Genomic DNA, 115,343 nt, shown 5'->3' with positions numbered 1-115,343 from the left:
TTGGGCAGCCTGCCTTAAAAAGCGCTAACGGACCCCAGTTTTTTCAATTGACGTTAGGAATGTGTGCTGGGCACAACGTTAACAGACTCGCTTATACACCAAGAAAAGCCTGCTATATACATAACGAATTCATGGACATTCCTTCGTCTTACTAAAAACGGTAAACAGCTTCATGTGTTTAGACGCGACGGCTGGTCAGGCGGATAGAAACTCGCCATCTTGCCGCACCATCGCGGGCTTTCTCCCGCCTGACCAGCCCTTCGCTGACCGCTTCCATGCCTACGCAGTCGATGCAGCGGTCGGGGCCACGTCCGCCGGTCATCTCCCGTAACGCTTCCTGAACATCGACTTTCGAGAAATCAAGCACCTCAGCTCCGCTGATGTCTTTGGCCATCCGCAGCCGGTCGGGTTCCCGGTCGATGGCAATCACGCGGGACGCGCCCAGCAGAAAAGCACGTTGAATGGCCATTTGCCCCACTCCTCCGTATCCCCAGATCGCCACCACGTTGCCCGGCTGGATGTCGGCCAGATCCGCTGCCATAAAGCCCGTCGGTAAGGCATCTGAGGCAAACACGGCCGCTTCGTCGGGTAACCCTTCCGGAATGACAAAGCAGCCAAGGTCGGCATACGGTACGCGAATGTAATCGGCATGGGAGCCGGCATAGCCGCCAAAGGCGTGCGAGTACCCGAAAATACCGGCTGGCAAATCCCCGTAGACTTTTTCCGGTATCCAGGCATGGGGATTGGAGTTGTCGCAGAGCGCCCATTGGGTATCCTGGCAATATTGGCACTCGCCACAACCCAAGATCGAACACACCACGACCCGGTCGCCTTTCTTAAGCTTCTTCACCCCGGAGCCGGTTTCGACCACTTCGCCCATAAACTCATGGCCAATGATGTCGCCTTCACGCATGGTTGGCACATAGCCGTTAAGCAGGTGCAGGTCGGAGCCACAAACCGATGACAGAATAACCCGCAGAATCGCGTCTTTGGGGTTGAGAATGGTCGGGTCGGGAACTTGCTCCGTGCGCAGGTCCCCCACCCCGTTATAACATAGCGCTTTCATGTTTTTCGTCCGCTTCCGCGTAGTTAGATGAGGATTTCTTATCGGATTGTTGCTCACTTTTCCGACCGGAAGGCTGTCCTTTGATGGTCGTGATTTCTCCGGTTTCCAGCAATTGCTTGAACCGGCGCAGGTCCTGCTTGATCATTTGCGCAAAGGCCGGGTTGAACAGCTTCATCAGCACACCACCCAATTACCCGGCCGGTGGACGATAGGCAATAACGGCGTGAACTTCCGTACCCTGGCCACGGGGCGCATCGACAAACCGGACTTCGCCTGCTATACCGCTACTTAGCTTAGCAAGAAGTAAAATAACGGCTGCTTCATAAAATGGGCGTTTTATAGGACAGCTAATTTTAATATTTGTAAACTCCTATCCGTAGCATACGATAAGGATTTTCTTGTCAATTCTATACACCCTCAGGCCTGACACAGTTCAGCGGCAGTCTCCTTGAATACAGCAAAAGGCAACTTCAACATGTTACTTAAATTATTGTCCCGGGGACCGCGTCCAGTATTTTGTTGCAAACCCAAAACTACGCCCGCAGCCTTTTGTAAATCAGCCTTACTTATTCAGGACTACTATCTGACGTTCTTTTTTTATCTTTTTTCAACTTTCTTGATAGCTGATTACGAATCTCTGCCCACTGGAATTGTTTGATCTCGCTCAGCAAAGTAAATAAAACAAAGGCATCCGGGTTTCTTTGTCCATTAAGTAGTGTTTCCAGCTTAAGATTATTGATATATATACTTACCCTCAAATAAGTGAGTTCTTCAACAATGGTCGATACGTCAAGCATAGATGCGCCTAATTGTGATATTTCTTGTATAAATAGCTTTTCTGGTCTATGGTAGGAGACCATATTTAACAGTTGTTTACTTATTTCTTTATGATCACCTATCGAGTATTGATGAACTGATGTATCCACAAGTTTAGCAACGATTTGAACCCGATGTTCAGCAGCAATTGTCATCAATTCATTAAGTTGCTGTCGATGTCCTCTCCTAGTCATAGACTGCCTAAAAAACACAATTCCCTTTCTCATAACTATATAACATATTAATACATTGAAAATGAAGTAGGGTGCGTCTAGAAACGTACTATTTCTATTTAAACACCAGTGTATTCGCTTGTGCTTTACGCATTCTGAATTTAACAAATAGATCGCAGTCTTCGATCTGCATGTAAATATTATGGTTCATTAGCGAACTCATAGCTTTACCTGTTTCGTAAATAAAAGAATGACCCGGATATACAATTGTAGATGGGCGAAGTCTTTTTTTAAGTTTCTGCAAACTCAAAAAAAGTTTCCTTGGATCAGCCCCCTGATCGGTACACTGACCGCAACCTTCAATGAACAGCGTATCTCCCGAAAACAAAACATCATCAAGTAAATAACAAACACTTCCATGTGTGTGTCCGGGCGTAAAGATTGGGGAGATGCTAAATCCAGCAATCGGCAATTGTTCTTCCCGGTGTATGGCCGTAAGAAAAGGGCATGAGAATGTATAATACTTAATCTCATCCGCACCCATGAACACCCGACATCCATAACGACGGGCCAGTTCGTCGGCTAAGTTGACATGGTCATTATGAGAGTGGGTAAGCAATATTGCCGACACACTCGCGCCCTCATTGCTAAGCACCTGCTCAATCTTTGCCAATTCCCAGGCAGGATCAATTATTAATGCCTGTTTAGTAGCTCGGTTAATAACTACATAACAATTATTAATAATGGTTGATGAGGAAACTTTTAATGGATATAGTATCAAATCCGTTTTCATACGATGAATTTCAGTAAGCCTATGCCGGCGTTTTTCAATCTTTAAAAGGAGACAAAAAACTATAAATCTTTTTCCTGTCCCCTAAATCAATTTGTTTACACTGGGTATTAAATACGCTATTGGGACTAATGTCGAACCAAAGCGATTCATTGCATTGACCAATTAACGACCTCAATGATTTTTCAACATAAAACGGCTGTCGAATTCGTCGCCAGAGCAAATCCACTTTATTCATGTCATCGATTTCAACGGTTCGGCACTCCCGAGCAGAAAGTACAGGAAACATACCGGGTAGAACTGTCAATTTTGAATACAACTCGCAAAGACTGTCTTTAGCTGGTTCGAGCCAGCATGTATGAAATCCGTAATTAATTGGTAACTCAATAAATCGAATTTTCTGATCGATAAAGAATTGCTCCAGAACACAACTTCGCGATGAAGTACATGAAATTACCAGTTGCGACTGGTTTGTCTCGGCAACTAGCTCCGTAAATAAATACAGCGATGAATGACTGTAAAAGGAAGCCATTGTTTCAAAAATGACGTACATCTTGCAGGGAGGGCAGGACCGCTGAATAATTAGGGATTCCTGGTAAACAGTTTCCAGAGCAGCTGCCAGAGTAATTGAATTAGCAAGGGTGAAGGCAACCAATTCGCCCAAGCTTATTCCCAGTAAACATTCCGGAACAATACCCTGATTCATCAGTGATAAGCCCAACGCATATTCAATCATAAATATAGCCGCGTGAGAAGTCATGATATTCTGGTAGGGCATTGCTTTATTTTTACTGCTATCATGCAGATCAGCAAGCACAGAATACCCGGCAATTGATTTGAAAAGATAATCCTGCTCATCCATCCAGTACTGAAAAAACTCGTCAGATTGGTACAACGACTTACCCATGTGATAATACTGGGTCCCCTGTCCTGCTATCAGAAAGACATTTTGATTTTTCATAGCCTTTGTTGGTGAAAGTGACAATCCTGATTACGTAGTGTAGCGCTCGCTGGTGCGGATCAATCATTTAGATTTACTCAGCAACCATTGAGCGACTTCGCCAATGTTACGGCCGGACCAAGCCTGCATGGGTGTGTTTTGCAATTGCCGATTCAATGCACCCAGCTCAGCTCCGCACGGAATCTGAAAATTCAGCAAGTACGTACCGTCGCCCTTAACAGCCCATTCTGCCGATAAATGAAAGTATTCCTGAAACAGGAGGTACATGTAGTATTTGCTGTTCTGCAGTGCTTTTGAAATCAGATCAGGGGTTCCCTGCCGCTTTTTAACAATATCCTCCCAAACGCCAGCTAGTGATTTCTGATAGAATTTCTCCTCAAGCTGTACGATTACCCTGGGGTCAATCTCGCTAATAGCAGCGTGTTGCTTAAATAATTCGTAGAGTTTATTGGCGCGAGCCGGAAACAACACTCCTTTCTTTACCACTTGAATCTTTTTGTTGGGATTAAACAGAAAATCGCTGCAAGGTGCGTACCCCGTATCCTCAACACTGATTTCCTGAAGCAGTTGCTTCGTGTATGCGTGCAATCCCGATTCGATTGTGCATAAATTTACTGACGTTGTGTGCACAAAGTCGGCACCCATCGCAAAGGCCATCTGAACAGCCAATGGGCTACCTATGCCACCACCCAGACCAACATGAATCGGTTGCTCATACCGATATTGACGGGTAAACTGCTCCCGGAGCATCAGTGCATGTGGAAACAGTACAAACGGAGATCCGTGCGAGGTAAGGCCTCCGGGGTCCGCTAATACGCAGACGTCGGACGCCAAAGCAATACGCCGTCCCCGTTCGACCTGCTCTTTTGTCAGTTTACCCCGCTGCTGCAATTTCAGAAGAATCGTTTCTGAGATTGGCTTCATGATTTCTTCCAGCACAACCGGGTTTCCCGTTTTAATCAGCAACCGGTTTATAGCTTCACCACGCTGGTCGAACGCTTGCAATCGGTATTCAACTAGTTTTTCCGTAATCTGCGGGTCATCATGGGTCTCAATGACCTGAATGTTATAGGCACGTAGTAGACCAAAGAGTTTATCTATCGTTAACTCATCACTTAGCCCCTGAGAGATGGTACAGCCATAACGTGCACTCTCTTTCCCGCAGGTGTAGGCCAGCGTTCTTAAGTCATTTTCAACGTCAGCCAAAGGGCGGTCGGCTATATCGAGAAATCCAAGCATTCCACCCTTTGTCATAGATTCCACCATCTGACGGGAGCTTATTCCGTACCCAATACCTCCAGCAACGTAGGGGTATTTCAGTTGGTAATCGTCCACAAACCGGCGTATGCCTTTTGTCCCAGACGGTGTAAGTAGCTGATTGTTATTGGTTGATGGCGGATACTGCTTGCCATTAGTTGACGACGAATGATGTTTGCCATTAACCAATGAACCATTGCGTGAGCCGTTGTGATCGGCAGCAACAAGCGCCGGGCGAGCCGTAGCTAAGTCGCGCAGTTGCGTATCTGGTACGAGTGGCTTAACAATACCACCTGCATCTATTTTAGCAATCAGATTGCTCAGAACCGTACTTTCGCCTACTTCCTGAAATGACTTGACTCCCTGCTGGCGTAAATACCAGATACTCTCAGCCCAACGCACGCTACTTACGATCTGCTGCGACAACAGGCGGCCCACGCCTACAGTGTCGTCAGGATAGGGAGCTGCCGTTACGTTGGCAATCACCGGCAGTTCCGGCGTCCGAAACTGGAATTGTTTTACGTAGTTACGAAACTCATCCCGAGCGGTTTTCATCAAGCGGGAGTGAAAAGCGCCACTAACCATCAAAGGAATATAGTTTTCACATCCCTCAGTCCGAAAAATGTCGCTCGCCTGCTCAATAGTAGCGGTTTCGCCGGCAATCACTATTTGCTGCTGAGCATTATAATTCGCAATATCTATGCTCTCCAATCGATGTTTTGTGAGTATACTGCGCACTGTCTCTACATCCAGACCAATTACGGCGGCCATACCTCCAGAGCGGGCCTGAGCCATTAGTTCCCCACGTTTTTTGACGAGTTGTAAGCCCACTTCAAAATCAAACACATCGGCAGCCAGCAAGGCATTGTACTCGCCCAAGCTGTGCCCTGCCACAAACTGGGGTAGTTTGCCCTTATCCTCTATCATCGCATAATAATGCAGTGCATTCACTACGTATAAAGCAGGCTGTGTATACTGCGTCTGATTGAGCAGACTACTATTCTTCTCATTCAAGCAGAGATCCTTAACAGAAAATCCCAGTACGTTGTCGGCCATTGAAGTCAGGGTTGGAAAACGGCCAAACACGTCTTTTCCCATGCCAATACGTTGAGATCCCTGGCCAGGAAATACAAAAGCAGTTGATGATGTCGCCATGATTACTCGGTTGAAAAAGGTTTTAGTTATACTTGTACTTGTCAGGCACTAACGTCGCTAATCAATTGACAGACAGTAGTTTTTAGATAATAGTCACGTAGTAAGGCCGCTAGTTTAGCTTCGCCAACCAGTGTTGTTTTTCGGGGCAGGGCAATCGCAAAAAGACAGTGTTCCGTACTGAAGACGAGACTTTTGTACTGCGGAAAATTTTCAAATGAAAATTCGACGCCCCACGGTTTCAGGATCAACTGACTGACTTCCAAAAGGCTGAAAGGGGTCATCAGGCCTGTTCTCAGAATTTTGGAAAGGGCTTCCTTAGCCGCCCAAAGCGATGTATAGTAGCGCGTTGAGTTACCAGACAGCGCATCGATAAGCCGTCTTTCGGCAATGGTAATGATCTCTTCTTTAAACTGATTGATATGCGGGTTTAAACACTCGATATCAAGGCCAACCGGATGGTGTTCGGAATAGGCCATTGCCCCTACAATGCTCGCGCAATGACTGATACTTACCTGTAGGTTTGACGTAGACGTATTGTGTACTACCAGGGGGTGATCGAAAACCCCTTTATCAATAAAAAAATCCTGATAGCCGTAGGGTTGCCCAACGTATTGCCGCAGGGCTGCTTTTGCGCATAGCCGCCCAGCCACATACGTAAACTGCCGATTAGCCGACATATACGTATTCATAAGTTGCACCTCCCGCTTAGTCAAATACTGGTGTACCGGCAGATCAGACTGCCGGGTAGCTGGCAACAAAGCCAGACAGCCCCTGAACGTGATCGTATCGCGGGCAAAAAGCAGCTCAAACGTTTTTGGTAGCGTATCCATACAAATAGCGATTAACTCAGAGCAGGCTTAGTTGCGAGTTGGTATTGAGGGAAAGTGGCAACGCAAAATCCAGCGCATAAACGCCAATCCTGCGAATTTTCCGAGAATCGCGGACGACCCTCTGCAAGACCAGTTTTGTCGTTTCCTCGATCACAGACGCATAATCGGTCGGCTGCTCTAATGTGAACCGCTTAGAGGTTTCGTTGAAATCTGCGAATCGTACTTTAAGCAAAAGACGCTGTGTCTGGTGTCCGTTCTGGGTCAACCGATCACAAAGAAGTATTGTCAGATTGCGCAGAGCCTCATCCAGTTCGTCGGACCGGGCATTGACGTCCTGAGCGAACGTATATTCTTTGCCATACGATTTACTTTGCCGATTGTTATCAACTTTACGCTCGTCGATGCCCCGAATGCACTGGTAGATGACGCTGCCCCGTTTGCGAAAAAGCCGGACGAGCGTTGCCTCATCCAATCGCATGAGTTCTTTACCGGTGAAGATGCCCATCTGCCGTAATGTATTCCCCGTAACGTCGCCAATCCCGTAGAATTTTGTAACGGGCGTCTGCTCAATAAAAAGCGGGAAGTTTGTGGGCGAGATGAATGTAAGCCCGTCGGGTTTCTGATAACAACTGGCCAGTTTAGCCAGAAATTTATTGAAGGACACGCCCACCGAACAAGTCAAATTCGTCCATTCAAAAATGGTCTGTTTAAGTGTCGACGCCAGTTCCAGTGCGCTCGTCCAGTCGGGACAACGATCACTAACGTCCAGATACGCTTCGTCGAAGGCCAGTGGCTCAACTCGTTTCGTAAACTGCCGCAACACCGACATAATTGTCCTGGATACATCCTTGTAGAGATCCAGATTGGGCGGTACTACGACTAAAGTCGGGCATTTTCTCACGGCCACCGCCGTTGGCATACCCGCGTGAATACCAAAAGCACGAGCCTGATATGAACAGGCACTTACTACGCCCCGCTCCGCAGCCGGTCGGGCCACAATGAGCGGTTTACCCCGGTAGCGGGGTTGATCCCGTTGTTCTATCGACGCATAAAAAGCGTCCATATCCAGATGCAGAATTCGGTTCGTTGCCATGTTTTTGTTCGTTAGTTCACTTAAACAGTTTACTCGTTCGTGTCGGATGAGTTGTAAGCCAGATCATCGCGGGAGTATTTATTGTCACCCCGCGCACTCCGTTTTTGCTTCCAGTGCCAGATGGCCTCTTTCAGCGATGCGCCGGGATTGTCGGTCATAAAATCCCGGATGTATTGATTGTACTCAAACTGGGGCGCAATCTCGGGCTGATACGACTTGTCGCTTTTTCGATTGTATTCGTCCTGCCAGTACTGCACCGCATCGCGAAACGTTTTGGTTGGGTTATCCTTACAAAACTTCATCAGGCCAACGGTGAAATGAAAATGAGGGCCAATCACTGATTTAAAGAATCCCCTAACGCGTTCTCCGCTGTTGTAGTTTTTCGTGATTGGTGCATCCATCATAACCACCAGGGGCTGGTCATCAGCAGAATAGGAGGAAGCCCTCGACCGCGCCTGTTCGACTGGTGGCCTTCCTGTTTGCAGAAAATGAGCAATACGTCCCGTAATTTCTATTTTACCTCCACTTGTTTTGAGGCCATGTCGTGCGCAAAAATCAATCAGCTCTTCTTTTAGCCAGTAATAGTCTAAAAAGTCATTTACCGGTGTCGCGCGGGTCAGCGGGGGTCTTTTATCGTTATTCATTCGAAAAACAGTTTACGTTCATAGATTGGGTTATCCATTCGCCTTTCCGTTTGATCGGCTAGGCCGGTACATGCTGTAACGTGTTCAAGGATGTAGCTTGTTCAACAAAGGGAAGCACCAGGCTATCGAATACGTCGGGATGGGTCAGGTAAGGATAGTGTCCGGCTCCGGCAATTTCGTGGTAATGTCCATTTTGTACCGTTGCGGCTATAAACTGCGATGTCGTTGGATGGACGATGGTATCGCGGTCACCTGCCACACACAGAACAGGGGCGTCAATTTCCGAAAGCCAGGGCTCTCCCGCCAGCGTCAGGATATGGGTTATGTAACGCATCACAACCAACGGGTTCACACATTGACTGTTAAGCAGCAGGTCACGGGCCTCTTCCACCATGGCAACCAGCGGATTATCCTGAAGCACCTGATCGAAGTCATTACTGATGGAGGCTCCGATCATTTTCACGCCCTCGATCATCTGGTCGATGGTCAGGTCGTCCATCTTAACATCCGGCAAGCCAAAATTTTTGTAGAAAGACCCCACGAGCGTCAGGCTGGCCACACGGCTTTTATGGGCTTTTGCCAGATACTGCGCCGTAACCCCACCGAAGCACGAACCCATCACATGAATCGGCTCCCTGATATCCAGTGCATCCAGCGTCCGAACAAATCGCTCGGCTACTGCCGGTACGGAAATATCTCCGCTCAGATCGCTCAGGCCATAGCCAGGATTGTGGATCACGACCAGCCGGTAGCAATTCTGGTAGCGTTCCAACTGCTTGAACCATACGGGAGCAGTTAGGCCAATAGCCGGAATCAACAAGATCGTTGGCCCTTCACCAATCATAAATACCTCTGTCCGTTCTTTATCGCCGGTTTTCACCAGGAGATGCTGAAGCTCGCGAGAGCGTTGCCGTAGCATCGTCGGATTGCCAAACGGTGGCAGCGACAGCGAGGCAGGCAGCAGTGTTTTTTCCTGGTATTTAGTCCCGTAGTCAAACAACGTCGGCTTAATAAACGCGTTTGGATAGGATTCGATAAGCTGATACGTATCCGAATCACGTACCACCTGATGAACCGGTTCGGTGGCAAGTACAATACCCGCTCCGTTTGCGCGAATAGCCGGTAAAATGGCAGTAACTACTTCTTTATCAAGGAAATTTTCAGCCTGAACCGACCCGACATTACCAAGAAAGTTGATAACCGCATCGAGGTGATTCGTGTACAAATACTGCGTTAGTCTGTCGAAAGTTGAGTTTTCGAGCAGAAGCGTTACCGACAGTTTGCCCAGGTTAGTCTCGAATTCTTTATGGATATCAGTCACAATGAGCGAATCAACGCCATAATTCGTAAACTCTACATCGTCTTCCATTTGGGCAGCATTTGCTTTCAACAGCCGGGCGAAAACGCCTTTCGCATACGTTCGGATTGCCGATTTATACTCCTCTGGTGATTGGGTAGCCGGGGCGACAACCTGCGGAACTGCCGGTACCGAACGCGCCAACGTTGCACGTACTAAAGTCTGCTTATCGGGTTCAGCTATCGAGTGCCGGGAGCGAATCTGAAGTGGATTTTGAATCGGATAGACAACCTCCCGTGAGAGGTCGGCCCCCATCCGTTCAATCACACGATCTGCTACGTTGAGTCCAAGAGCCTGTTCGACCCGTTCGGTGAGGAAAACCCGCAGGGCTTCCATACCCAGTTGCTCATCAATCGGTGTGATTCCTTTCTGTTGGAGAAGGCTATCGAAATCGCCCTGATTACCCTGCCAGAAACCCCAGTTAAGAATTTGTATCGGGTAGGTCGTATGCTGGTTCAGCGCACTGGCATAGGCATCGCTGAAGGTGCATCCGGCGGCATAACTTCCCCAGCCGGGGTTTCCCGTGAAGGCTTCGCCTGATGAGAAGTACACCATAAAATCTAATGGCCGGTTAGCAAATACGCGGCCAATTGTATAGCTGCCTGCCAGCTTGGCGCTCAGGTTAGCCTGAAGGAGTGATTCGTCAGTATCACTAATCAAGTCGTACTGGAAATGCAGCGCGGAATGGAAGACCCCATTAATTACACCAAACTGGGTGTAGAGTTTGTCGACGACCGTTGTCAGGCTCCCGGCATCAGCAATGTCGGCCGATACGTAGTGGCCGCTTCCTCCAAGTTGATTCAATTCACTCACCTTCTGCTGGAGTTCGGCATTAAGTGTCGAGCGGCCAATAATTACTACTGTAGCCTGATAGCTGGCGGACAGGTATTTACTCACCTTGAAGCCAACGTTACCAGCTCCACCAAACACCAGATAAACGCCTTTTGGCTTCAATACAGTAGTAGCCTCCGAACCTGGGAACGTAACGGGAATTAATATACGCTCAAACCGCTTTGTGTTTCGAAACGCCACCTGTTTGCCATTCCTGGCGGCTGATTCCTGCCGGATCGACTGCGCCAGATCGTCACTGGTCAGCCCATTTCCGAACTCACTAAAGTCCAGATCAAGGCACACAACTTTACTTTGAGGGTATTCCTTTGCAAACGTCCGGGCCAGGCCAATAACACCGGCGGCCCAGGGCGATAGGGTTTCGTTGCCGGTAACCTTATACGTATTATGTGTCAGAACTTTCAATGAAAGAGTCCGTTTCGGATCATCGGCAAGTAAGTTTTTCATCACTCGGAATAAACTCACCAGACTAGCCTCCTGTACATCATCGAACGTACTGGCGTTCACCGCATCGAACTCGAAGGAATCACTACCGGCAAGAAAGTAAATCGTTTCGGCATCAGCCAGTTGCGGCCAGATCGTCGCCAAAGCCGTTTGATCCCGATAGTCGATTTTATACGCCTGAGCAGACACTTGTTTCGTTTCCTCTTCCAGCGCGACCATATAGGTGTCAGATGCCGGGAATGATTCATACAGGTACTGGGCTACGTGGGCATTGGCAGCCGAGTAAACAATCATTTTTTGCCCACCTTCATCCTGTACTACGTCGGCTGGTAACGTAACGGGCTCCCAGTGAGGCAGGTAAAAGAATCGATCAAGTACTCGTCGATTTTTGTCGTAGGAGACATGGACATAGCGGCTGATAAGCGTACCATCGGAACGTAACAAATAGACATCCAGACGACCATCAGTCGTTTGTTCAGCATACACGAATGCGTCCTTTTCAAGAGAAGTATAGGCCTGAATTGTCTCGACGCTTGTCCAGTCTGATTCAGGCTGATCATACAATCGAGGAACAACATGCGTACGTAACAGGCTGAACGAAGCAGGCGTGTTCGACACGTATTCATAATCCTTGCCGAACCGGTTCGTAACGGGCAACGAAAACAGGAAACTACTACTCTGCTCATTCGTCATGATACCATCCACCAGCCGAACCGAATGGGCCTTCCGCAAATCAACCATATTATACCTATCCGGTTGACCAGCCAGCGTGGGTAGCTCGCGAGCTTGTCCGGTCGCGTAAGTTATTTTCTGTCCATTCTGATGGGCAAATAGCTCAATCAGCGATGTTTCATCAGCCTGTAGATTGATTCGCAGATTCAGTGTCAGTGATTTACCGACCGGGGAAGCCGCTTCTTCGGCTTTCCACCGGATAAGCTCAACAGCCTGAATCTGATAGATTTGCCGCATTGCTGCCACGGCCATTTCAGCCAGTACGTCCTGCTGAATACTAAATCCACCGTCGGTTTTCGTACAGTACTTATTACTTCGGTCGAACGTCTTCTCCAGAACAATACCATCCGACAAACTCAACGACGCATTGATCTTGTCGAGTAATGGGTGGATAAACTGGATTGCCGCTACGTTAACTTTTGGGTGTTCGGGCAACCAGCAGCGATCCTTCGCAAATGGGTAGCCAGGCGCCGACATTGGCTGTGGCTGGTGCTGGTGCAGCCGTTTCCAGTCTACCTGAATACCCGATACCCATAACAGAGCCAGTTTTTCGAGTTTTTGTTTAGCAATGAGTTTGTCTACATACTGGTTGCCGTCTTCATCATCGAGCAGCAGCCGGGTGGTGTCCTTGTCTTTGCTGACGCGCCCCGAAACAAGTTTACCAGCCACTCGCTCACCCGCCAGATAGGCCTGTAACGTGCTGATCAGATCGGCAAAATCACTGGCCATAGTGGCTAAGCGGTAATCCATCGTCTCACGTCCGACCTGATACGTATACACAAAATCTGACAACTCCAGACCCTCATACCGGCTCACGGCATTACCGGCAAATTCGTTATCCGAAACAGGCAACTCAATTGTTGGATAACGGTTGAGCAGGTAGCCCGCCAACTGGACTGGTGTCGCATATTCATACACGTCATTCGGCGACAATTCGATGCACCAGGTTGTATTGATATCAGCAATGAGTTGATTCACTTCCCGAATCGACATACCCAGATCATCGACAAATGATTCGTCTGCATCGACATGCGACTGGCCGATGTTGATGACCTGAGCACACAAGGCCTGAATAGTCCGGCTTAGTTGGATCAACGATGGTTCATCTCCCACTGGTCTGGCAAGCCCGGATATGGGTTCGAGCAAAAATTGCAAAACTTCCCGGACATACGCCTGTAGCCGTTCTTCGGTGCGGGCCGACAACAAAAAAAGCTGCGGTCCCGGTGGCGGGCTGATACGTTGCCGGATCGAATCATACTCCTCAATGATCAGGTGCGCATTGGCCCCACCCGCGCCAAATGAGCTGATGCAGGCTCTTAAAGGCGCTTCTACAAGTTGGCCGTCCTGCTGATAGTGAGGCCGTTCCCAGGGCGTTAAGCTTTGCTGAACCATAAACGGCGTCTGAGCAAAGTTGATGTTGGGATTGAGTACCGACGAGTGCAGCGAAGGCACTAGTTGTCGGTGCTTGAGTTGCATTACCACTTTTGTGATGGCCGCAATTCCTGCCGCCGACTCGCAGTGGCCGATATTGGATTTTACCGAGCCAATGGCGCAGAACTGTTCGGCTTTGGCGGCACTCCGGAACGCGTTGGTCAAGCCACTGATTTCGATGGGGTCGCCCAATGACGTACCGGTGCCGTGCGCTTCGACGTATGAAATGGAGCGTGGGTCGATTTTTGCTTTGTCGAGAACATCCCGGATAATGGCCGTCTGGGCTTTCGGGCTAGGTACCGTATAGCCATTTGCTTTGCCGCCATGATTGATCCCCGATGCTTTTATGACCCCGTAAATCCGGTCGTTGTCGGCAATGGCGGTGCGCAGTGGCTTCAATAAAACAGCGCCAACTCCTTCGCCGGGCACGTAACCATCCCCGCCCTCACCAAAACTGTGGCACTTTCCATCCGTCGATATGAACTTGGTCTGGCTCAGGAAAATATACTTGTTCGGGTGGACCGATACGTTGACGCCCCCGGCGATGGCCATCTCACATTCACCCCGTTTCAGACTTTCACAGGCCAGATGCACGGTGGTCAGCGACGACGAACACATGGTGTCCAGCGCAATACTGGGGCCGGTGAAATTATAGAAGTAAGACACCCGATTGGCAATTGATGCATAAGACGACATGGGCGTCAGGGTGGCTCCATCAGCATAGGTATCACCGCCGTAGAGCTGATAATGCCCCCACATCACTCCGGCAAATACCCCAACTTTTGCCTTATTAAGCGCTTCCCTTGTCAGGCCCGCATCTTCCAGCGTGTGCCATACCGTTTGCAGAAATAACCGCTCCTGTGGGTCTAGCAACTCGGCTTCAAACGGTGAAATATTGAAAAACAGGGGGTCGAATTTATCTATATCAGTCAAAAATCCGCCCCATTTACTGTAACTCTTACCACCTTCTGAGCGCGTCTCGTCGTAGAACGCGTCTACGTCCCAGCGATCTTCGGGGATTTCGGAAATACAGTCTTTCCCGTTTTTGAGGTTCTCCCAGAAAGCCGTTAACGTATCGGCCATTGGGTACCGGCCACTGATTCCGATAATGGCAATCTCTTCGTCTGTGTCCGCCAGCGGTCGGTCACTTTTCCAAGGCCTGGCAACGGGCTGCGGAGCAGGTACTGGCGGAACAACTGAAGGCGCGGAAGCAGGCGCGGAAGCAGGCTCTGTGGCTGCCACGGACGTAGCAACATCGAGCTTCAGATGTGTACGCAAACCATCAGCATGATGATCCACAAAATAGTCGGTCAGTTCGCGAAGATTCTGAAACTCAAAAAAAAGTGTTTTAGGGAGCTCACCAAAATAACCCTCCAGTTCTTCATTCAACGTCAAAATCATGACCGAATCAATACCATACTGTTCAAATGCTTCGTCTGGACGAACTTGTGAAACGGGTAGTTTGGTCGCTTGCGCAATCAGTTCCCGAAAAAACTGCTGTGCCGTTTCGTAAGGGATTGGGGTTGAGGATGTCATGGGGATAGGGAGAGTTTCGTTGGGAGAGACAGACAAGAATTGAGCAGTATTCGTTGCGTATGATTCGATGGGATTTAGCTGGTCTACGGTCTGGAGCAGTTTAGTCTGTTCTCCCTGCATAACAACTACCTGCGTACCGCTTCCGGCAAGTACAGTTTCGAAAGCCAACAGGCCAAGCGCCGAATGAATTGGATACAGACCAAACTGACGGGCCAGCTTCTGGCGGACAGCCGTCGGCATTTGCATGGTTCCTTCCTGCCAGAAACCCCAGTTTATGCTTAAGGAACGACCATGCCGAAGGCCCTGCTCAACAAGTTGCTGGCGTTGGTGGAGGTATTCATCCATAAACGCGTTGGCCCAGGCGTAATCGGTCTGGCCGACGTTGCCGAACACGGCCGATGTGGACGAGAAGGCAAGTAAGAAATCAATCGTAAAGTCGGCTGTCAGCTTGTCAATATTGCACAGCCCCTGCACTTTAGGTTCCATCACCGACAGGAAAGAGGCATTGGTCTTGCTCACGAAATAGCTATCGTTGAGGATCCCCGCACCGTAAATGATCCCGTCAATATGGGTGTGCTTGCCCCGAATGGAACCAAACCATTCACGCAATTCCTCGTAGTTAGCAACGTCAACGCTGTGGTATTCAGCCCTACCGCCTGCCTCATTTATCTGAACAAGCGACTGAGATATACCTTTGTCAACCAACGACTTACCCACCAGAATAAGGTTCGCCTGATACGTTCGACTCAGGTACATGGAAAAAGCAAGCCCTACACCTTTAGCCCCACCCGCAATTAAATAAACGCCTTTCTGACGGAGTACCGGCTGGCTGGTTTGCGATGGCAGAGATGCTGTCGCTTTATAGGTTTTCAGATACCGGGTCTGCGCAGCGTAGCGTATCTCAGCGATCCGATCGACGGGCTGCTGCCATTCATGGCGAACCAGGCTGGCCAGCGTTGGCGCATCTATATCAGACGATACCTGAATCAGGCGACCATACCAGTTCGGATTTTCCAGATGAAGCGACCGGATAAAAGCGCCCATAGCCGAATAAAGTGCCCTCTGGACAGGCTCCGGATTGTCCCGGCAAACGTAGTACAGATTCAACCGCTGCTTCCCGAACCGACTGAGCAACGCCCGGTGAATACTAAGCAACGAGCTAATAATTTCAGGGGTCGATCCATGCAACGACTGCGTATCGACGACAAGGTCAGTTATACGATCCGGTATGTTCTCCGGTATGGCTGAGATACCAGTCCCGGCCATTGGCAACTCTGTAACGTTGGCGTAGGCTTGAAGAGCCGTACTAAAGCCAGAATCTTCGGTAAGCGCCAGAACAGCAGTTGGTTGGTACGTACCAGTCGCCAACGATGGGGTGGCACTCCAGTGCGGAATGGCGTACACGATATCCGTTCCGATGGTCTCCTCTGCGGTTATGGGCTCAGTGGCTGGGGCTGGCAGTTTATCCGCCGGAATAGCTTTCAGGCAATAGTTTTTAAGGTAAGCAACTAGCTCGAAGGCTTCATTATAAACGTAAAGCGTGCATTTTATAGATTTCTGATCAGTGCCCGGCACCGATACGATGTGTACGTAGCTGTGATGCGAAAAAGGGCGAAGCACACATACCTCTTCGATACTGAACGGCAGGAATCGACCCTCACGGGTGGCAACAGTGCTCAGCCAAAGCGCAACGGCCTGGAGGCCACCGTCCAATAGTGAGGGCAACCATACGGAATCGGTATTGGTGCCGAAATCCTGTTTTGAGAACGTGGCGTTGGCCTTCAGAACGGCAACGGCTTCCTGACTGCCAAAGTAGATGTGATCAATTACGTTCAGGCTCTCACCGTAGAAAAACTGATTGCGTCTAAACTGCTCGTAGCACTCGTTTTTCGTCCATCCGTCAGCGAAACGGTTCCTGAAATCAGCCGTCAATACGTCAGCCGACCAGGTCAATTCATCACTTGATTGCCGTTTGATTTTACCAATCGCATGAGTCACCCGGTTCAGATCGGCATTGGATGTGGTGACACGACAATCGAAATGACCAGTACTGGCGGACTGTAGGCTAACCTGTATTTCCAGAGCGGATTTTCGTTGAATAATCGGCTGAAGCCAGACTAATTCCGAAATTACAAATGGCTCCGCAGCGTTGATCGAAGCAAAAGCGGAGCGCATCAGTTCAAGGTAATAAACACCGGGCAGTACCGGTTCCTGCCGGATAACGTGATCCTTAAGAAAGTTTTCGTTCTGTAAGCTTTTATAAAAATAGCGGGCTACTCCTGATGTTTCTTCCCGGTCAAACAAGGGTTTTGGGGCTGCTTCCAGAACAGGATGTTCATCGCCCAGAAACTGCTGATGAATACGGCGGGTAATTTCCTCCGTAAACGGCCAGTGCTTATTTTTTTCAAACGGATATACTGGCAACGACAGACGATTCGGCCGTGACTTTTCTTCATTTGGCCAGACCGTTTCCCAGTTGAGTTCAACCGTCTGGTTTACCCATTGTTCGGCGAGCGTCCGTAAGTGATTTTCCAGTTCATTGTCAGCTAACGACCCGGTATATACGTAGTCAAAATTATCTCCTGATTCAGCCGCCAAAAATGAACGGACTGCCTGTTGAAGTTCATCGGTGGAGTTGACCACCGCTGCCCAACGGTTCGGCATGGCTTCGCGCCCTTCCAGAAGTGTAAACGCCATAGCAGGCAATGAAGCAGTAACAGCTGGTTCCTGTAGGTAATCGTGCAACTGCTGGGCTTGCACCCGCAGTCGATTTTCGCTTTTGGCAGACAGCACAATTAACTGTGGTTCCTGGCTGGCGGTATGTACGGCTTCCGCTGCTGGAGCTTCTTCCAGCAACGCGTGGGCATTGACGCCACCAAAACCGAATGAACTAACACAAGCCCGGCGAGGCAGTTCCTGCCCGTCCTGGAGAAGTCGATTCCATAGCTCACGCTTCGTTACTAAGTAGAATGGCGACTGATCGACCTGTACGTTCGGGTTTTGCGTATTGAAATGAACCAGTGGTGGCAGTTCAGCCTGTTTCAGAGCCAGCACAGTCTTGATAAAACCGGCAATGCCAGCCGCAGCTTCTAAATGACCAATGTTGGTTTTAACAGATCCTATGCCACAATAACCCGTTGGCAGAGGCATACCGCCTTGCTGCTCATTAACATGCTGAAAAGCTAATTTAAGCCCTTCAACTTCGATTGGATCGCCCAGCGATGTACCGGTACCGTGTGTTTCTACGTACGAGATCGTGGCCGGACTAATTTTAGCTTTTTGCAAAGCAGCCTCAATCAGGCTTCCCTGCGCGTTCGCATTGGGAGCCGTTAGTGAATTTGACTTACCGCCGTGATTTAGTGATGTACTCCGCACAACGGCATAGATATGATCGCCGTCTTCCAGCGCTTTTCGGTAAGGCTTCAGCAAGACAACCCCGCATCCTTCACCCCGCACATAGCCGTCAGCATCGGCGTCAAACGCTTTACACCGTCCCTGCTTACTCATCATACCCATCTTACTCGAAGCGACATGAGCAGAGGGACTGATGAGCAGATTAATACCAGCCGCCAGAGCCATGTCGCAGTCGCCTTGCAGGATGGATGAAACCGCCCGGTGAATGGCCACCATCGAACTGGAACAGGCGGTATCGATAGGTTCGCTGGGACCCGTTAGATTGAACAGGTACGAAATTCGATTGGGCAGAATGCTCCGGGCAACGCCCGTAAGGGTGTAAGGGTCGATGGGTAGGTTTGACCGAATAAGCTGTTCGAAAAAATCGGACCCCGACATACCGACGAACAAACCCGTTCGGGAGTTACTCAGTGACGACATTTTATAGCCTGCATCTTCAACAGTAGCCCATACAGCCTCCAGCAAAATACGTTGCTGTGGGTCCATCAGGGCAGCTTCCCGCGGGGAAATACCAAAAAAGCCAGCGTCGAACGTATCGATTTCGTTAATGAAGCCTCCCCATTTCGTAGTTGATTTGTTGGCTTCTTTTGTTTGCCCCTGAAACGCCTGCCAATCCCAACGATCGGTTGGCACTTCGGTAACCGAATCGATGCCCGCCAGCAAATTAGCCCAGAATGTTGCGGCCCGGTCAGCACCCGGAAAGCGTAGGCTAAGACCCGTTACCGCAATGGCGTTGGCGTATTCGTCGTCGGTTGGTGCCGTATCGCTTTGGGGCTGAGGCTCAGTCGTTTTCGCAATGCAACGCTCACTTACCGGTTTTTTAACTGGCTGAGCCAGATAGGCTGCCAACGTGGCCGGGGTGTCAAATTGATAGAATAGATTAGGTCGAATGTCCTGGCCGATGGTTTCAAGAAGGCGTTCACTCAGCGTGGTGAAACTGATGGAATCGAAACCAAGCGAACCAAATTTGTCCGTTGGCTTGATCGATGTCGGCTTCTCGTTGAGCAGTGCCCCCACAACCGCCAGTACGTGATGCAGTGCCTCATCGGCTGTCAACGCAGCGAACACAGGCTCGGCGTCAGGAAGCTGTTTTTCTGTTGGTCGTATAACGCCCACCGGCGTTTCTGATGGAGCAAACTGAGCCAGAATCTCCTCGACCGGCCGATTGGTCATCACGGATCGGTCGATTTTATTATTCAGTGTATAGGGAAAATCAATCAGGACAAATACAGACGAGGGAACCATGTAGGGCGGTAGCCATTGGCCCAGAAAAGCCATCAGGTTTTCTGGCTCGTAGACTGCCTGTGGTTTCTGCACGATAAAGGCTACCAGTTGTTTCCCTAATTTCCCTTCCCGAATAACGACAGCCGCATTGGCGATTCCGTCGGCACGTAGCAGCGTATTTTCGATTTCCTGAATTTCGATACGATACCCGCGTATTTTGGCTTGCAAGTCACTACGACCAATGTATTCGAGGTCCCCTGACGGGAGTAACCGAGCCAGATCACCCGTTTTGTATAAGGCTATGGGCTGGCCGTCGCTTTGCCAGTTTATAAAACGATCACGAGTCAATTCCGGACGGTTCAGGTAACCGCGAGCCAGTCCTTCCCCACCGATATACAAATCCCCGGCCTGCCCAACGGGCACCGGTTGCATAGCCGCATCCAGCAGATAAATGGACGTATTGCGGATAGGCCGACCTATAGTGATTTTTTTGTGACGACGAATTTGTGCCACCGTCGACCAGATCGTCGTTTCGGTAGGCCCAAACAAATTCCAGACTTCCTGAGCCTGATCCAGAAGCTTTTCGGCCAGTTCGGCAGGCAGTGCTTCTCCTCCGCAAAACACCCGAATCGGCAGGAGTGAATTCCATCCCGCATTGATCAGCATCTGCCAGGTCGATGGGGTAGCCTGCACAACCGAAGGCTGGGTTTGAACGATGTGATTCAGGAGTCGGCGACCATCTTTGAGGATATCCGACGATACGATTTCAACGGTTGCTCCTGTGGCCAATGGCAGATAAAGTTCCAGACCGGCAATATCGAAACTGATGGTTGTAATGGCCAGGCATCGGTCCTGATACGTCATGCCCGGCGCTTTTGCCAAGGCCAGCAGAAAATTACTTAATCCCCGATGCAGCACCTCAACACCTTTGGGTTTCCCCGTTGAACCAGACGTGTACAGAACATATACCCGATCCATTCCCGACGGCTGTCGATCGGTCAGAGCAAGCGTGGGGAGGGGTTCCGTACGGGCCTGATGGAGTAATTCGTCGATGGAGACCAGAACAATATCCGGAGACGCGAAGCTCGGTTGAGTTTGCTCACTAACAATGCATTTGCTTAGACCAGCATCTTCGACCATATAGTCAATCCGATCCGCCGGGAATGTAATATCAAAGGGCAAATAACTGGCACCGGCCTTCTGAATAGCAAGCAACGTTATCAGCAGCGTAATCGAACGGTCCAGATAGACACCCACTATTTCCTGATGTTGTACGGCGTACTGCTCCACTAACCGAACCGCAACCTGATCGGCCATGATATTCAACTCTTCATATGTAAGCGACTCACCACCAAGCGCAACCGCGATTGCCTGGGGGCGAAATTTTACCTGTTCAGCAAACAGATCCAGAAAGGTTTGCTGTGTCTCCCCTTCTCCGAACGTATCATTCAATTTGTTGTAATACTGGGCATCCGATGATGAATAGTGTGAACTATTTTTCAGTGTTTGACCAGGCTGACGCATCACAGCCACCAGCAGGGCGGTATAATGTGCAGCCATCAGCGCAATGGTCGACTCATCAAACAGGCCTGGATTATATTTGATGCTGAGCAACCACTGTTCACCCATCAGCGACACCTCCGTAGCCAGATCGAACTCGCCGGTCTGGCGGATGTTGGGAAGTAGCGTTTTGACCACCCCCTCCGCAAACGACGTATCCATCCAGTTCTGAAAATAGAATGCCGTTTTAAATGGGCGCTTCAGTTTCTGTTCACGAATGATTTTCTCAACAGGGAAATAACTATGCTCGAAAACATCGTAGATATGGTTCTGCACCTGTTGTAGGAAATCAGAAACTACCAATGTTTCGTCGCAGGTAAAGGGCATGGGCACCACATTCATGAACAGGCCAATCGAGGTCTCGAAACGAGCCTCAGGTCGCCCACTCATCGGAATGCCGACAAAAAACTGACTCTGCTGACTATACTTTTGCAGGAGCAAGCCATAAACTCCCAGCATGAGCGTAAATGGAGAGATATCCTGCTTCGAACAATAGGCGTTTACTTCCGGCAGCAACGCAGCGTCGATCGGAATGTTGAGGGAGGCTCCCTCGGAATTGGGACTACTACCCGGTACCCGATCATAGGGCAATGCGAGCGGATCGGTTACCTGTTGCAACAAATTCGACCAGAAAGCCTGCGAATCAGCGGCCTGTGTTGTTTTCAGGTAATCGCCCTGCCAGGCCACAAACTGCCGGTAACTGCTGTGGTCGATTGTAAGTTCGGGAGTACCCCCCTGGCCAATCGCGGTATACGTCTCGTTTAACTGACTCAGAAATGCCTGCGTGGAAATACCGTCGAAAACAATGTGGTGAATGTTAATGAACAGCAGCGTTTCTTTGTTCGATCGGGTAATAAAATAGAACCGATAGAGTGGCCCCTGTTCCAGATCAAAGGGCTGGGTTGCCAGGTTGGTCAATACCTCCGTTTCACCCACCGATCCGGCTACCACCTGATAATCCAGCCCGGTTACCGACACGGTTTGACTGGCGTTAAGCTGTTGGTAAACGTCACCCTTTTGTTTGTAAAACGTAGTAGTCAAGATGGGGTTCTGCCTAACCAGGAGACCGAGTGCCTGCTCAAGTTTGCCCAGTTGCGTATCGGCTTGTAATACAAACACAAATGGAACATTGTAGGCATATGTATCGGGGTTGAACCGATGAATATCCCACAGTAATTGCTGTCCCCAGGACACTGGGTAAGGCATCTTCGACACAGTTGTCGGAACGGATTCGGAACGGATGCTCAAAGCCATGATATGTGTACGATTTTGTCGGTAAACACTAGTTCTCTTATTGACTGGGGAATTGGCCTTTTGCCTGGTCAGGCTTCCTGCAACGCCACGATCTGTTCATTCAGGTAGTCCTGAATAGCGTGAATACTCTTGCATTGCACAAACCGGCTGGCCTTCAGCAAAACGGAGTACTGCTCCATCAGGCGATTCATCAGGCGAATTTTCACCAGCGAATTAACCGGCTCGGTAAGTTGCTCATGGGGCAATAGCGCGGCCACATCGATCCGCAGAATAGCGGCCAGTTCGTGCCGAATTTTGGCGGTAACGTCGCTGTCTGGTTCGGATGCTTCGGCGAGTGTAAAACGACCAGCGAGTGTTACATCCGGTGCCTCAATAGCGTAACCATCCGCCACGGAGGCACCCGGCAACCAGTGACGTTTTTTCTGGAAGGGAGTTGTAGGTAATGGTATCCGGCTACCGGGCATCACCTTCATAATGTCGTACCAGTCGACCCCAAAACCCGTTGTCCAAAGTGACGCTATATCCTCAAAAATAGCCTGGCTTAAACTCTCGCGCAGCAACGTAGCAAACCGACTTTTAGACGAAAGCCGTATCGGCGATTCAACTGGCGTAAGCGGAGCATAAACACCTTCTGCCGGTTGGCGGGTCTCCACGTACTCACTGATTTTTTGACTTAATTCGGCGAGACTGGTCGCAACAATGGCTATTCGGTGAGCAAAATGGTTCCGTCCGTTAGCCAGTGTGTACGATACATTTGCCAGCGATACCGACGGATGATCGGCCAGATAGACGAGCATCCGCTGTAGCAGGTCGTTCAATTGCTGATGGCCGGGTGCCGAAAAGCAGAAAAGGAATTGATTGCCAGCGGGAACGGCAGGCTGGTTCGGGCCTTCTTCCACAACCATAAATACGTTGGTTCCGCCAGCGGCAAATGAACCAATACCCGCCCGCCGAAGACCAGCAGGACCAGCAAGCCAGTCGGTCGGTTGCTCAACAAATCGAAATGGACTCTGCGCTATATTGATCAGCGGGTTGACGGGCTGGTGATTGATTGTCGGTACCAGTTTACGATGCTGTAATTGCAACAGAACCTTAGTCAATTGCGACAGACCCGAAGCGGCTTCGAGGTGGCCAATATTCGACTTTACCGTACCAATTGGAATGGATTCGCTGGGTACATGCGCCTTGAAAAATGTTTTCAGTGCCGTAAATTCAACCGTATCGCTGAGGGGAGCACCGTTTGCTGCCGACTCGACAAAGGAGATCGTGGCCGGGTCGACGCCCGATTGCTCAACTGCTTCGGTCATCAGATCGACATACGCCTGACTGTTGGGCATTGAATACCCGCTACTCCTCCCGCAATGATTGGATGCACTACCTTTAACGACGCCATAAATGAAATCGTGGTCCCGAATGGCTGCCTCAAGTGGCTTCATAACCACCATACCCAAGCCCTCGCCGGGTACGTAGCCGTCCGTGTTACCAAAACTCCGGCTAAGGCTGGTATCACTACTGATAAGCCCTAATTTTTGCAGTGCCTGATATTTGCTTGGGTGTAGGGTAAGATTGATGCCCCCGGCCACGGCCATCTGACAATTGCCCTGCCGTATGTTTTCGCAGGCGAGGTGAATTGCCATTAGGGAAGACGAGCAGGCCGTGTCGATGGCAAGACTGGGACCTCGAAAATCGAAGAAATGCGAAATTCGGTTGGCCAGCGACGAATAGGAATGCAAAGCCAGCATCGCCCGCTCGTCCGGATCATTGGTCAGCAAATGATAATGTTCATACATGCAGCCGACAAACACACCAACCTTCGTATTATCGGTCTGATGGGTTTCTTTCAGTTGGGCAACGCTCCAGCCAGCATCTTCCAGCGCACACCATACTGATTCCAGCAACAGACGAACCTGCGGATCGAGGTAGTCGGCTTCATAGGCGCTGATCCCGAAAAAGGCCGCATCGAACTGGTCAATATCCCGAATAAACCCGCCCGAATCCCGCGTCGACAACCAGCGATCTGCCGGTATCGGCCCAATGCCGTTACGTCCTTCGTATAGGTTTTGCCAAAACGTATCCAGATCGTCGGCCATCGGCACCCGCACGTTAACGCCAACGATGGCAATATCCTGCATCCGCCGAACCGGCGAATCGCCAATGGAAATCCGTTTGTCAGAATCCGTTGAAGATGGGTTGGACGTAGCAGCCATATTGGAAGCGTAATCGTAGGCCCCTCCGAGCAACGAATGAATCAGTTGTGACGATGGTGCCAAACGAAGTCGATTTCGGATGTATTCGTAGTTGAATCCGCCAATAGGACACAAGCCAAGACAGTAGCGACTCTGCGATTGTATCCAGCTCTGACCGCTACTTCCCGCCCGAAGCAAGGCGTTATGAAAAGCCGCTTCACCATCCTGTTGCTGAGATTGTATTGAATCACTAACCAGAAAAATACTGAACGCTGATGCCTGGTAATGCGCGCGATTAAAGGGCGTGTGGCAATTAACCAGGCCAGTGTCTTCAATTAACTCGCTGACATCTAGACGGTTCAATTCTGCATTATACCAATAATAACCAGCCTCCAGCGATTTTACAGAATTGGGCTTCACATAAATCAGTATCCGAAGGCTAGCGGCCATAGTGACGGTTTCCTGTTTCAGCCAGTCGATCAACTGCGCCTGGGGAATGAGCTGACCCGTAAATTGCCGCTTGGCTGACCGCTGACGATAGGTACTTGAGGTCATGCCCGCACCGGTGGCTGCCAGCGCGATGCGGGTCTGGTCCGGCTTGAACACCCGAATCTGGAGGTGACGGTTTTCGAGTTCCTGCTTCTGTTCGGCGGTGAGCCGACTGTACTTTAATTCGTTCAGTTCATCCGCCTGTCTGAATGCAAGTGTTTCTGGTTGTCCGACGGTTAGCTGGTCGAAGAGGCCGGTCGATTGCCAATGCCGAGCTGAGGAGCCAGTTGTGCCAACGAGCGCGTATGTAAAGACGTAGCGCCCGTCTAGTTGTAAGTCCGTTCGAATGGCTTCCGAATTAAATGCCGTCGTGGTGGTAAGTTGCAGCGCCCCTCGTTTATCGAACAACAGTTGGCCCGCATACCCGGCATCGAGCGTAATAAAGTAGGAACTGACGTTCAGGTACAAGGGCTCGATCGCATCAAGACAGCCCACGAAGAAAACCACAAAAGCAGCTTCGTCAACCAATCGGGCAGCTGTTGACTTGGTATATGCCGAAAGCTGACGCTGGCCGCTCAAAGCATAGAGCGCATGTTCCAGCGGATGATAGTAATAGTACCCAGCCGTGATGCCTTCAATCCGATCGGGCTTCACATACACATACGTTTGCAGTGGGTAAACCCCACCGGCCGACGGATAGGCATAGCGCATTTTCCCCTCGTACTCAAGAGCTTTCAGATTTTCCAGCCAGGCAGAAAATTCGTTGAACGGCAGCACTTCCTCCAAAACACTTGCTGCCGGCTGGTGTACAATCGCTGGTGCCGGAGCCGTCGTTTGTTTCAGGTAAGTTCGCAGCGTACGCAACGTACTGACTCCCAGCAGTTCTTCAACCGATACGTCGCACGCAAACTGTTCGGATAAACTTTGCGCTAAATTGATGATTGTCAGCGACGTAGCACCCAGTTCAAAAAAGTTAGTATTTTCCTGAATTGCATCGGTCAGCCGCAATTGCTGTTGCAGGAAGGTTTGAACAAAGGCCATTAAGTCAGCCACCAACGCATCATTATTGACCGGTTTGGGCTGTGTCGTTTGTTCTATTTTAATGGCCACCCTGTCGATTAAAGTCGCCGAAGTAGCATCCGGCAATTTCTGAAATGTATGCTGCAAATAATCCTGAATACCCTGGAGCGTAGGATTCGCCATCACAATGTCGATGGGCAATTCCAGTTCTGCATCCTTCCCGGCTACTTGCTGGAGCACATTAATTAGTGTAAACGACGTAGCGCCTAACTCAAAAAAGTCGCTGGTTGCGCTCAGCTTTGTTATCTGAAGGCTTTCTGTCATGGCCTGAGCGAACTCACTGACCAGTCTGGTTATTCGTTGCGCCGTGTCATTCGATTCGGCCAGCTTCTGCTCAGCATCGCCCGTTGCGGCTGGCACTGGCCAGGGCAGAGCATGGCGGTCCAGCTTTCCATGCACCGTAACCGGCAACGTATCCAGCACGACTATGTGTTGTGGCAGGCAGTAGGCCGGTAGCTGTGCCGCCAGTTGACGACGCACATCAGTCAGGTCGAAGTGGTTCGATACGGTCAGGTACGCCACCAGACGAGGGTCGGCACCAGCCGCATCCTGCACAAGCACCACCGCTTCCCGAATCGTATTAATTGCCAGCAAAGCCAGCTCAATCTCACCCAATTCAATGCGTAACCCCCTGATTTTTACCTGAAAATCGCGCCGACCAAGAAATTCAATGTTCCCATCGGTATCATATCGTCCTTCATCACCGGTTTTGTAGAGCTTAGCCGAAAACTGTGGGTTAATCGGATTGTCGATAAAGCGTTCCTGGGTCAACGCAGGGTTATTCAGATACCCTTGCGCCAGCCCAACGCCAGCCAGGTAGAGTTCACCCGTTTCGCCTACCGGAACTGGATTTAGGTGTTCATCCAGAATATGAATCTGGATATTCGCAATGGGCCGACCGATGAAAACTTTTTTATCAGCCCGTTTTTCGCAGTTCCAGTACGTTACGTCCACGGCAGCTTCCGTTGGGCCGTAGAGGTTGACCAGCACAGCTGCCAACTGATCGGCATGGCGCTCGATCAGCGTATAGGGTAACGCTTCGCCACTGGTAAAGATGTACCGGAGCGTTTGGCAGGTAGACACCTGTGGTTCATTCAGGAAGACCGCAAACATGGACGGCACAAAATGACAGACCGTTACGCCCTCCTGATTGATAAGATTAACTAAATAGCGAGGATCACGGTGACCATTTGGTTTGGCCACCACGACCGTAGCGCCCATCATCAAAGGCCAGAAAAACTCCCATACCGACACATCGAAACTATAGGGGGTTTTCTGAAGAATTTTATCGGAAGTCTGCAATGGATACGCGGCCTGCATCCAGAGCAATCGATTGGCTATTGCCCGGTGAGAAATCATGCACCCTTTAGGCTTACCCGTCGAACCAGACGTATAGATAACGTAAGCCAGGCTTTCCGGATCAGACACAACGTTCGGATTATGTGCGGGATAGCTTGCGTAAATCTGATCAAACTCCCGTTGGCAGTTGATACGTTGACCGTCGAAGCGTTCCACCAGATGCTGGTATGTATCCTGCATACACAGCACTCGTACGCCCGCATTTTCAAGCATGTGCGCTATTCGTTCGGCGGGTAACGACGGATCAATTGGCAGGTAGGCTCCTCCTGCTTTTAAAATCGCAACCAGGGTCAGGACCATTTCATACGAGCGATCCATCAACACCGCAACTACCTGATTGGCGGCCGTTCCCTTATCCCGCAGGCAGGCTGCCAATGCATTAGCATTAGCGTTGAATTCACCATAATTTATCGACTGCCCGTTGACTACCACAGCCGGATGGGCAGGCTGCTCAGCAGCCCGGGCTTCAATATGCTTGTGAATGGGCGTTGTGAGATCATACGGCTGAAAGGTATCATTCCAGGGGCCGGTAGAACTGTTGATCAGCTGGTCAGTTGTGGCATCAACCGTAGCCGTTGCTACGTCGTCCTGCAGTATAGAAAAGTCGTGCATAGTCCAGGCGTTGGGTGTAGTGGCAACGTAATCGAGCAGGCGGATGTAAGCAGAAAATAACGATGAAATCAAACCCGCAGGAAACACGCCCTCCGTCTCATCCCAGTGAAAATGCAGGCGGTCGCCAATGGCAAAATTGATGACATCCAGAAACACATTGGGCGTGGTACTGAGGCTGTATGAAAGCCGGAAACCGGGATCAACGAACAGCGACTGGGTATCGCTGATGAGGTTCGTGAAGACATACGGATATTGTTGCTGCCGGAGTCGGCTATCTGTGGCAGCGGCCCGCTGATAACCACTGAGTCCCGATACAGACGAGTAATACACATCCTGTCGATTTTGGCGATCATTAGCCAGGATGCGGTCTGTGAGTGAACGGGGTGCTTCTGCCGGACTGGTGATCCAGCTAACGAGCGTAAAATCACCCACGGTCGTTTTCAGATCGGACTGGTAAATCGGGCGGTCCCAGTTTACCATCACCAGCGTAAACGGCTGCGCATCAGGCTGAGCTTGCTCAAGAACATATTGATACAGACTGAACAGCAGTACGCCTGGCTCGACGCCAAGTTCCTGCGCTTTTGCAACGAGTTGAGGCCAGGCATCAAACTCATAATCATGGCGAACACGTCCCGACGAAGCAGCTACGGCTCCCTGACCAACGGCTAAACGCGGGGCGACCGGGAGGGTAGCGAATTTGTCTTTCCAGTACGTCCACGCAGGAACCGACGCTTTCGAGAGACTAAACTGCTCCAGTTGGACGACGTGCTGCCGAAATGAAAACGTTGGCCTGGGCAGCACGTACGTTGCGTCCTGATAGTGTCGAATGAGTTGATAAAGGATGGTGTTGATGCTTTGTCCATCGAAAACAAGGGTATCGAACAACACATGCAATACGGCCGAAGCGCCCTCAAAACGACTCACCGCCACCTGAAACAAAGGCCATTGCGATAGCACAAATTCGTGGTTCACGAACCGTTCCCGTTGCTTCAATCGTGCCTGTTGAATCCCGGATTTATCCGGTCCGACCGATTGGGTTTGAATGGCATAATGTCCCGGATTCGTCAGTACCTGTTGCTGATTTCTAGCCGGAAAGACAACCGCACGCATCATGTCGTGGGTGCCAATGAGGTCATTCAGCGCCGTTTCCAGGCGGGCTACGTCAATCGTTTCGACCTCAAATTCATAATACACGCTGCTGCTGGTCCGGGATTGCCCTTGCTGGCGATTGCGTCCGAAACAATAAGCCTGTTGCAAGGCCGTCAGCGGAAATACCGAATTGGCCGTAGCTGCTGACTGAGGTAAATTCCTGGCTTCGCCTGTATTGATGAAAGATTTGCTGGTTGAGGCCACCCGATTGAGCAATTGAGCCACCGTTACATCGGAATCGGTTTCCGGCTCCATAGCGGCAATGGCTAGTAACGTATTGACGTACAGGTGCATGGTGCTCTCTGCCCATTCGGCACCAACCACTTCGTCGACGTAATCGAATTTCAGGTGTAGTTGACCATTATTACTAAACACCTGATGATCGAAGAATATCTGAGGAGTTTGCGAAATCGAGTACGTCAGTCGGTCACGCCAGGTAGACTGTTCACGGGCAAGTGTATTGAGTAAGCTGGTGAATACAACCGGAATCGAATACGATGACGCTACGGACTGCGCCTGCTTTAGGGAACGAAGTACAGCAATACCACTGACTACGCTATGATCGAGGTCATTCCAGAGTTGCTTCTGATGCTCGGCAACTACTTCCCGGAGCGGCAGCTCCTGACGTACTGACGCCTGAAAGATGGAGGAAGAAATAAACGGCCCAACAATGGTATCGACCTTTGGCAATACCGGAAACCGGTTGAAAAACGTCATCAGGATGGGATACTGGCCTGGTTCACGACGAAAAAATAGCGACTCAGCCAGTATCGTTACCAACAACGCCGAAGCGGAAACCTGCTGCTGATCGCAGAAACGCTGTATCCGTTGCCAATGCCCTGCCGACACGATGAAACTGCGCGTCTTGCGCTCAAAATACACTCCATTGGAAGGTGTTTTGGTGGTTTGAGGGAACGGGGCAGGGTCGGCGGGCAGAGTGGCCAGCTTAGGCTTCCAGTAGTTTTCCAGTTGCTGTTGAGCCTTTCCGGGCGATGATACTCGCTCCAATTGCTGCTGATAGTCCGAAAACTGAGCCGATGGACTGGTCAGAACGTGTCCCTGATAAGCTATTTCCAGTTCGCCAAGCAGCGTTTCTACGCTCATGGCATCGGCAATCCACTCGTCGATGCTAAAATGCAGTACAGCCGCGTCGATGAATTTAGTGATACATAACTGAAAATAAGGCCACTCATCGGCTGTATAAAATCGGTGAGATAACTCCCTCCGTACTGCCATCAACGTTTTGTTTTCTTCGTGAAACAGCCCATCGACTGGTGTCGTTGGAATCTGAATTACCGGGGTGTCGCTCCGAAGTTGCTGAGTACCGTCCGTTCTAATCTGGGTTCTCAATATGTCATGCCGGGCCACTACGAGATTCAAGGCGTCCTGTAGTCGATCGTTTTCAATCGCATCGAATCGAAATTCGCAGTAGTAATGGCAGCCTACGCGGTCTGATTTGGCACCAATGGATTTGCCTACCAGAAACGACGTCTGAATATCGGTCAATGGGTAAGGGCCCGATCGGTTGGTCCTATCGGCCAGATTCGAGGCTGCCGGCTGGTTCGACAGGTCAGATGGAACAGCAACAGGCCTTTTAGCGGTCGTTTGTAAGCGCCGGGACAGCCAGTCACGCTTCTGCTGCTCTGACCAGGTATAGAATTGGGTAGTTTCCATGCTGAAGGCGTTAAGACTGATAGTCGTTGAGTTGTCCGAATAATAGGTTTAACTCTGTTTCGGAGAGCGATTTCAACCAGTCTTCGGTATCCATTGGTTTGTCTGGTAACTGCATCGGAATTGGCAGAGTGGTCAGGTGTTCCTGAGGTGCCCGATCGTCTACCGACGCACGGACGCAAGCCAATAACTCATTGGCCGTGGCGCAGGCCGACAGTTCCTGCGAACGTAGCGCAATCCCGAATTTTTCGTTCAGAGCGAAGCGAAAGCGGGTGATACTGATTGAGTCCCAGCCAAAATCATTTAATGGCCGATTCAGGAGCACACCACTATCCGGCAGTTTCAATAAGCTGGTCAGGGTTGTCAGCACTTCGTCCGATACAGGATCTGTTGGGCTGGTTACCGTTGCAATCGCCGGTTTTTGCACCACTGGCTCAACAGACAGACTCGCTGTTTTGCCAAACGGCACACACCAGCAGGACTGCTTATCGAAAGGATAGGTCGGGAGTGCAATCCGGTGGTTTCTGCTGCCCGAGTAGAGACTCCAGTCAATCGTCAATCCCCGTGTCCAGAGCGTAGCCAGAAGCGTTGGATTACGAGAATCCAGGGCTGAACGTAGCAGAAGCTCATTGGTCACAGCGTCATCGGAGAGTAGTCCATCAACCCCTTTCGAGGTATCGTAACAGGCAATTTTTCCGGCCGAAACCAGCCCGTCTGTCTTTTGCCACTGCTGTAGTAAGGCGTGTAAATCGGCCACAGTACGGGCAACGAAGGCCACCCGGACTGGCATAGGCATTCGTCCAACCTGGAATGTATAGCCAATGTCCGCTAACGTACTGCCGGGCTGTTGATCGAGGTAAGTTGCCAGATCGGCTACGTATCGACGGAGCGTTTTCTCGTTTTTAGCCGAGATGGGTATAATGACTTCCTCCTCCCTATCGACGGGTAGTTGCGGTTTGACGGGCGGTTCCTCCAGAATAATATGAGCCACCGTTCCGCCCGCCCCGAACGAATGAATCCCTGCCCGCCGAACCGGATTAACAGGGCTGGCTGCCCACTCGATAGTGTGTTCGGAAATACTGAATCGCGATCCTGTCAATTGAATGTTCTGATTCAGTGTCGATAGCTGTTGATTGCCGGGCAGCGTCTTGTTTCGAAACGCCAGGATAAGTTTCAGCAAAGCCGCCACGCCCGATGCACACTCCAGATGACCCATAACGGGTTTCAGTGAGCCGATGTAGCCTGCTGGTCCATCAGCCTGCCCATACATATCGACAAACATATTGACTTCAACAGCGTCCGACACGGTTGCGGCTACCCCATGCGCTTCGACGTAACTTACTGTTGCGGGATCAATGGCTGCACTCCGCAGAGCTGAGCGAATGGCCTCCCGATGACCGATTGGGTTGGGAGCCGTTAACCGCATACTCCTGCCTCCGTGTGCAATGCCCGTTCCACGCACAACAGCATGAACGGTGTCGCCATCCCGAACCGCCTGATCGAGGGGTTTCAGGACAAAAGCACCCACGCCTTCGCTCGGTATGTAGCCGTTAGCGTCGGTATCGAAAGTTCGGATAATTCCGTCCGAACTAAGCATCTCGGCTTTGTCGTAACTAATTAGTGTCGTTGGCGTGAGCAGCAAATTGACGCCACCAATCATGGCCATCTGGCATTCGCCCGCCCGAATAGCCTGCACGGCCTGATGAAGAGCCACCAACGTACTGGAACAGGCCGTATCGACCGACAGGCTGGGCCCGCCTAAATTCAGTAAGTGCGAAATACGATTCGCCAGCATGGCTCTCGACCGGCTCAGGGCATGATACGCATCGACCGGAATACCACTTTGCTGCAACACCTGCTCATATTCGCCCGAACTGGCTCCGATATAAACCCCAATGCTGGTATTGCTGAGGTCGGCGGGAACGTAACCTGCATGTTCCCAGGCTTTCCAGGCACACTCCAGCAACAGCCGTTGCTGCGGGTCCATAATCTCGGCTTCGGCGGGCGATATGCCGAAGAACAGCGGGTCGAACTGGTCGACACCGTCAATAAATCCGCCCCACTTAATGCCCGTCTTACCAGGATCTGTCAACGGATTGCCGTAGACAGTGTGCCAGTCCCAGCGTTCGGCCGGTATCTCAGAAAGCACAGGCTGACCAGTGGTCAATCGGCTCCAGAAATCATCCTGACCTGCGCAACCCGGCAGCATGGCGTGCAAGCCGATAACAGCGATGGGCATTGACATTGCTCCCGGCTCCGTACTGACTGATACGGGTTCTGGTTTTTCGACAAACGTAGGCTTGACCGGCTGAGTTGCCGATGTTTTGTTAACAGACGTTGCATTCAGCCGGTCGATATGTTCGCTAAGTAAATAATCGGTTAGTTTCGAGGCAGTGAGGTGTTCGTAGAAGACGTTAACGGGCAGGTCAATGCCGAATACGGGCTTGAGCAGCCGAGTCAGTTCTTCCAGTTTAATCGAGTCAAACCCAACATCATTCCAGTTAGCAGCCGCAGAAAAAGCAGCCGTTGGCACTTTCACTATGGCGGATGCCGTATTGATGAGCTGGCTTAGTATCCGCGGTCGAAAGTCGGGGCCTGATAGTGGGGCAGGTGACGGGGGCATCGAGTCAGCGGTAGCCGTTGGTAGGATTGGCACCTGCGTATTGACTTTATGTTCCGGAGCGTTAGGAACCAATGCGCCGATAGCTTCCGGCACCCAGTACCGTTGCCGCTCAAAGGGATAGGTTGGCAGCGAGACCTTTTGGTTGCTATCCGCCCGGCGGAGTTGCACCCAGTCGATGGTGCCACCACGAACCCAGGTTTCAGCTAAAGCCCGAAGGTTATTTTGCGTCCACCAGCTAGCAATCTGCGCCGGGTTGGCATCTGATGCGGCAAAATTTGTTCCGCTGGTAAACAGGCGTTCCGACAATTCGCCCGCTACGTATGCCTGCAACTGGCGGTATAATTCGTCCAGCGTTTCCGCAATAATCGCTATTCGTTCGGGCTGATGCTCACGCCCAATTTGAAGGCTGTAGGCTACATCACCGGCGGAGGGCAACGCATCAGTTGGTAGCAGTGATGTTGTGGAGCTACTGGCCTGATCGATATAAATCAGTAGGTCGTCGAAAGACGGGGTTGTAGCAAAGAACGATTCTGATAAATTACGTCCGAACCGGGCCGACAGTAAATCCGCCAACCGAAGCAGCATACCCCGATTGAATTCCAGATCGCTTAGCGACAGAGCTGTATCGACAACATCAATCTTGAATTCATCCCAAAAAAGTGTTTTCAATTCTGTCGAAAGGCGCGCATTTCTTTGGATTTTCGGACCCACTCCTCTCCTCTCCAGAGATGATTGTGCGTTGAGCAGAAGTTGCCGGAGAACTGACTGATTTTTAGCCGAGAAGATAAACAGCTGGGGGCGGTTCTCTGCGAACGGTGGTTGGCTCGCATTCGATTCATACTCCTCAATGATTACATGGGCGTTCACTCCTCCCGCTCCGAATGAACTGATGCCCGCCCGACGTGGATGCTCGGTCAGTTGCCCATGCTCATCTGGCAAAACCGGCCGTTTCCATTCGCTCAGCTGACGCTGTACAACAAAAGGCGTATTGTTAAATTCAATGTTCGTGTTCAGTTCGGCGGCATGAATAGACGGCACCAGGCACCGGTATTTCAGCTGTAAACATACTTTGATCAGACCCGCAATGCCCGAAGCTGCTTCCAGATGCCCAATGTTCGATTTGGCCGAACCGATAGCGCAGAACTGCCTGTCGGACGTTTGAGCGGCAAATGCTCTGGTCAGACCCGTAATTTCAATTGGATCGCCCAGCGAGGTGCCGGTGCCGTGGGCTTCGATATAGCTGATGGTACGTGGATGAACATCAGCCTTACGTAGCGCTTCCTGAATCAGTGCTGTCTGAGCATTTGGGTTGGGAACCGTGTAGCCATTTGTTTTACCATCGTGATTGATGTGAACCGCTCTGATGATGCCGTAAATAGAATCATGGTGCTCAATAGCCCGTGATTTCTTCGTCAGGATAACGACCCCTACGCCTTCTCCGGCCACAAACCCATCGCCCTGATTACTGAAACTTTTGCACTTCCCTTCGGCAGAAACCATCTTCATCTGGGCATGCATGAGGTACTTATGCGGATGGAGAGATAGGTTAATGCCGCCAACAATGGCCATTTCACACTTGCCATTGGTAATGGCATCAACTGCGAGGTCCAATGCCGTTAGGGATGATGAACACATTGTATCAACCGCCATGCTCGGCCCATTAAAGTCGAACCAATGCGATACCCGGCTGGCAATTGACCCGGAACTGGACCCCAGCGAAACCGGGTTTCCGCGTTCCATCTGCTCGACACCCAGCTGTTGGTATTCGCTATACATCACGCCAACGTATACCCCAACGCGTCCGCCAAACTCTTTATGCAGGCTTTCTTTAGTGTACCCGGCATCTTCCAGAGCGGCATACGATCCTTGCAGAAAAAGACGCTCCTGCGGGTCAAGCAGTTCAGCTTCTGCGGGTGAGATGCCAAAAAACAAGGGATCAAAACGATCGGCATCACGGATAAATCCGCCCCATTTAGAATAAATTGTTCCCTTATGATGGCGATCAGGATTAAAATACGGCTGGTACGCCCAACGCTCGGCCGGAATTTCCGTAATACAGTCAGTTCCAGTGGCGAGGTTATTCCAATATTCATCTACCGAATCGGCCTGTGGCATCCGGGCGTGTAAGCCAACGATCACGATAGCATCCGTGTCGGTAGTTTTGTCGGTAGTTACGAAAAGCGGCTCGGCAACTGGCTGAAGCTCGTCTGGTAGCGCCGTTACGTTCCTGCCGAAGTAAGTAGGTAAGTTGGCGGGCTGATGGTCAACAATCCGACGGGCGGTTTCGTCCAGATTCCGGCATTCAAAAAACAGCGTTTTAGGTAAGCTCCCCAAGTCGTTGTTTAGTTGCTCATTGAGGGCAACAATCATCATGGAGTTCAATCCTACTTCATCGAACGTGGTTTGCAGCGTAAGCCGATCTGACGAGCAGCCGGTCACGTCAGCGAATTGGGTTCGCAGATAGTTACCCAGTTGTACCAGAATACCATCCGTCGACTCAGTTGGTACAGGCTTGTTGGCCGGTTCCGAAACGTTTGATACCGGCGCTCTGAAGAGCGACTTGGCTTTGTCCGTTGATAACCAGAAGGCATTCTGCTCAAACGGGTAGGTTGGCAGTGGTATTTTCCGGGTAGACCGTTCCGGCTTATACCCAATCGATTGCCCTTGAATCCATGCGTTAGCAACGGTTTCAGCGGCCATCCGGTCGACCAGAAGAGGTTCACTGGACAACGACGCAGCGCGTCCGGTGAATACATCTACAGCCGGACTATTGACACTAAATGCTTCAAGTTTTGCCCGTAAATCTGCTGGCTTATGGCATATAATCGCCAGACGTTCCGCAAAGACTTCGCGACCATTGGCAAGCAATTCCACTACGCTGGCGAGCGAGCAGGTTGGATTTTCGGTTATCCAGTCGATGTATTTTCGAGCGTACTGCACCAGTTGGTTCTGGCTGGCAGCCGATAGTACGAATGCATACGGGCCCGCTGTTTCGGGTGCGCAGGCAGATAAGGCCGGAGCCTCTTCGACAAGTACATGCGCCACCGAACCTGTGGACCCAATCGAATTTATCAGGGCCCGGCGACGCTCGGCACCCGTTGTCGGTTGCCAGGGTGTCAGCGCTTCGTTGATGACCAGATCGGACTCATCCAGATCGAGCATTGGATTGACTGGATGCCTGACCAGCGATGGCGTCAGGTAACCTTTCTGGAGTTGTAGCAATACTTTTATTAGCTGAGACAGGCCCGATGCTGCTTCTAAATGACCCAGATTTGGTTTAACAGAACCGATAGCACAAGTGCCCTTGCGATTTAACTCAGTAAAAACCTGCTGAATCGCACGGACTTCGGTGGCATCGGCAATGCTGGCACCCGTAGCCGCAGCCTCGACGTAGTTAATCGAATTCGGGTCTATCTGGGCGTTTTGTAATGCATACAGGAGCGACTTGGCCAGTCCGTCAAGGCTGCTCATGCCGAAGCGGGGCGTTTTGCCGGTATGCCCAATCGAGGTTGCCTTAATAAGTCCCCAGATGTGATCCTGCTGTTTGGTAGCGTCTTCTGCCCGACGTAACAGAATTACCCCGGCACCCTCGCCAATAACGAGACCATCGGCTTCTTCGGAGAAAGCATGGCTCTGCCCGGTTCGTGATAGAATCGAATTTGTACACAGAGCCGACTGGTGATACGTATGGCCGATCAGGTTGACACCCGACACAAGAGCAAAATCGCATTCGCCCCGACGTAGGCTCTCCTGGGCCAGATGCAGGGCGGTTAAGGACGCCGAGCAGGAGGTATTGACAACGACGCTGGGCCCGGTAAAATTGAAAAAATAAGAGATTCGATTCGCCAGCGATGCCGGTAAGGCAGGCACTTGAGCCACCTGCGTCTGTTGCCAGTTTTCAAGTCCCACATGCTGATAATCATTCCACATGACACCGGTGAACACGCCCACCCGCTTTCCGTTTGTCTCTAAATCAGCGGCCCGGTACCCTGCATTTTCCAGACATTCCCAGGTCACCTCCAGCAGAAGTCGTTCTTGTGGATCGATGGTACGGGCTTCGGTTGGTGCTATTTTGAAGAGGTAATTATCGAACCGGTCAATATGATTGAGATAACCGGCAACCGTCGAGTAAACCCCCGGCTCAGTGCCTGTCAGTTCCTGACGATGCACAGCATCACATGTCGTTGTGCAGCCGCCCCGTTCCAGTATCGCCCATAATTCATCGGGCGTGCTGGCTCCAGGAAATCGCAACCCCAGACCAATCACAGCCACATCTGTTGACTTCGTTCCGCTCGGCAACGTCGCTGAAGGCTCTTTTGGTTGAGCAGCCAGCCTGTACGTATAGCCACCACCCACAAAACTGTGGATCAGCCGGGCGGAGTCCCTGAGTTGCAGATCATGATGAATAACGTCGGCATACACGCCACCAATGGGGCAAACACCGATGCCGAACCTTGCCTGATTATCCATCAGACACTGGCCGATTCGTCCTCCGTCGAGCGCGGCCCTTACTGCGCCAAAGTCGTTAAACTGAGATCGGTACGCAGCCTCATCAGCCACCAGAAACAGCGAAAACGATGCCTTTTCGTAATGACTCCGATTAAACGGGTTATGAATCGTTTTAAGGTCTTTGGATGCCCGTGCGGGTAGTTGAGTCAGTTCCTGCCGGCCAATCTGATACGTATAATAACCTTCCTGCATACCAGAAACAGCTTGTGGCTTGAGGTAGATGTAGAGATTGATTCGACGTAGTAAACTGACTGGCAGTGTTTGCAGCCACTGGACCAACTGCTCGGGAGCAAGCGGAGTTTTAGTGAACTGCCGCTTCGACCGACGGTGGTAATACCGCTCCGGCGAATAGGATTCTCCAGCCAGTTTTATCTTCGTCTTGTTCGCCCGCTCCTGGCGAACGGTTGCCTGATAGTGCTTAACAAGTGCCTGTTTTTCCTGGTCCGACAGATAACGGAAGTCCGTATTAGAAATAGCTTGACGGCGTAAGCGCTCCGGCACGATACGATCACTGAGCCTTACGACATCCGAAATGGACGTCAGCGTGGGTCGAATTTGCTCGTAGGTCGATACGTCGAAGCCTAGCAGGCTGGTTATGACCTGATGATCGCCGGAAAGTCCGATTTCTCGGGTTAAATCGTCTGCAAAAACCGACAGTTGTGCTTCGTGCAGACCGATGCCTTTGACTTCTTTTTGCAGCAGTTGCAGCATATATCCAGCCTCCACAGAAGCCAGGGCTATGCAGGCGTCTCCGTAGATGGATTTCAGCATTCGCAAATCTGCCGCGAGTACCATGATGAATGCCGCCTGAGGAAATATAGACTGATAGTCCTCCGGTATCCGTTGAGGCCAGGCATTGCTGTTTCCTTCGCTTAACTGATACAGCACGTGTTCGGCAGGATCGTATTCATACCATCCCGCCGATATGTCCTCAACAGCCGCTTCCCGAATATAGAGGTAACTTTTTACGGCATAGCTCCCCCCGGCAGATGCATACTGGTACGTCTGCCCATCTTCTGTTTGCTGACAGCTAAGCAGATTCAACAAGTCAGCAAGTTTCGTTTTTGACAGTGGCTGAGCGGAATAGCCGGACAACGTAGACGCCGTTTCCTTAGTGCTGTTTTTAGCAGCGCCCTGGCTGTCAGACTGTACCGATTGAGTTTGTTGAATGTGATTCAGAATGCCCGCTATCGTTGGGTTATCCAGCAATACGTCCATCGGAAACTTCTGATTCAACGAAGCCGATAGTTTTCGGGCAATATTGACGATCGTAAGCGAGGTTGCCCCGGCATCGAAAATATCAGTCGTAAGGTCCAGCGTTGGTACATTGAGGGCCTGGCAGAACGTAGACAGCACCAGCGCCTTGATCTCGTCTGATGAGCGAGTCGGCTTACCCGTTTGGGAAGTTGATGCGGGTATTGAAGACGTCGAAACCAGTTCTTTAGCGGGCGCTACGTCTTTCCGGCTAGTCAGGTAGTGAGTCAGCCCGGACAGCGTAGCGTTTTCCAGAAAAACTTCCATTGGTATTTTCACCGACGTCAGTTTCTCAATTTCTTTTGCCAACTGGATGATTGTCAACGAGGTACAGCCCAACTCGAAGAAATCATCATCGGGTGCCAGCGTTTGTACATTGAGACGACGCTTTATCAGTGCCGTCAGTTCAGCTTCCCACTGAACCGTTTCTTGCGATTGAACCGTGCCGGTTGATGACGTTGCGACCATTTCCAGGATCTCGTCGGAGCTAACCGGCCAGGGCAGGGCTTTCATGTTGATCTTCCCATGATCGGTGAGTGGAAACAAGTCGATCTGCTTCATCACGTTCGGAACCATGTAGACCGGCAGAAAATGACGGATAGCCGCTTTGATCGCTTTTGCCTCTAACCGATAACCCGGCTTCACGATCAGATAGGCAACAATTTTGGGGTCGTCTGTCTGCCGATCCTGCACGACCACGATGCAATCGCTGACGCCTTCATAGCCGACAATGGCGTTTTCGATCTCGCCTAATTCGATCCGGAAGCCCCGAACTTTCACCTGAAAATCGGACCGGCCAATGTATTCAATTTCACCGTTGGGCAACTTACGGCCCAGATCACCCGATTTGTAAAGTCGCCCGGAAGCGCCGGGCACCAACGGATTCAGAATAAAACGCTCTTCGGTTAATTCTGGCCGTTTGAGATAGCCTCGTGTTACGCCCAGACCACCCACATAAAGTTCTCCCGTTTCGCCATCGGGCACCTGTACCTTGCTCTCATTCAATATATATACCTGTAAATCAGGCAGTGGGATTCCGATGTTACTGGCCTGATAAGTCAGGTCATTCATGCGAATCGGTTTGTAGGTAACGTGAACGGTCGTTTCCGTAATACCGTACATGTTGACCAGCGTCGGCTGCTGATCGCCATACTTGGCAAACCAGTTCTTCAAAATATGAAACTCCAGTGCCTCACCGCCAAAAATGACGTAGCGTAACGCATTTGTGCGGTTTGGCTGTTGCAGGTCGATCTGAATAAATTGCCGGAAGGCCGTTGGCGTCTGATTCAATACCGTTACCCGTTCCAGGCAGACCAACTGATAAAAGGCGTCGAAGGAGCGCGAAACCTTGTAGGGCACAATCACCAGACGGCCACCATACAGTAACGCACCCCAAATCTCCCAAACTGAGAAGTCGAAAGCATAGGAATGAAACAGCGTCCAGACGTCGGTGCGGCCAAAACCAAACAATGGCTCCGATGTTGTAAACAACCGGTCTACGTTGTAATGACAGACCATCACCCCTTTGGGTTTTCCTGTCGATCCAGACGTATAAATGACGTACGCTACGTGGTCGGGGCGGACAGCTACCCTCGGGTTAGTGATAGCATACGGGCGAATATCATCCCACTGGCCATCAACAAAAATGACTGGAGTACGTTGCTGTACCGGCAGTTTATTGGTTAGTGCTGTTTGCGACAGCAGAAAGGACACCTCGGCATCTTCGACGATAGTTTGCAGCCGATCCGTTGGGTACGTTACGTCCATTGGCACATAGGCCCCGCCCGCTTTCAGTACGCCAAGAATACTAACCAGCATATCGACGGAGCGGTCGAGAAATAGCCCGACCAATACGTCTGGTCCAACGCCCTTCCCAATCAGATAATGAGCAAGTTGATTGGCGCGGCTGTTCAGCTCATCGTAGGTTATCTGTTGTGATTCGAAGGTCAGCGCAATAGCCTGAGGTGTTTCCCGAACCTGGGCTTCAAAGAGATGATGGAGGCATCGGAATCCGTCTGCATGATCATGTTGTGTCATAGAAAAATCCGGGGAAGTTTCAGAATACTCCTCAGCAGCAGGTTGCAGGAGCAGGTTTTCGAGAGATGTACAATAGGCGTTGAACATAGCCTCGATGGGAAGTTCCTGCCAGAAAGCCGTTTTATAATCCCAGTTCAAGTGGAGCCGATCGCCCTCAACAAACGTGATATTATCCAGAATGACACCCGGTGTAAATGAAACGCCATACCCGATTTCCACCGATTCAGGAAGATCATTCGCGTCCATCAAACTCGTGAACACGACACCCGTTTGCCGACCCGTGGCAAGTAGCGCCTTGTTCAGGACGCCAATGCTTCCGCCTAGTCCATGACGATAGTCCTGCACCAGAAGATCCTGATAGTCCTGAACACGAACAGGTTGATCGGCGGGAAAACTGACCCCAGTAATAGACGTAAACTCACCAACCACTTGCTCGGCCTGTGGTACTCGATCCGTTGGGCGATCCCAGTGAACCCACGACAGGGCGAATGCCTCCTTGTCGTTACTATACTGGCGAAGCGTCTCAGCATAAGCCGTTAATAGGAGCACATTGGGGTCAATTTGCTGATTCGCAGCAAGATTCTGCAATTGACCCCAACCCGAAATTACCCGACTGAGCCGATTTTTTTGAATGCTCCCGGCAGCGCCTGGGGCGACCGAATGATTAAAAACGGGAGCAGCAGGAAGATGCCGATATCGACTTTCCCAGTAGTGCTGATCGTCCAGACTGGTGGACGCTGAAATTGCCATTCGAACCGATTTGTAATCAATGGCAGGCAGCGGATAGTTCGGTTCAAGACTACGCTGGAATAGCTGCCGGTATACCGTAAAGAGGCTCTTCCCATCCGCAATAAGCACACTAAGGTGCAGGTGCAGCCGAAGCCGTTGGTCATGCAGCTGGGTTATTTTCAGGTCGAACAAGGGCCAGGAAAGTGGATCAAATTCCTTGGCGAGCATTAGCTTCCGACGTAGTTCGGGCGATTCACGCGCTTGGTCCTGTACCACGATGTGATAGGCTGGTACGTCAGTCAGAATGGTTTGTGTTCCTTCGCAGGTTACGACCGAACGTAGACTCTCGTGATGCAGAATCAGCTCGTTCCAGGCTCGATTGAGTTCACGCACGTCAATGCCCGCTACGTCAAACTCCTGGTAAATGCTGCAGTTGTTATTGGGCAGCGAACCAGCCAGGTGATTAAACAGAATTGTCTGCTGTAACGTAGTCATCGGTAACGGATCGACTGGCTGCGGTTGGGTTATCTGTTCCCATGATACATCTGGGCGAGCCAGATACTGAATTTGCTCACAGAATGCCCTGAAATACGGTTCGGGTTGCTGCTCCGGGAATGCTTCGCCCACTACGTCCCAGCGGACATGAAGGCTACCGTTTCGCTCCAGTAATTGATTGTCCAGGTAAACCTGTGGCGTTTGTGTAATGGAATAGTTTAGCGTATCGAACCAGTTATCGGCTTCGTAGGTGTTCAGGTTGCCCACCATACTCGTGAAAACCACCGGAATAGAAGCCTCTTTGGGAATGGCCCGTTGCGTTTTCAATTCCCGAACAGCCGTAATTCCACTGTATTGACTGTGTTCGATGTCTTCCCATAGCTGGTTCTGACAACGAACAATTTTTTCGGCAAAAGCGACCGACGGTTCCTTGTCAACGCAGTGGATGCTGGTTGACACGAAGGGGCCAAGTACGTCGTTGAGTTGAGGGTGTAAGGGTAATCGGTTATAATACGTAGTAATAATTCCGAAGTGATGGCTGCTGGTTAATTTCCCCAGGACCTCCGTAAAGGCAACCAGCAAAACAGCCGTGGGTGAGACATTAAGCCGTTGCGCCCGCTGTTTGATGACCTCCCACTCAGCCGCTGGCAGGGTATATTCCAGCGCTCTGCGCGTGAAAAATGATTGACCCTCCGGTCGGTTTTTGGGCAAATCCAGGAGGTTATCAGCAAAGTAGGGGGCGGTTAATTTCCCAAGCCAGTACCGGCGATGTGTCTGAAACCGGTTCGTTTTTTCGAAGTCACGGGTGGCCACAACAAAATCGCGAAAGGATACGGTCAAAGGTGGCAGCTCCTGAATACGGCATTCATACAATTGCTTCCACTGGTGCAGCAGCAGTTTAATACTGAATGCATCCACAATCCACTCGTCGATGCTGACGTGAATCAGGGCATGGGAATTGTCTAAGCGCGTAATGCGGATGTCGTAAAGAGGAAACTCTCCACACTCGTAAATTTTATGCGACATTTCCCGACGTATCGCCGTCTGGTGCAACGCCTTTTCTTCGCTGGTCGCTTGCCTGAAGTCGTAGGTAGGGAATACACAGGTGGGTGCCTGCTCCCGAACCGTTTGCGTACCGTCGGCTTCTACCACGGCCCGGAGCATATCGTGATGCTGAACCAATACGTTCCAGGATTGGCTCAACCGTTCAACATGCAGTCGATCTATCTTTATTTCAAAGTAAGCATGGCAACCCACCTTGTCATAGGTCTCGCCCCAGTATTTCCCGACCAGGAATGACTCCTGCATGTCCGTCAGTGGGAAAACCTGGTTTTTCTGGGACGTTGAAACACGAATAATCGGATAATGCTGGTCCATTGCCATAGTCGTCGTTACAAGAGGGAGATTAATCAATCTGCAAGGCTTTCTTTCCTGTCGCCTAATTGTGCCACTAATACGCGTAAGTCACGGAGCGAGTGGGTATTGCCAAACTGGGGCATACTGATATTGATGCCGTACGCATTCTCAACTTCGTACTTGAACCGGATCTTCTGAATGGAGGTCATGCCCTGCTCAACCAGGCTTCGTTCTTCGCAAACGTCCTGAACGGTAACCCCAAGAATTTCGGCACATGCCCGAATCAGTTCGTCACGGCTATCAACAGACTCGATGGGTGTCAGTTGTTCAGCAACGATTCGCGACGTCGGCTCAGGCGCTGGTTCGTCGGGTCGTAGCGGGTCCGGCTTATCCAGAATCCAGTGCCGTTTTTTATTGAAGGGATACACTGGCAACGACAGGCGGGTGGGCTTAGTCGCGTAAAGCTTATTCCAGTCGAAGTCGGCTCCCAACACCCAAAGCGATAACAGTTGCGGATACAATTGTCGGGAAACGGCCTGCTCCAGCAGCATGGCCAGAAATGCCTGGTCATGGAGTAGGGACTCTACGGACGCATTTTTCGTTTCGTTGATGTTACAGGCTCCTCTTCGAACCTCACCAGCACCGGCATCCTGTCTGAATTGGCGAAGTGTGTCAAGCAGCTCATCCAGGGTATCGGCTGCCAGGGCCAGCCTGACAGGCATGGCCTCCCGACCCATTTGCAGCGTGCAGGCTACTTGCGTTAAATTAATCTGCGGGTGGTTCTCGCCAAAGACTATAAATTGCTCCACCAGGGTCAGTAACGTACTGGCATCCTTTGCCGAAAACACGAACAGGTTGGTCGACAGTCGACACTCTCCCGCAGATTGCAGGCTGGGGGCTTCTTCCAAAATCAGGTGAGCATTTACACCCCCAAAACCAAACGAGTGCAAAGATGCCCGAAGCGGCTGTTCCTGCCCTTTCGCACTACGTAGCGACTCCCATCTGGTCGGCGTTTGCACAATGTGCAGACCAGTATTTTCCAGTGTTACATCTGCCTGTAGGGTTGTGAAGTTGCGAACCGGCAGAATCAACTGGTGCTGCATCGACAGAAGTACTTTAAAGAGCGAGGTTATGCCAGACGCAGCTTCGAGATGGCCAATATTGGGTTTAGCAGTAGAAATAGCGCAGGCTGTATCAGTCTGAAAAATGCGTTTATAGGTGTTAAGTTCGACCGCATCGCCAAGGGTCGTGCCGGTTCCGTGGGCTTCTATGTAATTGATGCTGTCCGGTTCCAGCCGGGCGTCGGCCAGGGCACGGCGTATGACCTCCTCCTGCCCAGCAGAGCTTGGGGCGGTTAATGAATAGCTTCGGCCACTGTGTGCAACGGCGCTTCCGGCCACAACGCCGTAGATATGATCGCCATCACGCCGGGCATCGGTTAATCGCTTCAGTATGGCTACTCCTGCGCCTTCACCGCGTAGATACCCATTAGCCCGCTCCCCGAATGAGAAAATAGAATCTTCAGTGGTTAACAGCCGAGCCTGCGCCGGGGCCATAAACCCATACGGCGAAATCAAGGCATTCACCCCCCCCACGATAGCCTGATCACAATCGCCGTAGCGGATAGCCTGGATTGCCCGGTGCAGGGCGACAAGACTACTCGAGCAGGCCGTATCTACCACTTCGCTAGGACCCTTAAAATCAAAATAATTAGAGACCCGGTTGGCGATTATGGCATTCACATTTCCCGTGGAGAGCATGAAATCCGTTGGGATGTTCCGGCGAAGAATCATTTCCTCGTATTCGTGCGTGAAGGCACCAACAAATACGCCCGTTTGCCGCTCCCGAAACGAATCCAATGCATAACCCGCATCTTCAATGGCTTTCCAGGTATGTTCGATAAATAGCCGTTGTTGCGGGTCCATCAGGATGGCTTCGGCGGGAGAAATTCCAAAGAACGAAGCATCAAAATTTTCGATCCCTTCGATAAATCCACCGTAGGTCACGTTTGTTTTGTGTTCATCCGCCAGCGGATCGCCGTAGTAACTTTCCCAGGCCCAGCGACTGGCGGGCACTTCGGTCAACATCGACTGGCCAGCTTTCAGTTTTTCGTAGAAATCCGTTACGTCCTGGCAACCAGGAAATACGCCACTGATGCCTACAATAGCAATTCTGGTATCGTCTTCCTGTTCTGGTTTGACCGGAACTTGTGCCACTGGTGCTACCGTAAGCGGCCTTGCAGTTGGAGCCAAAATTACCGGAGCTGGGCTCTCAATAGGCAACTTAGCTTTACCAAATCGAGTTTCGAGGGACGACGCGTGTTCAGTCAGGAGGTACGTAATAATGGCCTTAACTGTGCGGTGCTCAAAGAAAATGGTCGGCGAAAGGCGAATCTGCAATCGGCTATAAATCCGTTGCGATACCTCATTGAGCAGAATAGAATCTAAACCCAACTCCGAGAGTGGTCGACTACTTACTATGTCCCGTTCCGACATTTGCAGCAAATCTGCCAGCTCATGAATAAAAATGGCTTCTACATCGGCCCGATAATCGACGGAGGCAGTATCCGATAAAGGGGAAGCCGGCAACGTACTCCGTTCGGCAGCAGCCCCCCCCTGTAAATGGGTGGATTGCCGGTATATTTCGCCCAATAGACCACGTTTTGCGATTAGGGCAGGGTCGCCATACGCCACCACCAGCGACTCCCGATCTGTTTGCAGAAGTTGCTTAATGATGTGCATTCCCACCTCATCCGGCATTGCCTGTAGTCCGAATTCGTCGGCAATCCGGTTAGCCTGAAGATCAGTCAGTTGCATACCACCCTGCTCCCACAAAGGCCAGTTAATGGTATAGGTCTTGCCCGATAGTCGCCCCAGATCGCGCTGCTGATTACGATAGGTCACAAAAGCATCCATGAACGCATTGGCGTACGCATAATCACTTTGCCCGATGTTACCCGTCACGGCCGACACCGAGGAACAAACTACCAGAAAATCGAGGGGATCGTTCTGCGTCAGATGGTTTAAAAGCAGTAATCCCTGAATTTTTGCCTGCCCTACATCGTCCCAATCCTGCCGGGTTTTAGTCAGAAACAAGCCATCCCGTAATTGCCCGGCCGCGTGAATGATCCCCTGAATGGATTGATAGTTGGCTCGTATTCCGGCAAGCAACCGCTGCACATCGGCTTCGATGCTAATGTCGGCCGACTGGTACGTAATGTCGATTCCATCGTCCTGCAACGCTTTTATTTTTGCGCGCAGGGTAGCATCAATTGCTGACCGGCCTGTCAGGATTAGCTTTGCGCCGTACTGTAATCCAAACTGCCTCGCCAATGCGAGTCCCACACCGCCCGCTCCTCCGGTAATCAAAATCACCTGTCCCTGGCTTAAAACAGAATGCGACGTAGCTGACATTGGCCATTCCAGTTCGCACAATTGATTGACCTGGCGCTGGTTATTCCCTCTGTATCGTACTTGATCGGGCAGGACGGGGGCAAAAAGTTCCTGAATGACGGACTGCCCTACTGCCGGACGCTCGCCCGGAAGCGCTATGTACTGAAGAGTAGTAAAGTAAAAAGCCGGGTATTCTTTATGAATCGATTTAGCGAACCCGCTAAAGGCTGCATAGAACGGATTAATCTGCTCATCTGCTCCAACGCGAAGGTTGAGCAGACGCAACGCTTTTACGCCGATGATGGCGGCACTCTGTACCAGATCTGTCAGGGCATACGTTTGGCTGATTTGACCCGTCTCGGGTGCTGATGAATCTCCGAACAAACCCGACCAGTTCCAGATAATGTAGAGTTCTGAATCAGCCAATCCCTGCTCCCGAAGGTGTTGCCATACAAGTGAATAACGCTCCGGTGTGCCTGTTGCCTTGATGGATACAGATAGTCCCGGCAGTTCAGCCTGAGGGCGGCCAGTGTCATCCTGCACCAGAATGATGCGGTTATTCAGACCGCGAAATGTCAACTCCTCAACCAGGGAATCGTAAAGCTGACGACCGGCATCGAACACCAGCAGTGTAGCCGCGCTGGGCACCGTAACAGCAGGCAGTATGGCGGGTTTCCAACTCGTTTCCAGTGCTACCACGCTGGCATTAACATGGGGTTGCGGGGCTGTGCTTCCAGCCCGAGCTGATGGTATTTTGCCATCGGCAGACCGCTGGCAGAAGTCCTGAATATGAATTAATATGGTTCCCTCATCGTCGCAAAGGGTCAAATCCGAGCGATAAGATTGTGGCTCACTACCCTCTGCCGACTGGGTATATACGGAGCAGGAACGGGGTAATGTCTGATGGAATGAAATAGTGCCAATGGAGAATGGCAGGTCGGGGGTTTCTGATGCCTGCTCCAGCTGAAGGGTTAATGCGCTCTGCAAGGCTCCATCCAAGAGGTATATTTCGTAATATGGGTCGTCGCTGGTAGGCGTCTCAAGTTCCGCCCAGGCGACGCCAGAACCCGTGTAAGCCAATTGAAGCGGCCGAAACAAATTGCCGTAACCGATCTGCATGGCTTCATAGGCTCCATAAATTTCTTCCCGGAGAACAGGCCGCTGGCACTTTCCTCGAAAACGATCGATGTCGAGCAACTGGGGCGATGAATCCGTCAGCTTATACTCGACATGAGCCTGGCATACCAGATTACTACTGGTAAGACTGCCCCGGTAAAAAGAAACGCGGGTAGCGCCATTCTCTGGTGTCGATGCCCAGTCGACAATTAACGGTTGGTTTACTTCGTAATAAAACGGGCCTATCCAGACGACGTCACGCATCTGCATCACCTCGTTCCTGAAAAAACGTCGGGCAATCAATCGGATCAGATACAGATAGGCCACGCCTGGCAGCAGTGCCCGATTCTGATAGCGATGCTGTGTCAGAAATGACTCAAGTCCACTGAACTCAACATCGAATGTGCTCGGCTGAGTCTGCCGAATATGCAGTTGCGAAACGGTTCTACCCGCTGCCTTTTTTGCAACCCAGTAGGTTGTTTGAGCAAACGGATAGGCTGGCAGCGAAATGACCCGATAGTTTGTTCCGGCAAATAAAGCAGACCAGTCATAGGTAGCCCCCGCCGTAATAGCTTGTGCCATTGCGGTCATCTGTACCCTATATGCCGCCTTATTCGTTTGTCCATAGAAGCTCAGAAACGACGCAAACGGCACATCCGTTGTTGTTTTTGATGCTATACCTGGTCGATTACCATACGCTTGCAGCCTTACTGCTTCATCCAGAGCGCTGGACAATTCGGTTACTGTGTCAGCAGCGATGCAAACCCGATACGGATATCGGCTGTGCGCCCGGCAGAGTGTATACGACAAATCGCTGGGCTGTAAATCCGCTTGCTGCTCTGCCAGCCATACGCGTACGTTTTTGATTTTTTGCGTGAGGGCTTCAGCACTCTTGGCCGATAGTGGAAAGAGATACGTCGGCAGTAGTGGCCGGTTGTCCGGTAATAAAGGGGCAGCTTCCAGCACCAGGTGGGCATTGGTACCACTAAACCCAAAGGAATTAATAGCGGCACGTAGCGGATTCTCCGCGCTAACCCAATCCGTCAAGCTGGTATTGACAACGAATGGCGTTTTCGAAAAGTCAATATTCTCATTCGGTTGTGTGAAGTGAAGACTAGGGGGAATCTGCCTGTGTTTGAAGGCCATCAGTACCTTCATCAATCCCGCAACTCCCGCAGCCGCTACACCATGTCCAATGTTGGTTTTTACGGAACCGATTCGACAAAAGGCTGATTCTTTGGTCCATTGGCGAAACGAGTCGGTCAGGGATTGTATCTCGATAGGGTCGCCCAGTTTCGTACCTGTGCCATGAGCCTCTACGTAGGAAATGCTACGTGGATCGATGTTAAAGCGTTGGTATACCTGGGTTTGCAGATCCGTCTGAGCACTCCCACTGGGTGCAGTGATCCCGTTGGTTCGTCCGTCCTGATTCAGACTCGACCCCAAAATAATGCCACTTATCTGGTCGCCATCCAACTGGGCGTTTCGTAGCTTTTTCAGGACCACCACACCAACCCCTTCGCCCGGCACAAAGCCATCGGCCGAATTGGCAAATGTTTTGCACTGCCCATCGGGCGACAGCATATTCATTTTTGCCGATGTGATATGGAGATTGGGGGTCGTCATCAGGTGTACGCCACCAGCCAGCGCCATCTCGCAATCGCCCGCCCGAATGCTTTGAATGGCCATGTGAACAGCCACCAGCGAGGACGAACAGGCAGTATCCACCGTAATGGCGGGTCCTTTCAAATTCAGGTAATAGGCAAGCCGGGCCGATAAGATTGCCAGATCATTGCCCATCAGGGTATAGGCCGAGGGCGATACGTCGTTCTGAGACAGCGCGTTTTGATAATCGCCGGGCCGCATACCAATGAAAATGCCTACTTTTTTCTGTTGCAGACTGTCTTCATCATAGCCTGCATTCTCCAGGGCTTTCCAGCTTTCTTCGAGGCATAACCGTTGTTGAGGGTCCATTAGTGTGGCTTCCATCGGCGAGATGTTGAAAAAAGCCGCATCGAACCGGTCGATATTCTCGACAAAACCGCCCCACTTACTGTTGGTCTTGCCCTCCGTACTCATCTCGCTATCAAACACGTCCTGATAATCCCACCGATTGGCAGGCACCAGCGTTACCCCGCTTTTCCCCTGGCTCAACATGTTCCAGAATGCCTGCACATCACTGGCGTAGGGAAACTTGCCAGATAAGCCAACAATAGCAATTGGCTCAGCAGCACCATCTTCGACCACAGGAGCTTCTACTGGTGAAACATCAGGCGCAACGGGCGAAAAAAAGGCAAAGGGATCACTATCACTACTACCTGAGTCTGTTTTACCCAATGCCGGCAGATGAGGAAGCAACGAATCTGCCACATTAACCGGTATTGTTGGTAGCAACGTCATACCCGGTGTCTGACTCCGGATATAGTCGGCTAACTCACTGATAGTTGGCTTATTATAAATTACAGCAACCGAAATGGTCAACCCAAAATGCCCATTGATTCGAGTCAGAAAACTAACCAGCGATGCCGAGTTGAAGCCCAGCGCATAGTATTTTTTGTGCCGATCAATCTCGTCAGGTTTTGCTTCCAGCACCTCGCAGGCAAATTGTACCAGTAAGGTTTCGATTTGATCGTCGCTTACCTCACTTACATAAACCGGAGCCGGGGTGCTTGTCGATGGAAAAGGAGGAACAGAAAAGAAGTCAATCTCTTCGGGGGTGTTGGCTGCACTTTTTGAAAATTCAGGTTTCGCCATTGCTTCCGCAGACGTAGCAATTAGCTTACTCGAACTCAGGGCGAAGTCGAGAAACTCCTCGAATACAGGGTAGTTATATAAATCTGAAACACGCAGAGAAAGAGAAAATCGTTTGTTGAGCGCATTGGTGAACGTTACCAGCGATGCCGAGTTAAAACCGATTTCGTAGAATTTTTTCTGGAAATTAATTTCAGAACCAGGCACATCCAGTAGTTCGGCGGCCTGTTCGCGACAAAAGTCCAGGTACATTTGTTTGTCAAATGATGGAACTTCGCTGGCAAGTGGTGCCGGCGCTTCTGCTGGTTTTCGGAAAGAGTTCCTTAACGTTTCGCGATCGATTTTTCCGTTTATCAGGCGGGGTAATTCGTTTAGCAACAGGAACCGCTGGGGAACCATAAAATCGGGCATCAGATCGAACGCTTTTTCGCGAATGGCACCAACGGTCAATGCTGACGACTGCGGTACGATGAATGCCAGGATGGTAGCTGCATTTTCACTATTCTTCTCAGCCAGCACAACGCATTCCCGAACATCCTCCAGCTCGACTAACAACTGTTCGACACCACCCAGGTCAACCCGGTTGCCGCGTACTTTCACTACGTTATCCATCCGGCCGAGTGATCTAATACGTCCCTCTTTGTCAAAATATCCCCAGTCGCCTAGCTTAAAAAGCACCTGCCCGGTTGGCGAATTAATAAATTTCTGGCGGGTCAGTGCTTCATCTAAATAACCTATCGCCAGACAATTACCGCTGATGTATAGTTCTCCGGGAACATAGGCAGGGAGTCTGCGTTTTTGGTCGTCCAGAATATGAACGGTCACATTCGCAATCGGCAATGAGTACGGTATAGAATTACCATTCGTTCGATGCGTACTATCAAAATATAAGACACCATTTACTTCTGTAGCGCCGTGGTCATTGAGCAGTAATGCCTGAGGAAACGTTTTTTGTAACCATTGCAGCATATCAGGCGAGAGCGGCTCTCCACAGGTAATCCACCAGCGTACCCTGCTCAGTTTGGTCATCAGATCGCCAGACCCTTCACGCATCATCTTCAGTAGCGAAGGCACTATATTCACACAGCTGACCTGCTGCTTCTGTAATTGCGTAGCAAATGCCTCCGGATCTTTAACAACTGCATCGGGCATAATCACGACTGGCACTCCGTTCAGAACACCACCGAATAACTCCCACATTGATGGCATGAAATTCAGGGTAGTACGTTGGCACATAACATCTCCCTCCTGAAAAGGATACGTTTCCCAAAGCCAGTTAAACCGATTGAGGAGGTGCATCTGCGAGTGCATCACGCCTTTGGGCACACCTGTCGATCCGGACGTATAAAAAATCATTGCCAGGTCTGTCGGAGCGCTTAAACTGCACTGATACGCAGAGTAACTAGTTTCTACCGGCCCCAGATCGTCAATGTTGATTGTCTGAACACCTTTAAGAAACGGTCGATGAAGCAAGGTTTTCTCGGTGAGAACCATACTAATACCGGCATCATTGATAATCTGATCCAGGGTAGCATCTGGCAGGGAGCTTTCGAGCGGTACGTATACTTCGCCCGCCTGCCAGATTCCCAATATGGCCGCTGGCACCCGATGGCTTCGTTCCAGGAAAACGCCAATGCCCATGCCCGGTACAGGGGTGAACGGAATGGCTAATTTGCTGGCTATCTGCTGGGCAAGTACCTGTATAGCCTGATACGAACTTGCCTGGGCCTGTCCGCTAGCATCAATATCAATAACGGCTGTCTGTTGGCCACGCTGCCTGCATTGATCAGCAAACAATTCGTTTATGGTTTTCGTAAAATCGAACGGGAGGATGTCTCCCTGTCCCATACAAATCTCACCACACTCGATATCGACTAACTGCACGTTACCGATGGACTGATTCGGCGTTAATGAGATTTGCTGGTATAGTTGATGCCAGTAAGACCATATAAAAGCCAAATCGCCCTGATCGACAAGTCGATTGAGAGTTGGAAACTGGATACTGCACTCCTTTTTATTCAGTACAAATTGTGTGAGCAGAGGAATCTCATCATGGATCAGGTCGTTGGGTGTTTCCGACGAATCCGTCACAGACAAACAAATCGCTTGCTGACGAATTTTGACCGGAATGGCGTTCCAGTGCAGTGGTTCTGAATTGGCAAACGTAGTGACCGTCTCGTTCAGGACCGTCAGCCATGCCGCCAATGTCTCATCTTCAGGTATTGGCAACGGAACGGCCCGAACCAGTATAGGAGCATCCCCAGATGATGCCCTGGTCTTTCTGGCCTTGGCTAATGGCTTGCCAGCTACTCCATCTGTCAACAAATAAACCGGGCGGTTATCGTGGTGTAGACGATGGCGCACGATTGAAAGTGCGGCTAATAGATAAGGAATAAACTCTTCACTGGTGTTCTGCAAAAGCTCAAATTGTCCTACCTGAAAGCCTTGCTTTTGTTGCGTATTGAAGTTGATAGTCATATCGAGTTGGCGTTGTCAATTACGGGTACAGGCATAGTTGTTGAGCCGGACAAAGAATCCGTACATACCATTTCCACAAGTTGATGTTAATAGTCTCTATTTTACCCGACCTCTACCAGGCAGCCTGATTCCGTTTGGTAAAGCCAGTCACTTGCCTTTAATACATTGCAGGCAATCTGATACATCCATAGAAGTTACCCGACAACAGCCTCACTCATAAGTCGATAAGGCCCCCGATTTATGAGCGCCCTTTCTCCAGACGAACGGCCACAAAGAATCCAGCGCCACTCAGCACATTTGCCGAATGAAGAAGACCCGCCGGAATCCAGATACACGCATTATTGGTTACCGTAAACTCCTCCTCTCCGAGAACGATTTTATAGACAAGTTCATCGGAAGAGATAATAATGTTAATCTCATCGCAATCATCGTGCAAATGGGGGGCCGTATAATCGGCGGGCGGGTACAGAACCGGCGACACCTCATGCACAGCCAGGTGCAGCGGAAATTGCTTCGAAAAATACCGAACGATATTTGCCGTATTGGTGTGAAATGGCACACCAGCTAACGCACTAGGCTCCATGTTGAAGATGAGCGGACTGCCCTGTTCTTCTGGCGGTGTTTTTAGCAGAGCATTCATTGTCTTTACTTGAAGAAGTGTGAAAATCAGCCAATTAGGCCCATACGACTGGCAAAAGATAGGCTTGCCCTTATTTTTTTACGACCAATGTCAGGCCGTCGCCGATGGTTAGCATACTCAAATGGATGCGGTCATCGTTGCGCAGATGCTCATTCAAATTTCGTATGGTCAGAACGTCACTGCTCTGCACTGCCGGGTTTATGACCGTGCCATTCCACAACGTATTGTCGATAGCAATAAGACCACCGGGGCGGAGCAGTTGCAAAGCCAGATTGTAATAATTGACGTAATTATCTTTATCGGCATCGATAAAAATAAAGTCATACAGGTTAAAATGCTTTTGCTCAATCAGCTCCTGCAAGGTTTGTAGAGCGGGTGCAATGCGCAAATCGATTTTATGATCGACGTAAGCTTTCTTCCAGTATTTACGGCCTACATCCGGCCAATTGGGCTCTACATCGCAGGCGATGATACGTCCCTGCTCGGGCAAGGCCAAGGCCGTCCACAACGTAAAATAACCGGCAAATGTCCCAATTTCAATCGTGCGTTTGGCCTGCATCATTTGCAGCAGGAAATACAGAAACTGGCACTGATCGGGTGGCGATTGCATCGACGACATACGCATACCGGCTACTTCTTCGCGAAGCAGTCTCGCAGCTTCGGGCTCTCTCAGAGAGTTGGCAATGACGTACTTGTAGAGCTGGTCGTCAAGCTGAGTGTAAAACTTCATATCGAGTTGAGATTGGCTTACTTCTTACATTCTTCGTAAAGTTTCTCCGTATAATCACGGCCCCAACTTGGGTGAATCGACGATTTCGATACAAATTTCTGGTACTTGTTCATCGCTACATCAATAACCGGACAAGCATTTTTCTTACCTCCTCCAAACTGTTCTGGCGTATAATAGAGGTTTCGGCCCTGAAGATTGTATACGCGGGGATTATCCGGGTTGATCTTTTTGGCTTTACCAAGCATATCGTTGAACTTCGACCCGTATGTGGAAAACCGATTTTGTGGATCGACGGTCATTCTCGACTGCGCAATAAAAGCCTCCAGAATCGATGTTTCATCGTTATCAGCATTCATAGAGCTCAATTTCCTGGCCAACTGTTCGGCTTTTTCCAGATATTGGTCTTTTGTATTTGCATCGGGAAACGAGTAAGATGCCAGCGTATACGCGTAGGACGTCCAATAGATGGGTATCCACTCTGTCGACTTCATGGTCGTAACCCGTTCGAGCCTGTTAATAACCTTTAAATAGTCGCTCGCTGTTTTAGAGGAGAAGATGTCTTTAATGGCACCTTCCATCGTTGTCACATAAACAGAATCTCCCTTACGGTCACCTGTATACGTAGGCGGTAAATTAGCTGATAAAACGGTTTGGCAACCTAAAACCACTAAGAGTGCTGCACGAATCAACGTGTTCATAGTTGTACTGGTTTTGATATGAGACTTTATTTAACTAGTTTGAATTCATCAGGAATTTTGAACTTTGATGAGAAGTAGATTATCATACCAACAAAGAATCCCCGTTGGGTTTGTGGTCGAATAGCATCTCTGGAGCTTTGATCCTGGTAATAACGGTAGGTATATACGAATCGACTGTTTAGCACATTGTCGACCGATGCGTAAAGGATTGTAAAGTTTTTGGCAATGTTCGTGAGGTAGCTCGCCGACAAACCCACATTATGAATTGGTGGTGCTACGCTTTGCAGAAATTGCTCATCTGCCGGGTTATAATATGGCCTGCTGCCCGTATATAGATAGGTGAAGCCTACGTTGAAATTAATTTCCGGAAAGGTGTATTTATAAATAACATTCAGGTTGTGACGCGATGCAAAGGTAGGGACAGTTTCAACGGGATAATTTTGAAAGATGCGTCGGCTGTCAACAAAGGTGTACGTTATCCAGTAATCGGTGTTGCGTAGCGTTTTTCGATCCCGCCAGAATAAGTCAAGTCCTTGTGCATATCCATAGCCTCCGTTACTCAACGCACCAGTTGGAAACCGGAGCGGGTCGGCATCGAATGATCCCGTAGTACGTTCGAGAACCAGATCGCTATACTTTTTATAGAAAGCCTCGGCCTTAAACGTTCGTTTCTCCTTGATAACCTGATAGCTGGCAATGTAATGGAACGCCTTTTCGAAATCTAGTTTATTCGTCACATACAAGTACTTGTAATACGGTGTCTGCGTAAATAAACCAGAAGCGAATGATAGCTGGCTGAATTGACCTGTCTTGTAGGCTATTGTAGCACGGGGTGAAACAACCGCTTTGTTCAACGTACCGGAGTAATCAAGTCGCCCCCCTATTTTCACGCCGAAAAGTGGAGAAATATGCCATTCCGATTCGGTAAAGAGCGATGCATTCCGCTCATTCAGTTGGTAATTATAGGCACCTGCAAAATTATCGGTGTTACGAAGCACGTTCACATCGTTACCAAACAGGAAATTGAAAGAGTCATTAATCGTTTTTCGCAATACGTAGCGCATCTGAAATTGCTGCTCGGTTTTGCCGGCTTTGGCACCGTCGATGTCATACGCATCGTTATTGCGGTTGTACGAAACGGCACCATCCAGTTGCCACGAGTAGTCAGTTCCAAATGACGTTTTGATGCTGGAATTCGCGTAATAGTTATCATTGCCAACGCCATAATTGATCTTAGAGCCAGCTGTCGGCTGATTGTAATCGCTCAGAAATATTCGGAATTTGTTATGGCTGGCCGTAGCATAGGCCTTGATTGTTGTAAAATCGGATGGAGTCCAGACACCGGTGAACGAACCTCCTTGATAATCAGGGCTTTTCACCCACTCTACATTCTGATGAATCAGATTATTCAGCAACCCGGTGTTACCATAATATCCGTTCACCGCAAAAGAGTATTTATCGGTTGCCTTCGATCCAGTTAGGCCGGCACTCATCGCATTCAGGCTGACATTCCAGCCCGACTCATTTAGCTTATCGTTTGTGAATAGAGACAGTACTGACGACAATGCCTGCCCATACTGCGTTGAGAATCCGCCCGTGCTAAACGACGTACTTTTGAACATAAACGGGCTAAACCGTCCTCGCTGTGCTATCCCCGGATTGGGGCTATAAAAGGGATTTTGCACATACATCCCATCAATTAATACTTTAGTTTCCTGGGCGCTTCCGCCCCTCACAAAGAGGCCTTCGGATTCTCCTACTTTTTGCGCACCTGGCAATAGCTGAACGACTCCAGTGATGTCTGCTCCGCCAGCGGCTGTACTGGCAATGTCTAATGGCTTAAGCATGACGTTCTTCTTATCATTTGAGGCATCGAAGCTGCCAGCGCTCACGGTCACTACGTTCAATTCATTAACCAATTCTTCGAGTTGTACATCTATGGAGAAGTTACTTTCCCGATTTAACAGCACAACGGTTTTAGGCTTGAAACCAATAAATGAAAAATTGAGGGTAATTGTGTCGGCTAAGGCTGTGCTGAGGACATAATGGCCCAACGAATCGGTTGTTGATCCATCGTAGGATTTACTAACAGCGATACTCACGCCCGGTATTGGTTTTTTGTCTACGCCGGTTATCATCCCCTTTATGGTTGCATCCTGACCGAGGGCAGATACCGATGGAAGAAGTAACGAAACAAAAAGAAAAATGCGAGCTTGATTACACATGACCTGCAAGGATTGGAGGTTCTAGACAAAACGACCCTGATTGTGAGGATGTAGTTTACCGGACTGGTTGCTCCGTCATCTATGACGGAGCAACCAGTAAATTGAGTGTGTACTGGCTATTTGCCAAACATAGTAGCAGTGGTTGGCCAAGATAAATTTTTATTAGATTTTGCCGATTGAGCAGATAGTCTTGCTGCTTTTTTTACATTTACAGAAAGCGAGGGAGCAAAGGGAGGCATCGTTTTCATAATCGTTGTAGGGTTTAAGATTTGTTTAGTTGGAACGTCGAAAGATGTGTTCTTTTTTGTTTGACAATCGAAAGTTGCTGGATTCTCTTTAGTCGAAGAAATTAATTATACGAAACCACACTTTCCCTATATCAGCAGTTGATTTATTAGGTATGAATAGAGCCTGGTCATATCTTCGGAGCCATTGGCGCAACGTCGTCATCCATCTGTTTGTCTGGTTGTTCTACCTTGCATTCAATAATATATTACTACTTACCAACAGCAACAACAAGGCGAATATCGTCCAACTGTTTGTTACCTACCCCTTAGTTGCGATTCTGTTTTACGTCAATGTATATGGCATTATTGCGCCTAGCGTTGAACGCCGTAAGTATGTTCAAATCATACTAAAAACCATTTTACTGACAGGGGCTTACATTCTTGTTCGCTACATAGTGTTTTTCTATATCTTTCCATTTTTGGATTTCTCCAACGAGTACAGCAAGACACGTGTGATGTTTCAACGATTCTTGCCCGATTCTATCTGGATCGCTTCCCAATACCTCTTATTTAGTTATGGGTATTGGTTCGCTATATATTCGGTTCAGTTAGAACGCAAAAAGCGACGTATTGAAGCAGACATTTCCATTCTGGAACGCGACAAAGCCCGTACCGAGTTGGCGTTTCTTCAGGCCAAACTAAATCCACACTTTCTTTACAATACGCTCAATTTCTTGTTTTCTGATGCACTTGAGGCTTCCCCTCGCTTAGCGGATAGTATCATGTGCCTGTCGCAGATGATGAGAAGCGTTTCGGAGGTTTCCAAGCAGCCAATGGTTTCTGTCAGCAATGAGCTTACTTATATTCGCAACTACTTGAAGCTACAGCAGTATCGCTTTGGAAGCCAGTTAAACGTTCAGTTAACCATTACAGGTACTGAGTATGAACACCATATTTCTCTGCCTCCTCTTACTCTTATATCACTGGTGGAGAATATTTTCAAGTATGGAGAGGTTTTTAACCACTCGGTTCCCGCTCAGATCAACGTGCATCTCTCAGAAACCGGGTTGCGATTTCAGACAGTTAATAAGCGGACTGAAGAACCTAATTATAGACAGGGGGGATTGGGATTAACGAATATCAACAGTCAGTTGTCGATCCTATATAAAGATAATTACACCTTAGATATAAAAGAGGAGGAGGGAATTTTCTCGGTCGATTTACAACTAAGCAACTATAAATCTGCTTATCCACTACCGCTCAATAAACAATCTCAAGAGGCCTAAGTGACTTACATGTTACTAATTTATTACACTTTAATTGTTACTATACCTTATTTTTTAATTTACCAATTGCTAAAAAGATGTTTAATTGTAGACGTTCTAGTTTATATATTGGTCCATTGATCAAATAAAATTAACCTCTTCGTTATGATTAACTGCCTAATTGTGGATGATGAGCAGGCTGCCATCAATGTAATCACGTATTATATAAAAGAAGTACCCTATCTCAATCTGGTAGCTGGCACTACAAGTGTTATGGATGCAGTTGAACTGCTCAAAACCCATTCAATCGATCTGGTTTTCCTGGATATCCAGATGCCTCTGCTAACGGGTCTTAAGTTTATTGATCTGTATGGCGATCAGGTCAAAGTAATTCTGACGACCGCTTACAATGAATATGCTATTGACGCTTTTGACCGGAATGTGATCGACTATCTCCTTAAGCCCGTTCCTTTTGAGCGGTTTCTTAAGGCATCTGAAAAGGCGCTAAACTACTTTAATCATAAAAAAAGCGAGATTTCGGTTGTTCCTGAAGCGGATAAAAGTGAAACCGACTTCATCATTGTTAAAACCGAACGTAAAGGAAAAATGCTGAAAATTAATTTCAGTGAGGTAGCCTATATCGAAGGGTTGAAAAATTACGTCTCAATTTATACCGATAAACACGACCGAATAGTTACCTACAGTGGCATCGGTGAGATCGAATCTCACTTACCCTCTCATTTATTTGCGCGAGTCCACCGTTCATACATTGTGTCGATCCCTAAGATAGTTGGAATTGATGGCAATGAGATTCTGATGAAAGGCTCTCCGCGCATTCCTACCTCCGGGAAATATAAAGAGAATCTACTGGATCTGTTCCAAAAGTTTGCTTTACAAAATCGCTGATACGGCTTCATATTCTAACACGGCTTTAGTTAACTACGTATCAACGTCTTATGGTTACTACCGCAGAAATTAAACTCGGCGATTTTTTTATCCTTCGACGACCTCTGCTACCTGTGGAGGTGTATTATGGTTTGCATTGTGAACTGGAAAACGGGGTTTCCCTTACTGACGCACTTCGGAAAATAGTTAACAAACCTATATGTCAGGAAGCAATTTTCTACGCATCTGCTACGCTACAGAAGCAACTGATCGACTGGTTGAACAATCGCAAACCCGCTTCGGATCAACTGCTGCTGTCCCTCTATAAATACGTAATACGAATGACGACACGATCAACTCCGTTCGGGTTGTTTGCCGGCGTTTCTCTGGGTGAATGGAGCACAGAAACAACACTACGTTTTGAGGAAGATATTCACCAAAAAGTAGCAAGGCTGGACGCCAATATTATTAGTGAAATGCTGGTGACCATTACTGATCTGCCGCTGATTCAACAGCAATTAAAGTATTTTGTTAATCCAACGTGCTGGTTATCAGGCGATGAGATTCGATACGTCGGTTATACGGATGTAAATAAACAGCGATCCTATTTTCTCAACATAGCTCAGAACACGGTTCTTATGTCGCTGTTGCTGGAGCAGGCCCGGCAGGGCAATTCTATTCCTTCGCTGATTAATGCTCTTCATGATGAAGGAATTGAGTCCTTAGCCGCTACTACTTATGTTCAGGACCTTATCAACTGCCAATTATTAGTACCCGATCTGGAGGTCAATCTCACTGGTCAGGATATGATAAGTCACATTAAAGAGCGGTTACTCACTCTTGATCAGTCTAGTTTTATAACTGATCCATTGGTACAGCTGGAGCAATTATTACACGATCCCAGCCTTGAGAATTATGCAGCTGTTGAGGGTCTGGTAAGTGAATTTACGGATGCGTTTAATAAAGACCTCATTCAATGCGACGTTCTATTTCCTGCTGTGGATCTTACAATCGAACGAGCTATTGGCGACCAGATCGGTCAATGTATTCAGGCGTTGATCGGGCTTAACGATACACAGGAGGCTGATACCCTTACCCTATTTAAACAACGGTTTTATGCCCGTTTTGAAGAGCAGGAAGTTCCGCTCTTAATGGCACTAGACCCCGACCTTGGAATTGGATACGACCACGCTCATGAAGATATTTCGCCTTGGCTTGAAATTGTATCCTGGAACGAACCCTTAGCAATGACGACGCCGACCGGCGGATCGTCTGAGAAGCTTTTCAACTTATTTAATGAAGCCCTGCGAACCGGCGAGTTCTGTATACGACTGACAGAAGCCGAGATTTCGGAACTGAGCCCAGATCAACCAAATAGCTCATTACCAGCTAGTGCATACGCGTTAGGAAATCTAATCAATCCATCCGGCCAGCCCATAACAAAAGATAATTTTCAGTTTCATCTAACGCTGGCAGGTGGTCCCTCTGCTGGTAATCTGCTCGGGCGGTTTGCTCATTTGTCTTCCACCATTGCTCAAAAACTCGAACACTGTCTTACAGAAGAGCAGCAGGCTTATCCCGATACCATTTTGGCAGAAATAGTGCACCTTCCGGAGAGCCGCACTGGAAATGTGCTTCACCGGCCAGTGTTGCGACCCTATGAAATTCCGGTACTGACCGCTTCATCAGTTGCGTTGGATCACCAGATTATGCTGGATGACCTCTTTATTTCTGTTCCGCAGGGATCAACGGTCATTCTACGTTCAAAAAAGTTAAATCGACGTATCATTCCGCGACTAACAACTGCCCATAATTATTCAAATGGCTTAGCTCATTACAGATTTCTGTGTGATTTGCAGCATCAGGAGGGAGTCATGAGTTTGCGCTGGAATTGGGGTGCTTTGCAAAGCATGCCGTTTTTACCAAGGGTTCAGTTTAACAACCTTACACTGAGCAGAGCAAGATGGCTTTGGAGCGCAGATGAGCAGGACTCAAGCAAACTATTTGCCAGTCAATGGAGCCATTGGCAACAGAAGTATCAAGTTCCACGCTACATTGTGCTGGCTGAATTCGACAATGAACTTTTGATAGATACGTCGCTTTCAGTAGGGCTACGCGTGTTAGAACAAGCAAGTCGACGAAATAAAACTTTGGTTCTATATGAGTGTCTTTGGCAAAAAAACGAGCCAATAGTAGTATCAGCCGACGGAAAACATTGGTGTCACGAGCTTCTGATTCCTATGAAGATAAACCAGTTCGATGAGAAGTCTCCAACTTACCGCACAAGCACCAGTGGAATAAATTCAGTACAGCGTTATTTCCCCCCCGGTAGTGAATGGCTATATGTGAAACTATATACCGGCCCTGCTGTTGCAGAAACATTTCTCCATCGGCATCTGCCAGTATTGTTACAGCAACTTAAAAACAGCAGGTTACTGATCAATTGGTTTTTCATCCGTTATGCCGACCCTGACTGGCACCTACGCCTGCGATTCCATTGCCAACCCGGCGACTCCACTACCCTATTTGGCGAGGTAAGTAAGTGGTTGAACGATCTTAATCTAGAGTTGAATAATCCTTATCAGATTCGGTATGATACGTATCATCGCGAACTAGAACGTTATGGAGAAAATCATATAAATTTTTGCGAGAATTGGTTTGGCCATAACAGTCAGTTAGTTATTCAATTCCTAAAGACAATTCATAACAGTCAGGATGAGTGGCTTCGGTTGTATGCGGGTTGCCGGGGTGTCTATGAGATATTAAATACCTGGCAGATTAACCCCTCCGATCAGATCAGACTACTGACTAGCTGGCGAGACGCTTTTTTAGAGGAATTTAAGGTGGACAAAGCGATGAAGAAAAAAATGAATGATCTTTTCCGGGAAAAACGGTTGGAATTTGTTGATGCCTTACTCGACGACACGCGGTACCGTCATCTTTATGAGCCTTTTTTCGAAGATACTTCCCCCCTCCTGCCCAACGCTTATCAATCCGACTCTCTATTTAGAAAGCATATTCCTGTTGAATTACTGCCCGATTTAACCCATCTGTTTATCAACCGTCTGTTCATGGCTGACCAACGTAAACACGAACTTATGGTTTGTTACTATTTAACTAAGACACTGAAGCATTTACACTCTTTACCTATGCACAATCCGTAGATTTCTATGAATCATACAACAGGGAAAGGATAAATATTTTCATACTTCTGCCCGCGCCGGACGCGAGCGAAAATGCGCAATACAATTTTGTTACGAATGTTGTTAAGTACTAACATCTTATTCTTGCCCCCAGCGACTTTTCGATCGACTCCCGGAAGCGCATCGAAACCGCTGCTGTTCATGCCGTTACCGTCTTCATTCCAGCCTTTGACGCTTTTTAGAGTTTCACCGGCCTTCTCAGTTCCGCCAAATTGACTGACCAGCTGAGACCATTCGCTATCGGTTGGTACATACCAACCGCTGGGACAGGCATTTTTCGCTGCCTTCCACGTGTACAGCAAGCCCAGCTCTTTGCGATTATTTTCCTTGTCATCATACGCATAGCTACCGTCAACTTTGTAGTTCAAATTTTGGGCCATCCAGGTAACCGTGGTGCCAGTCAACGCATTTTTAAAGCTGATCGTTTTATACGTTTGCCCATCGCGTGAGTCGGTAAAGATGCCGCTGGATTGGGCAATTCCTGGCTGAGTAAAAAACAAGGTAACAAGTAGAGTAAGGATGAGCTGTTTTATCATATTTGGTTGGGTTTGTATAAAAGTGTTGTTAAAACTCCCCACAGAAAGTGTTAAACAAAACCATCACTAAAGCACATACATGCAGGAGTTTAGTCATTTCTCTTTGTATTGAAGAATTTCAACCACTGCGGTGGGCCGCAAAGCTAAAAGTTTGTATCCTGTCGTCTGTTAATGACCTGTAAAAGCAGGTTAACGAAACGTAAAAGCAGCTTTTACGGACTGCTGTGGATTTTTGTCCCTATCCTTCCCGTACTTCTACGCTCGAAAACAGGCAGTTTTCCTCTTTCTTATGCTGGGCCACTTTCGTTGTTTTACCATCGTGATTCCGCTACTTCAACAGCCGCACGCCCCCCGTTGGGGCGAGTCGTTGCCCAGATCAGCCAGCCCAACGGGATAACCAATGAGTACCCTCAACTTCGATCGGACCATGACTATTCTTCCCTTCAGCGATCCGGCGGCTCTTGCCCTAGCCATTCAGGCGATCTACCAAGGGCCCATCCTGGTTCAATTGCCCCGGGTATTTGCTTTGCTGGCCGCCCCTACCTGTAGGGGGGCTCGCCAGTTAGACGACACTAAAGTCCGGTTGCCCGGAAAGCACTACGGTACGGCCATTGGCAGCTTAGCCAAATTTGTCGCTCAAGCTCAGGCCGAGTGCTTACCGGCTGCATTCAATCGGTGTGAGCAGTTCCGGGCTCTAACCGGTAGCTTTATTCGATTACCGTTTCACTCCGCAACGGTTCAGTCTACCACACTTCTGAATGGGACCCATCAAGGCTTGTTACTGGATGAAGAGTGGCGAGCGTTGTTCGAAGGGCTCGAATCGTGCTTTGAGACCAATGCTGCGGAACCGATGTGGAATCATCGCAACTACTGTGCACCTTTGTGTACGAGTTGTAACCTGAGCGGCCATGCCGAAGGGTCTATTACGGAGTATGAGAAAGCCTATCAATTTGGAAAAGCCAGAGGTCTCAGGCTTTTCCTCACCGCTGAGGCCGCGGCTGGGGAGCAGGGGTCGTATCCCGTTCTGGGGATTGAGTCCCATCAGGTTTGTATTCACCGGGAAGGTCCCGGTTTATGGAGGCTCAAAGAAGCGATACCCATGGCGCTTCGAAGTTGGTAAATACCGCTTCTCCGCAACCGACCGACGTAAATTAGATACCCACCAAACAACGGATTAAGGGGAAATAGGCTTGCCAGCTTTTGGTGGACAAGTGTGTCTATAGTTTTGTCTACTAAAAGCTGGCAAGTTTCGTATGTGACGGATATAATTTACAGTTATTAAAAGAGAGCATCTCGCAAAAACGCTCTAAAGTGAGACGAAAGAGCTTTTCTATCTTGCGCTGTTACCCTGCTTTTATCCGGACGTTTTCATAAACGCTAGGGAACGCAGCAGTTGTTCTATTTCCTACTAATTATGCAACCCGTCTCCTCACCAACGAGTAGAAAGTCGATTCTTGCTTCACTTTAACTTTCGGGCTTGCTTATGCATGCTGGGATCAAACACCCAAGACTCCCCATAGATGGAATGATAGTATACCACACAACGGATCAAGTCGTAGTGTTGGTCTAAATGGCGGGCAACCCCTCGATGGCTCGTTTGGTAAAGATTCTGCTTTTCATTGGCTGGAATAACTTTACCTATCCACAAATCGCTGGTCGACAGGTTGGCGGACTCCACCCCTGGAAGAGGGGATAAGCTCGCTTTAAGGACCCCACTCATAGTAGCATAACGCTTGTGTTGGTAGTAATACTGAACACTATCAATAAAAGCAGGTCCAAGGCCAACATTGACCAGGCTCATCGCTGAACCTGAAATGTTATCGTCAATATGATTGGTGTGGTATATATTTAAAATGGGGGTTACAGAAGCATACTGTTGAACCCGTTGTAGATAGGCTTGGTAAAAGGTAATCCCAATGGCACAAAAACTCGAGACAAGGGCCAGCAGACTTAGATAAGTATCTAGACTAAACCTGCGCTTAGGAGTTGAAGCGGACATGCGGTTAAATTAGGGTAGGTTATGGTCAGGATTCGTCAAAAAGAGGATCACTTCTCAACGGGTATAATCCATTTGATTTGGATTGAAAAATACGTAAAAAACGGGTATTAAATAGAGCGTTGGATCATTAGCACGGTAATCCCGTTTCATAGGGGCCAGTCCGAATGTGACTGACTAAGCTGCGGTGTCCGGTTCAGTCGCTGGTCCTGGCGTGGAACCGCCCTGAACGCAGCGGGAGCACCAGATAGCTTTTAAAAAATTATTGGCTCACCAAAACACTCCCAAGTGAGACGAACAAGAATGACTTCTCGATGATTCGGACGGTTCAATGAACAGTAGCTAAGTAAGAAAGATATCGTTAGATAAATCGGTAAGCCTGGGGTAGGTTAAAGAGGAAAGTAACGGACAGCTAGCCAACCAGATTGAGCAAGAGAGTTGGTAGGCTTGTTCCTAAAGTATCCCTTTATTTAAAAAAAATAAGCGATCATTCAGCCTTGAAGGCGTCAGCCATAGGCGACCTTTCCGCCCTTTCGTGTCAACGCTCAATACGTATTTTGCTGAATTGGGTCAGGACCACGCCCGTCAGCACGACCAGGAGTGCAATGAGCTGAAGGCCAGCAACCTGCTCACCAGCCACCAGCCAGCCAATCAAAACCGCAATCAGTGGATTTATGTACGTATGGGTACTGACGATGGCGGGCGGCTGGACGGTGACCAGCCAGGCAAAGGCCAGGTAAGCAATCAGCGAACCAAATAAGATTAGAAAGGCAAGACCACCCCAGGCCTGCGGCCCCACCGCTTGCCAGTCAAAGCTGTTCCACTCACCGTTGACCCAGGCAATGAAGGCCGAAAAAAGTCCGGCCGCTCCTAACTGAATCGTGGTATGCCAAAGGCTATAGCTCCCTGGTTTGATTCTCCGCGAAGCAAATAAGGTACCAATCACCCACAACACAGCGCCTGCCAAAACGATAACTGTCCCTAAAAGCGGATCAGCCGATTGGCCTTCCTGAGAGGTACTCACTGGCGAAAACCGGGCGAACAGCACGATGCCCACAAAGCCAATCAGTAAACCGGCGATAATCTTTTTGTCCCTGAAATAGAGCTTCCAACGCGGATAGTCCAGGAGAACAAACCAAAGCGGCTCGGTCGCCACGACAACAGCTGCGGAGCCTGAGGTGATATACTGCTCCGCGACGACGACCAGCCCAGAGCCACCCACCAGCATCAATACACCACTGATGGACAAATCCCGAATCTCCTTGCCCTGAGGAAAGTGCTGGTTTTTGCTCAAGGCCAGCACGGCCAGTAACAAGCTCGCCATCAAATAGCGGAGGGCAGATATAATAAAGGGCGGAATGTCTTTAAGGGCAAATAGATTAGCCAGATAGGTGGTTCCCCAGACGAAATAGATGGCGATAAAAGCCAAAACTAACCAAAAACGAGGAGTGGGTGCTTTGTTCATACTAACCTTTAAAATGAACTTTACCGGTATGAATTTTAAACTAGAACCTATAACCCTCTAAACTTGTTTTAGCGGTTATATAATTTATTCGCGTTATGCCCATGGGAAAGGTGAGTACGATTGCCGACATGGACCTGATCGGTGGGGCGGCCTGTCTTGATTTTGTGAACACAGCTCTCAACGATGAGTTGCCGGTAGAGCGGCTTCATAGCTATAGTGATTTACTTACCCTCATCGACCGCTTATCACTGCTGGATACCAGTACGCTAGCCGCCTTGAAGGGATTAGTCGAGGAGAATCCGGAACAGGCTGAGCGTGTTTTGCAGAAAGCCCGTGAGGTCAGGCAGGTCCTGTTGACTGTATTTGCCGCCCTGGCCCGGGGTCAGTTTCCGCAGGTGACGGCACAGGTATTCATCTCGTTTAATGAGTCTATCCAGGAAGCGCTCGGTGAGCGAGGATTTTCTGCCCAGGGCGCCAAACTGGAGTTAAGCTGGGAACGGCCTGACAAGGAGCTGATGCAAGCCGTTTGGGTGTTCAGTTTGTCGGCTTACGAGCTGCTGACGACCCAGGACCAAGACCTGATTAAACAATGTGGTGGCTGCGGGTGGTTTTTCCTGGATGAGACCAAGAACCATCGTCGGAAATGGTGCGACATGCAAACCTGCGGCACCAACCAGAAAGCCCGGCGCTACTATCAGCGAAAGAAACAGGGTACTACCTCAACCCTTCGGAGTGAAAAGTGATAAAGTGATCCCTTATGTAGTCTAGAGGGTGGGATTCGCTCCACCTTACATGGCAACGTACTTCTCTCTCAGCCCTAGAGGAATGGCCCAACTTGACAGCTAGTAAAGTTGCCAGTCTGCTTGTAGTAACAATCGGACGTTAAGTTAAATATGAATAATTGATTTATCCGCGAGTGAGTAAACGAGTTGACAGCTATTGAAAAAGCAGTGGCTCTAAAAACGCTCCCAGGTGAGACGAAGGAGCGTTTACGTATATGTGCTTTTTAAACTGGGCGTTTAATTAAACGACCGCTTTGGACAACGCTCAACGACTAGCCCTAGCATACGCCTAAAGGCATACGTGAATGCGTCACAAATACCCGTCGCTTGCCGGGAGCCCGCGAGTCTGCATTTTTCAACCAATCACCTACTTCTTTATCAATTTTACGTTCCCAATATAAACTGGAAAATCTGCTCCCGTATTATCAACGTTCCTAAAATTTAACAGCGAAAATGGCTTACCTGCCGACAGCCCGCACCTCCTACAGTTGCTGTCATAGGACAACTTCAACTCCGTTGGATCGACTACTTTTTTATTGTTAATGAAGACCGCACACTGGCCCCCCTTCAGCTCGAGAGTCACATGGATTTTGGTGCGTCTACTCGTGAAGTCAGGTAAGGGCTTTTTCAGATAAAGACCCTCCCGGTTTCGCTCGCTATTCGCTCCCCCGGCTTCATGCATTTCCAGTTCGATACCCCCGCGAAAATTCGATGCGGCAAGGCGATCGGCATCACTCCCGGCGATCAATTTCAGATCCAGGGTGATCCGATCGGGCCTAAGCACTTCATCTCCGTTTACGCTATACCCGGTTCCATTGCTGAAATGGATCAGTAGCTGGCCGCCTGTCCGCCCGGCGAAATCCGAAACGGTGACCACATCCAGGTCAAGCGTAAAATTCTCGGGTAATAGCGTTGGCAACGTAGTGGGAAAGGTCGCATTAGACCCCAGTCTTAGCCAGTTCCCGTCGAATTCCTGAATGGTTTGGATGGATGAAGGTTGGCCAACCGACCGTACATACCAACCTACTGGCATTCGACCAACCGGAGCGCTGGTAAAATTGTCATCGAGCAGAAGGCCGGGAGCTGGTTTCGTCGAAGCCTTGGTGATACTTGGACGGTTGGAAGATCCCGTTGCCATGCCCACTCTAGTCCCATCAGGCAACTTACCCTTGTAGCTCGACAACCGTTTCAGCATCCCGGGTTCATCAGCGGGTTTATAGACCTTGCCCTTGACTTTTACCGGGTCGAAGAAATAATCATAGATATAGTGGTAGTTTACGTTTTGCGTCAGTGCCTGATACAACTCATACTTCTGAATGCCATCCGCGCGTGTCCAGAATGGAATTGTAAACGTGATGAATAAGGGCTTATCCTGTTTGGCTTTTTCAAACACGTCGGGATTCATTTTCCAGATTTCATAGCTTGCTGTTTCCGCTAGCTTACGAAACGGGTCAACATCTGCGTCAAACGTTCCCGACAACGTAACCGGGTCATCTACTACCGTGGCGGGTTGATCGAGTTTCCCGGCATAAACGTGCTTCCATTTTCTAATCCATGTCCGGTACCTGGCATAGTCTGCCTCCATTCCATCCTGGTATTTAGGGTCCTTATGTGCCTTTGCTACGCCCAGAGCGTAAGGTAAAGCACTCTCACAGGCATCGAGAAATTCGCCCACGGTTACCCGATGAAACGGAAGTTGATTATTCGGCGCGAGGATCACGGCCCGGTTGCGCACGATAAAAGGTGCGCAGGTGGCCGAGATTTTGGGGTCAGCATGCTTGTATGGATCGTTTGCCGCCAGGCGGGACTTGTCGTCTTGTGCCTGCCAGGTGAAATAACACACCTGCGGCCCATTCAGGAATTCGATCGGATTGCTTGGCAGCTGGTTGAAGCCGACCGGAAATTTCTTGTAGGTTTCACTGACTGCAGTAAAATTCCCGTTCGCATCCCGCTTATCATAGCTCACGTCCCAGACGCGGAAGTCGAGATAATAACTGTGTGGCCGATAGTCCTTGAAATCTGAACTAGTCCTTACATTGAGGACTGACTTGAAGGAGCCCACACCACCCACCGGGTGATAGCTCTGCATCATCCAGTCCACCAGTTTATACATTTCCGCTTTCTGCCCCACCGTCAGGGTACGGCCATCGGCCGTCAACGGTTTCCAGGGCTTTGGGGGCACCCAAGTAATCCAGTACAAAATACTATCCTCGAGCATCGAGTCTCTATGCTGGGCAGATGCCCTCAAATACACCAGGCTAAAGAAAGAGAGTAAGATGAATTTTTTCATGACCATGATTCATTGACTTGCCAAATAGGGTAACCTACACCTCAGATTGAACTTCCTGCCATGAATACGTATTCAGCTGGTAGTGAACGTATGCAACGTTTGAGCATTGCCAGTGGTTAAATTCGACTCGTGTAGGCTACGAACTAAGTTGGCCAGCTAGTTAAAAATGATCATCGCTTTAAAGGCTTTCCCAAAGTGAGAAGAGGAGTTACAAATGACTTTGCCTCATAAACAGGGAGTTCTTAAAGGACCAGTTTAGGACCTGTCAACTACAATCTGTTGCATACGGGTGCGTCCTACTGCGGCAAATTGGTCGTTGCACCATTAATTAGACGCTTAAAACGGATATTATCTATTCGGGAATGGGGGTTCCGGGTTTTACATCCACATTATGGTAGGAGACAATTTTCCATGCGCCGGCCTCTTTCATTACCACCTGGAGTAAACGGGTATTGAGTTGCCCCTTGGCATCTAATTGAATTCTGGGGGGAAGCCCTTCTTTGGCAAAGCCAGAGACCTGACATAAGGTCTCCAAAATGGCAACATCGGAGCGGACAAATTTCAGAGACACGATTTTCTGCTTTAAGATCGTATTCTTAAAAAAGCTGTTAAAAATTACCTCGTGCTGGCCTAAAAACGCTTGATGGCCTTTGAAGAACATACCCGCAATATTGGTAAACGTGCCATCGGGGGAAAAGAATTGGGAGTAAGCCGGAGCATCCCCTTTGTTCCAGGCCTGATCCTCTTGTCGGAGGATGGTATGAATCGATAACGAGTCCTGCGCATTTTGCGCGCGAAGGAGGGATGAAGAAAGTACGAGTGTAAGGGCCAAGGCTCGTCGGAAAGCTGCATTTAATTTCATGATTTTGGGCTTTACATAAACCTATTTGTAAGCTACCCAAAGGGATACATCCCACCTAACTTGGTTTATTTATCGGTTAACTAACAGGAACCTTGGCCTAGGCATTCTTATCCGCCACTGGATAGCTCGTAAAATCACTGTGTCATAAAAGGCTCCAAAGTCGAGATTTAGCAGGCATCTCAAAATAGCCGCACGCGATTGGGTTTACAGACCGGTAGCCAGCTAAAGCGAGTCGTACCGGCTAACCCCTCGTAATTATTTTACGATCCCACTCCGGTGAACCGGCCGTTGCGGTACCTTTTTGAAGATATACTTTAATTAGCCATTTACTTGAATTTGACTTCCACTAAAAAGTAGTGTGGAATCTTGTAGCTGTCGTAAAGGTGTTCCGGATCAACCCCGGATTAAGCTACTTCACAATAAGCTTCACTTTTATCCGCTCTTATATAGGGCGTCATAAAAGCCAGTATATACTTGTCGGCCTCGGGGGCAATGGATACCTGAGCTTCTCTAACAAAGTAACTTTTGAGCGTAAATTTATCCTTCTCGCCCAGGTCAACAGGATAGTTTCCACTGGCTGAAAAACCATTAAGTTGAACGGTTTCGTGTACGATTTAAGACGATAATGGCAAAGGTCAAGCTGGGCCGCAACTCAGCCAGTAGCGTCCATTTGGCCAAGCGTTTTTTTACTTGACCTCGTAACACATTGACTAGCTGTACAAATTATTGTTGATGGACTATTTCGTATGAATGGGGGTGCTCCCCCTTAGTTGCTTATCGAATGAATACCGTATTAATTGTCTGTTGAGCCAATCTCATCTTTAACCCGGCCTACCACCGCAAATAGCGGATCACTCCAGCCACGCGGGCTACGATCAAGGACCTCTATTTGGTCGAACAGGCCGGTTTGCTCATAATACGAACGGACCAACTGCTGATGTCCCAGATCATCGAGCGATTGCCAGATGGCAACGGCCTTAGTAGGAAACATGCGATTGGAGAACACGGTCAGGAACGGACTGCCGGGCCGTAACACGCGCGCCAGCTCCCGGTAAACAATCACCGGCTGAGTCAGGTACTGCACCGACACCGTTACCATGCCACCGTCGAAGGTATTGTCGCGGTAAGAGAGGCTGGGTGTTTGGTTCAGGTTCTGTACCACGTACTCGGTGAGTTGTGGGTTGGCCTTCAACTCGACCTCGTTCATGCCCAGTCCGGCTACGCGTCCGTACTGTATGTTGGTAGGCAGGTGGCTTACCCAACTGCTCATCAGATCGAGAATAGTGCCGCCAGCGGGCAAATATTCGGCATATAAGTTGGTGGTAGCCCGGACGGCAGCCTCGTCGATGTGGTTGACCAGGCGGGGCTGCCCGTAAAATTGCCGGTCGTCGGTTTCGTCGTACCGTTGAAATGGGTTATTGGCGGTCATAAGAAGCATGTAACTGATCAAGAGCCTAACCGATCGTTTATAGGGGATGTTTTGCTGGATCAGGCGTAAAACTGATCAAGAAATGAGCGAACTTACCCACCATGCTTAGTCTGCTTTGGCTATAATGGTCCGCGTTTTATAGGGGGATCGATTTGTTGACTTGTTACCGTTTATCGGTCTGCCACAGCGTCACGGGGCCGGTACCACCTATCAGCCGGTGTTTCGTCCGCAGTACCACTTCTCACTCCGTGCCAATTGAATTAACGAACCCAACGGCCTGGTCTATTTCGACGGTGAATACCACCAGTTTTACCCCTACAACCCCTTCGGTGTGCGCTTGGGACATATGATCTGGGGCCACGCCCTAAGCCGTCATCTGGCTTACTGGCATGAGCGCCCGCCCACCATTAACGGAGAAAACAACACCATGATCTTTTCGGGGAGCTGTGTCATTGATAAAACGAACAGCAGCGGTTTTGGCCGGGGCAGTACCCCACCCTCGACTAGTCCCCATTCAGGGCCACTTCCACCCGCAGATACAACCGCCGGACCTAGGTGGCCACAAACTGTTTACCCTGACTAGGTACCTGGGCAACTTATCAGATCAATTCTCAAATAAGGCTTCAATAAGTAAACGGATAAATTTTCTATAGTTATTAGCTCTACCTGATCAGTCCTGTTCACAGCGGCAGATAGAGCCAGGGATGCCTTCCTGAACAATGTAGCCCGTAGGCACATCTGTAATCGTAACCGATCAAACAGAACGCTCTCTACTAGTCAACGTAAAGCTATATGGCCGCTCTGAGAATTAAGTCGGCAAGGTGATCGTGAAGGTGGTTCCCCGCCTTTCCTGGCTCTCGACGGTCAACTGACCGCTGTGGCAGTCGACATATTGCCGGGCGATGAACAGGCCCAGGCCCGTTCCCTGTATGCCATCGGTATTACTGGCCCGAAAGAACGCCTGAAATAGGGAGGCCTGCTCGCTGGACGGGATACCCATGCCCGTATCGATTACCTGGAGCACCAGACAGTTCGTTTGGAAGGAAAGGCGAAGGACGGGGGGCGCATTAACCGAAAACTTGAACGCATTACTCAGCAGATTAGTCAGCACATACCCCATCAGGTTGGCATCCAGATTGACCCGGCGGGGTGTTCCCTCAATGAGCAATTGTACGCTCCGTCCATCAGGGCGTCGACTAAAATGCGTATCAACCAAGTCCTCACACAGGGCAATGACATCCGCTGAATCAGGTGCATACGTTACTTTTCCGGCTTCGATCTGACCAATCGTCAGTACATCCGTCAGTAATATCCCAAATTGATCAACCTGCTTTTCGATCACACCCAGGTGTTTTTCAACGGCCGTCCGGGCACTAGCCATTGGTAGATCCAGATACAGTCTGATCAACTCGGTACTGGACTGAATGGTCGTTAGCGGGGTTCGGAACTCGTGTGAGGCCGTAGCCACAAACTGGGACTTGAGTTGGTTGAGTTCCTGCTCGCGCTGGAGCGATTGCCGCAGAACGAACTCCTTTTCTTTCTGGCTGGTCACATCACTGGCAATGCCAATATGGCGCAGTACCTTTCCTTGTTCATCATGAATAATAAAGGTCCGAATCAGCAACCAGCGCAAGGGTTCGTTTTTCAGTTGCAGCCTATAATACAACTCCCCTTCGATACCCGCTTTATACTGCTCAGTAAAAGCCAGCACTGTGGGCAGGTCGTCAGGGAAGACATCGTGCATAAATAAGAGCGGCTCCTGGTGAAATTGCGCAACCGTTGTTTTCCAGACCCGCTCGAAGGCGGTATTGACATACAGCAATTGAAAGGGATTAGCCGAATGAACCCAGAACACCTCATCGACATTTTCGGCAATTTCCCGAAACCGCTGCTCACTTTCCTGTAGTTGTTGCCGGGCGGCCTGTTTCTCCAGTTTAACCTGGAGTAACTGCATATGGAGTGCCTGATCCTGAATTTCCTGCTTCTGCTGAAGTACTTCCCTGGTGCGCACCTGCACCAGGTTTTGTAAAGTGACCTGCTGCATCTGGATGCGTTTAATCCGCAGGCGATACGCCCCGTAAAGACTGCCGATCAGCAGAAAGGCAACCAAACTTATAAACCACCATGTTTGCCAGAAGGGTGGTTTGATGATGATTCGGAAAGCGGTTCCCTGTTCATTCCAGATGCCATCATTATTGGACCCTTTTACCCGAAATGTATAGGTGCCTGACTCCAGATTGGTGTAGGTCGCCACCCTGGTGTGACTTTTCAAATGCCAATCCCGATCAAATCCCTCCAGTTTATAGCGGTACTGATTCTTCTGAGGGATTGAATAATTTAAAGCTGCAAACTCGAAACCGAGTGTCGATTGGTCATAGGTGAGGGTAAGTTGATTAGATCGAAGCCAAACCGGTTGATTGAAAATACGAAGCTGCGTGATGACAACGGGGGGAATAAAGGCGTTATAGCGTAATCGATCCGGATAAAAGCTCGTCATCCCGGTAATGCCCCCAAAAAATAAGTTACCTTGGAGGCCTCTACAAACCGCCATCCGGTTGAAAGACCCTTTCTGTAGCCCGTCATCGGTCCCGAAATTGCGGAATGTGTTGGTTTTGGGATGGAAGACCGATAGGCCTTTATTGGTACTAATCCAAAGGTTTCCTCCTTCGTCGCCAACCATACCCTGAATGACATTATTGGCTAAACCTTGCTTTTCCGTATACGAGACAAACGACTGCGTCCGGGACTCAAACCGATTTAGCCCACCGTAGGTACCGACCCAAATCTGGTGCCGGGCATCTTCGTAGAGGCTGTTTACTAAATTATGGCTTAAACTAGCGGGCATGTCCCGGTTGTGCCGATACGAGCGGAATGTGCCGCTGCGGGTATTAAGCAAAGTCACCCCGTCTCCTTCGGTCCCAATCCACAAGTTTTGCTGGTGATCATAGCACAACGCACTAATATAACCTGGTGTCAGGTGGCCCGTATGAGTTGGATCAGCCCGATAATGTGCAAACGTGCCGGTCTTTTTCGTATAACAGCTAAGACCACCCCCCATGGAGCCTAGCCAAATTGTCCCTTTCTTTCCTTCAACAATGGCTGTTACCGTTTCATGATTGAGTCCTTTTGCATCGCCCCGTAGGGTAAAGTTGAGAAAGTCACCGGACTCTTTTCGCCACAGGCTCAATCCCCCTTTGTAACAGCCAATCCAGATATCCCCATCGCTATCCTGGTAGAGACTCATGATAAAGTTACTACCCACACTCGTTGGATCGGCGGGATTATGCTGGTAGTGAATATAGCGATGGGTTGATTTGACCAGCACATTCACCCCACCCCCATCGGTTCCGATCCATAAGTTGCCCTGGGTGTCTTCCAGAACCGCCATCACATTGGGATTCGAGAGGCTGTTGGTCTGGTTAATATCTTTTTGATAGCGCGTAAAGTTGGCCGACAGGTGGTCATAAAAGTTAATACCTCCGCTGTAGGTTCCAATCCACATGTTACCGCTCCGATCGGGGCAAAGGGCATAAATAGAGCCATTATTGAGCCCGTCAGGATCATTCTCCTGATAGGCATACTGGGTGAAAGCGGTCCGGCTTTTATTAAGTACGCTGATGCCTTCGTTTTCGGTACCGATCCATAAATTCCCCAGCCTGTCTTCCGCTATGGTATTGATGTCATCATCGAGGAGCGAACTGGCTACCGCGGCATCGTGCCGAAAATGAGTAAACGATTTTCCATCCCGATTCAACCGGTTTAATCCCCCTCCCTGAGTAGCCACCCAAAGCCGCCCCTGCGAATCTTCAAACAGCTTTTTTACGCTATTATGGCTGATGGACGTTTTATCCGTTGGTCGATGTTTAAAGGGATGAAACGTGCCCGTTAGGGGATCAAACCGGTTCAATCCCCCTCCCTGGGTAGCCACCCAAACTTGCTCCTGACGGTCCACGAGTACATCCTGAACCAGATCATTCGGTAGGCTTTTCGGGTCACCGACCCGATGTTGGTACCGGATGAACCTGCCGCTGGTCGGATTAAACTGATTGAGGCCGCCTTCGGTAGCGATCCAGAGCATGCCCTGGCCATCTTCGGTGATGGCCAGGACGTGATTACTGCTGAGGCTTCTGGAATTAGTTTCTGATCGGGTAAAGCGGATAAATCGCCCTGTTTGCTTATCAAACCGGCATAGTCCCCCGCCGGTGGTTCCGACCCACAAGTTTCCTTTTCGGTCTTCATAGAGGGCCCCGATATAATTATCGCTTAGGCTAGCAGGTTGACGGGGATCGTTCTGGTAAAGCGTAAAGGTATACCCATCGTATTTATTGAGGCCATCCTGGGTCCCAAACCACATAAAGCCCTGCCGATCCTGGAGAATAGCGGTTACATTACTTTGCGATAAGCCTTCGTCGGTGGTTATGTGCTTAAAGAGTACCTTACCGGTTTGGGCCTGGGCTGATTGGTAAAAACTAAACCAGATTAGGATCAACAGTAGGTTAGGCGCGCGACCAAACATGTAAAGGGATAGCTACGAATAGCATAAAATGTACTCTAAATATAGTAACATATTATGGACTAAATGCGAAATTAGTTAACAAGTAGTCCTCAATGATTATAGTCAACGGCTATAGTGGGTAGGAAATAAGATGATTAAATGACTGTTTTCTGTCTGGCTAATCAAAAAAACGTTCAGTTGAAGCTCACCCCAGTCCAATACGCTGAACTACTAAACTGAAGAGTTTTATTGGACGAAAAAAGACTGTTTATATCCCAAAAACCGTCAGGAAACAGCCCTATGGCTCGTCCTGACGGTTTTAAAACGATTGACGATGTGCGTCTAATCAATACCCCGGATTCTGGGTCAGGTTCGGATTTAGATCGCGTTCGCGCTGCGGAATGGGATACAGCTTATGCGTTTCTGTGATGCTGGTTTTACCCTTCGCTTTCAGCAGTGGCACTAGCCGATCGGTTCGTACCAGATCGAACCAGCGGTGCCCTTCGGCGTTGAATTCCCAGCGCCGTTCGTCCCAGATGGCCTGCCGGAAGGCGTCTTTGGTCAAAGCGGTTGTAAAATCGACCGATGAAACGCCGGTTAATGGAAATCCGTAAGCCCGGCGATGAATGGGATTGATGGCATCCAAAGCCGCAGCCGTAGGACCACTGATTTCGTTCTCGGCTTCGGCAAACATCATCAACACATCGGCGTACCGAATGATCGGAAAATTATTGTTGGCATCGCCGAACGCTCTGGCCGACGGATCAACATATTTATTGAAGTGCTGGAACGTGTTGACGGTTTTTCCGGCACCGTCGACGTACGAATTAATAAACAGTTCCTTGCGTTTATCACCGGTTTTGAAGCTGTTATACAAATCCGTCGTCGGAATAAACGACCCGAAACCACGGCCAGTGACGGGTGAGTTTTCCGGCGCAAAATACGTCACCATGCCGCTGCCCTGGCCACTACCTCCACCCACGAACTGAATCTCAAAAACAGACTCTTTGCCGTTTTTATTCGATATGGCAAACACATCGATGTACTTGTCGAACAGGCCGTACCCGTATTTAGCGGCATTGTCGATCACTTCTTTGGCTTTGGTGCGGGCGTTGGCGAAATCTTTACGAGTCAGGTAAACCCGCGCCAGCATCGACTTGGTTGCGCCAGCCGTCACCCGGCCCAGATCGGCACCGGTAAACTTGTCCGGCAGAGACGTTTCCGCATCGGTCAGGTCCTTGATAATCTGCGCATACACCTCATCCGCGCTCGCACGGGCCACGTCTTTTCCGACACTCAGCGACTGGGTTTCTTTTAAGATCAGCGGCACTCCGCCGTACCAGCGTACGAGGTAAAAATAATAATAGGCCCGCAGAAATTTTGCTTCACCGATCAGCCGCTTTTTCAGGGTTTCGTCCATCGTAATCCCCGCAATTCGGTCGACGGCGGTATTGGCGCGGTTGATACCCTGGTAAATCACCTGCCAGGTTTGCAACACCACACTATTTGTGGGAATAGTCTGGAAACTCCAGAGCTGAACCCGGTCGGCATTGTTCAACAGGGGGTCCATATCATCCGACGGCAGATCGCCCATGATGATGAAATTCCGGCTTTGGTCGCCCACCTGGTTTGAGATATCATAGACGGCATTGACAGCCGCCGTAGCATCGTTCGCATTCGTATAAAAATTGACCGGAGCCAGCGACGAAGGTGGCGTTTCTTCCAGCGAACAGGCCCCCAGCCCAAACGCCAGCGTGGCCATTAATAAGATTCGATTTGTTTTCATAAAGAGCTAAAAGTGGCGGGTTAGAGTGCAATGTTCAGTCCGGCCAGAATCATTTTATTACCCGGATAGCTACCGTAGTCACTACCCTGACTTAGTGTGCTTTGTCCAAACCGGTTCACTTCGGGATCGAAACCGCTGTATTTGGTGATCGTAACCCAGTTCTGGGCGCTGACGTACACCTTCACATTGTACAGCTTGATTTTGCTCACCAGCGACGCCGGTAACGTATACGACAAATTGATATTCTTCACCCGAAGGTACGATCCATCTTCGATCTGACGACTCGAAAGTACGTAGGCATTCCCAACAGCGTTGGCGCGCGGAATCTCGTTGCTCGGATTGGCCGGTGTCCAGCGGTTCAGGGTTTCTGCCGACTGATTACTCACCCCCGTCAACGATTCCAGTTCGAACCGGTTGATGTTAAAAATGCTGTTACCGGACGTTCCCTGCATGAAAATGCTCAGTTCAACGCCTTTGTACGAGAACGTATTGGTGATACCACCGTATAGTTTCGGCTGAGCATATCCCAGAATGACGCGGTCATTAGCATTGATCGCTCCGTCGCCATTTTGGTCGACATACCGACGGTCGCCAGGTTTAGCGGTTTTCTGCGCCGAACCATCCACTTCACTCTGGTTCTGAAAAATACCGCTCGACTGATAGCCGTAGAACAAACCAATCTGCTCACCAACCCGAACCAGACCCGAGTTTGGCAACTGAAGGTGTCCGCTGGCATCACCCGATGCAAATTCTGTTTGATCGCCCAAGTTCAACACTTTGTTGCGGTTGGCAGCAATGTTGAATGCCGTCGTCCATTTAAAGGCTCCGTTCAGATTGGTCGAGTTGATTCCCAGTTCGAAACCCTGGTTGCGGATACTTCCCAGATTTTGCAGCGCCGACGCATAGCCCGAAACGAAGGGCAGCGGCACGGATAATAGTAGATCGGTCGTTTTCTTGTTGTAATAATCCGCCGTTAGGGTGATCCGGTTATTCAGCACCCCCACGTCGATACCAATGTCTGCCTGAGCCGTGGTTTCCCAGCGTAAATCCGGGTTTGCCACACGCGACGGCCCAACGCCAATAACAACGGTATTATTGAAGTTGGCATTCTGGGTTCCCAGCGTTGCCAGCGATTGATATTGCGGGATTTCCTGATTACCACTTAACCCGTAGCTAAACCGCAATTTCAGATCGTTGATAACGGTATTGCCTTTCAGGAAATTCTCTTCCGTCAACCGCCAGGCTACCGAAGCCGACGGGAAAACCGCCCATTTGTTGCTAGCCCCAAATCGCGATGAACCATCGGCCCGCACGGTAGCGGTCAGCAAATATTTACCGGCATAATCGTAGTTAGCCCGGCCAATGTACGAGTTGAGCTGCCAGTTACTGGCCGACGAAGCCGGAACCAGGGCCGTGGAAGCCGAGCCCAGGTTTTCGTACGTCAGAATGTCGTTGGCAAATCCCTGCGAACGCGCTTCGACACTTTCAAACCGGTTGCCCTGCATGGTATAGCCCGCCAGGAACGTCAGGTTATGAGCGTTCGCGAAGGTTTTGTTGTAGGTCAGGGTATTTTCGTTCAGCCAGGTCGATGATTGCGTGTTGATAATCGACGCCTGACCACTCAGCTGCGTACCGGTTGCCGTATTCCGCGACAGATATAAGCTACGTTTCGAGTAATTTACATCTGCCCCGAAACTCGTCCGGAATGTTAAGCCCGGCAGAATCTTGTAATCGGCGAATACACTCCCAATCATCCGCGTGCCAACCGTCAGGTTAAACGTTCCCAACGCCTGACCTACCGGACTACCAATCTGAATTCGACCGGGCGTATTGAATACCACCAGCGAACCGTCCGGATTGTAGACCGGCTGCGTGGGCGAGAAATTCAGGGCGCTGTACACGACAGTGCCGCTCGTTCCTCCATCCGCATCCGTCGGAACGGCATTGTTGCGGCTCCGGATCACGTTCAGGCTGGTTCCGATGCTAAATTTATCGTTGATTTTATGATCGAAATTGAAGCGGAATGAAGCCCGGTCGTATTTCGAATTGATGATAATACCCTGCTGATTCAGGTAGTTGGCCGAAACAGCATAACGCGTTTTATCCGAGCCGCCCGAAGCCGTCAACTGGTAATTTTGTATGGGTGCATCCCGAAAAATCTCATCCTGCCAGTTGGTTCCCTCGCCAAAACCGGCGATTTGCGCGTCTGTAAATACCACTGCCCGCCCCGCATTTACGTTAGCTTCGTTCACCAGCGTTGCGTACTGCGTCGCGTTCAGCATCGGAAGTTTTTTTCGCACCTGCTGAATCCCGTAATAGGTCTCAAATTCGACGCGGTTTTGACCCGACTTCCCGCGTTTGGTCGTGATCAGCACGACCCCGTTGGCACCCCGTGATCCGTAAATGGCCGTGGCCGACGCATCTTTCAGGATTTCCATCGACTCAATATCGTTTGGGTTCAGGTTGGCACCACTTTCGTTGTAAACCGGAAACCCATCGATCACGTACAGTGGCTCGTTCCCGGCGTTGATGGAATTTCCACCCCGTATTCGGATCGTTACGCCACCGCCTGGTGCATTGGATGCCTGCGTTACCTGCACCCCGGCAGCCCGTCCCTGAAGGGCTTGTCCGATGCCCGTTACCGGAACGGATTTGATTTCCTTAGCCGTTACCGACGACAGCGAACCGGTCACATCACTTTTTCGCTGCGTACCATACCCCACCACCACTACTTCTTCCAGCGCTTTTCGGTCTTCTTCCAGCGTCACCGTTAACTGGCTGCGCCTTCCGATGGCTACGTCCTGCGAAACGAAGCCCAGGGATGAGATGACCAGCGTACCGTCGGACGGAGCATTCAAACTAAAATTGCCCTGCGCGTTGGTGGACGTTCCGGTTGAGGTGCCCTTCAGGACAACGTTCGCGCCAGGGATAGCGTCTCCGTTCGCGCCAACTACTTTCCCCGAAACCGGGGCGGATTGCTGAGCCATCAACAACGAAGGGAATTGCAGGCATACCAGCAAGGCGAACCAGATCCACCGGCTGATATGAATACCATCTCTTTTCATAAGACTTAAACAAATAGGATATGTAATACCATCGACTCTCATTGGATTTGTTGACTAAAAGATTTTCGGTTCGCTCAGTTTATGAAGCAATATTAATTAGCAGGAGCCTAGAAAATATCGGAATAATCTAAATCGAACGGTTTGTCCACCTCTTTGAACAGTTTTTTACGCCTATGAACGATTTGTCCACCTTTTAGGCCATTAGACACCATCAAGAAAAAGTTGTACGTAACTAAACTTGCACTGCCAACATTTTTAAGGAATAATCCATGTGAGAAAAAATAGACTTGTGATCACCTTTGCCGAAATTGGATCAGTGATGCTACTCGTTTCATTGCTCCTGTATCTGCTATCGATCGTACTATAGACGGCTCATCCCCATAAACCGGCATGGTCGGTCAACCCCTCTCATGATCCGCAGGTAGACGAAGTGCTACGTAACCTGCCCATTCGCGATCCAATTATCTGGCTAAACTAAACCCCATCAACTAGACGCATGAAAACAGGCAGGTTCATTTTCGCATCCCTTATTGTCGCCTGCTTCCTGGCAGCATTTGTACCAGACTCCCTGATCAAAACAGCCTTTAATCAGGCTGAACAACAGACGAAACGAATGCTCAAAGACATAGCCGCTGCGAAGAATTCGGCAGGTACGAACGTAGCGCTGGTGTCGCCCAGAACACTCGACAAAACGGGCGCCCTACAACTGGTGCCCGCCCGTGACTGGACAAGCGGTTTCTTCCCCGGCGAATTATGGTATCTCTATGAGTACACGGGGCAGCGGGCATGGGCCGACCAGGCTCGGCTTTACACCGCCAGCCTGGAGCGGGAGAAACTGAATACTGGAACGCACGACATGGGGTTTAAGCTGTATTGCAGCTATGGAAATGGGTATCGGTTGACGGGCGACAAGGCCTATCGCGAAGTTATTATTCAGGGTGCGCGAAGTTTGATAAAACGATTTAAACCAACAGCGGGTATCATTCGCTCGTGGGATCATCATAAGGAAGTCTGGCAATGTCCGGTCATCATCGACAACATGATGAATCTGGAACTTCTGTTTGCTGCCACCCGCCTGACGGGTGATTCTACGTTCTATAAAATCGCCGTTACGCACGCGAAAACGACCCTACAAAATCATTACCGGCCAGATCATAGCTCCTATCACGTTGTGGATTATGACACGCTGACGGGAAAAGTGCTTAAGAAAAACACGCACCAGGGCTATAGCGATGAGTCAGCCTGGGCGCGGGGACAGGCGTGGGGGTTGTATGGGTACACGATGTGTTACCGGGAAACGAAAGATCCCCAATTTCTGAAACAGGCCGAAGCGATTGCCCGCTACATGCTCAATCACCCAACTATGCCCGCCGATCTGGTGCCTTATTACGATTTTGATGCACCCGGCATTCCGAACGAACCACGTGACGTATCGGCCGCTGCGGTTATGGCCTCAGCGCTGTATGAGCTTAGTACATACCGTTCCCCATCACCGTATCGCGATAAAGCTGATCAGGTGATTGGCAGCCTGGCAAAACGATATACATCGCCGATTGGCCAGAATCATGGGTTTTTACTTCTACATAGCACGGGCTCTAAAACAAGCGAAATCGATGTACCCTTAGTTTACGCAGATTATTATTTTCTGGAAGCGCTGCTCCGTTCTAAAAAACTTAATGAGAAAAAACCACTGTTTTAACCTTATACCACCTCTTCCAACGGATCAGCCCTTTGTTGGCTGTATTCAGTAGGGGTTAGACCAAACTGAGCGCGGAATGCCCGACTGAAATACTTCGGGTCGCTGAAACCAACGGCAAAAGCGATTTCGGATACGTTTGCTTTGCGCTGTTTCAGCAAAAGTTCTGCTTTTTTCAAGCGGGTTGTCCGTATCAAATCAATGACCGACAACCCCGTTAGCATTTTCACTTTGCGGAACAAAACCGGACGACTCATCCCCATCTCGCTCACCAGACTGGTAACGTTAAAGTCAGGATCGTTGAGGTGCGAATTCAAAATGGTCATCAACTGATTCAGGAATTTTTCGTCCGGGTGGTCCAGTTCCTGTGCTTGTGGCTGTAACGTAATGAGTTGATGATATTTGGCTTTCAACTGCTCCCTCAGCAGTAGCAGATTGCGAACCCTGGCCTGAAGTAAAATTGGCTGAAAGGGCTTGGTCACGTAATCATCAGCACCGGTTTGCAGGCCAGTTAACTGACTGTCTACCGAGCTTTTAGCTGTCAGCAGAATAACCGGGATATGATTGGTCCGCTGGTCGGATTTGAGGTGGTGGGTTAGCGAAAAGCCATCCATGACGGGCATCGACACATCAGCGATGATCAGGTCGGGCAATACGTGCGCGGCTTTCTCCCAGGCGATCGCCCCATCAGCGGCTTCAAGTATCTGACAGGTTTCGGAAAACAAATCCCGGATATACCTTCTGATATCGTCGTTATCATCAACAACCATGATCAATGGTCTGTCTGAATCCGGCAAATCATCCGAGTCCGTTTGTAGATCGGTTAAGTCAGTAACCAGGGATGGCAGAAGCGACGGAAGCGTGTTTTGTACAGGCTGCGATGCCTCGATTTTCGGATAAGTGAACTCAGGATTTGTTAGCGGAAGCAAAACAATGAAGCGCGTAAACCCCGCTTGCCCCGGCCGACTTTCCTGACTCTCGACGCTTATTTTTCCTTTATGCTGCTCAACAATTTGCTTGCTGAGTGCCAGCCCGAGGCCAAATCCAGAATCACGCGTTTTCGTTTGGCCAACCTGATAGAATTGGTTGAAGATGCGGTCTAAATCATCTGCCGGAATGCCGCTACCCGTATCTTCAATCGTAATTCGTGCATGGCCATCGGCGCCTGATACCGTACCGCACGCCTGCAAACGAACAGAAATAGTGCCACCCGCTGGCGTGAATTTAACCGCGTTCAGAAGCAGGTTGTAGACTACTTTTTCGAATTCTCCAGCGTCGAACCAGGTCGGTAGAGCAGCTATTTCCGATTCATTGGTCAGCGTTATCTGACGAGAATGGGCGTGTTCACGAAACGAGTCTGTAATGTTACTTAAATACGCGACCAGGTCGGTTCGTTTCCATTGTAACTGAATATTCCCGGTTTCGTGCTTTCTAAAATCTAGTAGCTGATTCAGTAATCGTAACAGCCGATCGGTGCTTCCCCGCATAATGGACAATTGCTTCCGAATGAACGGATCGCCAGCGTACTGGTCGGCCAGGACGTCAATGGGCCCCATCACCAGCGTTAATGGCGTTCGGATCTCATGAGCGATCTCGGTAAAGAAGTTCAGTTTTAGCTGATGGAGTTCCTGTTGCCGGGCTTTCTCGGTATGTTCGACTTCCAGTTCGTGCGCCAGTTTTAGTCGATTTCGGTTAAACCGGGACCAAAGCTGTAATAATCCCAAAAAGGTTAGTGCGTAGAGTACATAAGCCCAGGTCGTTTTCCAGAAAGGCGGCAACACCTTGATTTTTAATTCCAGCGGTTTCGAACTCCAGACATGATCATTGTTGGCCCCCTTGACCTGAAGCACATAATCACCAGCAGGAAGATTCATGTACATAGCCCGAGGATCGCTTACGTAGTTCCAGGATTTGTCGAAACCCAGCAGCTTGTACGCGTACTGATTCTTGTTGGCGTTGATGTAATTGAAACCAGCAAAATCAAGCGAAAACACATTTTGGCGATGCGTGAACGTAAGCCCTTTTTCGTAGTTTATACCTGATTCGTCGGTGTTGTCGGATGATAGACTTGTGACTGGTTCATTGAACAAACGAAGTTGAGTGAATGCCAGCGGGTGCACAATGGTATTGCTACGTATGCGGTCTGGATGAAATAAGACAATGCCGTCGTACCCCCCAAAATAGAGGTTACCATGCTTATCCTGGTAGGTTGAATTGGTTGTAAATTCTTTACAAACCAGCCCATCAAATTTATTGTAACTTGAAAACAGAGCCCGATCGGGATCTAATTGAGTCAGTCCTTTATCAGTGCTGATCCACAGATGCCCCCGGCTGTCTTCCTGAATGCCAACAATCGTATTACTGATTAATCCCTGCGCCATTGTAAAGTGGCGAAATGTCTGTTTACCAGGCAACAGCACGTTTAATCCCCCGTCGCGTGTGCCAATCCAGAGTCGGTGCTGACGATCTTCGAGGAAACAGCTAACATAACTAGCACTGATCGACGTCGAGTCGTTGTCGTCATGAACAAAGCGGACAAATGTTTCCTGCCCTGGCTTTTTTTGAAATAATCCGTTTGTTGTCCCAACCCACATAGTTGCTTTGGTATCAATCAGCAAAGAGATTAAGTTGCTCGCACTGGGCGATATAGAGCCGAGTGGCAGTTGGTTGAATGATTGTGTTTTAGGGTCGAATCGGCAGAGGCCACCCAGGTTTGTGAGGACCCAAAGCGTACCCTGTGCATCGCGTTTGAGGTCATAAACACGATCACTGGGCAACGAATTCGGATTGTGCGGTTCATGTCGATACCGGGTAATCGTTTGCCGACGAAAATTCAGATAATTGAGTCCTTTTATCGTGCCAATCCAGAGTCCATTCGAACCATCATTTAACAGACACTTTACCTTATCATTCGTCAATGATTGGTTATTCTTCGAATCATGGGTGTAATGCCGGGCAATAGTTTTGTCGGCGTTAATCAGAAAAAGCCCCCGATCTTCGGTGCCAATCCAGAGCTGATTTGGCGTACTGGCAGGCAGCATAGCACTCGCAATTTTAAACGGTGTTCTCCCCTGTCGATCCAGTGGGCGAAACGAGCCAAACTGTCTGGCCAACGGACTATACAGATCAACTCCGCCATAATACGTGCCAACCCAGAATGAGCCATCGCGGTCTCTAAACACAGACCGAACGGAATTATCGCCTAACGAACTCGGATCAGTGGGCTGATTGGTCAGTGTCTGAAAGCGGCTGCCATCCTGAGCCACGATATACAGTCCCGACATGGTGCCTACCCAGAAATCGCCTTTCCCACCGGGCTTTACGGTTCGAATGGTTTGCGTACTCAAGTCCAGACCAGCAACAGGATTCCACGTCGTAACACGCCCTAGCCGTTTATCGAATAAAGCAATACCATTTCCTTCCGTACCAATCCACAGACGCCCCAGCCGATCTTCAGCAATCGTATTGATTGCATTAGTTGCGTTGTGATATATTGAGTCGGTGGATTTCAGGTAATAATGTGTCAGTTGAAACTTCCCCGACGGTGTTGGGTGGAGTTTGGTTAATCCGCCTGCTGTACCCACCCACAAATCCCTTTCCTGATCTTCAAATAATGTTCGAACAGGCTGATCGTTCAGGTCCTGGTGCTGTTGAGTTAAGTCTGTTAGCTTCTCAATTCGGTCGGGATTCTTCGCTTGCAGCCTGTAGAGCCCTCCCTGCGTGCCGACCCAAATACGTTGCTGGTGATCTTTAAGCAGAGAATTAATAGTGGAGTCCGGGAGTCCATTGGCGACAGCTCCCCCCGCCGAAATTCGCTGAAAATCATCCAGCTCGGGTCGGTATAGCGCTAGTCCTTTTGTTGTGCCGATCCACAAACACCCTTGCTTGTCCAGTAACAGGCTATTGATCGTATTGGATGCAAGGCTATGTTTATTCCCAGGTTGATTTTGGTAAACGACCACCTTACGAGAGTCGTAGCGATTTAGCCCATCACGGGTTCCAAACCACATAAAACCTCGGGTATCCTGTGTAATGGCATACACGCTGCTCTGGGATAACCCTTCGTCAACCGTAAGATGGCTGAATGTTTTTTCCGCTATCTGGCCGGTGCCGGGCGGTGCAGAAAAAAGAACGAATATCGCTCCAAGCCATAAAATAGACGTACGTTTTGTATAGCTCATTTTAGCCTTTTTACACGGCTCCGAATCCAGAGTATCCTGCTTTTCGATTCACTACAGCAAGCGTACTAAAATGCACAGTTACTACTATTTTTACTCTATAATACTAGTATAAAAAATCGAAATTGCCCACCTATTGTGATAGGCTTGAACTAAAGATCGGCATGAGCAAACTTACTCATCTTTGTAAACAAGGCTGATAAATCACGCCGGTCAGGGAATTATGTACAAGGCTGCCATTGGAAAAGGGTACCATGACAAGGCTTAAAAGCCAGGTGGTCCTAAACTTGTAATGATAGGTTGTAGTCAATACAAACTGGATTGAGTTGATACGTATGCTACGGATTACATTGGACAGTTATTAAACTATTTGACTTCAGAATCAGACAAGTGGTAATCGACGAATAGTAGTGCTAATTTCTAACTAAAAAAACTCGATGACCCTTCGCTAAGCTTCCTGTATAGATAGCGTTGCGATTTCTTTACTCCTCTAACTGTTTATATCCGCACAAGCTTCCCTCCTACTGAATTGACTATTTTCGTTCAAGAAAAGGTAGTTAATGAACTCGTTATTTTTCTATTAATCAATATGTTATAATATTATCAGCTACCGCCGGAAATCGTTCACGAAAACGTCCGATTTCGGCTGGGGATGGCTAGCGCAACAGTGAATATTAAGTGAAGTAGATTTTATCCCATTTCATACCAAATCGGTCGAAATTAATCTTAATTAACTTTATGATTAAAGGACAATTGTTGAATTCCGGTTTCTATTAACTGAAATAGCTAGCTAATCATAAAATTGCCTCTATATACCGTTATTTTACTTCTTCTAATCTCTGGTAAGTTGCACCAATCAATTTCTCAATATAATCCAAAAAAGTGGTATACATTGTTAGTGTTGAATGTAGTTTATCAGCATTCGGCCCTATGAGCCGTTGCATGGCAAATAGGGCCAAAGCCAACAATTGAAAATGAGCATCAGCGAACAGATGGCAAACATTTCATTTGTTGGGATATGTTAAATGGGCTAACGAAAATAGGCTACAGAGCAACTGGCTGGACCCGCTTAGGGTGAACCAATGATCTACTACACCAGTCCGAATCTGATTTGGCGTTATATTTTTAAACCTGATGAATCGACACGAGGTATTTATGAAGCGATGCCAAGAGCTAGCCCGACAGGCAGCTCAGACAGGCAACACTCCGGTCGGGGCTGTAGTTGTGTGCGGAGGTATTATCATTGGTGAAGGGCAGGAGGCCACACGTCCAGGAAATGATATCACTTGTCATGCCGAAGTAGAAGCTATCCGAGATGCTATTCGGCGATCAGGAGAGAGTAAGTTGTCGGATTGTAGTCTGTACACAACCCACGAGCCGTGTATTCTATGTTCGTATGTAATACGGCACCATCAGCTCGCCCTGGTTGTGTTCGAGATCGCTGTGCCGACAGTTGGTGGTTTCACTTGTCCCCATCCAATTTTGACGGTTACCGACATTTCAGTTTGGGGACCACCACCAGTTGTGTTACAGTTAAAAGGTGACTAAAGTATTACCTAAATTGAACAGGCCAAAGCTACCTAACCCGGACGGGGAGTAGTTAGCTATCAATGTCATTTGTAAATAGATTTTAACTGTTATTTCCAGTAATTTAAGCTATGGCCGAATCAGTTTGGTGCAACTGTAAACCCGGGCCTTTTGCCGTATAAATCACACATGGTTCCCATGGTCTGGCCTCAATGCTTCTTGCCAAAGAATGACTCGATTTAGCTTAAGTAAGGCTCAGGATTATCAATCCAAGGATAGTGACCACACCGATCAATGAGCACTAAATGGGCGGTGGAAAAACTGGCCGTAATCGTTTGAGCCGTTTCAATACTGATCACATCTTGCTTCCCCTCCAGTACCAAGACCGGCGAAACGTAGTCTTTCAAATGACTCATCACTTGATAGTCATGCAACAGCCAGGCATCGGCAAACATGCGGTTACTAACTTGGATAAAGAAGGGCGAGGTATTTACCACTTCGTTAACCACTCGTTGATGATTGGCTCGATCATACATAAAGGCCAGTGCGGTCAGGTCGGAAGGGTACAGCTTTGCCGAGCCGCCGATGCGGTTGGCTCATCCCTCAAAACTGGCTAACTCTTTCTTTTATGAGCCTTTATCTCATTTTTAAACAGGCTTTAAATAGTCAGTTTGATTTTCATTTTTGAAAAATTTAAAGTAATAAATTAGCCAAAGGAGCACCACAAACAGCCAAATTAAAGGCACCCTATTTTTAGGTAAAACGGATAAAGCAGCTCCGGCGAAATAGCCTATGCAAACTACTAATTGACGAGTTGGTAATTTGGTTTGATCTACTTTATCCTGGCCACGTTTTTCATAAAAAATAGCCATTTCGCTACTGAATAGTTTGGTAATATTCCCTGTTAAAACCAGGGTGGGTGTACTGATACCTATTTCTTCAGCAAAGGCACCTTGTATGCCCATGGCTACCGTGCTACAGATGATAAGTACAGGTATGGAGAGCGATAAAGTAAAAATAAAGCAAAAGGATAAGGCTACTAAAATGCTTGCGTGTAAAATGATGATGGATGGGATGGCATTTTTAATTAGTTTAAGTTGATATAAAATAGTGTAGACTATTACAATGCCTAGAACGAAACTGAGTAAAGCGACTAGTTTAAGAAAGGCGGCATCTACATGTCCTTTTGAAATATCTATAGCGAATACCACAAAGTTTCCGGTCATGTTTGCAGGGAAAATGGCACTTAGCTGGTACACAAAGGCATCCGTAATGCCAGCGATTAGACTTAGTAATCCGGTAGCAATAGTGGTATCATTTTTTAAGGCACGCATGACCAAAATGGGGCTACACTAAAAATCGATCGGCTTTTGGAAATTTAGCCACGAGGGCATCATTTGCCATAAAATTGCCTTTTAATATATCGGAGGGGTTGCCTGCAATCCAGGCGCTCAAGTCTATGGATTCGTATTTACCATTGTTAAACCCTATTAAGACAATGAGTACTTCCTGACCAATGTTTTTGATGTAATGACCGGCGCCCATGGGTACGTAGCCAATATCACCTTTTTCAAATTCGTCTTTTATGAAGGTTTGTTCTGCCAAAAAAACACCCATTTCTGCTTTACCCTGTAGGTAATATTGCCACTCATCCGAGTTGGGGTGCCAATGCATTTCCCGCATACAGCCCGGCTCAATTTCAAAGAGAGTTCCTGTAATGGTAGCGGCAATGGGAAATTCGTTTTGTGAAACGATCCGCTGTGTACCGCAGCCAGGAACGATGACGGGTATTTGGGCTTCTAATGGATAGCGATGCGTGGTGGTGAGGTCGTTGGTTTTTCGCCTTTGTGCGATGCCATCGTGTACGCTGGGCAATTCGCAGTTGGCAAAATACATTTCTTTTTGTGGAAGCTGTGCTACTTCTGCTTCTGTTATGCCCAGGCATTTTGCGGCAACATCGGCTGGTACTGAACTTATAAAATCGGTTACACTAAAGGTATGGTCTTCGGAGAAATCGCCATTATCAAAGATTAAAATGAAATGACAAGCGTTTGTTCCAACGCATTGTAAACAATGTCCGAATCCACGGGGAAAATACCAGACATCGCCTGCATTGAATAGATCTACATACACGTTTCCCTCGGGGTCAATTAAGGTGGTACGCATTTGCCCGTTAACGACATAGCCCCATTCGGCGGCATTTGCGTGCCAATGCATTTCCCGAATGGCTCCGGAGTCTAAGTGCATGCTTACTCCGGCGAGGTTTTGCGAGGCTGGAAATTCTTTAACCGATGCTCCTCGTGTTACACCGCCTGGCAATATTTTGGGTTGTTCCTTTTCTAATTGATACTTGAATGATACTGTATTTTGTGCCATAATACAATGCGTTAAGTTGAAGAGTACTTTTTCTGGGTTTTTCCTTTAAAAGAATTCAAATCGTTTTATTCAATGAAACGGTTCATCGCTTTTGGTTGAGGAGATAAACCTGGTGAATTGGTGAGCAGGTAACCGTTATAAATTGTCTTATAAAACCCTCCCCTTTACTATAAAAAGGTCATGAGCGATGCCTAAATTTTCGGGCAATTAATTGTACTTGTCAGGCACTTAATCGATAGTAGTTAATTATTGAGGCAATTCAATTATACACTAAAATCGTCCACCAACACAGCCGGTTTATATCCGGACAAGACGACCCTTTATTGTAAATGAAACTGGACTAAAGGATCGACGCAAGCAACCGATTCGCCTGATACGGCCTCCGCTTCTTCCAGGGGAAAGAATAACAACATGCCACAACCGATTGCCATACCAATTGCCGCAATTTTCAGTACCGTCAAGGTAGTAACCAGTTCGGATAAGTAGCCCCAACCCAGACTCGATAGGGCGATACTACCCTGGAATACCGTTACGTTGATGGCTAAAAAGCGCCCTTTCAATTCAGTAGGCGAGTATTGTTGGGCGAGCACATTCATCATGGAGGTCGCATTTATCCAGCCGATACCGGTTATAAATAAGATACCAAGGAGTAGATAAAAATTGGCCGTCAGCGATAAAAGGAAGAGGCATATGGCCACTAATTCACAACTGAAAAATATGAGTTGAGTCGCTTTTAAATAGCGGTTACCAATGCCATATAAATAGCTCCCCACCAAAGCGCCAATACCCAGACTAACCCATAACCAGGTATACTGGCCGCTAGTCTGCTTCCATTCGTATTTCGACAGCTGCGGCAGAAAGGCGAAAAGAATGCTGACAAACGCCGTGAATGAAATGGTTCTGATCAGCAAATGGCGAAAGGGCTTTGATCTGTTTGCTGCCTGCAAGCCTGCAATAGCCGTTTTTCGAAACTCAATGGATTTTACCGTTGAAACAGCATTCTTCCAGCGGTAAAGGCCACCAATTAAGAACAGGAAGGAGACGGCATTGAACACAAAAATGGATTGAATACCCCCAAGGGTTAAAATGATGCCGCCTAAAGCGGGACCAACGGCTCGGGCCAGATTAAAATTCACCCCATTCAAGGCAATGGCTTCTTTTAATCGGGCTGGCGTGATGACCTCTGGCGTGATTGCTTGCCAGATGGGCGTTGTAAAAGCAGCGCCAAGGCCAATTAAAAAGGTGAAAAAAATCAGCATATGGATGCCAAGGAGGTGCATCTCGGTGAAAAGAGAAAGAAGCATGACCACCACGAAAAGAAATACTTGCAGCGCCATTAATAATTTACGTCTATCCGATTGGTCTGAAATGACGCCCGCAGGATAGCTAAAAAACAGGGCAGGCAAGGAGGAGGCTGTTTGAATCAATGAGATCATCAAGGGCGATGTTGTCAGTGTGGCGGCTACCCAACTTACCCCTACATTTTGCATCCAGGTACCCACATTGGAGATAAAAGCCGCTATCCAAAGAGTCCGAAACAACTCTTCCTGAAAGGGCGAAAAGATACTGGTCGATTTAGACTGGCTCATAAAAAGGGCTCCCTGACGGTAGAATCGTAGGTTCAAGCGGGCTATCGCTTATACTATCTCTGATAAATGCTTGTAGTTAGCTTTCACGGTATCCAGTACCTCGTCCATTCGTCCACCCAAAATGAGTTTGCTCATGGCCAGCGTATACCCTTTGACCTGATCCCATTCTACCTTTGGGGGCATCGCCAAGGAAGCTGGATTCGTAAAAACATCGATCAGAACCGGCCCCTCTTGGGCAAACGCGTCGGTTAACGCCTTATTCAGGTCGGCAGGTTGACGAACGGTGATGCCTTTGAAACCCATGGCCTGAGCCACTAAGGCGAAATCAGGGTTAACCATATCGGTTTCATTATCCGGCAGCCCTTGCACCTCCATCTCCAGCTTGACCATGCCCAACGCCCGGTTGTTAAACACAATCACTTTGATGGGCAGACGATATTGCTGGATCGTGGCCAGATCGCCTAATAGCATCGAGAGGCCCCCATCGCCACAGAAGGCAATGACTTGTCGGCCCGGATACGTTAGTGACGCCCCAATGGCCATTGGCATCGCATTCGCCATGGAACCATGATTAAAGGATCCCAACATGCGTCGTTTGCCCGTGGCCTGTATGTAGCGGGCACCCCAAACGCAACACATACCCGTATCGACCGTAAAAATCGCGTCGTCGCTGGCCAGATCATTGATAGAAGAGGCTACGAATTCCGGACTAATTGCGTTCGTACCGCCTTCATCCGCTACATAGGTATGCAAGTGACGTTTCACCGTATCGTACAAGCTCAGTTGGGCTCTTAAAAAACTATCATCTACCTTTTCGTTGATCAGGGGCAGAAGAGCGACCAGCGAATCATTGATTTTACCACAAAGGCCAATGGCCAGCTTGGCTCGTCGGCCAAGCCGTTCCGGCTTCTCATCAATCTGAATGATTTTATTTTTGACCGGCATGAAGGGGGTGTACGGAAAATCGGTCCCTAATAACAGAACGACATCGGCTTCGTGCATACTGTGGTAAGCGGAGGGCAAGCCCAGTAGCCCGGTCATGCCTACTTCGTAGGGATTATCATATTGAATGCCCATCTTACCCCGGAACGAATAACCGACTGGGGCCTTCAATAAAGCGGCCAGGGCGATGACCTGCTGGTGTGCTTGAGCGGCCCCAATGCCGCAATAAATGGCGATTTTAGTTCCTGCATTAAGTAAATGGGCAACTTGGACTAAATCGGCGTCGGTAGGCCGCATCACCACCTCAGTCCGGTAATTGTGCATGGCGCTGGGACTTTCCACAGCCTCCAAAGCGGCTACATCACCAGGCAATCCGAACACGGCCACCCCTTTCAGGTGAAGCGCGTGTTGAATGGCCGCCTGCAACATGCGGGGAGCCTGGGTAGCCGTGGTCGCGATCTGGTTGTAGCCACTGCAATCGTCAAACAATCGTATCGTATTGGTGGACTGAAAATAATCGGTACCAAATTCGGATGTATCTATCGTTGAGGCAATGGCAATGACCGGCACGCCGGAGCGATGGGCATCATACAGCCCGTTGATCAAATGAACATGGCCTGGCCCGCAGCTACCGGCGCAACAGGCTAATCCCTCCAGTTCGGCTTCGGCGGCTGCCGCGTAGGCACCCACTTCTTCGTGGCGAACGTGTATCCATTTGATTTTACCGTTTCGGCGCACGGCATCGTTTAGTTCATTGAGACTATCACCTGCTACGGCGTAGATGCGTTTTACGCCGTTTTCGAACAGCATGTCGACAAGTTGATCCGCTATCTTTTTAGCCATTCCGTTATTTGATTAGTTTGTAATCAGCTCCGTTGTAGGCTGCCTGACTGGCCTCCACGTTTAGCTAGAATGGCTCCATTCTAGCTAAATACGTTTAGGTACTCCCTCCGACGTAGTTGAATCCAGCAACATTTTTCTTCTACAATTGCCGATACAAACCTATCGATTGCCCAGGCGATGGGTGCGGTACAAATTGACGGTATTTCAGTAAAAGTCGTGGTTTCTGGCCAGGCAGCTGGCCTGCTCTGTAGACTTGATCAGCGGGGCATGATCTGCGTCAAATCCTCAATCTTTACGGCAACACCCTCAATTTGTACCACTTTCGTTGTTCTCACATCCAGACGGTTTGGCGATCGTATACGACGGGTTGAATTGGCCAGATATAAAAAAATCACTGTCTCGTAAAACGCCCGTGGCTGTTGCGCAACTCTACCTAGGAATTTAAGTGGTCTTTTCTGTATCTTAAGGTATGCAAGGCAGAAAAGAGTATACCGGAAAGCAAATCACTTGTTTTCAGCTGTCCAGCCGCGTCCCTAAGCATAACTTCTACCGTCGGTTAAAGGAGACGCTCGACCTGACTGCTCCGGCAGCCCGGCTTTATCTATGAGGCCACTAAACAGCTCTATGGACATACGGGCAACCCTTCTATTGATCCCGTAGTATTCTTTAAGTTCATGCTCATCTGTTGCCTAGAAAATATTACCTCCGACAGGAAGTTAGTCGAGCATTGCTCGCTACGGCCGCGACGGCGTACCGTTGGATATCCTGTATTTCTTGGGCTATAACATTGATGAGCCACCAGGCCATAGCCCTAAAAGTGGAGTGGTCATTGGCTTCTGGTGACACTTTTGTGAGCTTTACCATGCTTTATCTCAACTGAGATGGGGCAACGAGGTGAGAAAATCTGACCACTAGCCTATACAGAATGAACATCCGATGTAAAAAGCGGAGTTGTGCAACAGCAACGCTCCTCACAATGAGACGAAGGGATTTGCACCGAGCCACTTCTAAAATGGGGGTTAAAATGAATAATTTTTCAATGTGTCTTAGCCTGATCCAAGGGTCAATTTTAGGTAGTAAAACGGCTCACGTATTCCAGGCCAATCAGGATACCGGGAAATACACGCTAAAAGTAGCTCCCTGACCGGGTTGACTACTGGCCGTAATGCCCCCCCCGTGGCTGGCCGCTACTTTCTGGCAGATCGCCAGCCCAACGCCCGTACCGGCGTAGTCGTTTTTGCCGTGTAGCCGTTGAAACACCTCAAAGATGTGCTCCGCATACTTTTCGTCAAAACCGATCCCGTTGTCCGACACGTCGATGCGCTGGTAAACCGCTACGGCCCGACTGGGCTTTACCCCAGCCGGGAGATTAAGGGCGGCTATGCGCTGCACGCTGACCCCAATGACCGGTGCTGTGCCGGATCGTCTGAACTTAAGGGCGTTGCTGAACAGGTTCTGGAAAAGCTGCCCCAACTGGGAGGCATCGCCCTCAACCGTTGGCAAAGGCTCTACCGATACTTGAGCCCCCGTTTCACTGATGACCAAATCCAGGTCGCTGAGCGCCGACTCAACCACTTCAGTTAGGCTAACGAAGACCCTGTTCTCCAGCTGGGTGGATAGGCGGGAAAAGCTCAGCAAGTCGCGCATCAGCGTCGACATGCGAGCGGCTGCCGTCTGCATTCGCCGTAAATAATGGGTACCCTCACCCAACTGGTCGGCATACTGCTTAAGGAGTAGATCGCCGAATTGCTGAATCTTCCGCAGGGGTTCCTGCAAGTCATGACTGGCGATGTAGGCGAACTGCTGTAAATTCTCGTTGGAGTGCTTCAATTCCTCAATCTTGTTTTCGAGCTGAAGCTGTAACTGCCTTAATCGGGTAAAATCGGTAAAATGAATGACCACCTCCTCATCCAGCTTAGTCGTACTCATGACATTATACAGGTCCAGACCGTCTTTGTCGTAGTGGATCTCAAACGTGAGTGGCTCGCCGGTTTGGTAAGTGTCGACCGCCTTGATAAAGCTGTCTGTGTCAACATAGCCAGGAAACACCTCGCTCACCCGTTTACCCTGTAAGTGTTCCGGTGTCGCCTGGGCATAGGCGGCATAGGCCTGGTTGGTAAACTTGAAGCGAAAGTCAATCAGCTTACCCTGTTCATAAACGGGTTGAAGCACTTGCAGGGGTTCTTTAAACAAATCGATCACCGCTTGTAGATACCGATTGGCCTGGGCGACCTCTACCAGTTGCACCTCCGAGGTAACATCCTCCACGGTGTTGATGATGAAGGCGAGTTGCCCATCGTTTCCCATCACCGGCTTGTTGACCAGTCGCCAGACCCGCCATTCCAGAACACCCGTATGGGGGTTGGGCCATTGGTGGGGCTGCTGGGTTAGGGTATGGGTTTGTTGGGTTGCGATCACCTGGCTCAGCGAATCCATAAGTTGGAGAGCGGTGGCCTGATTGCGCCCATCCCCAAAAAAAACTTCAAAGACGCCGTAGCCTACCAACTGCTCACGACGCACGCCCAGGGCGGCCAGATAGTCGTCGGAGACGGCGGTAATGGTGAAGGTTGGCGCATTGGGCAACAGGACCAGATGTTTGCCGGGCATCGCATTAATCAGCAGGAAATTGAGGGCCAGATCATCGGAGCCAGTTGGGAGAATACGCATTATCAACTACCTGTTGGTTAGTTCAAGAGGTTATTGGTTTTGAGGTAATACAGTCCTGAGTGAATGTCCGCCATACGTCTCCAGGCTCTAAGGTAAAAATAAGTTCGTTATTTACCAGAACCCTCCCGGGTAGACTCGTCAGTTTTACCAGCCCCCTGTCAAGGGAAGCGAGTGGGTTTCTCGGGCCGGATCCTTGTGGTTGGTGGATGAAAAAAGTAGCCACAAGCTACATGTCAACCCATATGCGTAGGCGACGGATTGCGTTTGACAGGTATTAAAAAATAACCGTCTCTTAAAACGCTCCCGCTTGAGACGAAGGAGCGTTCATCTATATGCTTCAAAAATGGGGCGTTTTCTGAGGCAATACATGAAACCTTCTTCGTCTCAAATAAGAGCATTTAATGAGACAATTATTTTTTAATGACTGTCAATTGATGAGCAGTCGGTGCCCCATCGGCGGACCGTGCCGACCCTGGTCTGACCGTCGCCAATGCGGTTCAGTTAGTAGCGTACCAAGAAAGTCAACTTCGTGCTTACGGTCAATCAGCTCCAGCACGACGGGTTGGTTGGTCAGTTGATGAGTGTGGTTTTGACAACAACAACAACCGCGGTTCGGGATGATCTGATTACAGGATCGTCGTTCTAAATAACGGCAACAGGAACTATCCGATTAGCTAAGATAACTCACATTGGTCAGCGATTCGCTTGCCTTCCACAAACGCCCCGCAACTTTTATGTCTGTAGAATAGTCATCTGAATCAACCATACCAGGATAGCCTCTTATTTGCTGAAAGCCATTGGGACCAACAAATTCACCGCCATTGATAGCTGTTTCCAGAGCCGCATACAGAACAGGAAGGGCTCCTTGTCGGGCGGGTTGCAGAAACAGGCTCCCCAACGGTCTGATGAGTGCAGGAAAGTATTTATCCAGATTGGTTTTAGCAAGTCCAGGATGAGCAGCTACCGAACGAACGTTATAGCCAGCACCTGCCAGCCTGCGTTGTAGCTCATACGCGAAGATCAGGCAGGCACGTTTGCTTTGCCCATACGCTGTACGCCGACTGTAGCCTTTTTTAGCCTGAAGGTCGTCGAAGTCAATCTCAGCCCATTTATAAGATAAACTCGTTAAGGTAACAACCCTGGAGCCGGGGACACTTTTCAGTAATGGCAGCAACAAACCGGTAAGGGCAAAATGACCTAGGTAATTGGTAGCAAACTGATTCTCGAAGCCATCCTCCGTCACGTGATAAGGCGACATCATGATGCCTGCATTATTAATGAGCAGGTCAAGCTTGCCGTAACGAGTTTCAACCAGGGTTGCGAAGGCGCTGACGCTACGAAGGCTGCTCGTATCAATAGGCAGACAGTCGATCTGCGCTGTAGGGTAGTGGTAGATGATAGCCGACTTGGCTTTTTGCGCCTTTGTCAAGTCACGGCACCCTAAAATCACGGTTATGTCCTTTTTAGCAAGACCGAGTGCCGTTTCGTAGCCTATTCCGCTACTTGCCCCTGTAATCACCGCGACCTTCCCCGAGAGTGACCCCACGCGGTCCATGCTCCATTTCTCCCCCATTGCATTGCTTCTGTTAGAGGGCCTTATATAGTTTAATGGTCTCTGGTTTTGAACCCGCGTTGAACTCGACAATGCACGATTCAAATTTGGGCTTGCCAAAGGGCCGGTAATTGTTACCAAAGCCGAATGGCTCTTTGGGAATACCAATGAAGTTCTGGTCCAGTTTTCCGTTGGTGTTTACATCCTGATAGATGGAGACCGCATATCGTCCGGGAGGAACGTCAAAAGTCGCCGTTCTGGTTACCTGATCGGATGATAAAGTTTGTTTACGAAGCGGGGTAGTCAACCAGTCAGATGCGTTTCTGTAGATTTCAACGACAACCTTTCCCTGATTCGGTTGAATGTTGGTGATGTTTATGAGCAGTGCGGGTTGCTGACTTATCGTTTCGGGCCTGGTAAGCGTTGTGGCCAGAAGATGAACAAGCAGGATAGTCGATACGTGATGAAGCATTTTTCCTGATTAGTGAAGAATGGTAACGGCTTACGGCGTCCCTCCTCGACGGTTGGCTAACGTGTAGCTTTGTGTCCGTAAAAGTAGGACGAGCTGTCTACCGCTGTTATCAGGAATCTTGCTTATACTCGGACAAATCTTGCATAAACGTTTTTTTGTACTCAGTAGGGGTTTTCCCCGTCAGTTGCTTGAACAACCGGCCGAAGTACGACGGGGCCGAGAAATTGAGAGCGAAAGCGACCTGAGATACGTCTTGTGCCGGGCTCTGCAATAGTACTTTACTATGAGTAATGACCATTTCGTTGATGTGTTGTTTGGGGGGCTTATTGGTCATCTGGTTTACGCACCTGTTTAGATAGTTTATCGAAACAGAAAGAGAATTGGCATAAAACGCTACATCCCTACATGTCAGGAAGTTTTCGTAAAGCAGCTCTTTAAACAGCATCGTTATCTCGATTTGGCGCTTAGGTTTAGATGGTGGTGCAACGGACGCTCCGGCTAACTTCAGGATAATTGTCCTAAGTAAACCAATTTGAATCTGATAGGCGTACTGATCATCCTTGTCCTGGCTGGAAAGCAATTCACAGCAGTTGCAAATCCACTCCATGTCTGGCCTGGTAACGGATTGCTTGGGATGAAACGTTAACCGGTGAAGCAGTACGTTATCAATAAAGAGCTGCGGTAGTAAGGTACTATCAATATAAACAAAATAGCCTTTTGTGTCTGCCTCAATGGATTTAATGGCATTGAGGTGACCCTCTCGAATAAAGAGAACGTCATTCGCCTTTAGCTCGAAGGTATCGGTGTTGATTTGCTGCTTACCACCACCCTGTGAAATCAAAATCAAAAAGTTATAATCGGTTCTGAAGAGTGGACTGGGCGTAATGATGGTTAATGGAGCAATGGATAAAGGGTAAACCTGAATCGCGCCCGTCCGAAACCCGAATTGATCACTATTCGTGTCCATAAACCGGGCATTAAATCGTTCAAAGTTTACAACATCAAATGGCTTAAGATTCATGTAATGACCAGATTGTACGCGTTAATACAAACAAATACGTTAAGTATAAATTGATTATTAACTCACCGCCTTACGCTCACATTTTAAACGTTATCTGTCTCTACTGTGCGTCTCTGGAACCGAACTTTTTTGCCGGAAAAACGAAGTTGTTCGCGGGCTCGGTCGTCAACTCGATCCGGCTGGGTATAATTCCTGAATTGGAGACCTGTAACGGAGCCTTATAATGCAGACGTCGATGAAAACGTCATTCGGACGGATAGTTGTGCTGAAATAATCGCTCACAAAGAAAGCCGCTCCATAAAAATAGGGTATAAACTTAATTGTCCGTTTCAAGGGGGTTACCCTGATAAGTACTATAATAAAACGTATAACAAAAGCGAGGGGTGTAGACTACTAAATAAATTTGACAGCTATTAAATGGAAGCTGTCTCACAACTCGCTCCTATACGAGACAAATGAGCGTTCACATACGTGCAGCTTAGTTAGGGCATTTTGGCTCAAAGCCCTAACTTGTCCATCAATGGCTTTTCATACTCGCCGTCCTCGGCAGGGTAGCGCAACACAGACTCAAACTGGCCTGATTCTTTGGCTAAAGCCCAAATTAAGCTTTCGCCGGCCGGAATCGGGGTGGGCATAGCGGTATAAATCTTGTCTGTATAAGCTTGATCGGCGTCGATGACCTCCCAGCCGTTGGCTTTAAAATGGCTGATCAAGTCGTTTAAGAAAAGGGATACTGCCAGATTATGATGCAGCAGCAGCACGTGATTGATGCGACGCTTAGTGAGTTGATAGGCCAACGAATCATAGTAAAGAGCCCGATTCAATAAGTGATTTTTATAATAGCTTCTATAGCCGCTTAGATCCGCATGGGGGTTTTCTTTTAGACGCTCGGTTAAGCGGGTATTAATGTACCAATCGGAAGCGTCGATAGTAACATAGCCATTTCTATACCCTTTCTGCTTCATAAAGGCTCTAAACCCCTCCACTTTTTCTTTGGTATCACCTTCCTTAAGGTAGGGAAATCGAAAGTAAGGAGCGTAATTGGCGTACTCCTTAATGAGTCGGTCATTTTTAAGTAGTTCAAGCTTGAAATCGTCCAGACTGACCTGTTTACTGTTAAAGTTGACATGCGAGAAGGTATGATTAGCGATGAGATGTCCTGCCTTGTTCCAGGAGGCTAGCACGTATTTTCCTTTGGGACCAGACTTGTTGGCACCCGCCGAAAATAAGATAGCCTTGAGCTTGTTTTTTTTCAGTTGGTCCAGCAGCCGCTGATTCCAATTTTCCAATTTGTACTCACCAAAATCATTGATCGAGCCGTCATCAAAGGTAAAGGCGATCTTAGGCTTGACGGCTTGAGTCGATTGAGCCTGGAGCTTTAGCTCAATCGGATTGGTTAGGCCATAAGCCGTCGCCAACAGCAGCAGAATAAAGTGTTTTATCATACCGATCAGGTTCTTACCGTCTTGAAGAAAGGTAGCCGATTGAAGCGGGTTAACTAATTACCCTTCAAGACGAGTGCAAGGCAGCAATTTGGCTGTTTTATGGAAAAGTTAGGTAACTTCTCAGGAAATGCTCATTTCTATAGCTCAGGTTGCCCCGTTAAATCTGGTGTTCAAGGAACCCCAAAAGACTTATATCTACGAATAAGTGCCCCCCTTAGTACTATTCCCAGACCTACAGCCTAACTAACTTTATGTAAAGTTTCTTTACCTATATTTAATGCAGAAACTGTACTAACATGAAACCAAATAAAATACTATTATCTGATGTAGTGCAGGGTTTTCGATTTATCCTGTCCTGTCTATTGTTGTACCTGGTTCTTTTCGGCGGAAGTAGCCCTTTGACCAGAACTAGTTTTCATCAAATCTGCTGGCTCATCATATCGTCCATAAATGTCGGCCAGAGCCTATGGCATTTTCTTGAAAAGGAGAAGCAGCCTTCTTCTCGATAGTCCAACGGATGAGACTGAGTAAGTCGCGGTGACGGACCACAGGACACATCGTAAAAATTCCTGTCCCGCAAAAGGCTCCCGCTTGAGATGAAGTAACATTCATGTATCTGCTGCTTAAATCCGGCGATTAAAGAGAAGGTTTATCAACGCGTATTTTGCCTGAGATTTCATACTTTGGCTTACAAAATGGTACTTATCCAACAGGAAAAATGGCTCATTTGCCAATTGATAACAGTGATCAGGAGCTGATTCGACAGGCTCGGGCTTTAATGTTGTATACGACTGATAGCGTTTGACAGGTAGTAAAAATTCAGCGCCCTACTAAACGATCGCATACATGATACCATAAACACCACAAGCCAAATGGTAAAGCGTTCCAGCATTCTTTATAATCGTTAGTTCTCTCAATGTATGCGGCTTTATCCTCACCTTCGGGCTAAGCAACAGTCGCTGTACTTTCAGGGTGACATAACAATTTGTTAATAAGTAAGGAATGGCTAATTAATTATGTTTGTAGCCTACATAGTACTAAAAAACTGGCGCTTTATCGGAGGATCGCGACTGTAAATCGTATCGTAGTGCGTTTGCCAGGGCCATTCACTTGGAACTAGTGAAGGAAGCGTTTCAACTAAATTAAGTATACCTTATGAAAGCCAAACAACTTGACGAATTAGTGAGTGAATTGAAATCACTCCGAAAAAAAGTAAATAAATCAGCCGAAGCACACGAGAAGGTGGTGCACAAATTAGCCCAGGTAGAAGCTATTGCCAAACTACTGCTTCAGCAGCTTGGCGAAGACCAGAACAAGGAGCTACCCAAAGCTAAACGGACTAAGAAGGATAAAAAGAAAGCCCTAAAAATCAACGCTGAACCAGCCTCTTCCCTTGTGCCTGTTTCGGAGGTCGAACCAGACCAGTAGCTCGTCCATCCCTCAACAAGGTGCATGTCAAGTGTTCAGTTAGCCAAAAGGGCTCTCCTTTACCTGGACGACATGTCCCACTGGGAAAAGGGATGCTTTATCAGATTGGCATTATAATACGGCGCTTCGGCCGTCACCTCCCGGTCTACCCAGTCGGGCAGTACAACCGTTTGCTGTTCGTCCGTTAACTCCACCTCTGCCACGACCAACCCCAGGTTTTCTCCCTGAAATTCATCGATCTCCCAGACGAGCCCTTCATGGTCTATCCGATAGCGTATCTTGGTGATGACAGGCTTCTCGCATAGTTGATCGAGCATAGCCTGCGCATCGGCGTAGGGAATGGGGTACTCGTACTCCGATCGGCTGGCACCAACGGTTTTGCCTTTAATGGTTAGATAACCCTTGTCATTCACCGTACGAACCCGCACGGTTCGATCCGGATGACTACTCAAATAACCTTGCTGGTACAGCTGCCCCTTTTCCGGCTTTTTCCAGTCGTTGCCTTTGACCAGATATTTTCGTTCGATTTCGATACCCATAATACTCGTATTAAGCGGCTTGAAGCTGGTTTACGGCTAGTGGATTGGCTTCTGACTGCCATACCTTCCAATGCCGTTGAAACCGTTTGACAAACTCGTCGGCTTTTTCGGACAACAACCGATTCGCTAATGGATAAATTTGCGCCTGCAACTGGGTTCGTTGCGCCTGTAAGGCGTTTAGCAGCGTTTCTTTGGTTTGTTGGCTGCGTATCAACAGCTGGTCTGATGCAATTATCCCGGCCAATACCCCAAAATCATGATCATCCCCTAACAACTCCCCCAGCCGGCCGAACTCGTGCTCATAGGCTTTTAAAAGGCCAGGCCAAATCGGCTGCAACAGCCGGGTATGGTACCAAAGCGTTTTTACTTCCTTGCGTAATTCATGCAAGTGGTCAACGCTAGGCTTATCCGTCGCTACTTTTAAGGCTTTACGCGCCCGCTGGTATATAGCTTTCAGGTTAGGCTTTATCAATCGAAAGCCTTTGTGTCGCTTAGACAGCCCTTTCACCCGGCGGGCAGCCTGTTGAAAAGCCTGAATCACCCCGCCAAGCTGGTTGGGGTCATTGAAAAACGCGTTGGCTGCCTGCGCCTGCTGAACGAGCAGCGCTTTCCGGAGGGTCGCCAATAGCCTCGGAGACACATTGACCGGCCCAGCCTCCCGGAGCTTGTCAAGGGTTTTGATCATAACGGTGGCATCCCGGAGTGAGGATAGCTGCTGGCCAATGGAGCGATAAAAGGTATTGATCTGCTTAAAGTCTTTTTCTTTCAGTTCCCGGCGGACAAATCGATACAGCGCCCGGATCTTCTTAATTCGTTTCCGGACACTGTGAATCGCATCTGCGGAAGCTTCTGCCGGATTCTCCAGGGCTGCCAGAGCCGCCGAGACTTCTTCCGAAAGAATTCTATTCAGGTTGGTAGCAATGGAATCCTGCTGCTTAAAAACATAGCCCATCGTCAATCCGTGTTTAGTTAGGTAATGAAAAACAATCTAAAACAAGACTAATTGGGTTTGGCTTTACTAAAGTAACCAAACGTATTCTAACGGAGCGTGGCGTTTATCACCAACCCGCTCACGCGGAAATGGTTGGCCATGAAAGCGACAAATCCGGTAAAGTAAGCGTAAGGGTTTTTATTAAGCTAATCGTTTTTAGGACTCAGCGGGTGCCGGTTGTTCAGGTTTATCCGGTAGCCATTGCTCCAGCCGATTGGCTACGAAAGGAACCAGCGCAGCCACCGCCAGCACCCCCACCACATTGAATAGGACATGCGCATTGGCTAATTGGCGTTCGGGTTTGGCGCCGGCAGACACCCACAGCACCAGTTGGGAGAAAGGCAAAATTAGCAGCAGACCCGCCAGAATTGACAGCAGATTAAACGATAAATGAAATAGGCCCGTTCGCAGCGCAGCCCGGCTCCGCCCCACAGAAGCCAGGAGGGTGTCGGCACAGGTACCCAGTTCAGCCCCCATCATGAGGGCAATACCCGCCGACAAATCGAGTAGTTGCTGGCCAACCAGAATGATGGCCATGCCCACCGTCGCCGAGGATGATTGTAGCACGACGGTCGCCCCCGCGCCGATGAGTGCCCCCCACCAGGGATTATCCAACCCCTGCATCCACCGGCTGACGGCTGGCATTTTTTTGAGCGGTTCTACGGCCTCCTCCATGAGATACAGTCCCAGAAACAGCATACCCAGCCCAACCAATACCTGTCCACATTGCGTTAGTTGGTCGCGTCGGCCCAGCATCATCAGGCCTAACCCAACCGCCATGGGCAGCCCCGCCCATTGGCCGATGTCAAAGGCGATCAACTGACTCGAAAACGTCGTGCCAATGTTGGCTCCCAGCACCACGCCCAACGCCTGGCGGAACGTGAGTGACCGTGCATTGACCAGGGCAATGGTCATGATAATCACCACCGACGACGAGTCCAGCAACGTGGTGATGGCTATTCCGGTCAAGATGCCCGTCACCACGTTGCGTGTAAATCGGCTCAACCAGTCATTCAGCTTGTCGCCCGAAATAGCTTTCAGGCCATCCGAGAGATAGTTGACTGCAAACAGAAACAGCACTAACCCCGACAGCAGAGGGAGCACAACGGGCAGGTATACTTGCATCGATTGGCGTTTAGGGATCGTCATCTGGCCAGGACGGGTTTCGGCCGATTAACGTATAGAGGTATCCGTATACTTACCGGCGATTCGGTTGGTAGATTTTGACCATGCCGTCTCCTTCGCTACTGACGACCAGCATGCTGCGTCCATTCGGACTGTTGGCGGCCGGTACAAACAGCACACCCTCCGGAGCGTCACCGGTTTTGAACAACTGCAAAAACTGGGGAGCATCCGGATTACTGACATCATAAACGGCAATGGCGTCGGCCCGCTCCATACCCACAAAAGCCACTGGCCTGTTGTTGATCAAACCAACCGTCACCCCTTCAGGCTCTACCCCCTTGTCGTCGGAGCGGTCGTCGTCGTAGAGGTTAGCCGCTATCACTTTTTCTTCCAGGGTTTTGCCCGCTTCATAAATTCGCTGTCCCGTACTGGCATTATAGATACTAAAGCCCCGTCCGCCAAAGCCAAACAGACTGGTATACACACCGCCCGTATTACCTGCCGTGCTGGTCACACGCAGCCGCCCCAGGTTGGTGTTCTGTTTCAGCGCAGCACCAGTTGGGAAAACAGTCGCATCCAGGGTAAGGCTGCCTACCCGCACCTGCTCGTCAAAGGCCGTATATTCCCGGGCGTCGCCTTCGTCGGCTGTAATCACGTAGTTGGCGCCATTGGTGGAGAAGTAAGTAATGGCGTCGGGCAGAAAGAACGACTTGACCGGAGCCGTTCGCAGTTCGATTTTACTATCCCGGTCGCTGGGGTCGATGGCATTGGCCACCACGCTATAGTCTTTGGTGCCGAAGGGTACAATACGTAGAATCGTGCCCGCTACCAGGTCGACCTCCGCCATACCGTTGTTCTCCTGCAAGGTCACCCACGCTTTTTTTGAGTCGGGCGAGACCGCCACATATTCTGGCTCGATGTCTTGGGCAAAAGTCGCGTTGGGTCCGTAAATCCGGAAGCCGCCCGCTGCCAGTTGGCCCTGCGACCCGGCAAATGACTCGAACGTAAGCGTTTTAACACTGTAATTATCCGCCACGTTGATAATAGAGACCGACCCGACCGGGTCAGTTTTGTAATCGGCTGAAGGCTCCCCTTCGTTAGCGGTAACAATATAGGCGCCATCGGGACTGAAGGTGACCATGTCGGGCAATGCCCCCACCGGAACTTGTTTGATAACGGATAGTGTGCTGGTATTGACAACCAGTACATTGCCGTTCTGTTGCTTATTGACGGCCTCCAGGGCAATCGCCAGTTTCCCTCCACTGACAGCCACACTGTTAGCTCCGCCACTCAGGGAGGAGACGTCGATGGCTTGTTCCTTCGTTACCGTCGGGTAAGCGGATAGATTAAGGACCTCGACTTTGCTGGTTGTTTCGTTATTGACGACGAACAGACGCTTGCTGACGGGATCATAGGCCGAAATTTCGGAAGAGGCCGTCCCACCGAGATCGGCTGATGCGGTTTCAGTGAACGTAGCCGGATCTTCTGCTACCGGAGTTGGACTGTTCCGATGATCGTCGATACAGCCCTGAGTCAGCACCAACAGAAGCGCCAGGCCCAAAAAAGTTCTCTTTAGCATACCATTAAAATCAGATTAAAGATCAGCTAAAGTAGTTTCGTATCAGCAAACGGGAGAACTCATTTCAGAAGCATAACGATTATTTAACAGGGCCAGCCTTACCTATTCCCACTAACGTGTCAGCAACATGCCCCAGCCAACAAAAGGGAACTGACCGGGCAGGGCAAACAATATCAGATACGACAAAGCCGGAGGCATACATCCTGAAAGGAAACGGCACGGAACCCCACAGAGGCTTAGATCTACGGATAGCCGGGCCGCCGGGGCGATCTTACCTGGCATACGCTTTAAGGCAACTCTGTGGGGCCTGCCGCCACGGCGGACCGTCGAAGCAGTAGGGCTACTCACTTTTGTGAGTCATCGAAGGTAGCTGGATCACGAAAGCTCACCCTTGGAATAATATCATGGCACAAACCTAAAGGCATACGATACCGATCGTAAGGTGATAGCTGATCCGGGTCGGAATAAGTAAATCCAGTCAAACTGTGTGTTTCTTAGGATGAATACGGATGAGCTCAATCTGGCAACGTAGTATGTATCCCATCCGTACCCAGACACAACAGGTACTCATTTAAGGATGACTAATGATCGGATGTCCATGATCAGGTGCAGGATGATCAGGAGGGGACGGACGTCTTCATGATCATTCCCAACTAATTAACTGGGGGCCGTTTAGTTTGAGTAGGTCCTGTATTTTCTTTAAATTACACCACTGACGGTCTTCGTAACGGAGTTGCCCAATCAGGCCACTCTGCAGGCGACGAACTGGACCGGGGTGGCGAGGGGCAGACCCGGGTCGGCGCACCGACTGCGGGCCACTTGACAGATAGTAAAAATCAGCGTCTCATAATAGGCTCCCGCATGAGACGATTAAGCATGTATGAAGCTGCGTCCTATAATGGGCGTTTAATTGGACGACCTCTTTTAATACTAGGGGGTGTTGACAATTAGGTAATGGCAGGCTTCGATTGCAACTTTGTTGAATGCGACGTTACGAAATTTCCGATCAACAATGGTTAAAAATAGCCTCACTCTTGCCCGGCAAAGTCGGTGACGTAGGCCGAAGTGCAACTGATAACCGACTCTTTATCAATGCCGTAGTCTGGATAGCCCGCAGTGGAGCACCTTGGCGAGACTTGCCCGAACGCTTTGGGCCATGGAAACGCTCCGGCGTCCCGGTCCGTCTATCGCCGATTTCGGCGGTGGGCAAAGGCCAGCGTCTGGCAAACCGTTTTTGAAGCCTTGCAAGAGCCGGATTTAAACTGGCTGATGATCGACTCAACGGTAGTCCGTGCTCATCAACACGCAGCAGGCCAAAAAAAGCGAGCCTGCCAGCGAATGTTTAGGCCAATCAGTAGGCGGCTGGAGCACAAAGATTCACGCGTTGGTGGATACTTTGGGGAATCCATTGCGGCTCATTCTGAGTGTAGGTCAGCGTGCCGATATTACCCAGGCAGAGCCTTTACTGGCTGATTATCAAACAAAGGCTGTGCTGGCAGACCGAGGCTATGATGCTGATTCATTGATTACTTATTTACAGGCATCTGGAACAGAGGTAGTCATACCAGCAAAGAAAAACCGGCTTGAGCCTCGTTCAATCGACGAAAATTTATACAAAGACCGCAACAAAGTGGAGCGCTATTTTAACAAACTTAAACAGTACCGTCGAGTGGCTACCCGGTATGAAAAGACAGCTACCAGCTTTGCTGGGTTCGTCTATTTGGCATCAGCTATGATTTTAATGCTTTAATTGTCCACGCGCCCTAGTACCAAAAGGCATCAATTAGATGAACAATTAGTGTTTCAATTTATACTAGCAATATTAGTTGATATTTGTGGAGCTTAGAATTTGTTGTACCTAATGTTGTACCTAAAAGCAAATCAGCTAGCCAGCAATGAAGCTAACTAGCTGATTATCAACGTGACCCCGATTGGATTCGAACCAATGACCGCCTTCTTAGAAGGAGTTGACTGAGGTTTACATACCAGTCTTTATAGTTTGTTACACTCCTATAAATCAGGTACTTACTATAATATAATTTATTGTCCTATATTAATGTATAGCGTTATTTATTATATTTGTTTCAACCAGCGTTTCAACCAAAGGCTGGTTGAAACAATTCATGGAAAGGACGACAAAGCATAAAGAAGGTAAGGCAACTGTCAAAATTGTTTACTATAAACACAAGACCCTAAGCGACGGCTCACACCCGTTTGTGGTTCGCATTACAAAAGACCGAAAGAACCGTTGGGTATCGACTGGCAAAAGCTTACAGCCTAAATTTTGGAATGATAAGTATGATAGTTATGAAACCGCTATTCGTAGATCATACCTTGAACCTTTCCGCGAAGAACTTATAACTGAGTTAGCCAAATGGGAAAAAAAGTTTAAAAAGTCGGCTGAAGAGTTGGTAGCAGCCGATGAGGTAGGCCATACCTCAAAAGACGTGGCAGCACAAGTAGCCCAGCAACGCGCCAAAGTTCGCAGGGTTCCTTTACTGGAATATATAGAGGAACAACATACAGCCATGAAACGGGCGGGGCAAAACGGCAACGCTGATATTTATAAAGAGTTGCAACGGCTACTGTCTCGTTTCATAGATGAGGAATACGGCGTTAAAGATTTATCGTTCGATAAAGTCACCGTAAAGTTTTGTAACGCCCTGGAAACTCATTTACGGGAACGTGGCAACGCTGATAACACCATGCACCAACGGTTCCGCGTATTACGGGCCGTACTTAACAAAGCAATTGCAGAAGAAGTAACTAAGCCAGACACCTACCCCTTTGCCCGTAATGCCGCCGAAAAACATAAGTTTCAGTTAGGCAAGTTTTCTACTAAAACCAGTAAGCGAGCAATAAGCCGGGACGACGTTCGAAAGGTTGAAGCCTACCAAGTGCCAACGGTACAACCGGGTTTATATGCCAGTTTGAGAAAATCAACTGAACATCTACAACTAGCCAAAGACGTTTTCCTTTTTTCCTTCTACGTTGGCGGTATCAACTTCATTGATCTTGCCGCCCTTAGATGGAGAGATATTGCCAAAGATGCTGACGGTAAGTACCGGGTTAACTATGTCCGTCAAAAAACGGGCGGTAGGTTTAGCATCCGGTTAGCCCCCCCTTCCCTTTCCATTATCAACTATTACCGACCGTTCACGGAAAACGGCCCTGATAGTTACGTTTTTCCTATCCTAAAGAAAGGCCAACACATTACAGCAAGCCAGATCAAGAACCGATGCCATAAAGTACTTGGAGAGGTTAACACCGATCTTAAAACGATTGCCAGCGCGGTAGGTATAACTATTCCGCTCACTACATACGTTGCCCGTCATTCGTTCGCTTCAGCGTTGAAACGGGGCGGGATAGCAACCGCCGTAATAAGTGAAGCAATGGGACACACTACCGAATCTGTTACCCAAACTTATTTAAGTAGCTTTTCATCTGAAACCGTTGATTCGGCTTATGATGCTTTACTATAACTTACACAAATCACTTTAAAGGTTAAATTAAATTAACGCGATGAAAAAAAAGTTTGATATTACTGACACGAGTGGTTTACATAGCCATATAAAAGATGAATTACTAAAAAAAGGTATTGCCTATTATGATGGTGACCCCGAAAAAGGAGGTAATAGAATAGCTCGGAATGAATCGCCTGTATTTAACGAAGTCATAAGGATTTTTGAAGAAGTTACAGGATTACCTTATGTTCCAACTGATGATGCTGAACGAATGAAAGTAGTAAGATGGGAGCTTTATCTGAAAGAACTTAAGGAATTTATTGAACGTAGAAAATGGAATTCTAATTTAGAAACTGATAACGAGGAAAAAAGGGAATTTCGTGAACTTTGGCTAGAGAAAGAAAAGAGTAATATTGTTCGTTGGAAATCGGAAGTTCCAGAGCACAGGCCAGAAATTATAATTGAATTGAAAAAGTATGAAGATTACATAAATGCGGTAATTAAGGATATACAAGAAAGAAAAGTTAATGGATTACATAGCGTTTGTACCGCCGACCATTTCAAGACAGATATAGGTGAATTGTGTATTGATTGTCCTCTTACCGACCATATATTATCTAAAATAGAGGAACAAATAGTTTTTCAGGCTTTACAGCAACATAGTATTTTAACGGAATCCCAATTTTCCGAATACTGTAATGAAGAGATTAGGAACGCTCAAAAAGTAATGATGGAGCAAAGTCTTTTTGTTCAACAGGACAAAGATGATGCAAGGTTTCGCAATGCCCGTACTCTAGTTTATATATGGAATAAAGAACGCATTAAGGCATTAAACAAAATACAAAGTGAACTATCTAATGTTTCTGTATCACAACCACCAGCAAAGGACGATAAAAAGCTATCTAAAAGGCATAGTATCTTGATACATTTTTACGAAGACAAAAATATGGTCGAAAGAAAGCATAAAGATTATAACGATTATATAACATTTTCTACTTCAAATAAGCGTCTAGCATACTCTAACGGGTCTTTATCAAAACTGAAACATCTTATTGAAGATATAGAAGAAGTAATTCCACTTCTTTCAGAAAAAGCTAAACAACGTGCTGAAAATGAGTTAAAAATCTTAAAGCTTCGCCTTACTGTTGAAAAGTAGTACCCCGGTTGCACCCCGGTTGCGGACTTCTTACCCGTATAATATTTGACACATCAATTCACAAAAAAGATGTGTCAAATGAGTAATCCTTTTGAGCCGATCAACGCCCGGCTAAATAATTTAGAAGCGTTGACACTAGAAGTACTACAACTTTTACGTAGTGCTAACCAGACAGACACCGACGAAATAGGCGGTATCGAATTGGCCCGGCAAGTCACCCGACTATCAGCCGCCCGTATCTACACGCTCGTATCAGAGCGAAAATTACCCCATAAGAAGAGAGGAAACCGGCTAACTTTTCGCCGTAGCGAATTATTGACATGGTTAGATGAGGGCAACCGCGCCGAACAAAAAGGAGGTTTTGAGCTATGAACACGGGCCTAACCTTATTAACACTGGCTTTACTTACGCTTGACGTTTCATTTAGCCTTTATGCTTCTTCTTATATGCCACCCGTCAATTTAGACGAATCTAACGAAGAAGAAGCTGACGACCTGCCTTTTGGCCCCACTCCCTCCGATCAAGACTAACCCAACGTAAAACAAGCCGGGTCAATGTGTGGTGACATTGACCCAGCTAAAAACTCATTTCTTATGGAATTTCAACAGGACAAAGATATATACCGTCCGCCTATTTTTGATATGTCAGATGAAGAGTTGGCCGCTACTGCCAATCTTAATTTCTCCGTCGATGAGGTAAAGCAACCTACTCCAAACGAAGACAAACGCGCCAGCCAGCAAGCGCAACACCTTAACCATTTATTAGAACGGGAAAGACTAGTAAGCGATGCCGCAACCCGTAGTGTAGTGTTTAGTCCTCCGCTTATAAGCCGATTAGAAACAGGCATTATAGGGCGGGGTACTATCAATATTATTCAAGGGGCATACGGTAGCCACAAATCAAGACTTGCTGAATTATTGGCCGCTCTTATGTTATCCAATGACCCGAATGACCCGAAATTTATGGGATTTGACCGGGCAGAGTTAGAGCGGTTTTGTGTGTGCTACATTGACACAGAACGCAACCAAAGCGAAGAATTGCCCTTTGCCATTCAAGGCATAAAGTTAAAAGCCGGTTACACATTAGCCGATCAACCTATTGACTTTCGGTTTACGTCAATCAAAGCAATTGAACGCGGCCACCGCTTCGACGCTATAGAAGCCTTTCTAAGCCACGTTAGAGAACAGACAGCCTTGCATCTATTTTGCCTGATTGATGTGGTTACAGATGCCGTAGGAGACTTTAACGACGCCAAAGAGTCTATGCGATTGTATGACTTTATCGGCAACCTGTGCGATAAGCATAATGCAACCTTTTTACTGGTTATTCACCAAAACCCAGGAACCGAAAAAGCCAGAGGGCATACCGGAACAGAAGCGGCAAATAAAGCCAGTACAGCCTTGCAAATTGGTTTTGAAAAAGATGCCAGCGGCAACGATACCGACCTGATACGGTTGCGCTATCTGAAGCTAAGACGCGGCAAAAGACCCGAACCCGTTTATCTGCAATACAAAGAGGAGGTCAACGGGTTAGCATTGGCTGAAGCCGATCAGGTAGCGGCTCACATTAACCACCGCAAACACAAGGCGGATACTGAAGACATTGCCGACCGGCTACTAAGCCTTTTATCTGAAGGGCCTTTACCCAAAAATGAAGTCTGGACAACTTTAGAAACCGAGTTTAAAGCCAAAAACGCAACGATACGCGAACGGCTTAAAACGATTGTTGAGCAAGAGCCGCCAATGTACGATGAGGAGGGCCGCGCCGTTCGTTTGGCCGATTACAAAGAAGGTCGAAACCAATTTTTCAAACTTACTCCGATTGAGTAAAACAATACTGCCAACTGCTAAAGGCCATATAGGGGGTCTGGCAGTTGGCAGTATCAAAACACTGTGCCAAAATCTGAATAGCACCTTTTTTAGCAGTTAGCAGTATGGACAATCAACAATACCGACCGACCTTATTGGACGTACCAATCAGCTTTTTTGCATACGACAATCAGAGGAGTTGCTTTGCAACCGTACCGGCTCATCAAACTACCTTACGACGAATTATCAGCACTAGCTATTACCGGCCTACAATTGACGCAATACGAGCCGAAACGGATAAGGCTGTACAAGATCAACTGAAGAAACAATTGCCCGCTATTACGCCTGTTTCAATGCTTTACCACCGCCGACGAGATACCAGCTTTACCCAAAAAATTAGGCAACAATGGCCGCTATTGATGGGAGACGTTGACCGGAAAGATAACCCCGGCTTAGATATGGCCGAACTAAAGAAACACCTTTCCCGCTTGCCG

General features: G+C 48.9%; 55 protein-coding genes and 3 pseudogenes. 17 read left to right on the top strand and 41 right to left on the bottom strand.

From position 1 onward, the window contains the following. Positions 1 to 178 precede the first annotated feature (178 nt). Positions 179 to 1,066 (bottom strand): alcohol dehydrogenase catalytic domain-containing protein, encoded by an 888-nt coding sequence (locus tag CRO74_RS29690; protein ID WP_245878027.1) that lies wholly within the window; start codon positions 1,064 to 1,066, stop codon positions 179 to 181. Positions 1,067 to 1,115: 49 nt separating this feature from the next. Here CRO74_RS29690 and CRO74_RS31775 point away from each other — a divergent pair, with 49 nt between their 5' ends. Next, entirely contained in the window at positions 1,116 to 1,358 is a 243-nt protein-coding gene (locus CRO74_RS31775) for a hypothetical protein (RefSeq protein ID WP_179830342.1), read from the top strand. A gap of 274 nt (positions 1,359 to 1,632) precedes the next feature. Here the strand turns inward: CRO74_RS31775 and CRO74_RS29680 are convergent, their stop codons facing one another. From CRO74_RS29680 to CRO74_RS32280, 16 genes are all read right to left on the bottom strand, one after another. Next, positions 1,633 to 2,109 (bottom strand): recombinase family protein, encoded by a 477-nt coding sequence (locus tag CRO74_RS29680; RefSeq protein WP_097131675.1) that lies wholly within the window; start codon positions 2,107 to 2,109, stop codon positions 1,633 to 1,635. Between the two features lie 61 nt (positions 2,110 to 2,170). Next, on the bottom strand, positions 2,171 to 2,848 hold the full coding sequence (locus CRO74_RS29675; protein WP_097131673.1) for an MBL fold metallo-hydrolase: 678 nt from the start codon (positions 2,846 to 2,848) through the stop codon (positions 2,171 to 2,173). A 34-nt stretch (positions 2,849 to 2,882) separates the two neighbouring features. Next, the gene (locus tag CRO74_RS29670) at positions 2,883 to 3,806 is read right to left on the bottom strand and encodes an acyltransferase domain-containing protein (protein ID WP_097131671.1); all 924 of its coding nucleotides are present in this window, start codon (positions 3,804 to 3,806) and stop codon (positions 2,883 to 2,885) included. Positions 3,807 to 3,869: 63 nt separating this feature from the next. Continuing rightward, on the bottom strand, positions 3,870 to 6,218 hold the full coding sequence (gene fabD / locus CRO74_RS29665) for an ACP S-malonyltransferase (RefSeq protein ID WP_097131669.1): 2,349 nt from the start codon (positions 6,216 to 6,218) through the stop codon (positions 3,870 to 3,872). 41 nt (positions 6,219 to 6,259) lie between these two features. Next, positions 6,260 to 7,048: a 4'-phosphopantetheinyl transferase family protein gene (locus tag CRO74_RS29660; RefSeq protein ID WP_097131667.1), complete on the bottom strand. Its 789-nt coding sequence runs from the start codon at positions 7,046 to 7,048 to the stop codon at positions 6,260 to 6,262. 16 nt (positions 7,049 to 7,064) lie between these two features. Beyond that, complete coding sequence (gene dinB, locus CRO74_RS29655) at positions 7,065 to 8,141, bottom strand: DNA polymerase IV (RefSeq protein WP_097131665.1); 1,077 nt, start codon at positions 8,139 to 8,141, stop codon at positions 7,065 to 7,067. Between the two features lie 29 nt (positions 8,142 to 8,170). Beyond that, positions 8,171 to 8,785 (bottom strand): DUF6434 domain-containing protein, encoded by a 615-nt coding sequence (locus CRO74_RS29650; protein WP_097131664.1) that lies wholly within the window; start codon positions 8,783 to 8,785, stop codon positions 8,171 to 8,173. Between the two features lie 58 nt (positions 8,786 to 8,843). Next, positions 8,844 to 22,586 (bottom strand): non-ribosomal peptide synthetase, encoded by a 13,743-nt coding sequence (locus CRO74_RS29645; protein WP_097131662.1) that lies wholly within the window; start codon positions 22,584 to 22,586, stop codon positions 8,844 to 8,846. A gap of 68 nt (positions 22,587 to 22,654) precedes the next feature. Beyond that, complete coding sequence (locus tag CRO74_RS29640; protein WP_097131660.1) at positions 22,655 to 31,135, bottom strand: non-ribosomal peptide synthetase; 8,481 nt, start codon at positions 31,133 to 31,135, stop codon at positions 22,655 to 22,657. 10 nt (positions 31,136 to 31,145) lie between these two features. Next, positions 31,146 to 44,156: a non-ribosomal peptide synthetase gene (locus tag CRO74_RS29635; RefSeq protein WP_179830341.1), complete on the bottom strand. Its 13,011-nt coding sequence runs from the start codon at positions 44,154 to 44,156 to the stop codon at positions 31,146 to 31,148. 32 nt (positions 44,157 to 44,188) lie between these two features. Continuing rightward, positions 44,189 to 53,872 carry an SDR family NAD(P)-dependent oxidoreductase gene (locus CRO74_RS29630; protein ID WP_097131656.1) on the bottom strand — a complete coding sequence of 3,228 codons (9,684 nt, stop codon included), beginning with the start codon at positions 53,870 to 53,872 and terminating at the stop codon, positions 44,189 to 44,191. A 238-nt stretch (positions 53,873 to 54,110) separates the two neighbouring features. After that, positions 54,111 to 54,512, bottom strand: coding sequence for a hypothetical protein (locus CRO74_RS29625; RefSeq protein ID WP_097131654.1), 402 nt, complete (start codon positions 54,510 to 54,512; stop codon positions 54,111 to 54,113). A gap of 70 nt (positions 54,513 to 54,582) precedes the next feature. Continuing rightward, positions 54,583 to 55,242: a class I SAM-dependent methyltransferase gene (locus tag CRO74_RS29620; RefSeq protein ID WP_097131652.1), complete on the bottom strand. Its 660-nt coding sequence runs from the start codon at positions 55,240 to 55,242 to the stop codon at positions 54,583 to 54,585. Positions 55,243 to 55,259: 17 nt separating this feature from the next. After that, positions 55,260 to 55,940, bottom strand: coding sequence for a hypothetical protein (locus tag CRO74_RS29615; protein ID WP_144036002.1), 681 nt, complete (start codon positions 55,938 to 55,940; stop codon positions 55,260 to 55,262). A gap of 26 nt (positions 55,941 to 55,966) precedes the next feature. Further along, on the bottom strand, positions 55,967 to 58,165 hold the full coding sequence (locus CRO74_RS29610; RefSeq protein WP_097131648.1) for a TonB-dependent receptor: 2,199 nt from the start codon (positions 58,163 to 58,165) through the stop codon (positions 55,967 to 55,969). A 116-nt stretch (positions 58,166 to 58,281) separates the two neighbouring features. Further along, positions 58,282 to 58,413 carry a hypothetical protein gene (locus tag CRO74_RS32280; RefSeq protein ID WP_262508256.1) on the bottom strand — a complete coding sequence of 44 codons (132 nt, stop codon included), beginning with the start codon at positions 58,411 to 58,413 and terminating at the stop codon, positions 58,282 to 58,284. 152 nt (positions 58,414 to 58,565) lie between these two features. Here CRO74_RS32280 and CRO74_RS29605 point away from each other — a divergent pair, with 152 nt between their 5' ends. From CRO74_RS29605 to CRO74_RS29595, 3 genes are all read left to right on the top strand, one after another. Continuing rightward, on the top strand, positions 58,566 to 59,678 hold the full coding sequence (locus CRO74_RS29605) for a sensor histidine kinase (RefSeq protein ID WP_097131647.1): 1,113 nt from the start codon (positions 58,566 to 58,568) through the stop codon (positions 59,676 to 59,678). Between the two features lie 144 nt (positions 59,679 to 59,822). Further along, entirely contained in the window at positions 59,823 to 60,563 is a 741-nt protein-coding gene (locus CRO74_RS29600; protein ID WP_097131645.1) for a LytR/AlgR family response regulator transcription factor, read from the top strand. Between the two features lie 50 nt (positions 60,564 to 60,613). After that, positions 60,614 to 63,706, top strand: coding sequence for a lantibiotic dehydratase (locus CRO74_RS29595; RefSeq protein WP_097131643.1), 3,093 nt, complete (start codon positions 60,614 to 60,616; stop codon positions 63,704 to 63,706). A gap of 11 nt (positions 63,707 to 63,717) precedes the next feature. Here the strand turns inward: CRO74_RS29595 and CRO74_RS29590 are convergent, their stop codons facing one another. Beyond that, a complete protein-coding gene (locus CRO74_RS29590; RefSeq protein ID WP_097131641.1) occupies positions 63,718 to 64,281 on the bottom strand; it encodes an FISUMP domain-containing protein in 564 nt (187 codons plus the stop codon). Between the two features lie 400 nt (positions 64,282 to 64,681). Here CRO74_RS29590 and CRO74_RS29585 point away from each other — a divergent pair, with 400 nt between their 5' ends. Continuing rightward, complete coding sequence (locus CRO74_RS29585) at positions 64,682 to 65,401, top strand: hypothetical protein (protein WP_097131640.1); 720 nt, start codon at positions 64,682 to 64,684, stop codon at positions 65,399 to 65,401. Between the two features lie 339 nt (positions 65,402 to 65,740). On the opposite strand, the gene CRO74_RS29580 is transcribed toward CRO74_RS29585, so the two are convergent. Continuing rightward, entirely contained in the window at positions 65,741 to 66,280 is a 540-nt protein-coding gene (locus CRO74_RS29580; RefSeq protein WP_097131638.1) for a hypothetical protein, read from the bottom strand. Positions 66,281 to 66,815: 535 nt separating this feature from the next. Continuing rightward, a complete protein-coding gene (locus CRO74_RS29575) occupies positions 66,816 to 67,742 on the bottom strand; it encodes an EamA family transporter (protein WP_097131637.1) in 927 nt (308 codons plus the stop codon). Positions 67,743 to 67,837: 95 nt separating this feature from the next. Here CRO74_RS29575 and CRO74_RS29570 point away from each other — a divergent pair, with 95 nt between their 5' ends. Continuing rightward, positions 67,838 to 68,485, top strand: a complete 648-nt coding sequence (locus tag CRO74_RS29570; RefSeq protein WP_245878026.1) for a CGNR zinc finger domain-containing protein — start codon at positions 67,838 to 67,840, stop codon at positions 68,483 to 68,485. 406 nt (positions 68,486 to 68,891) lie between these two features. Here the strand turns inward: CRO74_RS29570 and CRO74_RS29565 are convergent, their stop codons facing one another. The 3 genes from CRO74_RS29565 to CRO74_RS29555 form a co-directional block, all read right to left on the bottom strand. Continuing rightward, on the bottom strand, positions 68,892 to 70,814 hold the full coding sequence (locus CRO74_RS29565) for a hypothetical protein (protein ID WP_144036000.1): 1,923 nt from the start codon (positions 70,812 to 70,814) through the stop codon (positions 68,892 to 68,894). Between the two features lie 352 nt (positions 70,815 to 71,166). Further along, positions 71,167 to 71,676: an SgcJ/EcaC family oxidoreductase gene (locus CRO74_RS29560; protein ID WP_097131632.1), complete on the bottom strand. Its 510-nt coding sequence runs from the start codon at positions 71,674 to 71,676 to the stop codon at positions 71,167 to 71,169. Positions 71,677 to 72,469: 793 nt separating this feature from the next. Beyond that, positions 72,470 to 73,105 carry a methyltransferase domain-containing protein gene (locus tag CRO74_RS29555; RefSeq protein WP_097131869.1) on the bottom strand — a complete coding sequence of 212 codons (636 nt, stop codon included), beginning with the start codon at positions 73,103 to 73,105 and terminating at the stop codon, positions 72,470 to 72,472. A 259-nt stretch (positions 73,106 to 73,364) separates the two neighbouring features. Here CRO74_RS29555 and CRO74_RS32460 point away from each other — a divergent pair, with 259 nt between their 5' ends. Then, positions 73,365 to 73,688, top strand: coding sequence for a glycoside hydrolase family protein (locus CRO74_RS32460; RefSeq protein WP_097131630.1), 324 nt, complete (start codon positions 73,365 to 73,367; stop codon positions 73,686 to 73,688). Positions 73,689 to 73,913: 225 nt separating this feature from the next. Here the strand turns inward: CRO74_RS32460 and CRO74_RS29545 are convergent, their stop codons facing one another. From CRO74_RS29545 to CRO74_RS29535, 3 genes are all read right to left on the bottom strand, one after another. Beyond that, the gene (locus tag CRO74_RS29545; protein WP_179830340.1) at positions 73,914 to 77,594 is read right to left on the bottom strand and encodes a two-component regulator propeller domain-containing protein; all 3,681 of its coding nucleotides are present in this window, start codon (positions 77,592 to 77,594) and stop codon (positions 73,914 to 73,916) included. A 352-nt stretch (positions 77,595 to 77,946) separates the two neighbouring features. Further along, positions 77,947 to 79,386 carry a RagB/SusD family nutrient uptake outer membrane protein gene (locus tag CRO74_RS29540; RefSeq protein WP_097131626.1) on the bottom strand — a complete coding sequence of 480 codons (1,440 nt, stop codon included), beginning with the start codon at positions 79,384 to 79,386 and terminating at the stop codon, positions 77,947 to 77,949. 20 nt (positions 79,387 to 79,406) lie between these two features. Continuing rightward, positions 79,407 to 82,451 carry a SusC/RagA family TonB-linked outer membrane protein gene (locus tag CRO74_RS29535; protein WP_245878025.1) on the bottom strand — a complete coding sequence of 1,015 codons (3,045 nt, stop codon included), beginning with the start codon at positions 82,449 to 82,451 and terminating at the stop codon, positions 79,407 to 79,409. Between the two features lie 496 nt (positions 82,452 to 82,947). Between CRO74_RS29535 and CRO74_RS29530 the strand changes: the two genes are divergently transcribed. After that, on the top strand, positions 82,948 to 84,150 hold the full coding sequence (locus tag CRO74_RS29530) for a glycoside hydrolase family 88 protein (RefSeq protein ID WP_097131623.1): 1,203 nt from the start codon (positions 82,948 to 82,950) through the stop codon (positions 84,148 to 84,150). A 2-nt stretch (positions 84,151 to 84,152) separates the two neighbouring features. Here the strand turns inward: CRO74_RS29530 and CRO74_RS29525 are convergent, their stop codons facing one another. Further along, positions 84,153 to 88,328 carry a hybrid sensor histidine kinase/response regulator transcription factor gene (locus CRO74_RS29525; RefSeq protein ID WP_144035998.1) on the bottom strand — a complete coding sequence of 1,392 codons (4,176 nt, stop codon included), beginning with the start codon at positions 88,326 to 88,328 and terminating at the stop codon, positions 84,153 to 84,155. A 1,131-nt stretch (positions 88,329 to 89,459) separates the two neighbouring features. Here CRO74_RS29525 and CRO74_RS29520 point away from each other — a divergent pair. After that, positions 89,460 to 89,873, top strand: coding sequence for a nucleoside deaminase (locus CRO74_RS29520; protein WP_097131621.1), 414 nt, complete (start codon positions 89,460 to 89,462; stop codon positions 89,871 to 89,873). 218 nt (positions 89,874 to 90,091) lie between these two features. Here CRO74_RS29520 and CRO74_RS29515 read toward each other — a convergent pair whose 3' ends face one another. The 5 genes from CRO74_RS29515 to CRO74_RS29495 all read right to left on the bottom strand — a co-directional run bounded on the left by CRO74_RS29515 (position 90,092) and on the right by CRO74_RS29495 (position 95,602). Beyond that, positions 90,092 to 90,388, bottom strand: coding sequence for an alpha/beta fold hydrolase (locus CRO74_RS29515; protein ID WP_097131619.1), 297 nt, complete (start codon positions 90,386 to 90,388; stop codon positions 90,092 to 90,094). Between the two features lie 111 nt (positions 90,389 to 90,499). After that, the gene (locus tag CRO74_RS29510; protein ID WP_097131617.1) at positions 90,500 to 91,186 is read right to left on the bottom strand and encodes a YoaK family protein; all 687 of its coding nucleotides are present in this window, start codon (positions 91,184 to 91,186) and stop codon (positions 90,500 to 90,502) included. Positions 91,187 to 91,199: 13 nt separating this feature from the next. Next, positions 91,200 to 92,228: a cupin domain-containing protein gene (locus CRO74_RS29505; RefSeq protein ID WP_097131615.1), complete on the bottom strand. Its 1,029-nt coding sequence runs from the start codon at positions 92,226 to 92,228 to the stop codon at positions 91,200 to 91,202. 320 nt (positions 92,229 to 92,548) lie between these two features. After that, positions 92,549 to 93,853, bottom strand: coding sequence for an MFS transporter (locus tag CRO74_RS29500; protein ID WP_144035997.1), 1,305 nt, complete (start codon positions 93,851 to 93,853; stop codon positions 92,549 to 92,551). Positions 93,854 to 93,865: 12 nt separating this feature from the next. After that, positions 93,866 to 95,602 carry a thiamine pyrophosphate-dependent enzyme gene (locus CRO74_RS29495; RefSeq protein ID WP_097131611.1) on the bottom strand — a complete coding sequence of 579 codons (1,737 nt, stop codon included), beginning with the start codon at positions 95,600 to 95,602 and terminating at the stop codon, positions 93,866 to 93,868. 469 nt (positions 95,603 to 96,071) lie between these two features. Here CRO74_RS29495 and CRO74_RS32480 point away from each other — a divergent pair. Beyond that, positions 96,072 to 96,421, top strand: a pseudogene (locus tag CRO74_RS32480) (transposase); the annotation flags it as partial. 285 nt (positions 96,422 to 96,706) lie between these two features. Here the strand turns inward: CRO74_RS32480 and CRO74_RS29485 are convergent. The 5 genes from CRO74_RS29485 to CRO74_RS29465 form a co-directional block, all read right to left on the bottom strand. Further along, positions 96,707 to 98,269 (bottom strand): sensor histidine kinase, encoded by a 1,563-nt coding sequence (locus tag CRO74_RS29485; protein WP_097131610.1) that lies wholly within the window; start codon positions 98,267 to 98,269, stop codon positions 96,707 to 96,709. Positions 98,270 to 98,939: 670 nt separating this feature from the next. Next, positions 98,940 to 99,842: an oxidoreductase gene (locus CRO74_RS29480; RefSeq protein WP_097131608.1), complete on the bottom strand. Its 903-nt coding sequence runs from the start codon at positions 99,840 to 99,842 to the stop codon at positions 98,940 to 98,942. A gap of 13 nt (positions 99,843 to 99,855) precedes the next feature. Then, the gene (locus CRO74_RS29475; RefSeq protein WP_097131607.1) at positions 99,856 to 100,293 is read right to left on the bottom strand and encodes a DUF2141 domain-containing protein; all 438 of its coding nucleotides are present in this window, start codon (positions 100,291 to 100,293) and stop codon (positions 99,856 to 99,858) included. A gap of 109 nt (positions 100,294 to 100,402) precedes the next feature. Continuing rightward, positions 100,403 to 101,260, bottom strand: a complete 858-nt coding sequence (locus CRO74_RS29470) for an AraC family transcriptional regulator (RefSeq protein ID WP_218840249.1) — start codon at positions 101,258 to 101,260, stop codon at positions 100,403 to 100,405. Between the two features lie 551 nt (positions 101,261 to 101,811). Further along, positions 101,812 to 102,732: a polysaccharide deacetylase family protein gene (locus tag CRO74_RS29465; protein ID WP_179830338.1), complete on the bottom strand. Its 921-nt coding sequence runs from the start codon at positions 102,730 to 102,732 to the stop codon at positions 101,812 to 101,814. A gap of 1,182 nt (positions 102,733 to 103,914) precedes the next feature. Here CRO74_RS29465 and CRO74_RS29460 point away from each other — a divergent pair. Then, on the top strand, positions 103,915 to 104,187 hold the full coding sequence (locus CRO74_RS29460) for a hypothetical protein (RefSeq protein WP_097131601.1): 273 nt from the start codon (positions 103,915 to 103,917) through the stop codon (positions 104,185 to 104,187). Between the two features lie 59 nt (positions 104,188 to 104,246). Here the strand turns inward: CRO74_RS29460 and CRO74_RS29455 are convergent, their stop codons facing one another. From CRO74_RS29455 to CRO74_RS29440, 4 genes are all read right to left on the bottom strand, one after another. Continuing rightward, the gene (locus CRO74_RS29455) at positions 104,247 to 104,726 is read right to left on the bottom strand and encodes a CYTH domain-containing protein (RefSeq protein WP_097131599.1); all 480 of its coding nucleotides are present in this window, start codon (positions 104,724 to 104,726) and stop codon (positions 104,247 to 104,249) included. A gap of 10 nt (positions 104,727 to 104,736) precedes the next feature. Then, the gene (locus CRO74_RS29450; RefSeq protein WP_097131598.1) at positions 104,737 to 105,678 is read right to left on the bottom strand and encodes a CHAD domain-containing protein; all 942 of its coding nucleotides are present in this window, start codon (positions 105,676 to 105,678) and stop codon (positions 104,737 to 104,739) included. A 195-nt stretch (positions 105,679 to 105,873) separates the two neighbouring features. Beyond that, entirely contained in the window at positions 105,874 to 106,842 is a 969-nt protein-coding gene (locus CRO74_RS29445; protein WP_097131596.1) for a Na/Pi cotransporter family protein, read from the bottom strand. Between the two features lie 73 nt (positions 106,843 to 106,915). After that, the gene (locus CRO74_RS29440; protein WP_097131594.1) at positions 106,916 to 108,421 is read right to left on the bottom strand and encodes a choice-of-anchor I family protein; all 1,506 of its coding nucleotides are present in this window, start codon (positions 108,419 to 108,421) and stop codon (positions 106,916 to 106,918) included. Positions 108,422 to 109,404: 983 nt separating this feature from the next. Here CRO74_RS29440 and CRO74_RS29435 point away from each other — a divergent pair. From CRO74_RS29435 to CRO74_RS31855, 6 genes and pseudogenes are all read left to right on the top strand, one after another. Continuing rightward, a pseudogene (locus CRO74_RS29435) lies at positions 109,405 to 110,171 on the top strand (IS5 family transposase). A gap of 361 nt (positions 110,172 to 110,532) precedes the next feature. Further along, on the top strand, positions 110,533 to 111,903 hold the full coding sequence (locus CRO74_RS29430) for a site-specific integrase (RefSeq protein WP_245878024.1): 1,371 nt from the start codon (positions 110,533 to 110,535) through the stop codon (positions 111,901 to 111,903). Positions 111,904 to 111,943: 40 nt separating this feature from the next. Next, positions 111,944 to 113,041, top strand: a complete 1,098-nt coding sequence (locus CRO74_RS29425; protein ID WP_097131590.1) for a hypothetical protein — start codon at positions 111,944 to 111,946, stop codon at positions 113,039 to 113,041. Positions 113,042 to 113,119: 78 nt separating this feature from the next. Continuing rightward, the gene (locus CRO74_RS31765; protein ID WP_179830337.1) at positions 113,120 to 113,413 is read left to right on the top strand and encodes a helix-turn-helix domain-containing protein; all 294 of its coding nucleotides are present in this window, start codon (positions 113,120 to 113,122) and stop codon (positions 113,411 to 113,413) included. Positions 113,414 to 113,634: 221 nt separating this feature from the next. Then, a complete protein-coding gene (locus tag CRO74_RS29415) occupies positions 113,635 to 114,870 on the top strand; it encodes a P-loop NTPase family protein (RefSeq protein ID WP_097131865.1) in 1,236 nt (411 codons plus the stop codon). 104 nt (positions 114,871 to 114,974) lie between these two features. Beyond that, positions 114,975 to 115,343, top strand: a pseudogene (locus tag CRO74_RS31855) (hypothetical protein); the annotation flags it as partial.

It is taken from the genome of Spirosoma fluviale (genome assembly GCF_900230225.1).
Taxonomy (GTDB): Bacteria; Bacteroidota; Bacteroidia; order Cytophagales; family Spirosomataceae; genus Spirosoma; species Spirosoma fluviale.
Note: the sequence above shows the minus strand (reverse complement) of the source record. Positions and strands in the feature narration are given on the sequence as shown.

What these genes read in the sequence shown, in the direction of transcription:
- CRO74_RS29690 (WP_245878027.1), bottom strand. Translation starts at nt 1,066, where the DNA reads ATGAAAGCGCTATGTTATAACGGGGTGGGGGACCTGCGCACGGAGCAA.
- CRO74_RS29680 (WP_097131675.1), bottom strand. Translation starts at nt 2,109, where the DNA reads ATGAGAAAGGGAATTGTGTTTTTTAGGCAGTCTATGACTAGGAGAGGA.
- CRO74_RS29675 (WP_097131673.1), bottom strand. Translation starts at nt 2,848, where the DNA reads ATGAAAACGGATTTGATACTATATCCATTAAAAGTTTCCTCATCAACC.
- CRO74_RS29670 (WP_097131671.1), bottom strand. Translation starts at nt 3,806, where the DNA reads ATGAAAAATCAAAATGTCTTTCTGATAGCAGGACAGGGGACCCAGTAT.
- fabD (WP_097131669.1), bottom strand. Translation starts at nt 6,218, where the DNA reads ATGGCGACATCATCAACTGCTTTTGTATTTCCTGGCCAGGGATCTCAA.
- CRO74_RS29660 (WP_097131667.1), bottom strand. Translation starts at nt 7,048, where the DNA reads ATGGATACGCTACCAAAAACGTTTGAGCTGCTTTTTGCCCGCGATACG.
- dinB (WP_097131665.1), bottom strand. Translation starts at nt 8,141, where the DNA reads ATGGCAACGAACCGAATTCTGCATCTGGATATGGACGCTTTTTATGCG.
- CRO74_RS29650 (WP_097131664.1), bottom strand. Translation starts at nt 8,785, where the DNA reads ATGAATAACGATAAAAGACCCCCGCTGACCCGCGCGACACCGGTAAAT.
- CRO74_RS29645 (WP_097131662.1), bottom strand. Translation starts at nt 22,586, where the DNA reads ATGGCTTTGAGCATCCGTTCCGAATCCGTTCCGACAACTGTGTCGAAG.
- CRO74_RS29640 (WP_097131660.1), bottom strand. Translation starts at nt 31,135, where the DNA reads ATGGAAACTACCCAATTCTATACCTGGTCAGAGCAGCAGAAGCGTGAC.
- CRO74_RS29635 (WP_179830341.1), bottom strand. Translation starts at nt 44,156, where the DNA reads ATGGACCAGCATTATCCGATTATTCGTGTTTCAACGTCCCAGAAAAAC.
- CRO74_RS29630 (WP_097131656.1), bottom strand. Translation starts at nt 53,872, where the DNA reads ATGACTATCAACTTCAATACGCAACAAAAGCAAGGCTTTCAGGTAGGA.
- CRO74_RS29625 (WP_097131654.1), bottom strand. Translation starts at nt 54,512, where the DNA reads ATGAATGCTCTGCTAAAAACACCGCCAGAAGAACAGGGCAGTCCGCTC.
- CRO74_RS29620 (WP_097131652.1), bottom strand. Translation starts at nt 55,242, where the DNA reads ATGAAGTTTTACACTCAGCTTGACGACCAGCTCTACAAGTACGTCATT.
- CRO74_RS29615 (WP_144036002.1), bottom strand. Translation starts at nt 55,940, where the DNA reads ATGAACACGTTGATTCGTGCAGCACTCTTAGTGGTTTTAGGTTGCCAA.
- CRO74_RS29610 (WP_097131648.1), bottom strand. Translation starts at nt 58,165, where the DNA reads ATGTGTAATCAAGCTCGCATTTTTCTTTTTGTTTCGTTACTTCTTCCA.
- CRO74_RS32280 (WP_262508256.1), bottom strand. Translation starts at nt 58,413, where the DNA reads ATGAAAACGATGCCTCCCTTTGCTCCCTCGCTTTCTGTAAATGTAAAA.
- CRO74_RS29605 (WP_097131647.1), top strand. Translation starts at nt 58,566, where the DNA reads ATGAATAGAGCCTGGTCATATCTTCGGAGCCATTGGCGCAACGTCGTC.
- CRO74_RS29600 (WP_097131645.1), top strand. Translation starts at nt 59,823, where the DNA reads ATGATTAACTGCCTAATTGTGGATGATGAGCAGGCTGCCATCAATGTA.
- CRO74_RS29595 (WP_097131643.1), top strand. Translation starts at nt 60,614, where the DNA reads ATGGTTACTACCGCAGAAATTAAACTCGGCGATTTTTTTATCCTTCGA.
- CRO74_RS29590 (WP_097131641.1), bottom strand. Translation starts at nt 64,281, where the DNA reads ATGATAAAACAGCTCATCCTTACTCTACTTGTTACCTTGTTTTTTACT.
- CRO74_RS29585 (WP_097131640.1), top strand. Translation starts at nt 64,682, where the DNA reads ATGAGTACCCTCAACTTCGATCGGACCATGACTATTCTTCCCTTCAGC.
- CRO74_RS29580 (WP_097131638.1), bottom strand. Translation starts at nt 66,280, where the DNA reads ATGTCCGCTTCAACTCCTAAGCGCAGGTTTAGTCTAGATACTTATCTA.
- CRO74_RS29575 (WP_097131637.1), bottom strand. Translation starts at nt 67,742, where the DNA reads ATGAACAAAGCACCCACTCCTCGTTTTTGGTTAGTTTTGGCTTTTATC.
- CRO74_RS29570 (WP_245878026.1), top strand. Translation starts at nt 67,838, where the DNA reads ATGCCCATGGGAAAGGTGAGTACGATTGCCGACATGGACCTGATCGGT.
- CRO74_RS29565 (WP_144036000.1), bottom strand. Translation starts at nt 70,814, where the DNA reads ATGAAAAAATTCATCTTACTCTCTTTCTTTAGCCTGGTGTATTTGAGG.
- CRO74_RS29560 (WP_097131632.1), bottom strand. Translation starts at nt 71,676, where the DNA reads ATGAAATTAAATGCAGCTTTCCGACGAGCCTTGGCCCTTACACTCGTA.
- CRO74_RS29555 (WP_097131869.1), bottom strand. Translation starts at nt 73,105, where the DNA reads ATGACCGCCAATAACCCATTTCAACGGTACGACGAAACCGACGACCGG.
- CRO74_RS29540 (WP_097131626.1), bottom strand. Translation starts at nt 79,386, where the DNA reads ATGAAAACAAATCGAATCTTATTAATGGCCACGCTGGCGTTTGGGCTG.
- CRO74_RS29535 (WP_245878025.1), bottom strand. Translation starts at nt 82,451, where the DNA reads ATGAAAAGAGATGGTATTCATATCAGCCGGTGGATCTGGTTCGCCTTG.
- CRO74_RS29530 (WP_097131623.1), top strand. Translation starts at nt 82,948, where the DNA reads ATGAAAACAGGCAGGTTCATTTTCGCATCCCTTATTGTCGCCTGCTTC.
- CRO74_RS29525 (WP_144035998.1), bottom strand. Translation starts at nt 88,328, where the DNA reads ATGAGCTATACAAAACGTACGTCTATTTTATGGCTTGGAGCGATATTC.
- CRO74_RS29520 (WP_097131621.1), top strand. Translation starts at nt 89,460, where the DNA reads ATGAATCGACACGAGGTATTTATGAAGCGATGCCAAGAGCTAGCCCGA.
- CRO74_RS29515 (WP_097131619.1), bottom strand. Translation starts at nt 90,388, where the DNA reads ATGTATGATCGAGCCAATCATCAACGAGTGGTTAACGAAGTGGTAAAT.
- CRO74_RS29510 (WP_097131617.1), bottom strand. Translation starts at nt 91,186, where the DNA reads ATGCGTGCCTTAAAAAATGATACCACTATTGCTACCGGATTACTAAGT.
- CRO74_RS29505 (WP_097131615.1), bottom strand. Translation starts at nt 92,228, where the DNA reads ATGGCACAAAATACAGTATCATTCAAGTATCAATTAGAAAAGGAACAA.
- CRO74_RS29495 (WP_097131611.1), bottom strand. Translation starts at nt 95,602, where the DNA reads ATGGCTAAAAAGATAGCGGATCAACTTGTCGACATGCTGTTCGAAAAC.
- CRO74_RS29485 (WP_097131610.1), bottom strand. Translation starts at nt 98,269, where the DNA reads ATGCGTATTCTCCCAACTGGCTCCGATGATCTGGCCCTCAATTTCCTG.
- CRO74_RS29480 (WP_097131608.1), bottom strand. Translation starts at nt 99,842, where the DNA reads ATGGGGGAGAAATGGAGCATGGACCGCGTGGGGTCACTCTCGGGGAAG.
- CRO74_RS29475 (WP_097131607.1), bottom strand. Translation starts at nt 100,293, where the DNA reads ATGCTTCATCACGTATCGACTATCCTGCTTGTTCATCTTCTGGCCACA.
- CRO74_RS29470 (WP_218840249.1), bottom strand. Translation starts at nt 101,260, where the DNA reads ATGGACACGAATAGTGATCAATTCGGGTTTCGGACGGGCGCGATTCAG.
- CRO74_RS29460 (WP_097131601.1), top strand. Translation starts at nt 103,915, where the DNA reads ATGAAAGCCAAACAACTTGACGAATTAGTGAGTGAATTGAAATCACTC.
- CRO74_RS29455 (WP_097131599.1), bottom strand. Translation starts at nt 104,726, where the DNA reads ATGGGTATCGAAATCGAACGAAAATATCTGGTCAAAGGCAACGACTGG.
- CRO74_RS29450 (WP_097131598.1), bottom strand. Translation starts at nt 105,678, where the DNA reads ATGGGCTATGTTTTTAAGCAGCAGGATTCCATTGCTACCAACCTGAAT.
- CRO74_RS29445 (WP_097131596.1), bottom strand. Translation starts at nt 106,842, where the DNA reads ATGCAAGTATACCTGCCCGTTGTGCTCCCTCTGCTGTCGGGGTTAGTG.
- CRO74_RS29440 (WP_097131594.1), bottom strand. Translation starts at nt 108,421, where the DNA reads ATGCTAAAGAGAACTTTTTTGGGCCTGGCGCTTCTGTTGGTGCTGACT.
- CRO74_RS29425 (WP_097131590.1), top strand. Translation starts at nt 111,944, where the DNA reads ATGAAAAAAAAGTTTGATATTACTGACACGAGTGGTTTACATAGCCAT.
- CRO74_RS31765 (WP_179830337.1), top strand. Translation starts at nt 113,120, where the DNA reads ATGAGTAATCCTTTTGAGCCGATCAACGCCCGGCTAAATAATTTAGAA.
- CRO74_RS29415 (WP_097131865.1), top strand. Translation starts at nt 113,635, where the DNA reads ATGGAATTTCAACAGGACAAAGATATATACCGTCCGCCTATTTTTGAT.